At 57.9% G+C, this 115343-nt stretch carries 90 protein-coding genes and 13 pseudogenes (2 of these 103 running past the window's edge); 58 read left to right on the top strand and 45 right to left on the bottom strand.

What is annotated here, in order from left to right:
- The 8 genes and pseudogenes from BPHYT_RS32015 to BPHYT_RS39315 all read left to right on the top strand — a co-directional run.
- Positions 1–903 carry the final stretch of a phospholipase D family protein gene (locus BPHYT_RS32015; protein WP_012428279.1) on the top strand. The gene continues 903 nt to the left of window position 1, outside the view, so the window shows 903 of its 1806 coding nt (coding positions 904–1806); the start codon falls outside the window, past its left edge; the stop codon is at positions 901–903.
- A complete protein-coding gene (locus BPHYT_RS32010) occupies positions 900–3491 on the top strand; it encodes a DEAD/DEAH box helicase family protein (RefSeq protein ID WP_012428278.1) in 2592 nt (863 codons plus the stop codon). Before BPHYT_RS32015 ends, BPHYT_RS32010 begins: the two co-directional genes overlap by 4 nt.
- A gap of 109 nt (positions 3492–3600) precedes the next feature.
- On the top strand, positions 3601–4170 hold the full coding sequence (locus BPHYT_RS32005; RefSeq protein ID WP_007176046.1) for a hypothetical protein: 570 nt from the start codon (positions 3601–3603) through the stop codon (positions 4168–4170).
- A 98-nt stretch (positions 4171–4268) separates the two neighbouring features.
- Positions 4269–5705, top strand: a complete 1437-nt coding sequence (locus BPHYT_RS32000) for a helix-turn-helix domain-containing protein (RefSeq protein ID WP_012250652.1) — start codon at positions 4269–4271, stop codon at positions 5703–5705.
- Complete coding sequence (locus BPHYT_RS31995) at positions 5702–6559, top strand: ExeA family protein (RefSeq protein WP_012427050.1); 858 nt, start codon at positions 5702–5704, stop codon at positions 6557–6559. Before BPHYT_RS32000 ends, BPHYT_RS31995 begins: the two co-directional genes overlap by 4 nt.
- A 1-nt stretch (position 6560) precedes the next feature.
- On the top strand, positions 6561–6776 hold the full coding sequence (locus tag BPHYT_RS31990; RefSeq protein ID WP_012250658.1) for a hypothetical protein: 216 nt from the start codon (positions 6561–6563) through the stop codon (positions 6774–6776).
- A 989-nt stretch (positions 6777–7765) separates the two neighbouring features.
- Positions 7766–8778 (top strand): annotated as a pseudogene (locus BPHYT_RS37655) (tyrosine-type recombinase/integrase); the annotation flags it as partial.
- Positions 8765–8966: pseudogene (locus BPHYT_RS39315) on the top strand (IS5/IS1182 family transposase); the annotation flags it as partial. The pseudogenes BPHYT_RS37655 and BPHYT_RS39315, both read left to right, overlap by 14 nt.
- Before the next feature lie 144 nt (positions 8967–9110).
- On the opposite strand, the gene BPHYT_RS31980 reads toward BPHYT_RS39315, so the two are convergent.
- On the bottom strand, positions 9111–10424 hold the full coding sequence (locus BPHYT_RS31980) for an MFS transporter (RefSeq protein WP_167315783.1): 1314 nt from the start codon (positions 10422–10424) through the stop codon (positions 9111–9113).
- A 274-nt stretch (positions 10425–10698) separates the two neighbouring features.
- Complete coding sequence (locus tag BPHYT_RS38425) at positions 10699–10944, bottom strand: hypothetical protein (RefSeq protein WP_148225170.1); 246 nt, start codon at positions 10942–10944, stop codon at positions 10699–10701.
- A 674-nt stretch (positions 10945–11618) separates the two neighbouring features.
- On the opposite strand from BPHYT_RS38425, the gene BPHYT_RS31975 reads away from it, so the two are divergent.
- A complete protein-coding gene (locus BPHYT_RS31975) occupies positions 11619–12392 on the top strand; it encodes a FadR/GntR family transcriptional regulator (RefSeq protein WP_012428276.1) in 774 nt (257 codons plus the stop codon).
- Positions 12393–12523: 131 nt separating this feature from the next.
- Here BPHYT_RS31975 and BPHYT_RS31970 read toward each other — a convergent pair whose 3' ends face one another.
- Genes BPHYT_RS31970 through BPHYT_RS31960 form a run of 3 tightly spaced genes read right to left on the bottom strand, consistent with a single transcriptional unit; the run spans position 12524 to position 15150 of the window.
- Positions 12524–12922: a cupin domain-containing protein gene (locus BPHYT_RS31970; RefSeq protein ID WP_012428275.1), complete on the bottom strand. Its 399-nt coding sequence runs from the start codon at positions 12920–12922 to the stop codon at positions 12524–12526.
- A gap of 48 nt (positions 12923–12970) precedes the next feature.
- A complete protein-coding gene (locus BPHYT_RS31965; RefSeq protein ID WP_322786749.1) occupies positions 12971–14203 on the bottom strand; it encodes a mandelate racemase/muconate lactonizing enzyme family protein in 1233 nt (410 codons plus the stop codon).
- Entirely contained in the window at positions 14167–15150 is a 984-nt protein-coding gene (locus BPHYT_RS31960; RefSeq protein WP_012428273.1) for a hydroxyacid dehydrogenase, read from the bottom strand. Before BPHYT_RS31960 ends, BPHYT_RS31965 begins: the two co-directional genes overlap by 37 nt.
- A gap of 206 nt (positions 15151–15356) precedes the next feature.
- Here BPHYT_RS31960 and ltnD point away from each other — a divergent pair, with 206 nt between their 5' ends.
- From ltnD to BPHYT_RS31915, 9 genes are all read left to right on the top strand, one after another.
- The gene (gene ltnD, locus BPHYT_RS31955; protein WP_012428272.1) at positions 15357–16259 is read left to right on the top strand and encodes an L-threonate dehydrogenase; all 903 of its coding nucleotides are present in this window, start codon (positions 15357–15359) and stop codon (positions 16257–16259) included.
- 614 nt (positions 16260–16873) lie between these two features.
- The gene (locus BPHYT_RS31950) at positions 16874–17629 is read left to right on the top strand and encodes an SDR family NAD(P)-dependent oxidoreductase (protein ID WP_012428271.1); all 756 of its coding nucleotides are present in this window, start codon (positions 16874–16876) and stop codon (positions 17627–17629) included.
- A gap of 51 nt (positions 17630–17680) precedes the next feature.
- Complete coding sequence (locus tag BPHYT_RS31945) at positions 17681–18874, top strand: ABC transporter substrate-binding protein (protein ID WP_012428270.1); 1194 nt, start codon at positions 17681–17683, stop codon at positions 18872–18874.
- Between the two features lie 58 nt (positions 18875–18932).
- On the top strand, positions 18933–19817 hold the full coding sequence (locus BPHYT_RS31940) for a branched-chain amino acid ABC transporter permease (RefSeq protein WP_041759836.1): 885 nt from the start codon (positions 18933–18935) through the stop codon (positions 19815–19817).
- Positions 19804–20784, top strand: a complete 981-nt coding sequence (locus BPHYT_RS31935; protein ID WP_012428268.1) for a branched-chain amino acid ABC transporter permease — start codon at positions 19804–19806, stop codon at positions 20782–20784. The genes BPHYT_RS31940 and BPHYT_RS31935 overlap by 14 nt, the downstream gene beginning before the upstream one ends.
- An 8-nt stretch (positions 20785–20792) precedes the next feature.
- The gene (locus BPHYT_RS31930) at positions 20793–21542 is read left to right on the top strand and encodes an ABC transporter ATP-binding protein (protein WP_049869500.1); all 750 of its coding nucleotides are present in this window, start codon (positions 20793–20795) and stop codon (positions 21540–21542) included.
- Positions 21539–22270, top strand: a complete 732-nt coding sequence (locus tag BPHYT_RS31925) for an ABC transporter ATP-binding protein (protein ID WP_012428266.1) — start codon at positions 21539–21541, stop codon at positions 22268–22270. The genes BPHYT_RS31930 and BPHYT_RS31925 overlap by 4 nt, the downstream gene beginning before the upstream one ends.
- A gap of 19 nt (positions 22271–22289) precedes the next feature.
- Positions 22290–24242 (top strand): AMP-binding protein, encoded by a 1953-nt coding sequence (locus tag BPHYT_RS31920; protein ID WP_012428265.1) that lies wholly within the window; start codon positions 22290–22292, stop codon positions 24240–24242.
- A 28-nt stretch (positions 24243–24270) separates the two neighbouring features.
- On the top strand, positions 24271–25206 hold the full coding sequence (locus tag BPHYT_RS31915) for an NAD(P)-dependent oxidoreductase (RefSeq protein ID WP_012428264.1): 936 nt from the start codon (positions 24271–24273) through the stop codon (positions 25204–25206).
- Here the strand turns inward: BPHYT_RS31915 and BPHYT_RS31910 are convergent.
- Positions 25203–25871, bottom strand: a complete 669-nt coding sequence (locus BPHYT_RS31910) for a TetR/AcrR family transcriptional regulator (protein ID WP_012428263.1) — start codon at positions 25869–25871, stop codon at positions 25203–25205. The genes BPHYT_RS31915 and BPHYT_RS31910 overlap by 4 nt on opposite strands.
- A gap of 285 nt (positions 25872–26156) precedes the next feature.
- On the opposite strand from BPHYT_RS31910, the gene BPHYT_RS36795 reads away from it, so the two are divergent.
- From BPHYT_RS36795 to BPHYT_RS39310, 6 genes and pseudogenes are all read left to right on the top strand, one after another.
- Complete coding sequence (locus BPHYT_RS36795; protein ID WP_012428262.1) at positions 26157–27017, top strand: amidohydrolase family protein; 861 nt, start codon at positions 26157–26159, stop codon at positions 27015–27017.
- Positions 27014–27793, top strand: coding sequence for a glucose 1-dehydrogenase (locus BPHYT_RS31900; RefSeq protein ID WP_012428261.1), 780 nt, complete (start codon positions 27014–27016; stop codon positions 27791–27793). Before BPHYT_RS36795 ends, BPHYT_RS31900 begins: the two co-directional genes overlap by 4 nt.
- A 10-nt stretch (positions 27794–27803) precedes the next feature.
- A complete protein-coding gene (locus BPHYT_RS31895) occupies positions 27804–29432 on the top strand; it encodes an AMP-binding protein (protein WP_012428260.1) in 1629 nt (542 codons plus the stop codon).
- Positions 29433–30157: 725 nt separating this feature from the next.
- Complete coding sequence (gene tnpA, locus BPHYT_RS31890) at positions 30158–30544, top strand: IS66-like element accessory protein TnpA (protein ID WP_238535700.1); 387 nt, start codon at positions 30158–30160, stop codon at positions 30542–30544.
- A gap of 74 nt (positions 30545–30618) precedes the next feature.
- Positions 30619–30858, top strand: a complete 240-nt coding sequence (tnpB, locus tag BPHYT_RS31885) for an IS66 family insertion sequence element accessory protein TnpB (RefSeq protein WP_407669211.1) — start codon at positions 30619–30621, stop codon at positions 30856–30858.
- 83 nt (positions 30859–30941) lie between these two features.
- Positions 30942–31151 (top strand): annotated as a pseudogene (locus tag BPHYT_RS39310) (IS66 family transposase); the annotation flags it as partial.
- 83 nt (positions 31152–31234) lie between these two features.
- Here BPHYT_RS39310 and istB read toward each other — a convergent pair.
- Positions 31235–32023 (bottom strand): IS21-like element helper ATPase IstB, encoded by a 789-nt coding sequence (gene istB / locus BPHYT_RS31880; RefSeq protein WP_012428257.1) that lies wholly within the window; start codon positions 32021–32023, stop codon positions 31235–31237.
- A 2-nt stretch (positions 32024–32025) separates the two neighbouring features.
- Positions 32026–33552, bottom strand: a complete 1527-nt coding sequence (istA, locus tag BPHYT_RS31875; RefSeq protein WP_012428256.1) for an IS21 family transposase — start codon at positions 33550–33552, stop codon at positions 32026–32028.
- Positions 33553–33754: 202 nt separating this feature from the next.
- Here istA and tnpC point away from each other — a divergent pair.
- Positions 33755–35157, top strand: a pseudogene (gene tnpC / locus BPHYT_RS37645) (IS66 family transposase); the annotation flags it as partial.
- Positions 35158–35700: 543 nt separating this feature from the next.
- Here tnpC and BPHYT_RS31865 read toward each other — a convergent pair.
- Together BPHYT_RS31865 and BPHYT_RS31860 are read right to left on the bottom strand one after the other, a co-directional pair.
- Entirely contained in the window at positions 35701–36084 is a 384-nt protein-coding gene (locus BPHYT_RS31865) for an NIPSNAP family protein (RefSeq protein ID WP_238535699.1), read from the bottom strand.
- A complete protein-coding gene (locus tag BPHYT_RS31860) occupies positions 36077–37258 on the bottom strand; it encodes an iron-containing alcohol dehydrogenase (RefSeq protein ID WP_012428254.1) in 1182 nt (393 codons plus the stop codon). Before BPHYT_RS31860 ends, BPHYT_RS31865 begins: the two co-directional genes overlap by 8 nt.
- A 776-nt stretch (positions 37259–38034) precedes the next feature.
- Here BPHYT_RS31860 and BPHYT_RS31855 point away from each other — a divergent pair.
- The 4 genes from BPHYT_RS31855 (at position 38035) to BPHYT_RS31840 (ending at position 43134) form a co-directional block, all read left to right on the top strand.
- On the top strand, positions 38035–39639 hold the full coding sequence (locus BPHYT_RS31855; protein WP_012428253.1) for an FAD-binding oxidoreductase: 1605 nt from the start codon (positions 38035–38037) through the stop codon (positions 39637–39639).
- A 28-nt stretch (positions 39640–39667) separates the two neighbouring features.
- Entirely contained in the window at positions 39668–40915 is a 1248-nt protein-coding gene (locus BPHYT_RS31850) for a CaiB/BaiF CoA transferase family protein (protein WP_012428252.1), read from the top strand.
- Positions 40916–41144: 229 nt separating this feature from the next.
- Positions 41145–42566 carry a sodium:solute symporter family protein gene (locus BPHYT_RS31845; protein WP_012428251.1) on the top strand — a complete coding sequence of 474 codons (1422 nt, stop codon included), beginning with the start codon at positions 41145–41147 and terminating at the stop codon, positions 42564–42566.
- Positions 42567–42609: 43 nt separating this feature from the next.
- The gene (locus BPHYT_RS31840) at positions 42610–43134 is read left to right on the top strand and encodes a gamma carbonic anhydrase family protein (protein WP_012428250.1); all 525 of its coding nucleotides are present in this window, start codon (positions 42610–42612) and stop codon (positions 43132–43134) included.
- A 235-nt stretch (positions 43135–43369) separates the two neighbouring features.
- On the opposite strand, the pseudogene BPHYT_RS31835 reads toward BPHYT_RS31840, so the two are convergent.
- Positions 43370–43807, bottom strand: a pseudogene (locus tag BPHYT_RS31835) (transposase); the annotation flags it as partial.
- Between the two features lie 41 nt (positions 43808–43848).
- Positions 43849–44160 (bottom strand): annotated as a pseudogene (locus tag BPHYT_RS31830) (transposase); the annotation flags it as partial.
- Positions 44161–44271: 111 nt separating this feature from the next.
- Between BPHYT_RS31830 and BPHYT_RS31825 the strand changes: the two are divergent.
- A complete protein-coding gene (locus BPHYT_RS31825) occupies positions 44272–45309 on the top strand; it encodes an IS481 family transposase (protein WP_012428249.1) in 1038 nt (345 codons plus the stop codon).
- Between the two features lie 61 nt (positions 45310–45370).
- Here BPHYT_RS31825 and BPHYT_RS31820 read toward each other — a convergent pair.
- A pseudogene (locus BPHYT_RS31820) lies at positions 45371–46324 on the bottom strand (IS256 family transposase); the annotation flags it as partial.
- Positions 46325–46438: 114 nt separating this feature from the next.
- A pseudogene (locus tag BPHYT_RS37635) lies at positions 46439–46682 on the bottom strand (IS5/IS1182 family transposase); the annotation flags it as partial.
- Positions 46683–47504: 822 nt separating this feature from the next.
- On the opposite strand from BPHYT_RS37635, the gene BPHYT_RS37630 reads away from it, so the two are divergent.
- Complete coding sequence (locus BPHYT_RS37630; protein ID WP_012428248.1) at positions 47505–48518, top strand: LacI family DNA-binding transcriptional regulator; 1014 nt, start codon at positions 47505–47507, stop codon at positions 48516–48518.
- A gap of 324 nt (positions 48519–48842) precedes the next feature.
- Here the strand turns inward: BPHYT_RS37630 and BPHYT_RS31810 are convergent, their stop codons facing one another.
- A complete protein-coding gene (locus tag BPHYT_RS31810; protein WP_012428247.1) occupies positions 48843–49757 on the bottom strand; it encodes a LysR family transcriptional regulator in 915 nt (304 codons plus the stop codon).
- A 358-nt stretch (positions 49758–50115) separates the two neighbouring features.
- On the opposite strand from BPHYT_RS31810, the gene BPHYT_RS31805 reads away from it, so the two are divergent.
- The 4 genes from BPHYT_RS31805 (at position 50116) to BPHYT_RS31790 (ending at position 55983) form a co-directional block, all read left to right on the top strand.
- On the top strand, positions 50116–51429 hold the full coding sequence (locus BPHYT_RS31805; protein WP_012428246.1) for a serine hydrolase domain-containing protein: 1314 nt from the start codon (positions 50116–50118) through the stop codon (positions 51427–51429).
- A gap of 48 nt (positions 51430–51477) precedes the next feature.
- The gene (locus BPHYT_RS31800) at positions 51478–52344 is read left to right on the top strand and encodes an NmrA family NAD(P)-binding protein (protein WP_012428245.1); all 867 of its coding nucleotides are present in this window, start codon (positions 51478–51480) and stop codon (positions 52342–52344) included.
- A 92-nt stretch (positions 52345–52436) separates the two neighbouring features.
- Positions 52437–53456: an aldo/keto reductase gene (locus BPHYT_RS31795; protein WP_012428244.1), complete on the top strand. Its 1020-nt coding sequence runs from the start codon at positions 52437–52439 to the stop codon at positions 53454–53456.
- Between the two features lie 982 nt (positions 53457–54438).
- Positions 54439–55983: a methyl-accepting chemotaxis protein gene (locus BPHYT_RS31790; protein WP_012428243.1), complete on the top strand. Its 1545-nt coding sequence runs from the start codon at positions 54439–54441 to the stop codon at positions 55981–55983.
- A 997-nt stretch (positions 55984–56980) separates the two neighbouring features.
- On the opposite strand, the gene BPHYT_RS31780 is transcribed toward BPHYT_RS31790, so the two are convergent.
- Entirely contained in the window at positions 56981–58552 is a 1572-nt protein-coding gene (locus BPHYT_RS31780) for an amidase family protein (RefSeq protein ID WP_083772112.1), read from the bottom strand.
- Positions 58553–59022: 470 nt separating this feature from the next.
- Here BPHYT_RS31780 and BPHYT_RS31775 point away from each other — a divergent pair.
- Positions 59023–59939: pseudogene (locus BPHYT_RS31775) on the top strand (3-keto-5-aminohexanoate cleavage protein).
- Positions 59940–60389: 450 nt separating this feature from the next.
- Here the strand turns inward: BPHYT_RS31775 and BPHYT_RS31770 are convergent.
- Positions 60390–61169 carry a TetR/AcrR family transcriptional regulator gene (locus BPHYT_RS31770; protein ID WP_012428240.1) on the bottom strand — a complete coding sequence of 260 codons (780 nt, stop codon included), beginning with the start codon at positions 61167–61169 and terminating at the stop codon, positions 60390–60392.
- Positions 61170–61523: 354 nt separating this feature from the next.
- Between BPHYT_RS31770 and BPHYT_RS31765 the strand changes: the two genes are divergently transcribed.
- Together BPHYT_RS31765 and BPHYT_RS31760 are read left to right on the top strand one after the other, a co-directional pair.
- Positions 61524–62855, top strand: a complete 1332-nt coding sequence (locus tag BPHYT_RS31765) for an aspartate aminotransferase family protein (protein ID WP_012428239.1) — start codon at positions 61524–61526, stop codon at positions 62853–62855.
- 15 nt (positions 62856–62870) lie between these two features.
- The gene (locus BPHYT_RS31760; RefSeq protein ID WP_012428238.1) at positions 62871–63920 is read left to right on the top strand and encodes a phosphotriesterase family protein; all 1050 of its coding nucleotides are present in this window, start codon (positions 62871–62873) and stop codon (positions 63918–63920) included.
- 85 nt (positions 63921–64005) lie between these two features.
- On the opposite strand, the gene BPHYT_RS31755 is transcribed toward BPHYT_RS31760, so the two are convergent.
- The 7 genes from BPHYT_RS31755 to BPHYT_RS38945 all read right to left on the bottom strand — a co-directional run bounded on the left by BPHYT_RS31755 (position 64006) and on the right by BPHYT_RS38945 (position 70412).
- On the bottom strand, positions 64006–64719 hold the full coding sequence (locus tag BPHYT_RS31755) for an ABC transporter ATP-binding protein (RefSeq protein ID WP_012428237.1): 714 nt from the start codon (positions 64717–64719) through the stop codon (positions 64006–64008).
- On the bottom strand, positions 64719–65495 hold the full coding sequence (locus tag BPHYT_RS31750) for an ABC transporter ATP-binding protein (RefSeq protein ID WP_012428236.1): 777 nt from the start codon (positions 65493–65495) through the stop codon (positions 64719–64721). Before BPHYT_RS31750 ends, BPHYT_RS31755 begins: the two co-directional genes overlap by 1 nt.
- A gap of 18 nt (positions 65496–65513) precedes the next feature.
- Positions 65514–66683: an ABC transporter permease subunit gene (locus BPHYT_RS31745; protein WP_012428235.1), complete on the bottom strand. Its 1170-nt coding sequence runs from the start codon at positions 66681–66683 to the stop codon at positions 65514–65516.
- Positions 66684–66697: 14 nt separating this feature from the next.
- The gene (locus BPHYT_RS31740) at positions 66698–67648 is read right to left on the bottom strand and encodes a branched-chain amino acid ABC transporter permease (protein WP_012428234.1); all 951 of its coding nucleotides are present in this window, start codon (positions 67646–67648) and stop codon (positions 66698–66700) included.
- Positions 67649–67851: 203 nt separating this feature from the next.
- Complete coding sequence (locus BPHYT_RS31735) at positions 67852–68640, bottom strand: hydroxypyruvate isomerase family protein (RefSeq protein WP_012428233.1); 789 nt, start codon at positions 68638–68640, stop codon at positions 67852–67854.
- A 13-nt stretch (positions 68641–68653) separates the two neighbouring features.
- Complete coding sequence (locus BPHYT_RS31730; RefSeq protein WP_012428232.1) at positions 68654–69988, bottom strand: aspartate aminotransferase family protein; 1335 nt, start codon at positions 69986–69988, stop codon at positions 68654–68656.
- A gap of 70 nt (positions 69989–70058) precedes the next feature.
- Complete coding sequence (locus BPHYT_RS38945) at positions 70059–70412, bottom strand: DUF1330 domain-containing protein (RefSeq protein ID WP_238535698.1); 354 nt, start codon at positions 70410–70412, stop codon at positions 70059–70061.
- A gap of 99 nt (positions 70413–70511) precedes the next feature.
- On the opposite strand from BPHYT_RS38945, the gene BPHYT_RS31720 reads away from it, so the two are divergent.
- The 3 genes from BPHYT_RS31720 to BPHYT_RS31710 all read left to right on the top strand — a co-directional run bounded on the left by BPHYT_RS31720 (position 70512) and on the right by BPHYT_RS31710 (position 74216).
- Positions 70512–71474: a LysR family transcriptional regulator gene (locus BPHYT_RS31720; RefSeq protein WP_238535782.1), complete on the top strand. Its 963-nt coding sequence runs from the start codon at positions 70512–70514 to the stop codon at positions 71472–71474.
- Between the two features lie 320 nt (positions 71475–71794).
- Complete coding sequence (locus BPHYT_RS31715) at positions 71795–72937, top strand: branched-chain amino acid ABC transporter substrate-binding protein (RefSeq protein WP_012428229.1); 1143 nt, start codon at positions 71795–71797, stop codon at positions 72935–72937.
- A gap of 133 nt (positions 72938–73070) precedes the next feature.
- Positions 73071–74216 (top strand): porin, encoded by a 1146-nt coding sequence (locus BPHYT_RS31710; RefSeq protein WP_012428228.1) that lies wholly within the window; start codon positions 73071–73073, stop codon positions 74214–74216.
- 123 nt (positions 74217–74339) lie between these two features.
- Here the strand turns inward: BPHYT_RS31710 and BPHYT_RS31705 are convergent, their stop codons facing one another.
- Entirely contained in the window at positions 74340–75641 is a 1302-nt protein-coding gene (locus BPHYT_RS31705; protein ID WP_049869497.1) for an MFS transporter, read from the bottom strand.
- 49 nt (positions 75642–75690) lie between these two features.
- On the bottom strand, positions 75691–76770 hold the full coding sequence (locus BPHYT_RS31700) for a porin (protein ID WP_012428226.1): 1080 nt from the start codon (positions 76768–76770) through the stop codon (positions 75691–75693).
- A 538-nt stretch (positions 76771–77308) separates the two neighbouring features.
- Between BPHYT_RS31700 and BPHYT_RS31695 the strand changes: the two genes are divergently transcribed.
- The 5 genes and pseudogenes from BPHYT_RS31695 to BPHYT_RS31675 form a co-directional block, all read left to right on the top strand.
- Positions 77309–79096: an IlvD/Edd family dehydratase gene (locus BPHYT_RS31695; RefSeq protein WP_012428225.1), complete on the top strand. Its 1788-nt coding sequence runs from the start codon at positions 77309–77311 to the stop codon at positions 79094–79096.
- Between the two features lie 63 nt (positions 79097–79159).
- Complete coding sequence (locus BPHYT_RS31690) at positions 79160–80368, top strand: alpha-hydroxy acid oxidase (protein WP_012428224.1); 1209 nt, start codon at positions 79160–79162, stop codon at positions 80366–80368.
- Between the two features lie 23 nt (positions 80369–80391).
- Positions 80392–81372 (top strand): D-2-hydroxyacid dehydrogenase, encoded by a 981-nt coding sequence (locus BPHYT_RS31685; RefSeq protein WP_012428223.1) that lies wholly within the window; start codon positions 80392–80394, stop codon positions 81370–81372.
- Between the two features lie 57 nt (positions 81373–81429).
- Entirely contained in the window at positions 81430–82323 is an 894-nt protein-coding gene (locus tag BPHYT_RS31680) for an NAD(P)-dependent oxidoreductase (protein ID WP_012428222.1), read from the top strand.
- A gap of 70 nt (positions 82324–82393) precedes the next feature.
- A pseudogene (locus BPHYT_RS31675) lies at positions 82394–82826 on the top strand (IS66 family transposase); the annotation flags it as partial.
- 251 nt (positions 82827–83077) lie between these two features.
- Here BPHYT_RS31675 and BPHYT_RS36945 read toward each other — a convergent pair.
- From BPHYT_RS36945 to glcD, 7 genes and pseudogenes are all read right to left on the bottom strand, one after another.
- Positions 83078–83852, bottom strand: a protein-coding gene (locus tag BPHYT_RS36945; RefSeq protein ID WP_012428221.1) for an IS5-like element ISBuph1 family transposase whose coding sequence is annotated in 2 segments (ribosomal slippage) — positions 83078–83504 and positions 83503–83852 — 777 coding nt in all. Because the reading frame shifts where the segments join, the coding sequence is not laid out codon by codon here.
- Between the two features lie 85 nt (positions 83853–83937).
- Positions 83938–84224, bottom strand: a pseudogene (locus BPHYT_RS39795) (IS91 family transposase); the annotation flags it as partial.
- 380 nt (positions 84225–84604) lie between these two features.
- Positions 84605–86779: a malate synthase G gene (locus tag BPHYT_RS31665; RefSeq protein ID WP_012428220.1), complete on the bottom strand. Its 2175-nt coding sequence runs from the start codon at positions 86777–86779 to the stop codon at positions 84605–84607.
- 121 nt (positions 86780–86900) lie between these two features.
- Positions 86901–87305: a GlcG/HbpS family heme-binding protein gene (locus BPHYT_RS31660; protein ID WP_012428219.1), complete on the bottom strand. Its 405-nt coding sequence runs from the start codon at positions 87303–87305 to the stop codon at positions 86901–86903.
- Between the two features lie 19 nt (positions 87306–87324).
- Entirely contained in the window at positions 87325–88554 is a 1230-nt protein-coding gene (gene glcF / locus BPHYT_RS31655) for a glycolate oxidase subunit GlcF (protein WP_012428218.1), read from the bottom strand.
- 22 nt (positions 88555–88576) lie between these two features.
- Entirely contained in the window at positions 88577–89644 is a 1068-nt protein-coding gene (glcE, locus tag BPHYT_RS31650; protein WP_012428217.1) for a glycolate oxidase subunit GlcE, read from the bottom strand.
- Positions 89644–91143 carry a glycolate oxidase subunit GlcD gene (gene glcD, locus BPHYT_RS31645; RefSeq protein WP_012428216.1) on the bottom strand — a complete coding sequence of 500 codons (1500 nt, stop codon included), beginning with the start codon at positions 91141–91143 and terminating at the stop codon, positions 89644–89646. Before glcD ends, glcE begins: the two co-directional genes overlap by 1 nt.
- Positions 91144–91394: 251 nt before the next feature.
- Between glcD and glcC the strand changes: the two genes are divergently transcribed.
- Both glcC and BPHYT_RS37610 read left to right on the top strand, forming a co-directional pair.
- A complete protein-coding gene (glcC, locus tag BPHYT_RS31640) occupies positions 91395–92162 on the top strand; it encodes a transcriptional regulator GlcC (protein ID WP_012428215.1) in 768 nt (255 codons plus the stop codon).
- A 976-nt stretch (positions 92163–93138) separates the two neighbouring features.
- Positions 93139–93294: pseudogene (locus BPHYT_RS37610) on the top strand (transposase domain-containing protein); the annotation flags it as partial.
- A gap of 83 nt (positions 93295–93377) precedes the next feature.
- Here BPHYT_RS37610 and BPHYT_RS31635 read toward each other — a convergent pair.
- The 6 genes from BPHYT_RS31635 to petA form a co-directional block, all read right to left on the bottom strand.
- On the bottom strand, positions 93378–95021 hold the full coding sequence (locus tag BPHYT_RS31635) for a GMC family oxidoreductase (RefSeq protein ID WP_012428213.1): 1644 nt from the start codon (positions 95019–95021) through the stop codon (positions 93378–93380).
- Positions 95014–95676 carry a gluconate 2-dehydrogenase subunit 3 family protein gene (locus BPHYT_RS31630; protein WP_012428212.1) on the bottom strand — a complete coding sequence of 221 codons (663 nt, stop codon included), beginning with the start codon at positions 95674–95676 and terminating at the stop codon, positions 95014–95016. Before BPHYT_RS31630 ends, BPHYT_RS31635 begins: the two co-directional genes overlap by 8 nt.
- The gene (locus BPHYT_RS31625) at positions 95673–96677 is read right to left on the bottom strand and encodes a hypothetical protein (protein WP_012428211.1); all 1005 of its coding nucleotides are present in this window, start codon (positions 96675–96677) and stop codon (positions 95673–95675) included. The genes BPHYT_RS31630 and BPHYT_RS31625 overlap by 4 nt, the downstream gene beginning before the upstream one ends.
- A 17-nt stretch (positions 96678–96694) precedes the next feature.
- A complete protein-coding gene (locus BPHYT_RS31620) occupies positions 96695–97816 on the bottom strand; it encodes an enolase C-terminal domain-like protein (RefSeq protein ID WP_012428210.1) in 1122 nt (373 codons plus the stop codon).
- A 10-nt stretch (positions 97817–97826) separates the two neighbouring features.
- On the bottom strand, positions 97827–99659 hold the full coding sequence (locus BPHYT_RS31615; protein WP_012428209.1) for a thiamine pyrophosphate-requiring protein: 1833 nt from the start codon (positions 99657–99659) through the stop codon (positions 97827–97829).
- A gap of 198 nt (positions 99660–99857) precedes the next feature.
- On the bottom strand, positions 99858–100478 hold the full coding sequence (gene petA / locus BPHYT_RS37605; protein WP_012428208.1) for a ubiquinol-cytochrome c reductase iron-sulfur subunit: 621 nt from the start codon (positions 100476–100478) through the stop codon (positions 99858–99860).
- 555 nt (positions 100479–101033) lie between these two features.
- On the opposite strand from petA, the gene BPHYT_RS31610 reads away from it, so the two are divergent.
- The gene (locus BPHYT_RS31610) at positions 101034–102032 is read left to right on the top strand and encodes an SDR family oxidoreductase (protein ID WP_012428207.1); all 999 of its coding nucleotides are present in this window, start codon (positions 101034–101036) and stop codon (positions 102030–102032) included.
- A 56-nt stretch (positions 102033–102088) separates the two neighbouring features.
- The gene (locus BPHYT_RS31605; RefSeq protein ID WP_012428206.1) at positions 102089–103879 is read left to right on the top strand and encodes a glycoside hydrolase family 15 protein; all 1791 of its coding nucleotides are present in this window, start codon (positions 102089–102091) and stop codon (positions 103877–103879) included.
- A gap of 54 nt (positions 103880–103933) precedes the next feature.
- On the opposite strand, the gene BPHYT_RS31600 is transcribed toward BPHYT_RS31605, so the two are convergent.
- Both BPHYT_RS31600 and BPHYT_RS31595 read right to left on the bottom strand, forming a co-directional pair.
- On the bottom strand, positions 103934–104389 hold the full coding sequence (locus tag BPHYT_RS31600; protein ID WP_238535697.1) for a hypothetical protein: 456 nt from the start codon (positions 104387–104389) through the stop codon (positions 103934–103936).
- Positions 104390–104599: 210 nt separating this feature from the next.
- Positions 104600–105322, bottom strand: a complete 723-nt coding sequence (locus tag BPHYT_RS31595) for a YfdX family protein (RefSeq protein WP_012428204.1) — start codon at positions 105320–105322, stop codon at positions 104600–104602.
- Positions 105323–105771: 449 nt separating this feature from the next.
- Between BPHYT_RS31595 and BPHYT_RS31590 the strand changes: the two genes are divergently transcribed.
- On the top strand, positions 105772–105957 hold the full coding sequence (locus tag BPHYT_RS31590) for a hypothetical protein (RefSeq protein WP_012428203.1): 186 nt from the start codon (positions 105772–105774) through the stop codon (positions 105955–105957).
- Between the two features lie 60 nt (positions 105958–106017).
- The gene (locus tag BPHYT_RS31585; protein ID WP_012428202.1) at positions 106018–106452 is read left to right on the top strand and encodes a universal stress protein; all 435 of its coding nucleotides are present in this window, start codon (positions 106018–106020) and stop codon (positions 106450–106452) included.
- 596 nt (positions 106453–107048) lie between these two features.
- Here the strand turns inward: BPHYT_RS31585 and BPHYT_RS31575 are convergent.
- A complete protein-coding gene (locus BPHYT_RS31575) occupies positions 107049–107378 on the bottom strand; it encodes a DUF1840 domain-containing protein (RefSeq protein WP_012428201.1) in 330 nt (109 codons plus the stop codon).
- Positions 107379–108032: 654 nt separating this feature from the next.
- Between BPHYT_RS31575 and BPHYT_RS31570 the strand changes: the two genes are divergently transcribed.
- From BPHYT_RS31570 to BPHYT_RS31560, 3 genes and pseudogenes are all read left to right on the top strand, one after another.
- Positions 108033–108458 carry a MarR family winged helix-turn-helix transcriptional regulator gene (locus BPHYT_RS31570; RefSeq protein ID WP_012428200.1) on the top strand — a complete coding sequence of 142 codons (426 nt, stop codon included), beginning with the start codon at positions 108033–108035 and terminating at the stop codon, positions 108456–108458.
- 94 nt (positions 108459–108552) lie between these two features.
- Positions 108553–110421, top strand: a pseudogene (locus tag BPHYT_RS31565) (chloride channel protein).
- An 82-nt stretch (positions 110422–110503) separates the two neighbouring features.
- Positions 110504–110758 carry a hypothetical protein gene (locus BPHYT_RS31560; RefSeq protein WP_012428199.1) on the top strand — a complete coding sequence of 85 codons (255 nt, stop codon included), beginning with the start codon at positions 110504–110506 and terminating at the stop codon, positions 110756–110758.
- A 671-nt stretch (positions 110759–111429) separates the two neighbouring features.
- Here BPHYT_RS31560 and BPHYT_RS39305 read toward each other — a convergent pair.
- Positions 111430–111678, bottom strand: a complete 249-nt coding sequence (locus BPHYT_RS39305; RefSeq protein WP_238535696.1) for a mechanosensitive ion channel domain-containing protein — start codon at positions 111676–111678, stop codon at positions 111430–111432.
- Between the two features lie 84 nt (positions 111679–111762).
- Positions 111763–111900, bottom strand: a complete 138-nt coding sequence (locus BPHYT_RS38855) for a hypothetical protein (RefSeq protein WP_167315781.1) — start codon at positions 111898–111900, stop codon at positions 111763–111765.
- 245 nt (positions 111901–112145) lie between these two features.
- On the opposite strand from BPHYT_RS38855, the gene BPHYT_RS38415 reads away from it, so the two are divergent.
- Entirely contained in the window at positions 112146–112388 is a 243-nt protein-coding gene (locus BPHYT_RS38415) for a hypothetical protein (protein ID WP_148225168.1), read from the top strand.
- A gap of 668 nt (positions 112389–113056) precedes the next feature.
- On the opposite strand, the gene BPHYT_RS31550 is transcribed toward BPHYT_RS38415, so the two are convergent.
- Positions 113057–113368 carry a hypothetical protein gene (locus BPHYT_RS31550; RefSeq protein ID WP_012428197.1) on the bottom strand — a complete coding sequence of 104 codons (312 nt, stop codon included), beginning with the start codon at positions 113366–113368 and terminating at the stop codon, positions 113057–113059.
- Between the two features lie 366 nt (positions 113369–113734).
- Between BPHYT_RS31550 and BPHYT_RS31545 the strand changes: the two genes are divergently transcribed.
- Both BPHYT_RS31545 and BPHYT_RS31540 read left to right on the top strand, forming a co-directional pair.
- Entirely contained in the window at positions 113735–114400 is a 666-nt protein-coding gene (locus tag BPHYT_RS31545; protein ID WP_012428196.1) for a DUF4396 domain-containing protein, read from the top strand.
- A 125-nt stretch (positions 114401–114525) separates the two neighbouring features.
- Positions 114526–115343, top strand: the 5' portion of a protein-coding gene (locus tag BPHYT_RS31540) for a chloride channel protein (protein ID WP_012428195.1). 508 nt of this gene lie beyond the right edge of the window; the window shows 818 of its 1326 coding nt (coding positions 1–818); it begins with the start codon at positions 114526–114528; its stop codon lies beyond the right edge, outside the window.

The following is a 115343-nucleotide window of genomic DNA, read 5'->3' as shown; positions in this document are numbered from 1 at the left end:
CTCGCGGTTTCAAAGGATAGTCGGACCGCCATGCTGCTCGGAAGCGCCAACCTCACCGGGCGCGGGCTGATCGGGCCAAACGCCGAAGCGGTTATCTTGCTCGATGTGGCGGACCCGGCCTTGGCGGGTTCACTGTACAAGTTCGTTGACGCCGGTCTCGAACTTAACAACGCTGTTCCAGATCCGGCAGCAATAGAGAAGGAGCGGGCAAAGCGCGAACTGGACGACCTCATCAGCCGCTTTCTCCAGATACCAATGACACTTCGCTCCGGTCAGGATGGACTGCACCTCGTGCTCGGCGAGGGGGGCGCCGACGTCCTGACGCTAGCGTGCTTCGAGGCGTCGGCGTTCCTCGAAGTCGAGGCGTGGGCGTCGATCGAAGACGGTGCGAAGGCAGTCTGCCTGGCGCCGCATCCGCTTGTGTCCAGCGAACAGACTACGCTTGTGACATTCCGGGCGCGCAACCTGGGTAAGCCGGAGATCAGCCGTACCTGGGTTCAGGTGGTAGAGATGGACGGGCTGGATGCTGAGCGCAGGGACAGGGCTCTCCTTGCGCGGTACATCGGCGCAAACCGCTTTCGCGACTGGCTCAGATCGCTGCTCGACGGTATTGACGGAAGCGGGGGGCAGAGATGGTCGGATTCCTGGACGACAAATAGGCGCGAGGATCCTGCAGGTCAACTCGCCAGGATATTCACGCTCGAGACAGTGCTTGCCAATTGGGCGCGGGACCCCCAGGCATTCGAACGTCGCGTTGGCGAGATGATGGCGATGCTGGATTCATTCGAAGAGGTCTTCGCGACCATTCCCGATGAGCAGGAGCGCGCGGCGGCCTTTCAGGATCTCGAAGAAGTGAGGCCGTTCCTCCTGGCGGTTCATGAAGCGATCGGTGAGCCGACGTGACCGGGCTTGCGAAGTTTCAGAAACGGACCGTCGAGGTCGCTCTCGAGCGATTTAACGGCAAAGGGCCGCGCCGTTTCCTCGTTGCCGACGAGGTCGGACTTGGGAAGACGATCATCGCGCGTTCGGTCGCTGAGGGTTTGCGTAAGGAGCGACGTAGGCTGAATGTCCTCTATCTCTGCCCGAGCCTTGAAATTGTCGGGCAGAACCGGTCAAAGTTCGTCTCGCTCACGGGTATTGCCGAACAGGATTACGCGACTGGCGAAGACCGCCTCACTCTTGTGCCGGGGGCGCTGCCTGACGAAGGCAATGGGTACCGCATCTTCACCTTTACGCCGGAGACCAGCCTGCCGGGCTGGAAGCCAGGTCCGAGGACGGGGCGCAAGGCGGAGAGGGCATTGATTCGGACGCTGCTGGAGCGCTACGATGCGCTGCGGCCGATAGTACTGCGTATGGACCGCGAACATGGGAAGGCTACGCGCTGCCTGCTCGACGAGTGCGCCGCTGGCCTGGAAGGTTATACGTTCGCAGCGATTGAGCGGGCACTCAGGGACGTATTCGATTGTCCAACCGGAAGCGTCGAGAAGGCGGTCGTTGCATGGGTGCAGCGCGCGGATGTCAACATCGGCGAATTCATCGGCCGGTTCCGCGCGGTCCTCGCACTGACGGCGCTGCGCCTGCCTGCGGTGCGACCCGATTTGGTCGTCCTTGATGAGTTTCATCGCTACGCGGATCTTATCCTTCCAAAGCCCGTAGAGACCCGCGATCCGCTGAGGGTAGAGCGAGCCAGGGTGCACCGGCTTCTCGTCGACGCGCTACTCGGCGGCGAGAAGCCTCCCGCCGTCCTTCTGTTATCCGCCACGCCCTACCGGCTCAGACGGCTAAGTGGCGAGGAGATGCATCCCGTCGAACATTACAGGGCACTGGTGGACTTGGCGGGTTTCCTTGCAGACGATGCAAGCTGCCGGGATCAGGTCGAAACTGCCATGCGCGACTATCACGACGCTTTACGCACACCGGGTTCGCCTCAGGACGTCAGGAGTGCGGTAACCGATGCGAAGACACGCCTGGAGGCTCTGCTCATGCCTCTCATGGCGCGCACCGAGCGCGCGCTCGTGCACAAGGAGGACCTGTTCGAGCGCGAAATGCCGAAGGTCGAAGTCGAGGCTGCGGACCTCAAGCTCTTCAAGCATCTCGCGCAGATATGCGGCAGTCAGTTCGCCGGATGGGCACCGCAGATGTGGAGCTCGATCCCCTATCCTGCACAGACCCTTCACGGTTACGCCGTGTGGAAGTCTATCTGCGCGGCCAAGGCTCCGCCGTTCGAAGCCGGCTCCGGTCGCGGAAGGCTGGCACATCCGCAGTTACGCTCGCTGGTTGGGATCACCGGTGGTGCGTTGCAGCTCAACCTTCCCTGGCAACCGCCCACGGTTGGCTGGTGGCGGCTCGAGGGGCCGTGGTCGTCCGGCAAGCCGTTGCCAGGGAAGACGCTTCTCTTCAGCAGATGGAGAGGCGCTCCGACATCGATATCAGCGCTGCTGTCGATCGACCTCATGGGTGGGATCAAGTTGCCCGGGACCAAAGCCACTCCACCGCTCCTTCGTCCCGGAGGAACGGAAAGTGGCGCGCTGGTCGCCCTGTTCATGCCTTGGCCGACCCTCGCTCACGCGATTGAGCCATTAAAGGAGGCCAGCCGCACAATAGTCGCCGTGAAGCGCGACGCAGAGCGCCAACTCCAATCATTCCTCGAACGACACGGGGTCTCGTTCACCGGAAAGGAAAAGAGGCCGACGTGGATTGTGGCCTGCGGTATTGAGCGTCAAATTTCCAGACCTGGCTTCAATCGGATTGCCGCCATCGCCCTTTCCGCTCGTGGCAGTTCGAAGTCGCGGGACTGGAAGTCGATCGAGCCGGTGTCAACGATCTCCCGCTCGGAGCTTGCAGCGCTCGCTAGCCATCTGCTTTCCGCGCCAGGCTCAATCATCGCCCGATGCGCGAGGCGGCACGATGTGCCGCAGGAAGAGAAGGGGGAGGTGGCTCAGGCATTCGATATCGGTTGGAACCGACTGCGCGGGTATCTTGGGCACCGCGCCTTCGTCGAACTCATACTCCAATCGTCAAGGCGCACGCGTTATCCCGACGCAATGTGCGACGCGATACTCAAGGGCGGCTTCGAGGCGGTGCTCGACGAGCAGATGACGCTGCTCGGGCAACTCGGTGACGCGAGCGGGCTGGACATCCTCGAGCAGTTGTCGAACTGCCTGCTCGATCGCCCAAGCCTAGTTCAGTTCAGACGCGGAAAGAACAGTAAGCTGAGAATACCTGCCCAGGCCGTCACACCTTTCGCAGGCAGAGATCAGGGAAAGGCCGGCAAGAAAAGTGGCCGGCTGCGCAGTGATACCTTGCGTCGGGCCTTTAACTCCCCGTTCTGGCCGCACGTCTTATGCACGACATCTGTGGGCCAGGAAGGGCTCGATTTTCATCAGTGGTGCCGCCGTATTGTCCACTGGGATCTTCCGGGCGACCCTGTCGATTTCGAGCAGCGAGATGAGCGTGAGCACGTAAATCGATGGGAATTCGGGGCGTTTTGAGCAGCTTGCGTGATGTAGCGGTGGGGGTCTCCCTCAGGCATCTTGCACAAACGACGCCCAAGGGAGAGTCTCGTGTCTGCCAAGAACCGAGACTTCCAGAGTGTGCCACGTGAGTGCCCGCGATCCCAACTTCTATCACCTGCTGTTACGTATCGATCAGGACTTCGCCGAACAGACCCGCGCGCAGCGTTGTCGCTGCGGTGGCGTACTCCATAGCGCCCGCTACCCGCGCAAGCCGCGCGGAATTTCATACGAAGCCCGCTGCCACTGCGAGTTCCGCTACAGCTTCTGCTGCGCCGACTGTCGCCGTCGTACCACGCCATTCTCGGTGCGCTTTCTCGGCCGGCGCGTCTACACCGCCGCAATCATGATTGTCGTCAGCGCCACGCGTGCGAGCGCCGGTACGGCCGCGGCAATGCGCCAGCTCGATGCGCTGGGCGTGCCACCCTCGACGATCGCGCGATGGCGGCACTGGTGGATGACCGGGTTTGTCGGCACACCGTTCTGGGCGCTCGGACGGGCGGCGTTCGTGCCGCCCGTCGAGACCGCACAGGTGCCGGCAAGCCTGCTCGAGCGCTTCGCTACCACGCAGCCTGCCGAGCCATTGCCATGCCTGCTGCGCTGGCTCTCACCGCTCACCAGCGGCAGCGCCGTGAGCACCCTGCGTGAGGGACGGTAACCGCCCGCAGAACTTGTCGCTCGCCCCCCTCGGACTGCGCCGGTAGTCTCGCCTCTCCCCCGAATCGCGGCGCGGTGCGCCGCATCCCTGGAGAGAGCATGACTGAACTTCACGATTTACCCCTGCGGGATCGTTGGGCGCGCCTGCGCTTTGCGGTTGTGGGCCCCTTGCTGGCAGCACCGCCTGAACCCGGGCAGGTGCGCGAACTCATCACCGCGCTGGCCGCCAAACGCTGGCGTCATCCCGTCACTGGCGACGATGTCCAGTTCGGCCGCTCCACCGTTGAGCGGTGGTTCTACCGGGCCCGCAAGGCGGCCCACGATCCGGTGGCGAGCCTGCGCGACCGCAAGCGCCCCAGCGGCGCCGGCGCAAGCCTGTCGCCTCAGGCGGTACAGGCGATTCGCGCGCAGTACCGGGAACATCCCGGCTGGACCTGCCAGTTGCACGTCGACAATCTCAAGGTCACGCTCGGCCCGGCGAACCTGCCGTCGTACACGACGGTGCGTCGTTATCTGCGTGCGCAGGGCCTGTCCCGTGAACGCAAGCCGCGTCATACCAGCGCCGGCGCGATGCTCGCACGCGATCGCCTCGAGAAGCTCGAGGTCCGCAGCTTCGAGGTCGAGCACGTCAACGCGCTCTGGCATCTCGATTTCCATCACGGCTCGCGCAAGCTGCTCACGCATGATGGCCAGTGGATCACGCCGATGCTGCTGTGCGTGCTCGATGACCGTTCGCGCGTCGTCTGTCACGCGCAATGGTTTCTCGATGAGACCGCACGTAGTCTGATCCATGGGCTCACCCAGGCGCTCCAGCGTCGTGGCCGGCCTCGCGCACTGATGACCGACAACGGCGCAGCAATGCTTGCCGAGGAGACGACCGCCGGCTTGCTCGCGCTCGGCGTGCTGCACCAGACGACCTTGCCATATTCGCCGTACCAGAACGCGAAGCAGGAAACGTTCTGGGCCCGCATCGAAGGGCGCGTGATGGCCATGCTCGAAGGCGAGCCCAATCTCACGCTCGAACTGCTCAATCAGGCCACCCACGCGTGGATCGAGCGCGAGTACCACCACGCGCATCATTCTGAGATCGGTGGCACGCCGCTCAAACGCTATCTGGCCGGCCCCGATGTGGGCCGCGAATGCCCGTCGAGTGACGCGCTGCGCGCCGCATTCCGTATCGACGTGACGCGCGCCCAGCGGCGCTCGGATGGCACCGTGAGTCTGGCCGGCACGCGCTTCGAGATTCCCTCGGCCTACCGGCACCTGCAGCGCGTGCACCTGCGCTATGCGCGCTGGGACCTGAGCGGCGTCGATCTCGTCGACGCCGGCAGCGGCGCCGTGCTGTGCCCGCTGCGGCCGCTGGACAAGGCCGCCAATGCTGATGGCCAGCGCAGGCGACTCGATGCCGTCAATGTCGAGCCGCCACCGGCCAGTGCGCCCGGCATCGCGCCGCTGCTACGCCAGATGCTGGCCGACCACGCCGCAACCGGGTTGCCGCCAGCCTGGATTCCCGCCAACTGGCAGGAGGAGGCATGAGCCAGCGTCTGCAAGCCCTCTACGGCCTGAAGTGGAACCCGTTCTCGCCGGAGCTTCCCCTCGAAGCGCTGTACGTGCCGCCGCGCGTCGAGAACTTCTGCTGGCGCATCGAGAACGCGCTCGTGCGCGAAGGCGGCTTCGCGATGATCCACGGCGAGCCGGGGACCGGCAAGAGCGTGGTCATGCGCGTGCTGGCCGAGAAGCTCGAGCGACTGACCGATCTGACAGTCGTCTCGATCAATCATCCGCAGAGCAACCTTGCCGACTTCTATCGCGAGATGGGCGACATCTTCGGTCTGGAACTCCGGCCGCACAACCGCTGGGGCGGCTTCAGGTCGCTGCGCGACCGGTGGATGTCGCACCTGCAAAGCACGCGCCGGCGCCCAATCCTGCTGATCGACGAAGCGCAGGAAATGAGTCCCGGCGTGCTCAACGAACTGCGGCTCATGGCCAGCGCCCGCTTCGATTCGCAGCCCCTGCTGTGCGTGGTGCTCGCCGGCGACACGCGCCTGACCGACAAGCTGCGGCGCGACGAACTGCTGCCACTGGGCAGCCGTATCCGTTCCCGCCTGGGGACCGAGAAGGCTTCGGCCGACGACCTGCTGGCCTGCCTCGAACATCTGCTCGCCAGCGCCGGCGCCCCGCAGCTGATGACACCGCCGCTGCGCCACACGCTGTGCGAACACGCGCTGGGCAACTACCGCGTGCTCACCACGCTCGCCAACGAACTGCTCACCACCGCCGCGCAGCGGGAACTGTCCGAACTCGACGAGAAGCTGTACTTCGAGGTCTTTGCACCATCAACACAGTCCTCGCGCCGCACGCCAGCGCGTCAACCCAACGGAGCCCGATGACATGTCCCGTAAAGCATCACCTCACAAACCCAACGCCTCCCGGAGCTTGCCATTGCCCGAGCTCTCCGACGAGGCAGCCTACATGATGCAGTTCTTCATCGAAGACCTCTATCTGTGGTTCAGCCGCGCCTACGCCACCCAGATCCGCCGCTATCGCGAGCCCTGGTACCGCGGTCCGACACAGCCGCCACACCAGAGCATTGACGAGCCATTCTGAAACGACAACGGGAGCTTCATCGCTCCCGTTTTACTTCGTCCCTCGAACATCATTTATGTTGCTCATTGCCCCATCGATTTACGTGCTCACGCTCAGCCTTCGGGGAGCACCGGGCTTGAACGTTGGTGGCTTCCCGAGGAAGGACGGCCTGTCAGCGTAAGTTTCGACTGGCGCTTCAGCCTGCGCTCGGCGCGGAAGGAGCAGATGCTTCGAGAGCTGCTGTACTATCGGCTCGCGTTAGGTCAGCCAGATCCAGGCGCGTTCATGGCCATGCTTACGCGTGTCGGGGCCGAGCCCGAAGACGCGCGGGGCCTCGCAATAGACCTCGCCGCGATCTCTCGACCGTAACGGAATGCCAACGCCGTGACTCTAGGTTAGTAGAGAAGTGCCGATTCATGGCCTCCGCGGGCTCTGGCAGGATTTCGATGGAAAGTGCATGACGGTATCGACTACGGTACGCTCGCAGAAGTTGCGCATAGAGTCCAAATGTCCGTGGCCGGTCAACGAAAACGCGGCTTGAATTACCGATGCTGTCTGTCCAATGCTGGCAACTGCCGACTGGATTTTTCGGTATCGCTGGCGGTATTGTCACTACTGGTCGGACGGAAAGCCTGGCTACACAAGGGGCCCGGTGACTTATTGACAATCGAGTGGGAGTGGGGGGGGGTAAAAAGCTCAATAAAATCAATGGCTTGCGATGATTGATGTAAAAAGTTCTTTGTTGGTCATTTCATTGTAAGTCATTGATCTAGAAGCAAAATTTTTGAGAATTCCGGAGGCAGCCGAGCCGTTGTGTGCCACAAAATGACGGTATGGCGGACGGTATGCGCCGAATGCACGGTTACGACTCGATAATTTACCGGCAGCACGATTCGGCCTCGACGATAAAATTCTTTCCGAAAAGCTAGGCTTGGTGCGGGTTTGCGGGCACATCGAGGGCTCGTGGTTGGTGACGGTAAAAGGTGTACCAACCACGAGAACGAGAAACGATGCTCAACGAATTTGCACTCCACAACCTAAGCCCCGCACAGCCCCGTACAAGATCGCCGACTGCGACGGCATGTATGTCGCAGTACCTCCGGCGGGCACCATTTCCTTTCGATACGACTGCCGCATTAATAGGCGGCGAGAAACGCTGACAATCGGCCGTTATGGTAGAGGGGGCATCTCGCTGGCATTGACGCGGGAGAACCTGCTGCACGCCCGGCGGGCCGTCCTCGAGGGAACGTCGTCGGCAGCCGAGAAACAGCGGGAAAAAAACCGTCGTGCCGTGGCGAAGACTTTTGGCGAATGGGCCGCTAACTGGCTTCAGGGCGCTAGGGTGGCGGACACGACGCGTGTCGATGCGCAGTAGCATTCTTGTGCGCGACATCGTGCCAGCCTTCGAGGGGCGATTGCTTTGTGAAGTTACTTCGGGTGGCCTACGGGAACTCTGCACGCGGGTCAAGGAACGAGGCGCGCCGGCCACTGCGGTTCATGTCGCGACATCGTTAAGCAGATCTATACCTACGCAAACTTGCATGGTGACAGGGCGGCAAATCCCGCGGACAGCCTTGGAGCTGCGTCAATCGCCACCTTTACGCCGAAGGACCGGGCACTTTCGCCGCTGGAAATTCGGCTCATGCACCGCCAGCTGGAGCAGGTGGCAACATACCAAACGATCCGGCTCGCATTCCGTCTCATTTTGTTGACGTTGGTGCGTAAGAGCGAATTGAGCGAGGCAGTGTGGGACGAGGTCGATTTTGAGGCCGCAGTATGGACTATACCGAAGTCTCGGATGAAAGCGCGTAAAGCTCATAACGTATATCTGTCTCGTCAGGCACAGGACATCATGGTGGCGCTGCACACTTGTGCGGCAGGTTCGAGATACGTCCTGCCTTCTCGCTATGACGCGGACCGATGCATGTCCAGAGCCACATTGAATCGTGTCACGCAGCTCGTCGTCGCGCGGGCACAAACGGCAGGGTTGTCACTGGAGCCATTCACGAAAACTGGTTCAAGCGAAAAAGGGTTCTGTACTGCTTCCCCAGCGACGGGTGGTCGAGCGCAGCTTTTTGCCGTCCCGACCGTTTCCGTCGTCTCGCGCGTAATTACGACCGGATACCTGAAACCCCTGCGAGGCTTCATTTCGTGGTCTTCGTAATGCTCATATGCGCAGTTCCAGAACTTCAAAGACCTAATACGCCCTAGCTGGGTAAAGGGAAATTTACTAGTGCGATTGTAGGCAACCAATGCTGCACGACCCCCTTCACTGCGCCGGCTTAACCAAATCGCTGACGTCCCGGCGCAATCAGGCTCGGATGAAATCCATCTGAGTGACCGTGCAGTGGAACCTCAAGCCGTCCACATTGCGGTTTGTGAATGCGACCTGTCCGCGAGGAAATCGTCCACAACCTTCCGATCCTTTTCAGAGCGAAATGTCTTTGCGAAGACCAGAGCGCATAGCAAAGTAATGCTTGCAGAAACGACGATAGCAGGGGTATATGACTTGAATAGTTGGAACGAATAGCCCATTGTTATCGGCGAAACGATCCCTCCAAAAAGTCCCACGCAGTTCATGATAGAGCAAACCACACTGGCACCTCGAGGTCCTCCAACTTCTGGCGCCATCGCCCACATTGGGCCCAAGATGGACATTACGAATGCGTACCCGAAGGACATGGCGGTGACCGATACGTAGACGTTGTCCACACTCACTGCTGTAAAGAGACAAAGGGTCCCCAAAAACAAACCGCAAAAAATAACTCTCCTTGTGGCCTGTTCAGTGTTCTTTCCATGTTCGACCATCCGGCGTACAAGCCAGCCTGCGCCGAAGACGGAAACTAGTGCGAATACATAGGGCTGAGCTGCTAACAGGCCCATCTTTGACATCGACATCTGGTATGTGTCGGTCAGATAAGTGGGGTACCACGATAAGAACAGAAAGTTGATCAAATTCAGCCCAAAGCACGCTAACGCGCAGGCCCAGACAGACGGCCGAGATGCAATGAGCTTCCAGAAGCCGGGGGGGATCGGTCTCGTCGTCTCTTGCCCCTTATCATGCAAAATCCACGAAAGCTCAGCTTGCGAAACTCGCGAATCTGTTGACGGATCGTCTTTAAGGTAAAACCAGATAAAAGTCCCAAGCAAACCAGCCATTAAGCCGGTAATGATGAACGCCGCTTGCCAATGTGCAACAAGAATGATTGCGGATACCAAAGGCGGCGCGACTGCAGAACCAATTACTAGCCCTAGATTCTGGATTGAAGAAACCTGGGAGTATTCGATTCGCGGAAACCATCTGCTCATCAAAAATGCCAAGGCTGGCCAGCTCACTGCTTCGGCGGCGCCAAAAGGGATTCTGAAGCCCAGCCATGAAGTGAAGGAGGTCGCCGTAGTGGTTGCAACAAGCAATGCGCACCATAACCACATGAAATAGAAAAAACATTTGCGTGGGCCAAGACGGTTGGCAATAAATCCTGCTGGCACCTGAGCGATTGCATATGCGAACGTGAATGCGCTAAGAATAAACCCCATCTCGCTTGACGAGAAATGCATTTGGGCTCGAATTACCGGTGCTGCAACAGCCAGGTTTGCTCTATCCAGATAGCTGACTGCTGCTATCAAAAACATCAAACCCATTACTTTCCATCTGAATTTCGATTCCACGCTTGTCTCCATTTTTCGATTTGATGTTCTGCACGGGGAAGTCCCCATTTTTTGTCCAAACTCGCGCGCTCATGAGGACATGCCCAAGCAGGATCGGCGGTCAAAAGTGAAGTGAGGTTTTCGCCAACTGCTTGTACCAGATTCTATGATCGGTATATCAGCACGTCAATGGATTATGTGGTAACCGCATTAAATGCGTATTTAATAGAAAAAAAGCAATTTTATTGTCATATATTTGAAAAATAGGAGTATTTTGCCGAATGCACAGCGAAGTTCAGGACGCAACTAAAGAAATGTGGTCGGTCCAGAAATGTTGAAAATCGGTGATGTTGCGAGTGCGGCCGATGAAGCCTTCTGCCCGGAAATGCGGGCACAGCCCCGTCTGTTGGCTCAATTTTTCGCCAGCGATGCTGGAAGCTTCCTCTGCAAATGCCGATGCAGGTCGGTCGTCGAACCTAGGAAATATAAGAGCGCCCGCATTTGCCTGCTTTGGTTTCTTAGATGCTGCGAGATCAGTCATGAGGCAGCGTCCATTTCCAGCCGATGTAAGTAGATAGTTAACACACGATAAGGCCTAGTCTCTGGACTAGAGATGGACGAATTCCTAGCGCGGAATATTGGGAGGGGTAGCGGCTGGCGGGTGCTCTGTGAAAACTGGCAATCTCATTGCAGTTGCTGCGCCGTATGACACATAGAAATTGGCGCTGATAGTTTGCAGCGAAGTGACCGCGCGGAAATCTGGTAAGACCAGGCGATACTTCATGTTGGTACATCTTGTTGTGCCTTGAAGCGCCTAACGCGGTGAGCATGTCCGCATTCCGAGATAGTAGAATCAAGGTGGTTGGTGCTCACGCGAATTCTCGTGAATCGGCGTGGTGTTGATGCTTACAACTGGGCGATTTGAGCTTCGTCCGTCAAGATGTATATGTTCTCTTGTATCGGACACGAAAAGCCTTGGCGAGCGTCGACATGCGCTGACCGGGGAATTTTGGCGATGACGGCAATGAATGGTCCATGGTGGCTGCTACCTATATCTGCGCTTCGCGATGCGGAATTCGGCGGAACTTTGTCATCTGGTTTGACCAGTTCAATGTAAAGGCTTACTCTTGTCATTTTCCGTGCGGTTCGACATCGTGCGGCCCTATTTTGTTAACTGCTGAAACACATTCGGCGCCTTACATTAGCGGTGATTTCATGCTGGACAATGTCCGACAACTCGTGCAGCTCATTCATGAACGAGGCTTTGAGCCAGGCGACAAACTTCCTTCCGAGCGCGAGATGTCAGAGATGTTCGGCATGAGTCGGGGGGCATTGCGCGAAGCGTTGATTCGTCTTGATACGTTACGCATTGTCGATGCGCGTCCGAAATCCGGCATTTACCTGCGTGCCGGCTCAGCCGACCGTAGCATTGAGGCGATGGTGCTGTTCGCTGAGGCGGATGCGCCTTTGGCTCCGGACGAAGTAATCCAAGCCGTCGAATTGCGGCGTCTGCTCGAAACGCAAGCGGTTCGCCTAGCTTGTGAGCGGCGTACAGACGATGACCTGGAGCGGCTCTCCGGCATCGTGAAGCGTTGTGTCGCTGCGCGGGGCAACGGTGAAAAACTGGCAGGCCTGGACGCGGAGTTTCATCTCGCAATCGTCGCAGCTACTCAGAACGATGTGTTTGCGCGTTTCATCAACGTGTTTTATCTGATGTCGAGAAAGCGTCGTGAAGTTTATTTTTCTTCTGATGAGCATTGCCGGCAATCAGTTAGCGATCATCGTAAATTGCTGGCAGCGATCGCTGAACGCGATGTTGACAAGGCAGAAAATATACTACGGCAGCACATCAAGGGGGTCGACGTCTACTTCCGTACACTGTTTGCGGCGTCGCCGGACGACGGGGTGCCATCGTCTTCATCTGTGGTGAAGCGGACGAAGAAAAAGTCCGCGACGCGCAAGTTGGTACCTGCTGACGGGGTTGTATAAAACACCGTCACCGCTCTTGGATTCCACCTTAGGCCAAGCGGGTGTACCCCGATAATTCGCAACGCGCAAGTGTCAAAGAGCGGTCGGCGCGTCGCGTCTAACAATTAGATTGTCTTGGCGATCAGCTTGCTTTATGGCTTTTCGGCGTCGTGCGTTTCGAAGTTCGCCGGTGAGACGATCTCCAACTGTTCGAAATCGTCGCTATTTGCGAGAACCTGGTGGCGCACGCCGGACGGGAAGTAACAAATTGAACCGGCGGTAAGACGGGACACGCCAATGTCCTCGAATTCGAAATCGATCCATCCGCGCAGTACGAACACGATCTGAAACGAAGTGTTGTGAGTATGCCATTCCGGGTCGGCTTGTTTGCCTGGTACGGCACGGATGACGTGCGCAACGAATCCACCATTTGTTGCTTCCTTCAAACCGAGATCGCGATAGGCAAAATATGGGCGCAGACCCACCTCGAAGTCGCTGCTGTCCGAAGCGGGGTGCGAAACCATTGTGCGTTGTGGTGTAGTCGTTGACATGCTTTTCCTCTAAAGTTTGATTTTGAATAGAGACGGCGGTTTGCGGGGTCAAACGAACCCGGGGCCACTGGACCCTGCGTGGTGTTTAATGAAATCCTCGTTAATCTCTATGCCAATGCCTGGTTTTTCGCTGGGCCGCAATGTGCCGTCTGCATTAATGGCAAAGGAGAAGTCAATCAGATCGTCGCGCAGCGGGTTGTACAGCGAGCAGTCTGCTTCGAAGTAGCCGGCATTATCAATCGCACTTAGAACGTGCAGCGTTGCCGCCATATTGATACCCATGCTCGAATGGCAATGAACGGGCAGTTTCTGTACGGATGCCATGGTCGCGACCTTCATCGCTTCGCTGATTCCACCCACTTTCGACAGATCGGGCTGAAGGATCGTTATCGACTCCGCGTCTATTAATTGCGCGAATTCGAAGCGGGTAAAATGGTTCTCGCCGCCAGCAAGTGCAAATCGGCACATCTTCTTCGCTTCTCGATAGCTACGGTAATCGTGCGCCGGAAACGGCTCTTCTAGCCAGCCGACGTGTGCTGCGTCGAGATGCGGAGCTACCATACGAAAGTCACGTAGCGAATAGGCTGTATTAGCGTCCGTCAGAATGTCGAGCTCAGGATAGGCTTCACGCACTGCTGCAACACGTGCGATGTCGTTTGCGGGCGAGTCTCCTAAACGGAGCTTGATGGCCTTATAGCCTCGCCGTACCATTGTTTCGACCTCTTCGAGCAACGCAGAGGGCGTCTGAAAGCCAAGGCAGATTCCGCCGGCGTACGCTGGGACGCTGCGAGACGTACCGCCGAGCAACCGATACAGAGGCCAGCCGGTTGCTTTGCCGCGAATGTCCCAAAGCGCCATATCGATGCCGCTCATTGCGGCCGCACATGCGGCCCCCATGCCATGAGAGGCCAGCTGATACCGGTATATTTGCGACCAAACGCCATTGACATCGGTAGCTTCAAGGTCGGCCACGAGTTGCTTGAGAGTCGTGTTCACAAGCATGGCAATGGCGAGGTGAGCCCTTCCGTGATGCGACTCACCCCATCCGACAATTCCTTCATCCGTTGTCACTTTTACTATGACTGTGTCGCGTTTGACCATCCGACCGATGCCGAGACTTACCTGATACTGGGGGGGCACAGGGACAGTGACGGGATACGCAACGATGTCCGCTATTTTCATTGTGAGCTTTGACAAATGAGAGATAAATGAGTGGATAGGCCGACAGGTTAAAAGCTCCTGATTCAGCGCGTAGCGCGGCGTTCGAGATAACGTGGCCATACCTCTTCGTTTACTAGATGCTCGGGGCGTCGGCCGTGAAGGATTTCGACGACGGCGCGAGCTGCACCCGTACTCATTCTTACTAGACCTTCGGAAGTGAACGCAGCAACGTGTGGCGTCAGCAACACATTGTCGATTGACCAGTAGGGGTGATCGGGGGGCAATGGCTCTGGTTCAAACACGTCCAGTGCAGCGCAGCCGATCTGACCGGAGCGCAGTGCGGCGACGAGGGCGTCATCATCGATCAGACCGCCGCGCGCGGCGTTCACGAGCAGCGCGCCGGGCTTCGCAAGCGAGAGCAGTTCGGCATTTACCAAATGCCGGGTTGATTTGACCAAGGGGGCGTGCAATGTGATGAAGTCGGAGCCCGAGAACACATTTTCGATCGAGGTTTGGTCGACGTAAGAGGGCAATCCTTCGCGGGCGCCGTTGTCGCAGCCAAGCACGCGCATACCGAATCCGTGATGCAGTGCTGCAGCAACCTGCAGGCCGATTCGTCCGAGACCAACGATGCCGACAGTGCGGTCACGCAGCTCGATGCCCTGGAATGTCTGTCGAACCAGCCAGCCGTCGTTGCGCCAAGCCCTGGGAAGCCGGTCGAAGCCGCGGGCCATCGCAAGGATTGCACCCACCACGTGCTCGGCTACCGCCTGCGTATTTGAGTCCGGCAAGTTTGCGACCGCAATATCTGCACGGGTCGCACGCTCAACGGGAATGAAATCGAGACCAACTCCGTGACGCACGCATGCCTTAAGACGAGGAGCGTGATCAAAAATGTCATCAGGCAGGCGTACGCGGACGATTAGTGCATCCGCATCCGCGACGAACTTGCGCAGGGTCTCTTCGCTATCATCTGGCGCGACGACGAGCTCGCAACTCGGCTCTAGAATCGGCAATGCCGATAGGTGAATCGGGCTGGTTGCCAGCACTCTAAATTTTTCCGGCATCGTTAAAACCTTTTAAGGTTATCTGGTACAACCAGAGTCTAAAAGATAAAAGAACGCGTCGTCAACATTCTTGCCGGGAAAGTTTGAAAATTCAGGCGTTTTCTCTCGTTGAGCTGCTTTTTCCCATGTTAGCCCTAGCTTGCGTTTTCTGGCAGGAAAAAGTATTGTCAATTCTGGTATAACCAGTTTACCTATCGGGAAAGCAAATGAAAAAGACGGTTGGCATCGTAGGAATGGGTGCGATGGGACGCGGCGTTGCGGCTTCGCTGCTCGGCGCGGGTTTTGCAGTGGCGGGCTATGACTTGAACACGGATGCGCTCGCGAACTTCGCGCAGTCGGGTGGCATTGCATGTCACAGTCTTGCTGAACTCGGCGAATGTTCAGACGTAGTTATCGTGCTTGTGGTCAATGCGGCGCAGACGGAACAGGTACTGTTTGATGACAATGCATTGTTGTCCACCCTGAAGCGCGGCAGCGTGGTGATTGCAAGCTCCACAGTTGCGCCAGCGTTTGCCGCTGAAATCTCGAGGCGCCTTGCTGAGCAAGGTGTTGCGATGATCGATGCACCAGTGTCGGGCGGTGTAGCAGGCGCCGCTGCGGGCAAATTGACAATTATGGGGTCTGGGCCACAGGCCGCTTACGACGCATGTCAAGAAGTGTTCGATGGTTATGCTGCGAAAGTATATCGTTTCGGCGACGAGGCAGGCTTAGGTTCCAAGGTCAAGCTGATCAACAATCTGCTATGCGGTGTGCACATTGCAGTCGCGGCCGAAGCAATGGCGCTTGCCAAACGCGAAGGCATTGAACCGCAGTTGCTGTACGACGTAATCACACACAGTGCCGGAAATTCCTGGGCTTTTCAGGACCGTATGCCACACGTTATTGCTGACAATTTTGCCCCGGTCACAGCGCTTAACATTTTCGTAAAGGATCTGGGACTGGTGCTTGATATGGCCAATAGTGCGGACTTCATCGCTCCGTTGACTGAGTGCGCGCATCGCATGTTCTTGTCCGCAGCAGATGCCGGCAACGGTCTCCTGGACGACACGGCAGTGATCAAGATTTTTGACGACGCCTCACGCGTGCGCGAAGTCCGCAAGGCTTATTGACGACATGTGTGTTCAAGTGGGTCTTTGGATTGTAGTCCCGGAAATCCGCTTGCCCGGTCTGATTCAAGGGGATTGTCGTTGCAGGCCGAGCTACCGTCAGGCCGACGATGGGACCAAGACGAGGAGCCGTTGTTTTGACTCAGCGGCTGTTTGAGGCAACGTGAAATGGGAGTGCGCTGCTGAAAAAGAGTACTCTGGATCTGCTATGGAATCGAACCTTCCGTGCCCGCGACTGGTTCAATGCTGCGTCATACGTTAGCACTGGCTACAGCTAACTGCCCCGTGTCAATCGTGTTGACCTCACGTAGCGGCGAAAGTGGTCGTACTGCCGACAGACATTACCGGCGCGCCGAATTTCCGGGCGCGGCGACTACTTTTGGCCAAGAATGCAAATCATAACGTACTGCTACGGTGGGTCAGAGCACAAAGATGACGTCGCTCGCATTAGTCTCACTTAATCAACCTTAAATTCATGGTGTGATTACCTAGGGTACCTAGGGTACATCCCGAGGCGCTGGTGCTAGTTGATGCGTTGACACCTGTTACTGCGCTGCTATACTAATTTTCATGGTGACTGAGCGCTCAGTTTAAAACAATCAGACGGAGACATCGATATGAACCGGTTGGCCAATAAGATTGCATTCATCGCTGGAGGTGCTGGAGGCATCGGAGCGGCCGCCGCGCACCTGTTTGCGCGTGAGGGTTGTCAGGTTGCGATCGGCGATCGCGACTTCGACGAGGCACGCCGCACCGTCGAGGCAATCAAGCAAGAGGGCGGACGCGCCGCTGCTTTTCCCCTTGATGTAACGCAGGAGGACAGTGTACGGGCTGCCATCGGCGACGCAGTCGAGGCGTTCGGCGGACTGGACGTGCTTTACAACAATGTTGGGGGCTCGTCCACCAAAGATGCCTCGGTCACCGAAGCGCCACTTGAAGAGTTCTGGCGCTGTATCAACGTCGACCTGTTTGGCACGTGGCTGGGCTGCCGCCACGGTATTCCCGAGCTGATCAAACGCGGAGGAGGTTCGGTGATCAACACGTCGTCGATCCTTGCCTTGATGGGGTCGCCAAATAAGGACGCCTATACCGCAGCGAAAGGTGCGGTGAGTGCGTTGACGCGCTCGATGGCCGTCGAATACGCGTCGCACAAGATCCGTGTGAACGCGATTGCGCCAGGCATTACGCGTACGCCACGCGTCGAGCGCTTGCTCGCTGAAGATGGGGTGACTGCGCGGCTCTCGGAGAATTACCTGCTTGGCATTCTCGAACCGATTGATATCGCGCAGATGGCACTTTATCTCGCATCAGACGAGTCGCGGTTGACGACTGGACAGATCCTCTCGGTAGACAGCGGCGCATCGATCGTCTGAGTGTCGTTCGGTCCGTGACGTTACACCAAACTATAAATTAGGAGACGTATCATGAAGGTCAAACTCAGCCTGCGCCTTGGTGTCATAGGCGGCGCATTGTCGATGTCGCTCTTGTCCAGTCCAGCCATCGCCGAAGATGTGCTGAAATTCGGTGTGAGTTCGCCAATGTCGGGAGCAGCTGCTAACTGGGGTATCGGGTGCGACTGGGTGGGTCAGAAGGTGGTGAAGTATATCAACGATCACGGCGGTGTCCGTGCCGGCGGAAAGACCTACAAGGTGCAGTTGACGACCTACGACAACGGCTATACAGCAGCGGGCGGAGCGCAGAGCGCGCAGGCAATGATCAGCCGCGATGGGGTGCGCTACATCGTGCAGAGCCTGGGTACTGCGCCTGTGCAGGCGACACAAAGTCTCTCGGAACGCGCCGGTGTGATTCTTCTAACTACTGCGTGGGGAAAATCGATCAAAGGTCCGAAGTTTCCGCTGACCTTCACGAATTCCAATACACCGTATGAGATTTTCGAGCCGCTATTTTCCGTTGTCAGGGGCCAGCATCCGAATATCAAATCGGTCGCGCTGCTTAACCCGAACGATTCGACCGGTCAGCAGGCTGAGGCTCAGTCGAAGCAGGAGTGGGCAAAGCTCGGCGTGAAGGTCGTCAGTTCCAGTTTCTACGAACGCGGGACAACCGAGTTTCAGTCGATCGCCACCAAGCTTGCAAACTCAAAAACCGATGCCGTCGATCTGGGTGGATCTGCGCCTGGCGATGCGGGCAGCGTGTTCAAGGAGCTATCAGTGCAAGGCTGGAATGGCGTGAAGTTGTATCCGGCTGGTACTGGGAGCGACACCTTGGTGAAGGTCGGTGGGAAGAGTGTGGAAGGTGTGTACATGGGGCAGGCTGCCGATTTTTCCGGAGCTACTGCAACTGCACTGCAGCGTGACCTCGACACTCAGGCCAAGCAGGTGCTTCACGAGCCGCTGAACATTCTTCAGATGGGAGTGTGGGACGGCATGATGGCACTTAAGGCCGGTATAGAGAAAGCCGACAGCATCGATCCCAGGGCAATCGCAAAGGCGCTGCCGACCACGACCGTTGAAACCTCCTACGGTCCTGTTGGATACGGCGGAAAATCCACCTACGGAACCCCCCAGCAACTGCTGGTGCCGGTCATCATTACGCAGATCCAGAATGGCAATACTGTCGAAGTACGTCGTGTCAAATCGACGGACGCAAACGGTTCTTGAGTTCCCGCTGCGGGGAACCCGCACGCTGCATCGCACAACCTGTTAGATGGTGACCGCAATGGCTTTGATCGTGCAATTGGCATTGAACACGCTGCAGGCGGGTTCGGTGTACGTGCTGTTCGCTTTAGGGCTGACCCTTATCTTTGGCGTTATGGGTGTAGTCAATTTTGCGCACGGCCAGTTCTTCACCCTTGGGGCGCTTTTGACGAGCGTGCTGGTGCCTGCACTACGGGAGGCGTTTGGCATGGGGGTCGCCCTTGCATTCACTTTCGCAAGCGCCATTTCTATCGTCGCTGTCCTGGCGCTCGCCGCACTCGTCTATCAGTTCGGTTTTCGACACTATCTGCGCGACACCGTGGGATCTTTCATCCTGTCGGTTGGCCTGCTGCTCTTTTTCGAGGGCGTTTTCCTGTGGGTGTTCGGCGGGGTGCCGCGCGTGGTGCCAAATATCGCGCCTGGTGAGCTGCGCGTATTCGGCGCGGCGATCGAATTGCAACGGTTGGTGGTGTTTGCAATTGCGGTGATCATCACGGTGTTGCTGTACCTGATGTTAGCGTTCACGCGTTTCGGACGGGCGATCCGAGCCACGGCAGATGATGCGGGCGCTGCAACGCTGCAGGGCATTCGCGACAAACGCACGCTCCTCTACGGCTTCATGGTCGGTTCGTTCCTCTCCGCTGTCTCGGGTTGCCTGACCGCGCCGATTGCGGTGATCACCCCAGCGGTAGGCAACGACTATCTGATAAAGGGCTTCATCACGATCATTATCGGCGGGCTTGGGTCTGTCCCAGGCGCGATATTCGGCGGTCTCACGATCGCGTTGATCGAGAGTGTAGTCGGCTATTACTTCGACGGCACGATGGCGACGATCGGGATGTTCTGTGTTGTTGCGCTGCTGCTTCTAATTCGCCCTCAAGGAATGCTCGGCCATGTTCAACATTAACCGCTCCGTCGTCTTATGGAACGTTGCGCTGTTTGCTGCGGCAATCGCGTGGCTCGCTGTCTCCGAACCTTCGTATCTGACACAGCTGGTCGTGTGGTCGGCGATTAACGCAGTGCTTGCCGCCGGGATGCGCTTCGTGTTGCTGATCGGCGAAACCAACATGGCAAGCGGTGCGATTTACGGCTTTGCGGCGTACGTGACTGCGATCGCAGTTACGAATGGCTTCGATGTTGTGCCGCTCGTCGTAGTCACCGCCGCTATTGCGGCCGGTGTGCTTGGCCTGCTGTTCGGCTGGGTCACCCTACGCGTTAAGGGACCTTACTTCATGCTGATCGGTTTCGCGTTCACGGAGGTGGTTCGACTTGCCTATACGCGGATTGATTATGTCGGCGGTAATTCGGGGATGGTCGGAATCTATGCGCCTATGTCGCTCGATCGCTGGATGCCGGCGCTATGCGTCGGCATCTGCTATCTGCTGGTGAGCGGCTTTTTCGTCGCAGAGAAGTCATCGTTTGGCTTGCTGATGCGAGCGATACGCAACAATGACAAAGTGGTGGAGACGCTTGGTGTTAGCGCTCTACGTGTGAAGCTGGTGTGTTTCTGCATTGCGGCACTGGCGGTGGGTGCGGCGGGCGCGATCCACGCGTATAGCTATCACGTGATCAGCCCTGGAGATTTCAGCTTCCTGATCCCCGTGTACGCGCTTGCGTATGCGAAGGTCGGTGGCGAGCGGCATATTGTCGGCTCCGTGATAGGTGCAATCTTCCTTACCGTTGTCGCGCAGGTGGTCCAAGGCGCGGGTGCACTGCAATACGTGCTATTCGGTGGCGTAATCATCCTGACCATGCTCGGCGTGCGCGGTGGGATGCTCGACATGCTTGGTTGGGTCGCGTGCCGCCGCCGCCGCCGTGCGGGCGCCCAGCACATGGGTTTGCCCAAGGACAGGACTAGCGGAGAACTCGGATGAAACTTGATATGCCCATCGCCGAGGGAGCCACGCGCCTACCGGCATTGCTTGAAGCACGCGGTTTGACGCGCCGGTATGGCGGCCTCGTCGCGGTGTCGGATCTGACTTTCGAAATCCGGCCAGGTGAAATTCTCGGGTTGATCGGACCCAACGGCGCTGGCAAGTCCACCACATTCAATCTGCTAAGCGGACACGTGAAGCCGAGCGCCGGCACCCTTTCCTTCGCGGGGGAAAGTATCGCCGGGATGGCGCCGTATCAGGTCAGTCGGCGTGGTCTTGTGCGAACGTTCCAGCATGACAGTTTCTTTCGCGAAATGACCGTGATTGAAAACCTCACTGTCGCGGCGCAGCGTCGCTACCGCTCGCGTAGGGAGCGCGTTGATTGCGCGCGTCGTATCGCGGAACGCGTCGGTCTGGACAAGCATCTGGAGGCGACCGCAGGTAGTCTGCCACATGGTTTGCAACGGATCCTGAGCATCGGTATTGCAATCACACCCGAGCCCAAACTCCTCGGTCTCGACGAACCGCTAACCGGCTTACATACCGTTGAAGTCGAAAAAGTGCTGACGTTGTTCCGAACGCTTTGCCGTGAGGACGGCATGACGATCCTGCTGGTGGATCACAACATGAAGGCGATGATGGGCGTGTGTGACCGTTTTCTCGTATTGCACTACGGCAAGCTGCTCGCGCAGGGTAACGCCGACGAGGTGCGCAGTAATCCTGACGTCATTGGAGCGTACTTGGGGAGATCGGAATGAAGACCGACACCGACATCACAACATTACTCGAGGTGCGTGGGTTGCAAGTCCGCTACGGCGGAGTGACTGCGGTAGACGGCATCGATCTGGATCTGCCGCGCGGCAGCGTCGTCGCTTTGATCGGTTCGAACGGTGCTGGCAAGACTTCGGTGATGAACGCCGTCATGAATCTCAAGGCGGGGTGTGCCGGAACACGGCGCTTTGATGGTGAGGACATTGCGTCGCTACGCACGGATCAGATCGTCGAACGCGGTGTCGCACTGGTGCCAGAAGGGCGGCGCTTGTTCCCCCACATGACGGTGCGCGAGAACCTCGCGATGGGCGCCTATCTGCGCCGGAATCGCGACGGAATTCAGCGGGACATGGAACGGGTACTCGATGTCTTTCCGGCGCTGACCGCGAAACTCAGGCAACCGGCGATGTCGCTTAGCGGCGGCCAGCAGCAGATGGTTGCTATCGGGCGCGCGCTGATGTCGTCGCCGCGGCTACTGTTGCTCGATGAACCCACAATCGGCCTGGCGCCAGCAGTCGTGCAATTGATCGGCGACACGATCCAGCTCATCAATCGGGAAGGCGTCAATGTTCTCCTTGTTGAGCAGAATGCGTCGGTCGCGCTGAATCTGTCGAGCTACGCATACGTGATTGAGCGCGGTTCGGTGGTGATGCATGGACTTTCCGCCGAGCTGAAAAACGACAGACGCGTCCACGCGGCATATCTGGGACTTTGAATTTTCGGAGCACTACGCAATGCCTTCACAACCCGATCCTGTGTGGTGGCCGACCGCCACCGATGTATCGAACGCTCAGGTGACTTCGCTGATCAGGGCGCTCGGGCTACGCGATTATGACGAGCTTTACGCGTACTCCATTGCAAATCCCGGCGAGTATTGGCACCGGCTGATGGTATGGCTCGGCATCCGCTGGCAGGCTCCATATTCGGCGTACGTTGATCTATCTGACGGAAAGCCATTTCCACAATGGTTCCCGGGCGGCAAGCTAAATTGGGTCGACAGCATTTTCGAGTGTGAAGCGGATAAGGAGCGTTTGCAGCGTATCGCGTTGATTGCGGAAGACGAAAGCGGCCGCGTGACGCAGCGTACCTATGCCGAGTTGCGAGAAGACGTTCAGTCCTTCGCGGCGGGCTTGATGACATCGAAGTTGGGCCCGGGAGATTGCGTTGGGCTGTTGATGGAAAGCAGTGTCGAATCGGTCGTGACCTATCTTGCTCTTTCTTATATTGGCGCGATCGCTGTGCCACTGTTTTCTGGCTTTGGCGCAGATGCGATCGTGGCGCGCCTGCAAGGGTGCGATGCGAAGGGGCTTGTCGCGACGGCAGGATTCATGCGGCGTGGCAAACCGGTTTTGACGCGCGACGCGATCGAATCGAGCATTCCAGCGTTGCCTTCGCTGGAAGTTCTGGTGGTAAAACCAATGCGCGGATCTCAAGGGAGCGTGCATGCGGGCGCGCTGGACTGGTATGACGTCCTCGCCGCAGGTCGCGCTGAACCGCTTGATCACGCTGTTCCGGCCGAGGCCAACACGCCATGCATGATCGTCTACACGTCTGGCACGACTGGCAAGCCTAAAGGCACTGTGCATACGCATGGCGGCTTTCCGCTGAAGATTGCGCATGACGCAGCGGTGTACTTTAACCTCGGTGCGGGTGACAGGTGGCTATGGCCGGCCGATATGGGCTGGGTTGCCGGGCCCATCACGATCGCGGGCGCCTTTCTGCGTGGCGCGACCCTCGTCTGTTACGACGGTGCGCCAAACTGTCCCGACTGGTCTCGTCTGCCGCAACTGATCCGTCGTTACGCTGTAACTCACTTCGGGGCATCGCCAACGCTGATTCGAACGCTCTCTGCACATGAGTCTTCGATCGCACCGGACGATCTCTCGTCTGTACGTCTCGCCATCACCGCGGGCGAGGTGATCGATTCAGAGAGTTTTCGCTGGTACGGCGAGCGTTTTGCCTGCCCGGTAATCAATTTCACTGGCGGTTCGGAAGTGTCGGGCGGCCTGCTTGGGAACGTCGTTGTCAAGCCGATCGTGCCGGGAGGCTTTAATGCAATTGCACCGGGCATCCGTGTCGATGTTCGAGGCGCTGACGGCAAGCAGGTACGGGGTGAAGTTGGCGAGCTTGCTGTACTCGAGCCGTTCGTCGGTATGACACGTTCGTTCTGGAAAAACCCTGAGCGGTATCTTGATACGTATTGGCGCAATGTGCCTGATGTCTGGATCCACGGCGATCTCGCAATCCAGTTTGACGATCACGCGTTTGTACTATGCGGCCGGTCGGACGACACGCTAAAGATTGCCGGCAAGCGAGTCGGGCCGTCGGAAATCGAAGACGTCATCGTTGAGATTGCTGAAGTCGCCGAAGCGGCTGCGGTTGGCATAAGTGATCCGGTCAAAGGTCAGCGACTGGTTGTCTTCGTGGTGGCTGACAAGGAGCGCTGTACGGTGGCATTCCGTGAGCAGATCGTAGACATGGTGTCGCGCAGACTCGGCAAGCCATTTGCACCGTCGCAAGTGTATGTAGTCGGCGAACTGCCGAAGACGCGCAGCGGCAAGATTATGCGACGTCTGATCAAGCGGGCATACGAAGGGCAGCCGCTTGGCGACACGGCCTCACTTGAGAACCCTTGGGCAATCGAGATGATTCGCGAAGTAATGAAATTGCCTATAGAACCCGCATGAAGCCTTTGAAATGTAAGGAGAATTTTCGATGAAAATCGGGTTTATTGGTGCAGGACGCATGGGTCATCGAATGATCTCCAATCTGCTCAAAGGCAGTCACGCGGTGCTCGTTCTCGACGGTGCGCGAGACGCTCGTGATCGGGTCGCCTCACTTGGCGCGACGCTCGCGATGAATCTCGCAGATCTGGTCACCGGACAGGACATCGTCATCACGATGCTTCCAACCCCCGATGTATCGCTTTCCGTATACGAGGGCGCTGGTGGGCTTTTCTCGATCACACCACCTGAAACGCTCCTTCTCGAATGTTCGACGGTCGATGTCAAAACGATTGAACGGCTCGGTGAGGGCGCGCGTGCGAGCGGCACGCAGTTGATCGATGCGCCATTGACGGGGGGCATCGAAGGGGCGGCGCTGGCCACGTTAACTTTCATGGTTGGCGGCAGTGAAGAACAGCTTGAGTACGCCAGACCCGCCTTGCAGTCAATGGGTTCGCGCATCGTACATGCTGGTCGGTTTGGCAGCGGCACGAAGCTCAAGCTAGTGAACAATATGATCTGTGCGACCAATCTTATGGTCGCGTCAGAGGCTTTGACGCTGGGTCTGAAGCTCGGTCTCGACGCGCAGCCGATGTACGACGTGATCGCGAATGGCACTGGTGCGAGCTGGGTGTTGAATACTTACTATCCGCTGCCTGGTGTGGTGGACGGAGCGCCGTCAAGCAGAGGTTTTCGGATGCCGACGTTTCCGGCGACCGGGATGGCGAAAGACATGCGCTGCGCGTTGGAGGCGGCGCGCAGTGTCGAAGCGGTTACACCGCTACACAACGTTGCCGAAAGTTTGCTGAAGCTGTATTGCGAGCACTTTGACACGACGCTCGACTGGACTGCTGTATCAACTATGTTCGGTTCGCGGCGGTATTTCCCTGATTTGCCGGGTGCGGGCATGCCCGCACCCGAGTGTTAATTAAAGCCAAGTCCGCGTGCCATGAACGTACTGAGCGTCTCGATCACTTCCTCGGGTTTTGCGCGATCGCGCAGTGACCAGCGGCGCAGCGCGATCATGGTTGGTAGAAAGGTCACGATGTTCGCGGCGATATGCAGATTGCCAAAGTCGATCCTGGTCTGTTCGCTGGCCTTGGCAAGGATGTTTTCGAACATCGCGATGAATTCTTCGACTCTTGCAAGAATCACCTTGCGGGAGCGATTGTCTAGCAGATGGCTATTCTGGTAGATAAGCATGATCTCATCCTGATGTTCGTACATGATGCGCGCAACGGTGCGCAACGCGGCGGAGACCTGGGTTCGCGCGTCGGCCGTCTCGTCGAGCGCCTGTTTCACCTTCAGTTGGTATTCCGCGATGATCCTGTCGCAGACCAGATAAAGGATGTCGTCCTTCGATTTAACGTAGTTATAGATGGTGCCTTGCGTCATGTCGGCGACGCGGCCAATGTCGCGCACGGTGGCCTCATGAAAGCCTTTTTCAATAAACACCTTGATGGCGGCACGAATCAGTACGTCGCGTCGCTCCTGAACCAACGCTCCGTCGCGTGTATTGGTCTTGACGGTGCGCACCCGCAGTTTGCGGGGCGAAGGGTTAGTCGTTTCGTCGGATGAGGCTTCAGTTTTCATGATGCGGCTGCACAGATGGGCGATGTTGAGTGAGCGGTCAGACTGCATGATAGCAAGGTAATGCGTGGATGCATCGGCAGACAGTTAGCGATGTTCTGCTCACAGCATGAATGACGACCATGAACAGGTGCGCAGACCGCGCAAGAGGAGTTGACGAAAATACACTTCATTATATACTGAGCGCTCAGTCAAATACGATTTGTGAGGAGTCTGGCCAAGCCAGGATCGTCGTGGAAAAGGGCTGTTACCGTATTTAAGCATTTGAAGAAAAAGGTGGATCAAAACATGAAGATCGTCGATATGCATTCGCATTGGGGCACGCGACGTGGCTATCCGTTGCGTTCGCCGGAGGAACTGGCCCAGCAGAAAAAAACATGGAATTCAGAGCCGCGCTATCACTCTGAACAGGAAATGATCCAGCATTTTCGGAACAACGACGCGCGTGTGATTCTCGACTTCGGCTTCACGAAGTACATTCCGTTCGAAGAAATCGCGCCGTTGCACGACTACGCGTTCGAGGTTCAGCGAATGGGCATGGACGTAATCGCAGGGCATTGGCTGCATATCGATCCGGTTCACGGCGCGGCTGGTGTGCGCGAGCTGCGGCGTTGCATCGAGGCTGCACCGGGTTTCGTCGGATATGCGGTGTCGGGCTCGGGTTCTGCTCCGGCGAGCGATCCGGTGTGGTTTCCGTTTTACGACCTGTGCACGCAGACCAACACGCCGGTTTTGATTTTCGTCGGCACCACCGGTCTCGGTGCGGGATTACCCGGTGGCGGCGGCATTCTGCTCGACGACTGTCATCCGCGTCATCTTGATTTTGTCGCGGCGCGGTATCCAGGCTTGCGGATCGTGGCCGCGCGACCCGGCTGGCCGTGGCAGACCGAGACGATTGCGGTGCTTATGCACAAACGCAACATCTGGTACGAACTGCATGGCTGGTCGCCCAAATACTTCACGCCCGATCTGAAGCACGAGATCAGCCGACGGCTGCGCCATCGCGTGATGTTCGGCGCCGACTATCCGCTTTACAGCTACGAACGGTTGCGTAGTGACTGGCAGGCGGAGGGCTATACACACGACGTACTCGAAGACGTGTTCCATCGTAATGCCGAACGCTTTTTCGCAGGGGAGGAGATGAAATGAATCTTGAACTTACCGGCAAGGTAGCGATCGTTGGCGGAGGCAGCCAGGGCATCGGTTTTGGCATTGCGCGTACTCTCGCAGCAGAAGGTGCTCAGGTTGTGATATCTGCACGGCGCGAAGAAGATCTGAAGCGCGCGGCGTATGAGATCCGGGAGTTGACCGGTAACGCGGTTACGTGGATCGCCGCCGACTGCCGTAAGGCGGAAGACTGCGAACGCGTTGCGACGATCGCACGTGCGGAATTTGGCGGCATCGACATTCTTGTCAATAACGATGGCGCACCGCCAGTCGGCCCGGTGCTGTCGTTCGACGATGCCGCCTGGCATCGTGCTGTCGAACAGAATTTGATGTATCCCGTACGAATGGTGCGGCAGGTTGCTGACTCGATGAAGGAGCGCGGCGGCGGCAGCATTTTGAACATCACCGCAATCTCCGCGATCCAGCCGATCCGCGATCTTGGCCTCTCTGTCGCGACCTGGGGCGGTGTTATTGGCTATGCGAAGACGCTCTCAATGGAGCTCGCCGAGTTCGGCATCAACGTCAATACGATTTGTCCCGGCTATATCGACACGTCGCGTTTGCGAAAAGTATTCGCGGCCGGCGATGAACCGGACGAGGCGGTGCGCGCGCGACTGCTGCAGGATGTGCCATTAGGGCGGGTCGGGAGCGTTGATGACATCGCGAACCTTGTGGCGTTGCTTGTATCTCCACGCGGCGCTTACATTACCGGTACTGCGATTCAGGTCGACGGTGGCCTTCTGCGCGGTGTGCGCTAAGGAGCAAACGATGATACTAAAACCGACGCACGAAGTCGCTCCAGCGTTGCAGCAGGCTTACCGGGACAAAGGCTGGTGGGGCACGATTACATTCAGCGAGATTCTGGAACAGCGTGTTAGGGAAATGCCAGAGCGCATCGCGTTCAAGGATGACTATCGCGCGGTAAGCTACGCGCAATTGTGGTCCGAAGTGCGCCGCTTCGCCGAACTGCTGCGCCGCCAGGGCGTTGGTAGTGGCGATGTCGTCACGTTGCAGCTACCGAACCGTATCGAATTTCCGGTCGTTTTCTTCGCGCTGGAACTGATTGGCGCAGTCGCAAACAAGATCAGTCCGGACCTGCGAGCGGCGGAATTACGCTATATCCTTACGTTCTCGCGGTCCAAAGCGTATGTGTGCGCCAAGCAAGTCAAGGGCTTCGACCACGTCGCGATGCTGCGCGGATTGCGTGACGACTTGCCTGAGCCTATTTGTGTGGTGTGTGTCGATCCAGTCGAAGGCGACGATGTCATATCGTCTGCGGAAGCGCTTCGTGACTTTCCTGCGTTGAGCGACAAGGACCGCGTGCGCATGGATTCTGACGAAATCATGCGCATGTGCTTTACGTCCGGTACTACCGGAAATCCCAAAGGCGTGCTGCACAGCTTCAACACGACGTTATGTGCGGCACGTTTTCTCAACCGCGATATGTATGTGACGCAAGACGATGTTCTTCTAGCGTATTTGCCGGTCGCGCTGAATTGGGGTTATTTGACACTACTGCAATCGGTGATGGCTGGCGCATGTACTGTCCTGCTTGAACGTTTCTCGGCGCGCGCGGCGCTCGCACGCATCGCGTCAGAGCGAGTGACATACATTCCGACCGCGCCTGCCGCAATTGTTGCGATGCTTAACGCTCCGGAGTTGCGCGACACTGACTGCTCGTCCCTGCGCGTGATGGTGACCGGGGGGGCATCCGCATCGTTGGACATGATTAAGGAGTTCGAGACGGCTTTTCCGCTCGCGCGGCTGATTGAGCTCTACGGCATGCTTGAGACGGGCTTCCACTCATATACGCGGCTTGACGATGATCCAGTAAGGGTGATCGGGACGGTCGGTCGGTGCGTTGACGAACTCGAGATCGGTGTGCTCGACGATCACGGTAGACTGGTCGAACACGGACAGACCGGTGAGCTATCCGCGAGAGGGCCGTCGGTGCATCTCGGTTACCTGGACAACGCGCAGGCTAACGTCGAAAGCTTTACCAGCGATGGGTGGTTTCGCACAGGCGATCTTGGTGAAATCGTGGATGGGCGCGGTAATATCCGCATCTCCGGGCGGAAGAAGGAGATTATCAATCGCGGTGGCAAGAAGTATTTCCCGCGCGAAATTGAGGACCTACTGTACGAACACCACGTATTCCTGCAGATTGCAATCGTTGGAATTCCAGATGCGCGACTCGGAGAACGCAACTGCTTATGTGCAATCCTGAAACCCGGTGCACAGATTACTCTCAATGAGGTTATTGCGTTGTTGAAGGACCGCGTCGCTGACTATAAATTGCCGGAGGAACTTGTAGTTATGGACGAATTCCCAATGACGCCTAGCGGCAAGATCAGACGGGCTGAACTGCTTAAGCAACTATCTTTGCGTAGTGGATAGCAGGGCGCGATTGAGGACGATGTAATTGGCGGTGGCGCGCAGCAAGACTCCCTCCGCGTTGAAAAATGCGACGAGCGTGAGTTCCCGTGGGCGGACGGGCGAGCAGTGTAGTTTCCATGCAATGCGCCCGGAATGGGCGCATTGCATGGAAACTACGGCCACCTAGATGCTACAAAGCGGATCAATCGCCTTGATTTCGTTGAGTGTCGTTTGCGTTATAGACACGTGCGGAGGAAGGGGAACTTGTCCACGGCTGCGCGTAGTAGAGTCTAAATGAGAAGTACGGTCGATACGTTCGAATTTTCAGCTTCGACCAATATTGTGTGTTATTGCCAATGAACGGGTTAAAAGAGGAAAACCTTAGGAAAGGTTCTCTTTCATCCAGTCATCCAGTAGCTTTGCGATATCCAGATTGTTTTTCTCAATCATCATCATGTGCCCGTTGCCGTTGATGTTTCTGTCCTCAAGCCTGAAAAAGTCGACTTTTACGCCTGCCCGACTTAACCACCTCGCAGTGCAATGATCGAACGCCGCGTGATATGACGCCTCTCCAAAAAGAATGAGCGTCGGTACGCCTTTCAGATTGGGGAGTTGCCGGGCTGGCTCTTTCTGCGCCCAGCACGGTGCAAGCCCAGTACCAACGTAAGCGGGTCTTCATTACCGTGTAGATATCCTCGTTGAGTTTGGCTACTTTGGTGTCCACCGAATGAATGGTGGACGCTATAGTGGACAACGCTGCGCAATCCAAACGATCCAAACGCCCCAATTTTTCGGTCGAGTTCAAACGGCAGATCGTTGAGGCGACACTCAAGCCGGGCGCATCGGCCGCGCTCATCGCTCGCGAGCATGACGTCGACGCCAATCTGCTGTTCAAATGGCGTCGTCATTATCTTGCAGGGGATTTCGGCATGCCCGACGTTCCGTTGCCAGAGGCACCTGCGCTCGGCTGGCTACCCGTGGCGGTGGCTGAGCCTTTGCCGCAAGCAACGGCGAGCCAATCGTCGGACAGTGTCGGCACCTATGAAGTCGAATGCGGTGACGTCCGGCTACGATTAAGCGCTGACACACCCATCGCAACCCTGATCAAGATTGTGCGGGGCCTTGCTCGATAAGCCTGGTGATGCTGCCGTCTGCTGTTGGCCTGCCGTCCGGATCCCGAGTGTGGCTTGCCGCAGGAGTCGCGGACATGCGAGCCGGATTCAACAGTCTCGCCGCCAAGGTGCAGACTGTGCTTGAACGTGATCCGTTCTGCGGGCACGTCTTCGTGTTTCGCGGCAAACGCGGCGACCTGCTGAAGGTGTTGTGGTGGAGTGGCGATGGCATGTGCCTGCTGATGAAGCGACTCGAGAAGGGGCGCTTCGTATGGCCTCAGGCCGACAGCGGCGTTATCTGCCTGAGCCCGGCGCAATTGTCTATGCTGCTGTAAGGCATCGACTGGCGGCAACCGACGAGAACAGCACGGCCGACTTCAGCGTTGTAAACGTCGTTGCGGGCGCGTAAACTGCCTGCATGACGCGCGCGAACCCACTTCCCGACGATGTCGAAACGCTGAAAGCCATGCTGCTCAGCCAGGAGGCGGCACTTCGCGCGCGCGACGCTCAGGTGCTCGCATTGCGAGAAACAGTCGACTCGCAACAAGCCGCGTTGGCTTCGCGCGCAGCCGAAGTCGAACACCTGAAGCTGCTTATTGCCAAGCTGCGCCGTATGCAGTTCGGTCGTGTTGCCTTTCGCCGTAAAGGAGCCGGGTGTTTTCGGCGTAATGGCGCCAGTGAAAGGCGCCTGATTCGGGGCTCGAACGGGGATCAAGAATCCTTGTTTTTACCTCCTTTCGCAAGTGCTGATTTGTTGCTCTCGGGCATCGGACGAGGAACGCGGTAGCTCTCGCCATCGAGCACGACGCGGTACGCGGCATGTCGCAGGCGATCAAGCGTTGCGGCGCCGAGCATCTTGTTGGTCGCGAACGCGTCCCCCCATTCCGTAAAATCAAGATTGCTGGTCAGGACGGTCGATGTACGTTCGTACCGTTCGGCGATCAGATCGTGGAAGTCTTCATCTTCGGGCGTGCGCATGGGTTTCAGTCCAAAGTCGTCAATGATGAGCAGCGGCACCTTGGCAAGCGCCTGGAAGCGCCGTTCGTAGGAGCCCACGGCCTGCGCGTTGCGTAGCGCGCCGAGAAGCCGGGTCTGGGTCATGAACAGGACATCGTGACCTTGCCGGGCGGCGGCATGGCCCAGTGCCTGCGCCAGATGCGACTTGCCCGTTCCGCATGGACCGGCGATCAGCACGCTGACCTTCTCATCGATAAAGCGGCAGGTCGCCAGATCATGGACGACAGCACGATTGAGATTGGGCAGGCGGTCGAAGTCGAAACCTTCCAGTGTCTTCTGGCCACGGAAGTTCGCGCGGCGCATGCGGGCGTCGAGCTTTCGATGATCGCGCCGTGCGATCTCGTCCTGGATGAGCAACGTCAGGAAGTCGGTATAGGCGAGCTTACGGTCGATGGCTTCACGGTTGCGCGCTTCGAGCGTGTCCAGGATGCCGGACAGTCGCAATTGCTTGAGGGAAGACGTGAGTTCGGGAATTGGATTCATGTTCAATGGATCAGGAGGGTCTGGGTATCGCGGCAGAAGCGCCCGCCGTGGGTGTAGGTGGTCGCGCTCGATTCAGCGGGTTCGGTCGACAGCCAGCTCTGGTCGAGGCCTTTCTGCAGGATCAGCTTGACGGCTTTGTAGCTTGGCGTGCCGAAATGATTCGCGCGACGGCAGGCCGCCTCCAGGCGAGACGCGCCGAACTGCTGGGCGAAGCGCAGCACGCCCTGTACGGCGCGCAGCTTGATGAGAACCTGATCGCCGAAGAGTGCGTGAACAAGCGCGTGGCAGGAAGGCCCAATACGCTGCGCTTCTCTGAGGCACCATTGGGTGTCGTGCAGTTGCCAGGCCTGTGCGGCTGGCGGCATGTGATCGGCCACCGTGCTACGCGTTCCCGGCGCAGTCTGCCGGACATGCGATGCCGACAGTTCGTGCTCGTAGTAGAGCTGCACCATGGTGGCGGTTGCCTTGAGCCACAGATCCTTACCGGCAAGCCGGAACGGCACGGAATAGTAGGCGCGCTGGAATTGCACATGGGCGTCGCGATGGACCTTCACGCGCGCCCAGGTTGCCAGCTCGGGCTGCACATCGGGAAGCGGCAGCAACAGCGCCTGTTCGACATCTTCGAAACGCTTGAGCGGCACCTCGCGCGTCGTGCCATGCGTGCGGGTACTGGCCTCCTGCATCACCCAGGCTTGCGCTTGCCGGTTGGCGTCGTCAAGATCACGGAATTCGCGAAGAGGAAGGAAGCTCGACTTCACGTATTTGACGCCCGATTCGACAATTCCTTTTTTAGCCGGGTCCCTCGGCGGACAAGGATCGACCTTGAACGAATACCCTTCGGCGCATTGCGCGTAGGCCCGCTGGACTTCGGGTTCGTAGATACAGGCCTTGACGATGGCACACTTGGGATTGTCGATGATGACGCGTGCGACCACGCCGTTGAACCACTCGAAGGCATGGCGATGACACAGTAACCATGTGTCGACACTCTGGTCGCGGACAAATTCAACGTACTGATGCCGTGACCAGCACAGCGTCATCACGAAGAACCACGTCTTGTGGATCTCGCCGGTATGCGCGTCGGTGATGGTCGGACCTGCGCCGAAATCAACCTGTGCGGCGTCGGCAGGTTTGAACTCCAGCCGCATTGGTACGTCCGGCGTGAGCTCCGCCTTCAACTGCTGAAGCAGCCTGTATACGGATGAGTAGCTTCCTTCGTAGCCGTGGTTGCGCACCAGCGCGCCGTGAATCGTCGTGCCGGGCACGCCCGCGTCGTGCCACTGTGCAATCTGCTCGCGCCATGGTTCGGCTGACGAGATACAGCTCGCTGGCAGGAATTCCTTGCGACTAAACGCTGTAGCGAGCTGCGTGTCATCCGGCAGAGCGTTGCCCGGAGAAAGCCACCCGCGTTCGGTTGCGATCTCACGCACGGCTGCCAGCTTCTTACGGCCCATGATCTTCGACCGGTCGATATCCCGGTCGGAGTCACCCTGGCGCATTCGCACCAGAACCTGTCGATATTGGTACATCTCGAACTTCCTCTTCAAGCCACCCTCCGGAGCAAATGCGTGCCGGCAGAGTAGCGGTTGGCGAAGTTCGAGCGCCCGACTCAGACGCCAGTGGCGCCTTTACGGCGAAAATCTACTGGCGCCTATACGCCGGAAGACTTGTGGCGCCTAAACGCCGAAAAGTCCCTGGCGCCTTTATGCCGAAAGCGGTTTGGCTCCTTAGCGGCGAAAGTTCACAGGTCGCAAGTCGGAGAAGCTGGACCGTCAGATCGAGCAACTGGAGCTGCGTCTCGAAGAGCTTGAGACTGATGAAGGCGCGGCACCGGTCGAAATCCCGAAGACGCCGCGCACGGCTGTGGAACAGACACCGCGCAAGCCACTGCCCGAACATCTGCCGCGCGAGACCCAGACGCACTTGCCCGAATCCGCCGGGAAGTGCACGCAGTGTGGTGGCCTGATGAAGTCGCTAGGCGAAGACGTCGCCGAACAACTTGAGTACGTACCGGCAAGCTTCCGGGTCATCCGTCATGTGCGCCCGAAGTTTGCCTGCGTGTATTGCGACCACATCTCTCAGGCGCCTGCACCGAGCCGCCCCATCGAGCGTGGTCTCGCCGGCCCAGGGCTGCTGGCGCACGTGCTGGTCTCGAAGTTCGCAGACCACATACCGCTTTACCGGCAGTCGGTCATGTACGCGCGAGAAGGCGTCGAGCTTGATCGCTCGCTGCTTGCGAAATGGGTCGGTCACGCGGCGACGCTGCTGCAGCCACTCGTTGAAACACTGCGTGCTCACGTGATGTCGGCGACGAAGCTGCATGCCGACGACACACCGGTTCCAGTGCTTGCTCCGGGCAACGGCAAGACGAAGACGGGTCGCTTGTGGGTGTACGTGCGCGATGATCGTGCATCGGCCGACATCACGCCGCCGGCGGTGTGGTTCGCCTACACACCGGATCGCAAGGGTATCCATCCGCAGCAGCACCTCAGGTCGTTCAACGGCACACTGCAAGCCGATGCATACGGTGGCTACCAGGCCATCTACGAAACCGGGCGCGTCACGGAGGCAGCTTGCTGGGCGCACGCCAGACGAAAGTTCTATGAATTACACGCAGCGCGCCCCAATGCGTTGAACACCGAAGCGCTCGAGCGTATTGGCGCGCTATACAGGATCGAGGAAACGATCAGGGGCAAACCGCCCGACGAGCGCCGTACGCATCGACAGGAGCACGCGCGGCCGCTACTCGATCAATTCCATGCGTGGCTCACGACGACTCTTGAAACGCTCTCGCGCAAATCAGACACGAGTCGGGCGATCCTCTATGCGTTGAACCGATAGGAAGCGTTCACACGCTACTGCGATGATGGCCACCTCGAAATTGATAACCTGCCAGTCGAGCGCGCGTTACCCGGGGTGGCCATCGGGCGCCGCAACTATCTATTCGCTGGAGCAGACTCTGGCGGCGAACGTGCCGCCGCCATCTACAGCCTGGTTGGCACCGCAAAACTCATGGCATCGATCCTGAGGCGTATCTGCGCTACGTGCTCGCACGCATCGCCGACCATGCGATCAATCGCGTTAGCGAACTCACACCGTGGGTCGTCGCCGAGCAGCTCCGCAGTCCAGCTTGACACTCATGATCCCAGTCAAGACGTCGCTGCTGCCACGCTTACGAAAATTCTTGAGTTCAGTGCCGAGAAGCTGCGGTGTCTTGTCCCCAACGGTCGGTCTGCTCTGGGGGATGTTCTCAATTCTGTGAATCCCATCGCGCTGATCAAGTCGGCGTTTTTCCCAATAACCTATCTCGCAAGTCTGCTTGAGTGTTCAACAGCTCTCATAGGCAACTCTGTTCGTATCCAATGATGGGTGCATGAAGTGAGGGAGAAGTGCACGCATCCAGCGATGCATGCGATTGTCCGGCAACCTGTACGGCTGAGTTGTAATTAGACAGAAGCGAGCGTTCGATTCCATTGAGGCCTCGTCAATCAGTTGTTCAACTGATGTCTTCAAATAAACGTCCCGATAGGTACGTTGGAGCCTTTTTTTGAAAACTCTGTGAGAGCTCGGATCCTCACGATTGGATTGGGTGTGGTAACTCGTGCTCTGACGCGGGGCGCACTTGCCTGGCCTGCGTTACTTCTTGAAATGCCTGACTACTGAGTGAATGCCACTCGCTAATCGATCTGCTGGACGATGGCTGCCAGTTTTGATCTAAAAAACGGAGCTGGGCGGAGGATTCGTGACTCCTGATGCTCGATCAGTGGCAGTAATTTATTTACGAAGTGTCGCCAGTCGGGGTCGGCCATCATTCGATCCCGACGTTCGACGCGTCGGTTGATATCGTCGAACGCCCATAGATGAATTATTTGATTGAGTGGTCCAAATTCGGATGAGTAGTAACCGATCATCGTTCGTAGGTGTTTCAATTGAATTGCTAACGCTTCCTCCTCGTATAGCTTAAGAAAATCACCGGTGCGTCCTGGCCGCAAAGTATAGATTCGCTCTTCTACAAACATATTTGATCCTGTACCTTCTTGTGTCTTTTTCTGATTACTCAAAGACCTGTTCGTATAGGGTCTCAATATCCGCTTTCGTCGGTACCTTGGGATTGTTTGCAGGACTGCCTGATGCCAACGCTTGTTCAGCCATCAGTGTTTTCTTTGCATGCCAGCCATCCGGGTTTATTCCGTAGGCACGCGGGGATGGCACTGTGAGGTCACGATTCATTTCCCGAAGACCCTCCACCAATTTCAAACCAGCCTCCTCGTCGTTGTCTGATGCCGTCGCGAAGCCTGCAAGCCTAGCGACTTCGGCATAACGCGGCAGCGCCGAGCGTAGGGAATACGCCGTGACTGCGGGTAGCATCATCGCATTCGATAGGCCGTGAGGTACGTGAAAGTGAGCGCCGATCGGACGAGCCATTCCGTGCACCAGCGCAACTGGAGCAATAGAGCAGGCTATGCCGGCATGAGTGGCACCTAGCATCATTGCTTCACGCGCGGCGTGATTGTGTGGTTCGGTATATGCGGTTTTCAGATGGGTGCCGATCAATGAAAGTGCGGATCGGGCAAACAGATCTGAGTTAGCGTTCGCATGACGTGATACAAATGCTTCGAGCGCATGCGTGAAGCTGTCGATGCCAGTGTCTGCTGTCAGGCGCGGTGGCATGTCCAGAGTCAATTGATAGTCGACGATCGCTGCAATTGGTAGTGCACCGAGACCCGAGATGAGCATCTTCTCGTCGAGACCAATATCGGTTATGACGGTGAAGCGCGTGACTTCACTACCAGTTCCAGCTGTGGTCGGGATGGCAATAAGCGGTAATGCCGCGTGGTCTGCGAGCTCGGGCATCTTATAGTCGCGCATGCACGCGCTGGGCTCAGTTCTTCTGGCGTGAGCAAGGATATTGATCGCTTTGGCTGTATCTATCGGAGAACCACCACCAAAAGCGATTACGGCGTCGAAATTCCCGCTGTTCAGCAGTTCTACGCCGACGTCCACCACTTCGTCAGTTGGATCCGCCACGGTGTCGGAAAAAATCGCAAACTCAATGCTGGCTGCGCTTAGTGTATCGGTGAGCACGCAGATCAACTTCGACTTGATCATGTAGGGGTCGGTGACAATCAGGGGGTGTGATATCCCGAATCGACGGCAGAGCGCGGCGGTACGTCTCACGGCCCCGCCGCCAATATCCAATAGTCTCGGGCTGTAGAGCAATGCGGCTTCGTCCATGCGTTGGCGTCCTTACTTCGAGGTCAAATTTTCAGTCACGACGTTCAAATATATCCGAATTTTGCTGATCTGGTACAACCAAATTGGTCGAATGTTGTGTACTTGTCTAGTGAAATGGCCAAGAATTATAGGGGAAAATCCTGAGTTTTCAGAAATTTATCAAAATTTGTTTCGTATCAGTTATCTTTGGTACAACCAAAAAAATCGTCGCGAGGATGGCGGTAGATAGTGCTCAGCCAACCCTCAATTTGTCTGCATATATAGGATGACTAAGAAATGTTGTGGCGGTGCGCCAGACAGCGCCGCTTCTTGCGATCTTGATTCACTATAAGAAATCTCGACATGATCAACTGGTCAGCCGCGGCATGGGTCATCCGAGTTGGTTTGCATAGAATCACCCTCCGGACTGTTGACCTGCTCATGGCCCTTACGTGGTTTGTACCGTGGGGCAACCTGTGTTGGCATGTGCAAGAAAGCGGTTGCCTGGCATTCACGTGGCTCACACGATGGACGCGTCAAGTCCGTCAAGTTGATACGGGAGCTACCGCAATTGCGCGTAACGATCGTCGCCCGTAGCGACGCGCAACGTTTGGTGGTGCCTCGTCTCTTTCGCGTAAACCCTGCAAATCACTTCATTGACACTTAACTTCGAAGTGGCATACGATAATGACAACGATTGCAGAATCATAACGTCATGAAAAATAACGAAATTATGTTACTTGGAATTTAAACGTGCAATCGTTGGCAAAACTACTTGATACTCTATGGAGGCAGGCATGCAGGAGCGCAGACGCAATTTTTATGGCTGGGGCTATGAAGGAGACGAGGTATCTCGCGAAGAAATCCGCGAGTTCGAACAAGCTTGGACTCGCCTGCTAGGCGTTTCCGATTTTGAGCCGGTGCCGTTTCCAACGGAAAATTCCATCAAATTGCGCGAGCCGCGTGTATCCGTGCCTGAGTCGCTGAAGTCGATTTGCTCGACTGGGCAGCATGATCGCCTGTACCACACCTATGGTGCATCGACGGTCGATGTCGCCAGAGCTATTCGGGGTGAATTCAGGAATCCTCCGGATGTCGTGGCCTATCCGCGAACCGAAGACGATATCGTCAGCTTATATCGGTGGTGTGAAGATGCGTCCCTCGCAGCGGTTCCGTACGGCGGTGGAACTAGCGTCGTTGGTGGCGTCAATCCGCCAACGCATGATCGGTATCGAGGAACAGTCTCGATCGATATGAAACATTTCGACCGGGTTCTCGAAGTTGATATGAAATCACAGGCCGCGCGGATTCAGGCGGGTGTGCTGGGGCCCCACCTTGAGCAACAGCTCAAGCCGACTGGTCTGACTTTGCGATTCTTTCTTCAGGCATGGGAGTTTTCGTCACTCGGTGGATGGATTGCAACGCGTGCTGCCGGGCACTTTGCTACCGCTTACACACAGATTGACGATCACATTGAAAGCCTTAAAGTTGTGACGCCGGCGGGCAACATCGAGTCGAAGCGTTTTCCTGTGTCAGGTGCAGGGCCTAACCCTGACCGAATGTTCCTTGGCTCCGAAGGAGCTTTGGGCATCATCACTGAGGCTTGGGTCAAGCTTCATCGCCGCCCGATTTATCGCAAGATGACCAGCGTCAGGTTTACCAGTTATGACGATGCGGTCGAGGCAGTCCGAATTATCTCGCAGTCGGGGCTTAATCCTGCCAACGCGAGGCTTGTCGAACGCGAGGAAGCGGCTTATACCGGCTCTAGCGACGGTAGTTACGACATCTTGGTGCTGGGGTTCGAATCGGCGGATCACCCAGTCGACCCGTGGATGAAACGCGCACTGGAAATCTGCGGTGATCACGGTGGTAGGTGGGATGAGGCAGGGCTGGATGGTGACCATGGAAACTCCGACTCTGGCGCCAAAAGTTGGAGAGACAAATTCCTCCGTGGGCCGGCACTGCGTGAGCACGCGATCGCACGCGGTGTAATGAGGGAAACGATGGAGACGGCAATCACCTGGGACCGTTTCGCTCAACTGCGCGAACACGTCAAGAAAGAAACAAATCGCGCGATCCGGGAGGTCACAGGAAGACCCGGTTCAGTCACCTGCCGATTCACCCACATTTATCCCGATGGCCCCGCGCCTTATTTCACCTGGTTCGCTTACGGTGACAAAAGTCGAATTCCCGAACAGTACATGGCGATCAAGGCAATCGCCGAACAGTCGATGGTCGATGCCGGAGGCACGGTAACACATCACCATGCACTGGGACGCGATCACCGGCCATGGTACGACAAGGAACGTCCTGAACTTTTCTGTACAGCCTTGAAGGCAGCGAAGACGGCGTTTGATCCACATTCGATCCTTAATCCCGGCGTGCTTTTCGATCCTTCATAGATTCGCCTAAAGAACTTCAGGAGGTTTGATGGCAGGTACTCTTTCGGGAATCCGGGTACTCGATCTGAGCCGCATTCTGGCGGGCCCTTGGTCCACGCAGTTGCTCGCGGATCTCGGTGCGGATGTGGTCAAGGTCGAGCGACCCGGGGGGGGCGATGATACGCGTGCATGGGGGCCGCCATTCGCGCCTGGTGGTGACGGCACTCCTAGCGCTGAGTCTGCATATTTTCTGGCTGCCAACAGGGGTAAGCGTTCCATCGCTGTCGACTTCAGTGTGGCCGAGGGCCAGGACATTGTGCGTGAGTTGGCAAAGACCGCGGATGTCGTTATCGAAAACCTCAAATGCGGCGACATGCAAAGGTATGGTCTCGACTACGAAAGTCTCCGCTGTTTGAATCCGAAGCTGATTTACTGTTCTATCACAGGCTTTGGCCAAACAGGACCGTATAGCAAGCGGGCAGGATACGATTTCGTCATTCAGGCTATGGGTGGCTTGATGAGTATCACGGGTGAGAGCGACGGGAGGCCGGGAGGCGGACCTCAGAAGTGCGGCGTGCCGATTTCCGACATGATGACCGGCATGTATGCCACAGTCGGAATTTTGAGTGCGCTGCACGAACGTCAGACGAGTGGTGAGGGGCAATACATCGACATGAGTTTGCTCGACACGCAAGTCGGCTGGCTGGCGAATCATGGGCTGAATTACCTTGTATCCGGAAGTCCCGCAAGACGTTGGGGAAACGCCCACCCTAACCTCTGTCCGTACCAGGCGTTCCCGGCTATCGACGGGTATTTGATCATAGCGGTTGGAAACGATCGGCAATTCCAGTCGCTATGTCGGGTACTGTCGATGTCGACAGTCGCGAGTGATTCGCGATTTTCGACAAACAGCGGCAGATTAGCAAACCGTGATTCTCTTGTGGAATTGATAGAGCAACGTCTCCGTACGGGGAATCGAGATGAATGGCTCGAGATGCTTGAGCAAGCGGGAGTACCTGCTGGTCCTATTAATACAGTAGCGGAAGCGCTCGCGGATCCTCAAGTGATCAGTCGTGGAATGGTTTTTTCAATGAAGCATACGATGGGGGCCTCCGTGCCACAAATTGCGAATCCAATCAAGTTTTCGCGCACGGCCATTGAGTATCATCGTCCACCACCTATGCTTGGTGAACACACGGCAGAAGTTCTCGCGTCTATCGGCTTGACCGCCGGAAATCTGGATGAATTGCATGCTGCGGGAGTGATTCACGAGCCCGGTCGTCTCCTTTTCGAGTAAATCGATGCTGATCCGGATTTCCTGATTCGGTGATCAATCTTTGGTTAAGGAGGTTTGAAAAACATGGCTCAGTGATATGGCTATGCAGGGTAAGCCGTTGACCAACGGAAAAATGCGAAAAATATCGCAGACTGTTGGTCAACTATCAGCCATTCACCGGATTCTAAATTTAGTCATCGGTATTGCGATGGCTAAAATTTGATACGCTAATAAAATGTAGGAGACAAAGATGCATTCATTTGATATCGATGGAACTTTCATAATAGCTGGAATCCTTATTGCATATCTCGCCGTAACATTCTGGCTGACAATACGGCTGCGCAGCAAAAATTCGGGAGATTTTATGATTGCCGCACGGTCGATGCCGGCGGTCATAATCGGGATTTTGATGATGTCCGAATTTATCGGTGCAAAGTCGACGGTTGGTGCTGCGCAGTCCGCATTTGAATCCGGATTTGCGGCCTCATGGGCGGTGCTGAGTGCTGCTATCGGCTTTCCGCTATTCGGATTTTTTCTGGCGAAAAAACTTTATTCTTCCGGAGAATTTACGATTTCAGGGGCCATCGCCAGAAAGTATGGTCGCTCGACACAAGTGACTGTTTCGTTGATCATGATTTATGCGCTTCTGCTTGTCAATGTGGGCTATTACATCAGTGGTGCTGCTGCGCTATCCAGCGTCTTGCGGATTTCATTGCCATCGGCTGCTGTTATTACTGCCGCCGTCAGTACTTTTTATTGTGTGATCGGGGGCATGAAAAGTGTGGCGTACGTTTCCGTCATGCACACGACCATCAAATATGCGGGTGTCTTTATAGTGCTTGCAGTGGCACTGAACATGACACATGGAGTTCGGCCTATGGTCGAACAGATGCCGCATTATTATTTCACATGGGATGGAAAAATCGGTGCCTCGACGATCCTCGCATGGACCATCGCCAACGTTGGTGCGATATTTTCCACGCAGTACATCATTCAGGCGATGTCTTCCTTGAAAGACCCTGAGAAGGTGAGGCGTACGACATACATATCCGCCGCCCTTTGTGTGCCGATCAGCATTGCGTTGGGGCTGATCGGCGTTGCTGCCAAATTTCTTTTTCCGGGCATGAATAGTTTATACGCATTTCCGGTTTTCATGAATCATATGAGCCCGGTCGTCGCCGGGATCGTAACCACATCCTTGGCTGCTTCTGTGTTCGTTGGAGTGAGCAGTGTGGGACTCGCGATATCTTCCTTAATTGTCCGTGATTTCTACGTCCCCGCACGGCATCCTACCCCTGAGCAGGAATTCAGGATGTCACGGTTGCTGTCTGTTCCAATCGGTTTTATCCCGTTAATTTTTGTGCTTTTCCTGCCGGAAGTACTACATCTCTCTTTCTTTACCCGAGCGCTTCGGCTTTCAATTTCGGTCGTGGCGATGATAGGCTTTTATCTTCCGTTTTATCGTAGCAATCGTGGTGCTACGCTTGGCCTTCTATCTGCAGCGGTGTCGACTACAGTCTGGTATCTGTTAGGTGATCCGTATGGAATTGATGACATTTACATTGCTCTTGTGACTCCACCTGTCGTCATGATAATTGAACGGGTTTTCAAAAAATTGAGTGGTGAGGATATTAAACGTAAATCCGTGTCTAACAGTAGTCTTCGAGGCTAAATCCGAAAAATTCTTTCTAAAAATAAAATTATTTGGATGTTCCATGACAAATTTCAAGCTGAACGACAAGCAACCTTTTATCAAGGACACTGCTTTCGTGAGCATTGCGGCAACGATTATTGGAGATGTTCATCTCCTGGAGGAGATCAGTGTCTGGCCAGGAGCGGTCATCAGAGGAGATAACGATCGAATTACGGTCGGGCGAGGAAGTAACGTTCAGGATGGTGCAATCTTGCACACCGATGCAGGCTTTCCGTTAGTGGTCGGCGAAGGTGTGAGCGTCGGACATGCAGCTGTCCTCCACGGATGTACGGTAGGCAATGGGTCGCTAATTGGGATACACGCGACGATTTTAAATGGCGCGGTGATTGGCCAGCATTGTATCGTCGCCGCTGGCGCGGTGATTCCAGAGTGCAAGCAGTTTCCTGATCGATCTTTGATTATGGGGGTGCCTGGGAAGGCTGTGCGGCAGCTTTCCGATGACGAGGTCGCCAAGCTGCAAGATAACGCCCAAGAATACGTTGTCAAGGCCCGCGTTTATAAGGTGAATTTAAAAGAAGCCAAGTAACGATATCGTCCTGGTTACAGTAGAATGCAGCCGTAGGGTCTGATAGAGGCCTCGCGTTATGAGAAATGCCGGAGAAAGTCAAAAGTACGGACTTAGCAGGCTGTTGAAAGACACCCCACCAGCGTTGAGCATTCCGTTTCATCGAGTTGTTGTGCCGGTTTGGTTGATGTCGATTTAATGCGCGAAGCCTTTCATTCACGTGGACACAATGCCAGTTCCTCGCCGCCTGTTGCGCCTATGCCGTTTTCACGGCGAGCGTGCGCATGCGAGTCAGGTTGTAGGCCGCCTGAGTCAGCACGAAGAGCTGGTCAACTCGTTGCAGTCCCCGAAACATTGCCTGCCGAATCCTGCCAACCGCCTTTCTCCAGCCGAAGATCTGCTCAATGCATTTGCGTTTGCGCTGACTGACGGCATAGCCGGCCCAGCGCGTTGTGCGCCCGTTGATGGCCGCGGCCATTGTTTTGCGCAACATGTGGCGTCACGCTGTGTGCACGGCACGTTGCGACGAAGCCGGTCGTGTCGTAGTTCCTGTCATCACCTACCGAGTCGATGTATCGGCAAACGGCGCGGCGTCCGCAAGCATTTCGACTGCTGTGTCCCGCTCGACGGTGCCGTTAGCCTGCGTCACCTGTGCGTTCACCACGAGACCGTGCCGGTTATCAGTCAGGAGATATGGCCAAGACTGGTGTATGGGCAGTTTGATGAGCGGCGATTTCAAGCGGCGAGTTTCTGCTGATCCGGTCGATTGTCTTGCACCGGTTCACCGTCTTTGAATGTAATGCCCTCCAGCAACAACTCGATCTGTTCGGGGCCGTTGATACGGCGCCAAGTTCTCTCGGCTTCTTCGATCAGCTTGAAAGTCAGACCGAGGAAGGTGGGTCGCGATACGCAGTTGCGCGTACGCGTAGCGCGGTGACGTACCGTTGCAAACGTCGATTCGATCGCATTGGTCGTTCGCAGATGCTGCCAGTGCTCAGCCGGAAAGTCGTAGAACGCGAGCAAGCTTTCGCGATCCTTCTTCAGCTGCAATAGCCTAGACTAAATCTGACAGTGGTCGGTTTCTCGTGCCGTTGCGCGTGGGCGCGGAGGACGTAGTCCGACGCGGCAACGCGCGCGGCGAACCGCAAGGAGTCCACCATGACTCAGGAACAGAAAGTCATCCGCGCCAAGGTCGGCATGCTCGAACTGGCGCGGCAACTGGGCAATGTCAGTCAGGCCTGCCGGGTAATGGGCTATTCCCGCGACAGCTTCTACCGCTTCAAGGAACTGTACGATAAGGGCGGTGAAGCGGCCCTGCAGGAAATATCCCACCACCGCCCGCTGCTAAAGAACCGAGTGGATCCCCAGGTCGAGGCCGCGGTGATCGAACTGGCCCTGGAACTGCCCGCTTACGGCCAGATCCGTATCGCCAATGAGGTGCTTAAACGCCACGCCCTCAGCGTCTCGCCGCAGGGAGTGCGTAGTATCTGGCTGCGCCATGACCTCGAGACCATGAACAAGCGCCTGAAGGCGCTGGAGGCGAAGTCCGCCCAGGAAGGGCTGGTGCTGACCGAATCGCAGCTCACCGCGCTGGAGCGGGCCAAGCTGGAAAAGGAAACGCATGGCGAATTCGAATCTGAATGTCCCGGCTACTGCGGCGCCCAGGATACCTTTTATGTGGGCACCCTCAAGGGCGTCGGCCGCGTCTATCAGCAAACCTTCGTCGACACTTACTCGAAGGTGGCGTTTGCCAAGCTCTACGACCGCAAGACCCCGCTGCCGGCAGCCGACCTGCTCAATGATCGCGTCGTGCCGTTCTTCGACGGCTACGGTATTCCGCTCGCTCGCGTTCTGACTGACCGGGGTACCGAGTACTGCGGAAACCCCGAGCATCACGAATATGAGCTCTATCTGGCCGTGGAGAACATTGATCACACCCGTACCAAAGCTCGTTCTCCACAGACCAACGGAATCGTCGAGCGACTTCACAAGACCATGCTCAACGAGTTCTATCGCATCGCGTTCCGCAGGAAGATCTACGACTCGATCGCCGCCCTGCACACCGATCTCGACGCATGGCTTGACCAATACAACAATGAGCGCGAACATCAAGGGCGATGGTGCTACGGCAAGACGCCTATGCGTACCTTCCTCGACTCACTCGAACTTGCCAGGGAGAAACTGATTCCTCACTGAATCGCCATCCTTCATTCGCTTCCCCGACTACCTGTCAGGTCCGGTCCAGGCTAATACACTTCAGCGTGTCCGTCGCCTTCGGATACTTGGCCGCGTGGATCGTCACGAACCGGTCGAAGGCGGCGTACGCGTCGGTGCGTGTTGTTGCCATCCAGATTGCCTGCAGATCTGCCTTGGCGCGGCTCTATTGAGCCTTCGGGAGTGTATTGAGCACGTTGCCCATCTTGTGAAACCAGCAGCGCTGAGCGCGCGTCGTTGGGAATACTTCTTCCAACGCAGCCCAGAAGCCCATGGCACCGTCACCGACTGCCAGCAAGGGCCCCGCCTGCAAGCCACGCGCCTTCAGATCCAGCAGGAGCTCTTGCCACGAGGCTTTCGACTCCCGGTACCCGTCGCCGATCGCCACACGTTCCTTCTTGCCCTCGGGCGTCACGCCGATGATGACCAATAGGCACTGTCCGTCTGAATTCTCGCTGCGCAGACCGGTATGAATACCGTCAGCCCACCAATAAACATATCGTGACTTCGCTCGCGCCGGCTCCAGTTGGCATGCTCGTCGGCGCCATTGCGCCTTCAGGCGACTCACGACGTTCGCCGATAGGCCCTTAGCGTCCTCACCCAGCAGCACGCTCAGCGTTTTGCTCATGTCGCCTGTCGAGATACCGTTCAAATACAGCCAGGGCAGCGCGGCACTCACGCGCGGCGACTTCCTCGCATAGAGCGGCACAATCGTTGAATTGAACTTCACGCCTGATCCTGAACGATCTCGAACCTTGGGAACCTTCACCGCGACCGGTCCGGCGGCTGTCAACACTTCGCGCTCCGGCAAATAGCCGTTGCGCACCACTGCGCGTTGCCCATGCAGGGTCTTGACGTTCTCGAACCGCTCCAGCAGCGACAATAGCCCCGCCTCGATTGCCTGAATCACCTGCCGGGCTCCGTGCCGAACCAATTCGTCCAGCCCCAGACGGACTCCTGATAGTCCAACGACTTCTTTTTCTGTAAACTTGCTTATGGTGGATGGTTTGTTGTTTGCTAGTTTCCGACTTCGCAATCAGATTCTCAGCTAAAACCTCCACCGCCTTCATCTCCCGCGCCCAAACTTCCCCGTACACCAGAATCGAGCTTATCTCATCAGTCAGCACGTGGCCCGTGTAGCAAAGCATCGCGCCCGTGCCACGATTCTTGCGAAACAGCGGGGCCTGACTGTCCGTGCTGGATTCATGCGTGTCGTTGCTACGCTTCTCGCCATGCCAGTTCTCGTGAGAGCCGGCACCACCGTCTGGCCGCGAGTCGTCATCCGACTTCGTCCTGGGCACAAAGGTCTTGTGTCCGGCCCAAGCCTGAATGAGCGTGCCGTCGACCGTCATATGGGTGGCGGGCCGGAGACGCAAAACGTTTCATGTCAGACAGCTCGACGTGGAGGCCAGTATCTGCGCCAATATAACGCCATAAAAAGACGTAACCGTTCTTTTCGCGGGAGTTGAAGTGAGTTGCCGCGATGTAATTCACTTATAACAAGTGGGCAAATTGGTCGGTCATGCCTGCGGGCATTGCAAGTGAGCCTCTCTGTTGTTTTGCGCACCAATTTGCTGAGCAAAGCGTTAAGTGCCAGCAGGAGCAGACCGACGCCAATGCGCATCTGCAGCAGACAATGGCAGTCGACGTGCGATCGACGCATTGCGGTAGCAACGGTTGTGTTCCAGTAGGTGCTTCGCTAATGTGTGACCGGCGTGCCACGGACTGGAAACGGTAGCGCGTGTCGAAGACCAAACAGAGGGCATAGGCTAGGCTGCGCGTGCGGCAGTATCGGCAAGCGAATAAAGGCGATGTATGGCGCGACATCGATAAATGCAACTTCGACTTCGATAACCTCTACGCCTGCACTTGGTTTTGGACTGTCCGCCACCAGTTGCTTACGACGCAAAACTGACGTGAAACAGTCAATTCTCCTGTCTGGAATAATTTGACGACTTTGCTTGAGGTTCCTCAGTTGGGACAATCACCTTTGGGCTATCAATTTTGTTGGAATGGCAGGTTGCTACCAAGTGGTCACCACGGATCAATCACCACCGCTACTTCGCTAGACCGCAACGCTGTCGACCGATCAGTCGCCTGTAAACGCGCGGCTTGTTAAACTCGGCTCGGCGCGGTCTATAACAGGTTGCGGTCGATAGATCCTGGAGGTGTCAACTATGGTCAACTTGAAGCAAGTCGCTGCGCTTGCGGGCGTGTCGTCATCTACTGTATCGCGTGCTATCGCGGCGCCGGAACGCCTGCACCCCGAAACCTTACAAAAAGTTAGGGAAGCCATTGCGTCGCTTGATTATGTTCCGTTCGCACCTGCCAGAGTGTTACGCTCGGGCCGCACGCGAACTATCGGTATCGTTGCGCCAACGTTGATGAACGAGTTATACGCACGAGCCATCGATACATTGGAGAGTGAATTTCTTCAACTAGGGTATACAGGCTTATTGACTTGTCATCGTGACAATCACGATCTGGAGTTGAGTATCGTTAGAGCGCTTATCGAGCGCGGGGTTGATGGTCTTGCTCTAATCGGATCAAATCATCACCATGATGTTCTTTCGCTCATACGCAGGCAAAAAATTCCGTACGTATTGATGTGGGCTGTCGATAGGGAACACGTTCATCCGACTGTTGGCTATGACAATCATCTTGCTATGGGACGCGTTGCCGAGTATCTGGTTAGCCTCGGACACGTTGGTTTCGGCGTGTTGCCGGGCCCAGATGATACCGGCCAACTCTCTAACATCAGACTATCGGGCATACGCGAGGGACTTGGGAGGCAGGGAATAGCTCTGCGTCCTCAAGCGATTATTGCTACGCCTTATGACCCTGAGGCGGTTCGATACGCGACCCGCAAATTGCTTTGTCAGGCCAACCCCCCGACCGCGCTGATCTGCAACAACGATTTTATAGCCGCTGCTGCGATTGCTGAGTGTCGGGCTCTGGAAATTTCTGTTCCGGGTCAAGTCTCGGTAACAGGTTTTGGCGATTGGGATCTGGCGAGACTTGGTTCACCGTCACTCACTACCGTTCGTTCCGATGCGGTCAGGATTGGACATTTAAGTGCCAGAAACCTATTGAAGCAGATTAATGCCGACGGCGATTGCATGGCAGAACAAGATGAGTTTGAGGCAGAGCTGATAGTGCGCGAAAGTACTTCCAACCCGTCAGCCACCTAATAGCGGCTCAACAATCGATACGCCCGATCTTTCAGTTTGTTCAGGTTCGTTTGAACTTGTTCGGGCCCATGAGTGTACGCCCCACGCGGGGCCAGCCTTGGACAACGTATTACACAAACAAACGATTGAAGCATAACGGCGAAGAACAGTTGGCAAGCTATCGTTGGCCGTTTGCGCTGTCGATCGGTGGCGCCCCGAACCTCGCACATCGTCCGATTCCAAAGCGCGGCCCTACCAGAGCAGAGGGGAACGACTCGCGACAGTCGGCACAGGCATCGTTTTAGATTTCACAGGGAATATCGGCCACTGACCTCCCTGGATTTCCTAGCCCATGCTCGTCAAAGCGATAATGAAGTCAAGGAAAGCGCGCGTCCGGGCTGGCACATGATGCCTTGATGGATGATACGCATATAGCGGGAAGCGCTCATCCGCCCAGTCGGGAAACAGATTGACGAGCCGCCCTTGGCGGATCAAATGCTCGGCGCCGAGCAGCAGCATCTGTGCGACGCCTGAGCCAGCCAGACACGCATTGAGCAGTGCGCCCGGATCATTCACCGTGAGCCGCCCGTTCGTCTCGACAATCAGCTTTTTGCGCTTGCGATGAAACTCCCAGTGATAGGGCTTGCCTGTCTCTGGGTTGCGGAACTCGAGACATCTGTGTATGCCTCGGCCCAGCTCCTGTGGTTCAGTGGGCCGCCCCCGGCTCGCGATGTACAAGGGCGACGCGACGGTGACAATCGTAGCGTCAAGCAGCTTTCGCGCAATCAGACTCGATGAGCGCGGCTCGCCGAATCGCAATGCCAGATCGAAGCCGTCCACGATCAAATCGCCAAGCTGATCTCTCGCAATGAATTCGAGTTCGATCTCTGGATGCGCGTCCATGAACGCGTCGAGTTTTGCGCCGAGAAGGATGTGCGAAAAAACCGGATCGAGATTGATGCGCAGCTTGCCGCGGACTATCGCGCCGCCTCCCGCCGCGGCCGCCGCTGCTTCCTCCATGCCCCTCAGGTGCGGCATGACCTGCTCGTAGAACTGCCGGCCCTCTTCAGTCAGGGAAACAGCGCGGGTGGTTCGATTGAAAAGCCGTATTTTCAGGCGTTTTTCGAGCCTGGCGATGGCCCGGCTCACACCGGGCGGCGACATGTCCATCAACGCCGCAGCGGCTGCGAATGTCCCGGCATCGACCACTGCAGCAAATACGCTGATACCACTGGAGAGATTCTCGGTGGACGGTCTCATGGGGCAACCTGATCATTTATTGGTCGAAAGTCATTCGGTCGAATGCCAACTTGGCACACGCAAGACGACTCAAGTCCGAGAACCGCGATCAGATGCCATGGTTCGATCTTAGCATCTGATTCGTTACGCGCCATTGCTACGATCAGCTGGCAGCTGTTCGATGCGCTGGAAGTCATGCTACAGCTGATTGGTAACCATTAGTCACTTTATAAATGCCACTGATGTCATTTAGTTTCTCATCGCGTTTATACACAATGCAACCCACAGCAAGGTCCCAGCCAGGTGACCCACGCACGACGCGCCTTTGATGCGCGCGTCACACCCATCGTTGTTCAATCCGGTTTCCATGGAGTAGGAGATGACCATTCAATTCACTCGCCGCGATCTGTTGAAGCGAGCATCCGGCCTGCTGGCCGTCACCGCAGTAGGCGGATTGACCGGCGTCCAGGCAGAAGCCGCGGAAGCCCCTCCTGCGCGTAGTCGCGTGCTGGCGCACAAACCGGCTTTTACGCCGCTCGACCTTGCTTTGCGGCAGGCTGTCGACAACGGCACCGTCGCAGGTGTCGTCGCAATGGGCGCAACGCAGCGCGGCCTGATTTACGAGGGCGCATCGGGCCATGCCAATCCCCAGGCCGGTACGGCGATGACACCCGACACGGTGTTCTGGCTGTTATCCATGACCAAGGCGATCACGGCAACAGCCTGCATGCAACTCATCGAGCAGGGCAAGATTCGGCTCGACCAGCCGGCCGGGGACATTCTTCCGGAACTGAAGTCGCCGCAGGTGCTGGACGGTTTCGATGCAGCCGGACAGCCCAGACTGCGTCCGGCAAAAAACACGCTCACCGTGCGTCATCTGCTGACTCACACATCGGGTTTCACGTACAGCATCTGGAGCGAAAACCTGAGCCGGTACGAAAAGGTGACCGGCATGCCGGATATCGGCTACTCGATGAACGGTGCGTTCAAGGCGCCGCTGGAATTCGAGCCCGGTGAGCGCTGGCAGTACGGCATCAGCATGGACTGGGTCGGCAAGCTGGTCGAGGCCGTGAGCGACCAGTCGCTGGAGGTGTATTTCCGCGAACACATTTTTGCGCCGCTCGGCATGAGCAATTCAGGGTTTCTGATCAGTGGCGCGCAGAAGCAGCGTGTAGCGACGATGCACAACCGGCAGGCCGACGGATCTCTCAAGGCCGCGCCGTTCGAGATCAATCAGCGACCCGAGTTCTTCATGGGCGGCGGCGGCGCATTCAGCACACCGCGCGATTACATGGCGCTGCTGCAGATGCTGATCAACGGCGGGACCTATCGTGGCGAGCGGATTCTGCGCGCTGACACCGTAGCGGCAATGTTCCAGAACCACATCGGAGATCTTCCCGTAACGGAGATGAAGACGGCGCAGCCGGCGTGGTCCAACAGCTTCGACCAGTTTCCCGGCATGCCTCACAAGTGGGGACTCTCCTTCGACATCAACACGCAACCGGGTCCTCACGGCCGCAGCGCGGGAAGCATTAGCTGGGCGGGACTGTTGAATAGCTATTTCTGGGTCGATCCGGTCAGGAAGGTGGCCGGCTCGCTGTTCACGCAGGTCCTGCCGTTCTATGACGCGCGTGTGGTCGAGCTATACGGACAGTTCGAGCAAGGGCTGTATCACGGCCTGCAAGACGCCTGAGCGCCGCTCACGGCGCGTTACACATCTATTCAAGCAAGGAGCACAGCAATGTACGCAATCACAGGAATAACAGGAAAAGTTGGCGGCGCGGTAGCACGCACGCTGCTCGCCGCAGGTCAGACGGTACGCGCCGTGGTTCGCGATCCCTCCCGGGCACATGAATGGGCGGAGCATGGCTGCGAAATCGTGACCGCCGACATGGACGACGCCGCGTCATTGACCGCCGCGTTCAAGGGTGCGCAGGGCGTGTTCATTTTGCCGCCATCCGAGTTCGATCCGATGCCGGGCTTTCCCGAGGCGCGCGTCGTCATCGATGCCGTCAGCACCGCGCTGCAGGCCGCGCGCCCGGAGAAAGTCGTCTGTCTGTCGACGATTGGCGCGCAAGCTATCGAGACCAATCTCCTCACGCAACGCACGCTGATGGAGCAGGCGCTTCGCGGCCTGCCGATGCCCGTGACATTTCTGCGTCCGGGCTGGTTTATGGAAAACGCGGCATGGGACGTGGCCACGGCGCGGGACCAGGGGATGATCGCCAGCTTTCTGCAACCGCTCGACAAAGCCGTGCCGATGGTTGCGACCGCGGACGTTGGCCGGGTCGCCGCGCAACTTCTCCAGCAGTCGTGGAGTGGTGTGCGTGTCGTCGAACTGGAGGGGCCACAGCGTGTCACGCCCAGCGAAATCGCCGAAACGTTTGCGCGGATTCTTGGCCGTGCGGTCGTCGCGGAAGTTGTCGAGCGTGACACGTGGGAACTGCTGTTCCGCTCGCAGGGCATGAAAGAACCCATGCCGCGCATCCGCATGCTCGATGGGTTCAACGAAGGCTGGATCGCTTTCGAGGGCGAAGAGGCTGGCATTGTGAAGGGCGAAGTGGAACTGGAGACCGTTCTGCGCGCGCTCGTCTCACAAGCACAGTAAAGCCGACGCATTTGGCGGCGCGATCAGTATGTCGCGTGGTCAGGTACTGTCGGGTCTTCGTTCATCAACGCATTCTTTTCGAAGGGTTTGCCATGGAATACAACACACTCGGCCGGTCAGGGCTGCGTATTTCCCGTCTTTGTCTCGGCGCCATGACTTTTGGTGCCGGCACGGGAATATGGGGCGAAATTGCGGGTCTCGACCGCGCTCGGGCCGCGCGGCTCGTCTCAATCGCCGTCGAGCAGGGTATCAACCTGATCGATACGGCCGACGCCTATTCGCAAGGGCAGTCCGAAGTTGTCGTGGGCCAGGTGCTGGCCGATCTCGGACTCGACGAGTCGCGCATGCTGGTCGCAACCAAGGTCCGGTTGCGCACAGGTCCCGGCCACAATGACGTCGGGCTTGGCCGCTCGCACATCATGCGGTCGGTGGAAACCAGTCTCCGGCGCATTGGCCGCGATCATATCGATCTGTTTCAGTTGCACGACCGTGACGCCCTCGTGCCGCTCGAAGAGACGCTGCGCGCGCTGGACGATCTCGTTACCCAGGGAAAGGTCAGGCACATCGGCGTGTGCAACTTCAGCGCGGGCGATCTGGAGCGCGCACGCGGAATCACGAACCGCACGCATAGGTCCCGCATTGTCAGCAACCAGGTGCACTACGCGCTGACGAGCCGCGATGTCGAGCACGAGATTGCGCCGGTGGGCACCGCGAACGAAGTCTCGCTGCTGGTGTGGAGTCCGCTCGCGGGCGGTTACCTGAGCGGCAAGTACACGCAGGGTGGCAACGCAACGGGGCGGCGCACCCGGCTGAACTTTCCGCCGATCGATCCCGCGCGAGCCGATCCGGTAGTGCGCGTATTGCAGGAGGTCGCAACGGAGCTGGACGCGTCACCGGCTCAGGTCGCGCTGGCCTGGATTCTCCAGCGCCGCGAAGTCTGCTCCGTGATTATCGGCGCACGCACAGCGGAACAATTGGCCGCGAATCTCGACGCTCAGCGAATCGCGTTGACTGCCCCGCAGATCGAAAGGCTGGATCAGGTTTCGCAGCCGCAGCTTCCCTACCCGTACTGGATGCAGCAGTTCCACGACAAGGATCGGATTGTGGCTTGACGGTTGTCCAATAAAATCCGGGCGGACCAGCGTCGAGCCACAATAGCGGCTCTAATTCCCTCGCTTCGCTTCAAATGAAACCGGCAGACGAACAAAGTGCTGTTTGTCTTTATTGAATATCCAGGCGAGCGGGATAACTCATCGCAATTCGAAGTGACAATGACGGGAAACCGGACGAGGCTTTGCGCGCCCTGAACCGCTTCGGCTGTACATCTTTGCTATGTCGTGAATCGTGGCGAGTGTAGCGCGGCCCCTCCTGCGTCCCAAGATGCGGACTGCCCTTCCATTTAAGGATCGGATACCCTGCGGTCAGGAAAATTCCAATTACCGATCTGGATGGCCGACCTATGTCCATATAGATCGGCAGTCGGTTCATGGGCGTCTTCATCTTTTGGCCAGCGTATGAGTTTCTGCCTGAATCTCCAGTGTTTAAGACAGGTGCCGTGGCGGTAACTGATCGCGCCCATCGAAGCCGCACTGCCAACGAAGCAATTCTGGCTAGCGAAGATTGAGAACTGACACTTTGCGCCGCACGATCAATCAACAGGCTCGCCCAATGTCGAGATAGCGCGTCGCCACTGAAACAATGTCCGAAACCTTGCCGCAGAGACCAGATTATCAGTCAACAACACGGTCTGGAAATGGCTGGCGTCCGATCCGCCGAAACGTAATATCCGTCTGCCAGTCGTTAAAATCTGCGTCACGCGAAGTACATCTGCGGGCTGTGCCGGAGCAGTGCGGGCCAGCCGGATCCCAACGGCACGCTCAATTCGTCACTCGTCGCTAACTTCGAGTTAGCCTTGTTGGCGTTGCGACACAGCTCTACCGCTATGCGCGTCGTGGCAACCCAAAGATTTTCAAGACCGGTAATCGCTGAGTCATCGCGATCTCCACGCCCAAGTATCTTTTCTGTTACGTCGCCGATTTCAACTGGACACAACCAAGAAAAATCGCACCCTAACTATAACTGACAGATAAAAATATGTTACCTCGACTGACAATTCGTGCGCTTCTCGCGTGTGCTTTCGTTTCGCTAGCCGCACTTCTTCTGGCTATAGGCATTGGCGGTGCTTATGGAATCAGATCAACCAACCAGGCGCTTGCCGACTCGGCTGAAAACGTTCCGACATTGAGGGCGATTGATCAACAACTTGAACTAATCAGTCGCGTGCGCATGAGACTCGACCGGATTGTGGCAGCCCCAACGTTCATCAACCTGAACTCGAGTCTGGAATCGGTCGCAGCTCTACTTGCCGAGTCCGACAATGTCTGGAGTTTTTATCGAAATCTCCCTGCGGAGGTCGACGAAGAGGGGCTTGCTGAGGCCGTAACCCTAGCTCGCGAGGATTTCAAAGACAATGGATGTAAGCCTGTTATTGCGGCACTTCGCGCCGGCGATTCGACCAAGGCACAGGAGATCACGTTCGATACACTTCAGAAAAAATACGTTGTTCTCGCCGACGCCACCGCGAAATTAGTGCATTTTCAGGAGGACAATTCGGCTCAACTTTCCGCTAGCGGGCGAGCTCATGAGAAAGTGACTTTGGCTGCCACCCTCATATTAACCGTTACGGGTTTTCTTTGTTCGCTTTGTGCCTGGAGAATCGTGACGAGCGCCATTGCCAGACCTATCGCAGCCGCTACCCAGCACTTCGAAGCGATGGAACGAGGTGATCTGACGACACACATTGTCATTGAACGCGACGATGAACTTGGTGTACTGCTCAAACGTCTTGGGAAGATGCGCAACAGTCTGAACCGAACCGTGTCAACGGTCCGGGACGGCGTCGATCTTGTGGCTCACGCTGCGGGCGAAATTGCATCCGGAAACAATGATCTTTCGCACCGAACCGAGCAGCAGGCGGCATCTCTGCAGGAGACTGCTGCGACGATGGAAGAGTTTTCCGCGACAGTGAAACACAACGCCGCGAATACTCTCGAAGCCAGCACGTTGACTCGGACTGTAAGTGTTACAGCGGGTCGAGGTGCTCTGGCGGTCCAACGTGTGCTGGAAAGTATGAATGCACTCAAGGACGCGTCAGGTAAGATCGCCGAGATTACGGGGATTATCGAGAGCATCGCTTTTCAGACCAATATCCTCGCGTTGAATGCGGCGGTTGAGGCGGCACGGGCAGGTGAACAGGGGCGCGGGTTTGCCGTGGTAGCAACGGAAGTAAGAGCGTTAGCGCAGCGCTCGGGAACGGCTGCAAGAGAGATCAAGGACCTGATCAACGATTCGGTATCCAGTGTACTCGACGGTGCGAGTCAGGCAGCCGATGCGGACGATCAGATGGGTCAGACGCTCGCGGCGTTGAGTCGGGTCACTACCTTGATTGGAGAAATCGCTTCTGCGTCACAGGAGCAAGCCCGCGGCATTGAACAGGTTACGACGGCCGTATCGCAGTTGGACGAAGTTACTCAGCAAAATGCTTCTCTTGTCGAACAGGCAGCCGGCGCTTCTGCTTCTATGGAAGAACAAGCGACGAAGATGCGCGATGTTGTGGCCGGATTTCGCGTAACAGACTGAATCATTGCGTGTAACGGTTCAGTTCATGGATTCACTCTTTTCTGATCCAGGTGAGATGGATCGAGATACTTCATGCAACTGCGGGTCGCCTAAGCTTGCGTGCGGGTCAGAGGTCAAGATCGCGATATATTGACCAGACGCTCGTTTACAGCCGTCACGATTCATAGTGGGTTAGGTCAATCGCCAAGTGGCGACTGCTGGCTCAAACTTCGAAGCCGTGATTCAGATCCCGCGTTCCCTGTTGGCAAGGCCGACCTCATTAACTATCGCTGGAATTGCTATTACCATGGCGACGACCAGTGTCACCGCATTCTCGTTGTGAGATGAGGCTGGATGCGAATGGCACATGCTCGCGACGCCGCGACGAATCTCGCGCACTCGTTGCAAACCGAAACTGAGCGTACGTTTGATGTCTACGAACTCGCGATGCGAGACGTGGTCACAGTAACCCCGAGTGTCATGCGGCTTTCAGTCGAGACCAGGTGGCGCCTGGCTTTCAATGAAATGATGTCTGTGAATCGCACAAATGACATCACCAGATGCTCGCGAGACTCCTTCGTTTAGTTTCCCTTCAGTCCTCGATTCATTTGATTTCCTTTCTTTAACTCAATGTCGAGCAGACCTCGAGTGAAGCGATGACACGGCGTGAGGTCATTTTCTCCTCCCTCGTTCCACCTAGTGCATAGCCTTTAAGCCGGCACTGACCTGGATCGCATTCCGAGACGCAAGCGCAACGTTGATGTCCATGGCAGCGCGCTGGTGCATTGTTGATTTGCGAGCTTCGTCCCTGCATTGGCCAATTTTCAGGGCCGTTCGCGGGTATCCTCGGCATGGGTTTCGGGAACGGAGAAATTCGCTCGGTTTGGCGAACATCCACAAAGCTGCGGTTTGGCTAGCCGCTCTGTGGGTAAGGGCTATAACAAAGCGATTGTCCGGTTAGACCAATCGTCCTTACGTTGCTGAATCTTCCGCTGCGACTTGACGTGGATGCAACCCGTCATGCGAGGTTCGACGGGGCCGGTATAAAACCGATAACTTCTTCGATACGACGTGCGAGTTGCAGCAGTTCCTTATCGCTCCCATGGCCCGCGTCTATTTCCAGCCCAACTGGCAGGCCGCTGTTGAGCAATCCCATAGGAAGTGAGATTCCGGGCAGACCAGCGAAGCTTGCCGGATAGGTGTTTCGTGAGAGGAAAGTATCATTCACTACCTTTCCCGCTACCGGATATTGCCACTGCTCTGTAATGAGCGGCGCCTGGCAAAGCGTGGTCGGGAAGATAACCGCATCCGCTTTCGAAAAGGCCAAATTCCCGTATCGACGCTGAACTTCCGGACGGCTATTTAGCAGCGCGTCTTTGTAGCTGGCGTCTGTCGTGTAGTTGGGTCCAGTCGGCAGCACGGAGCGTGTCCAACTGGCCTTGATATGAGGTTCGAGGCCGTCGTAAATCTGTTCGACAGTCACCGGTACACCGTTCTCACGCAAGAAAATCGTGACATCAGGTTGCGTTTCGTGAAAGAAGACCGACCAGTTGCCATGTGCGACGAGCGATCCGAAATCCGCTCCAAGATCTACTTCAACGACGTGCGCGCCTGCGTCCTTCAGTTTTCGTACTGTTTCGTTAAAGAGCTTTTCGATCTCTGGGTCTGCACCGTCGAGGTAGTACCGAGGCGCGATCGCGAGTTTGATGCCTTTCAAACCGTGAATCGCGCGATTGATCCTTGAATGACTGCCCGTCGCGATTGAATCCAGTAGTTCGCAGTCTGCGACACGACGTGCGATCGCGCCGGTCGTATCGAGAGTTCCGGAGATGGGGGCGACGCCTTTACTGGACCATCGCCCGGGCGTCGGCTTGAATCCGACGACACCGCACAGCGACGAAGGCACCCTAATCGAACCGACGGTATCACCGCCGAGGGCTGCCGGCACCAAACGCGCAGCTACGCTCGCCGCACCACCACAGGAGGATCCACCAGTAATGTGGAGCGGGTTGTAGGGATTCTTCGCCTGTCCATAATGTCCGTTGAGACCCGTCAGGCCGTATGACATTTCGACCAGATTGTTCTTTCCAAATACGAGCAAACCGGCCTCCCTCATCGCTTTCACGACGCGTGCGTCGGTTGTGGGTCTGAAGTCGGCGGCGACTGCGGTTCCGAAACTCGTTGGAAGATCCCGGGTCATGTAGCTATCCTTAATGCCGATTGGCAGCCCAGGTAATCCCACTGCCCGACCTGCAAGGCGTGCTTTGTCGGCATTGCGCGCCGCGTCAAGGACCGTCGCGTCCTCCACGGTAATGAACGCGTTCAAAGATGACAGACTGCGGGTGCGTTCGAGTAGAACCTGCGTATATCGCTCTGACGTCATTTCACCTCTGCGAATTGAACGCGCTGCCTCCAGCAAACTGAGCTCGTGCGGATCAGACCCTGAGGCAAAAGATAAGTTAGGGACAGTCGTTGCTCCAGCGAGTACTACCGAAGCGACATCCTGGACGAAGCGACGGCGACCATGTGAGTCGATCTCTAGAGCCTGATTCGACCGGTCGGATAGGGAAGACGAATTGGTTTGGGTCATGTTTATCGGATTATGAAAGTTCACTGGCAAATGCGATCGGGTTTTCGCTTTGAGGTCGGCTCATCCGGTGTCTTCCGCGAGACGGTCGCGAATGTGGGGAAGGGCGTCACGCTTTAAAGCAGCCCCCTCTGGTCCAACTCCCCCGCGCGAGCACATCAACCGGCTCGGCTCCTATTTGCTAGACCTACAGGGGCGCACGGCGTCCCATGCCCCACGAATATATTTCTCTGTTGAATCAGTGGCGTACGGCTATCTGGGCGAAAAAGTCCAGAATCTCGGCCGACCCTCGAACAGGCATTTCGGCAAAACAAACAGCCGTTTCGGAACACTAGCGTTCTCGATCCGCTTCAACCGAAAACCCTGTTTGGGTTCGCCGAAATGCGCACATCCATTGTACAATGGTTAATATAACGTTGTCGTACAATTAATTATTGTATCGAATCAATGCTGTCCGCTAGGACACAAGACACATGAATAGGCCGAAAGTAATCGTTACCATCGCCCCACGGTGGTATGGCGCGCAAATCGCAAAATCCGCATTTACCGACCCAGCCTAGTGAGATCGCGCAGGAAGTTTACGATTGCGATAACGCCGGCGTCACTGTGGTGGCAATGCATGCACGCCGCCAAGACGATGGCGCCACCTGTGATGCTGCCATTTATCGTGACATCAATCGTCGGATACGCGACAAATGTGACATCGTTATCAACAATTCGACCGGTGGCGGAGTGCACGGAGACATGATTGGCGAGATGCCCAATGGTTACTGGGAGATTTTGTGGGAGGAGCGCTTGAAAGGTATGGACTGCGGAGCGGAGATGTGCACGCTTGATGCGACGACGATGATCGCAACTTTCGGTGGAAAGGAATTGCTAATGCATACCTCGCCGGACCGTGCAAAGTATCTGGCGCAGGAGATGAAAAAGCGTGGCATCAAACCTGAGTGGGAAGTCTTCAGTCCCACGCATATCGTTCAGGATGTTGCAACCCTGGCGGCAGTGGGCTTCGACGAAGAGCCTTTTTTATCAATCTCGTGCTAGGTGTGCACCGGAGTTTCCAGAACGCGATGCCCTGCATGCCCCGCGTCTTGCAGTCGATGGTCGACTTGCTACCTAAAGGCAGTCTGTTCTGTGTCAGTGGTATTGGAGCCGCGCAATTACCCGCGGCCATGAATTCGCTTCTGCTGGGTGGTCATGTTCGGGTGGGGCTCGAAGACAATCTCTACTGCCGCCCGGGTGAACTGGCGACGAATGTGCAGTTGACGCAAAGGATCGTGCGGCTTGTCCGGGAGATGGAGTACGAACCCGCGACGCCCTCCGAAGCACGGGCATGATGGGGTTGCCCCGACGAGGCGAGGTATGCCCGGAATTTGCGGTTACGCGATAGTCACTGGGAGCAGACTAACCCCCGCGCTCTGATAACATCGATTTGCCATATCAAGGTACAGCTTGGCAATCGGACATGGAACTTAAAGCGCTTTTCGGCTAACGACATGGTCGACCTTGCCTGACAGCGATGAGGGATGTAGTTCGGAGCCGGCGGCTGGCCAAGAGAGCGGCGAGCGGTCGAGTAATAGGTAGGGAAAAGCGGTTGCGAGGGGGGCGGTCGGCTCCGGCAGCATAGAGATGGCCAGCTTTGACGACGACTATCCGTTCGCGGATGCATTGCTCATCGCTTCTGTATTTTCCGATTCCGCGACGGCATATTGTCAGGTTCGATCTTAGTTTGAGAGAGCGGTTGCGTAACCTAATTGGATTGCACTTTGGAGCGAGTTCCAGAATTAGCCGCGCCCCCTGGCTGTTCAGTGCAAATCAACAGGCTGTAGACGGACTGCGCTTAACTGCGCGGTTTGCGTGTCTCCGACGCGGCAACCGCCCGCGTCTTTTTCTGTAGGAAGCCCTCCAGGCCGGCAATAAAAATTTCGACATTGGCAGAAAAGCTGCTGTCGAGCGGCACTTCCGTACCGTTCTGCCAGCGGACGATAAAAGCTTTGTTCGCGAGCTTCGGCAGGTATCTGGCGAGCGTTGGATGATCGAGCGGACTGATGCTGCGCACCCGCTCTTTTAGCGCGTCGGCCCATTGCGATACCTCCTCCGATGGCATGGGAGCCAGTTCCATGGTCATGAAGCCGATAAGCGATGAAATCACACAGTTATACGCTTCGAGCAGATTTTCCTCTGTGGCACCCGCCTCCAGCAGCGCAATCAGTACACCATCAATCAGGTCCGTGCGCAGACTCGAGTTCGATACAAGTTGCGCCCCGATCAGTTGCGCGACATTCGGATGCTTCTGGACCGCCGCGCGATAGCGGAAGAAGAGGTCGCGCATCCACACCTGCCAACTCGACTTGCCGCGCGGCGGCGTGACTTCCTGCATTACCGCGCCTGCAACATCGGCCAGCAAAGCGTCTTTCGAGTTCACGTGCCAGTAGATGGTGGCCGGATAAACGTCCAGCGAACGTGCGACGTCCCGCAGGCTGAAAGCATAGACGCCAACCTTGTCGATTTGCTCAAGCGCGACGGCAACAATGGCTTCCTTCTTGATGGCACCTTTCGACGGGCGCCCGACAGCTCTTCGAGCGGGTGCAGCAGCAGCGGTTGTAGCGGTGCGCGCCATAGCTTACGGTCTTTAGGCGCGATGGTGACATGCGCCAATGATTGGATTGGTAACATTATAGAGCAACGGACAAGCACTAACTTCCGGCTCAACAGCCGGAGGCAAGTTTTGGCTTTCTTTCAGCTGCCACATAAGCCATCTCTCATGCAGATTGGCTCCATGCTTCCGCCGCGCGCCTCCCGGCTCACGCATACAGCATGCATCGACCCCACATACAGTCGACCACACGATTCTAGGGAGAACCCGAACCCGTAATAAATTGTCTTGTGTCTAATTTTTATTAACCTGATAATCAATATAAGATCCAAGGAAGAGCTGTACAGGTTCCCCCTCTCTTTTGCCAGACGAGTCGACATGTTGAATTCCAGCACACAATCCCTTTCAGCCACAGCCCTTACCGACGCCTTGATGCATTCGACGCAAGGTTACGTTCGCGCAAATCCGGCGAGCGCAGCCCAGTTCATCAAGGCCACAGAGGCAATGCCCGGCGGCAACACGCGCTCTGTTCTCTACTACGCCCCGTTTCCGCTCACCATTGTCAAGGGGAAAGAGGCACGACTGTGGGATGCGGATGGGCATGAGTACCGCGATTTCATCGCTGAATTCAGCGCAGGCATATACGGGCACTCCAACCCCGTTATCCGCAGCGCAATCGATGCTGCGCTGGACGGCGGCATCAACCTGAGCGGGCATAACCTCATCGAGGCGGAACTCGCCGCCGCCGTCTGTGAGCGCTTCCCGACGGTGGAGCGGGTGCGCTTCACCAATTCGGGAACAGAGGCAAACCTTCTGGTACTAGCTGTTGCAAAAGTATTCACAAAGCGGCAGAAGATCGTGGTCTTCAAGGGCGGCTATCACGGCGGCGTCCTGTCTTTCGGCTCGGGTCCCAATCCCGTCAATGTCCCGCACGATTTCCTGTTCGCGAACTACAACGATCTTTCGAGTGTCGAGAGACTTTTCGAGCAGCATGGCCGTGACATTGCCGCGGTGCTGGTCGAGCCGATGCAGGGGGCGTCGGGCTGCATCGTCGGGCAGCCGGATTTCCTGCGCGGCGTGCGCGAGTTGTGTACTCGCTTTGGCGCGCTGCTGGCTTTCGACGAAGTGATGACGTCCCGCCTCGCACCGGGTGGGATGCAGGAGAAGCTGGGTATCCACGCTGACCTGACCTCGCTCGGCAAATACATCGGCGGCGGTATGTCATTCGGCGCATTCGGTGGACGCCAGGAAATCATGGCGCAATTCGACCCGCGTGCCGAAGGTGCGCTGGCGCACGCAGGAACTTTCAACAACAATGTGATGACGATGGCGGCCGGCGTGACGGGCCTGCGCGAGCTCTACACCCCCCAGGCAGCTATACGCCTCAATGCACGAGGCGACCAGTTGCGCGATACCTTGAACGAAGTGTTCGCCGCAGCCGGTGTTGCAATGCGCTTCATAGGCCTTGGTTCATTGATGAATCTTCAGTCCACTGATCAGAATATCCGGTCAGTCGATGACCTCGCTGGTCTGGAACACCGTTTGAAAGATCTCTACTTCTTCCACCTTGTGGAAGCCGGCGTTTATCTGGCACGACGGGGATATTTGACGCTTAGCCTGCCTTTGAGCGAAGAGGATATCTCGCACTTCGTTCGGGCGACTCGCAGCTTTGTTGAGCGCTACCGCGCACTTCTTCCCACTAGCCGCTGACCACAAGGAAAAACGATGACGGCTCCCATTCCCAAAGAACAACGCAGCGGCAAAGTCCAGACAGTACTCGGCCTCGTGGATCCGGCTACGCTGGGCGCCACGCTGATGCATGAACATCTGCTCATCGACCTGAATCCGCCTGAAGCGGAGGTGACGCAGGAATCAGAGTCAGAAATCACGCTCTGCAACTGTTGGCAAATCAACTTCGGGCAACAGCGGTCGACTCGAAACTACCGCCTGGATAACATCGAAGTAGTGGCCGAAGAAGTCAACGAGATGCGCGAGGCGGGCGGTGGTGCCATCGTTGAGCTTACGGTGGGGGGGCTCAAGCCCAACCCGTCGGGTCTCGTCGAGATTGCCCGCTCAACGGGCGTGCCAATCGTGATGGGGTGTGGGTATTACGTCGAACAGTATCAGGCAAAGCGCAACCATGAGCGCGCAGTAGAAGACTTTGCCCGTGAGATGATTCAGCAACTGACCGAGGGGGCCTGGGGCACCTCGGTCAAAGCGGGCATCATTGGCGAAATTGGATGCCAAAACCCTTGGACAGACCTCGAAAAGAAGGTCATGCGCGGAGCGCTGATCGCACAAAAGGACACCGGCGCATCAATCAGTGTCCATCCAGGCCGCAACCCGGCCCAGCCGCGTGAAGTTGTCGACTTCATCAAGGCAGAAGGCGGCGACGTGAGCCGCCTGATTATCGGACACATCGACCGCACGATTTTCGATGACGCAACGCTATTGGACCTGGCGGATACAGGTGTCACGCTCGAATTCGACATGTTTGGGTGGGAGCATACTGCGTACCCAGTGCAAGATATCGACATTCCAAACGACGGCGCGCGCGTCGGCATGCTGCGCACGCTGGCCGACCACGGGCACATCGACCGCATCGTGATTAGCCACGACATCTGCGTGCAGACCCGTTTGCGCCGGTTTGGCGGGCATGGATATCAGCACATTTTTGCCAATGTCGTTCCGCGCATGCTGCGTCGAGGCTTTACGCAGGACGAAGTCGACGCAATCCTGGTGCGTAATCCACGCCGCTTACTCACGCTCTGCTGACCATGCCATTCCAACTGCCGAATTTTCAGAGAAAGAGGAAAAGCAGGAGGACGCTGCGGCGTCCTCCTGCTTTCGAGATGGCAGCTTACTCTCCGAGGTAGGCCGCGCGTACCTTCGGGTCGTCGAGCATCTTGCTGGCGTCGCCCGACATCGTTACCGTGCCGGACTCCATAACGTAACCGCGAGACGCTGCCTGTAAGGCGAGGCGCGCATTTTGTTCCACAAGCAGAACCGTGATGCCTTCGCGCGACACTTCACGCACGACTTCGAAAATCTTTTCGACCATAATCGGGGAGAGTCCCATCGAAGGTTCGTCGAGAAGAAGCAGCTTGGGCTTGCTGATAATGGCACGCGCCATTGCCAGCATTTGCTGCTCTCCGCCCGACAATGTCCCCGCGAACTGCAGCTTACGTTCTTCGAGGCGCGGAAAAAATCCGAACATTCGCTCGATGTCCCTCTTTACGCCGTGCAGGTCATCGCGCAGATAGGCACCCATCTGCATGTTCTCGATGATGGACATGCGCGCAAATATGCCACGGCCCTCCGGCACCATCGCCAGACCGCGCTTTAAAAGCTCATGAGTTGGAATCCCCTTGATAGATGCACCCATGTACTCGATATCGCCAACCGAGTACGGTTTCAGACCGGCGATGGCTTTCATGGTGGTGGTCTTTCCCGCTCCGTTCGCGCCAATAAGCGTGACCAGGTCACCGGTCTTCACTTCCATGTCGACATTCTTGACGGCCTGAATGCCGCCATAGTTGACCTGCAGGCCCTTGATTTTCAGAATGGTCGCCATCACTGCACCCCCGTACCCAGATACGCTTCAATCACTTTTGGGTCTCTCTGCACGTCGCGAGGTAGCCCTTCGGCAATCACCTTCCCGTAGTCGAGCACGGTCATCCCGTTGCATACGCCCATCATCAGCTTCACGTCGTGTTCGATAAGCAAAATCGTGCGGCCATCTGCGCGAATCTGCTTTAGAAGCCCGGTAAGTTCGAGCTTCTCGGTTGCATTCATGCCAGCGGCGGGTTCATCGAGCGCGAGCAGCTTCGGGTCGGTCGCGAGGGCTCGTGCAATTTCCAGCCGGCGCTGATGGCCATACGACAGGTTGCGCGCTGTATAGTCCGCGTACTGTGCGATTCCCACGTAGTCGAGCAGTTCGATTGCCCGTTCCCGAATCGCTCGCTCTTCACGCCGCTCGGACAAAGTCTGGAGCACAGCGCCAATGAGACCTTGCTTTGTGCGGACGTGCTGCCCAACCATCACGTTCTCAAGCGCGGTCATCCCGCCGAAAAGACGAATGTTCTGAAATGTCCGTGCGATGCCTGTTTTCGCTACTTTATGTACCGCAGTGGGCGTATACGGCTTGTTGTCGAGCTCGAACTCGCCGGAGTCTGGCGAGTAGAGCCCCGTTATGACATTGAAGAAGGTGGTCTTGCCCGCACCGTTTGGGCCGATGAGGCCATAGATGCTGCCTTCGTCAATCTGCAGCCCGACATCCGAGAGTGCTTGCAGGCCACCAAATCGCTTGCTCACGCCTTTGACTGAAAGGCGAATGGAATTTTTCTTCATATCTTTCTCAATTCACACTCAAGCACGCACTGGCCTGCGATGGTTCTTTTTCGCGACGCGCGCAATCCTGTCTTCGTGCTTCGGAGCAGGCCACAAGCCTTCCGGACGACGCAGCATGATAATGACCATTGCAAGGCCGTAAAGGAGCTGACGGATGACCTCCGTGTCGACGATGACATGGCCGAAGATGGCATTCTGTAGCGGCGTCATGGTTGAGCGGAGTATCTCGGGCAGAATGGCTAGAAGAACGGCGCCAAAAATCACACCCGGGATATGCCCCATTCCTCCGAGCACCACGCACGCAAGCACAGTGACGGACTCCCACAATGTGAATGACTCAGGTGAGACGAATCCCTGAAAGCCGGCGAACATTGCACCGGATAGCCCGCCGAATGAGGCACCCATTGCGAATGCGAGTAGTTTTACGTTACGGGTATTGATTCCCATCGCTTTTGCGGCAATCTCGTCCTCCCGGATTGCAGCCCATGCACGACCAATACGGGAGTGCTGCAGCCGGGTACACACCCACACAACCAACAGCGAACAAAGCACGAACACGTAGTAGTACATGTAGACGGTTGTGAACTGGAAGCCGAGGAACGCATGGGTTTCTGAAAGATTGAAACCCGCCACTGTCACTGGCGCAACCCCGGTAATGCCTTGAGGCCCGTTGGTGATGTTCACTGGGCGGTCGAGGTTGTTCATGAAGATACGAACGATCTCACCGAATCCCAAGGTCACGATTGCCAGATAGTCTCCACGTAATCTAAGCGTTGGCGCGCCAAGACAGATGCCGGCAATCGCGGCAAGTACCATTGCCACTGGCATAACGAACCAGTAGGGTGCGTGGAAGCCACTGGGCCACATGTGCCCAATCCACTCGAAATGGGCGGCGAGGTGCGGCGAAGTCAGAAGCGCGGCAGTGTAGGCGCCCACTGCATAGAAAGCGATATAGCCCAGATCGAGAAGGCCCGCAAAGCCAACGACGATGTTCAGACCAAGCGCGAGCATCACATAGAGCATCGCGAAATCCAGCACGCGCACCCCATAGTTGCCTGCAGCAGCACCGATGAGAAGGGGCAACGCGGTTACGCCGATAGCCGTTAGCGCACTGATTGTCAGGTATTTTTTCACCGAACGTTCCGGGCAAAGAGGCGACGAATGTCCAATTGGTGGGGATGTATTCATGCTTTCTCCTGTTGCTATGCCCGGTCCGCGACACGTTCACCGAGCAATCCCGATGGACGGAAGACCAGCACCGCAATCAGCACCACAAAGGCAAACACGTCCTGATAGTTCGAGCCGAACACTCCGCCCGTTAGCGTTCCGATGTAGCCTGCCCCGAGTTGCTCGACGAGTCCAAGTATTACCCCGCCCACCATGGCGCCTCCAAGGTTGCCGATACCGCCCAGCACAGCGGCTGTGAACGCTTTCAAGCCGGGAATAAAACCCATATAGAAGTGCGCATTGCCGTATTCCGAGGCAATCATTACGCCAGCGAGCGCTGCGAGCGCCGAGCCAATCATGAAGGTTGCCGAAATAACGAAACCAGGATTCACGCCCATGAGACTCGCCACGTTCGGATTCTCGGCGATGGCGCGCATGGCGCGACCAAGCTTTGTTCGATGGACCAGAAGCAGAAGGCCTGCCATTACGAAAAAGGCGACCACGACGATGGCTATTTCAGTGAGCGAAATGACTGCGCCCGGATGATTTTCTGACGCCTGGATGAGGTTCAGCGGGGCAGTGGGAAGCAGTTGCGGGAACGCGAGCGGATTGCGCCCCCAGATTATCATTGCGGCGGTCTGCAAAAGGATGGACACGCCAATTGCGGTAATGAGCGGGGCCAGGCGCGGTGCGCGGCGTAACGGCCGGTAAGCAACTTTTTCGATGGTGTACCCAACCATGGCGCAAACTGCCGCCGCCAGAATGAGCGCGATGAGCAGCGTCGGAACGTGTCCGAGCTCGGGGAAATGATCTTGCAGAACGGTGATGGCTGAAAGTGCAACCATCGCGCCAACCATCAATACGTCACCGTGGGCGAAGTTGATGATGCCCAGAATTCCATACACCATTGTGTAGCCCAACGCGATAATGGCGTAGACACTACCTAGTACCAGCCCATTGATAATTTGCTGGATGAAAATATCCATCTTTGAAAACCTCGTTGAGATTCCACCTGAGTCGGCGGCATCGATGACTCACGCAGCCCGTTATCACTGAAGAACGGACGGGGGTCATCGTGTATTGAAAGAGCGGGTGCTGGTGCGGCGTGAAGAAGATTCTTTTGAGCAGCCACTTCGACTATCGGACATACGGCATGTACTTCACCGGATTGCCGTATCGCCGGGCGCGATTAGACGGTTTCTGCAAATCTGGCGTCCTGCCTCCAGCTAAGGCCCTCCTCGACAGACCCGCCAGGCTGGTATTCACACCCAATCCAGCCAGCGTAACCGAGTGACTCTGCTTCACGAAGCACTTTCCCGATGTCTACGTCGCCTGAGTCCGGTTCGCTTCGATCGGGAACCGCGGCGATCTGAATGTGCCCGATCATCGACCAGTTTCTCCGCAAAACCTCAGATACGGCGTTGGCTTCCATTCCAACGTGGTAGGTGTCGAACTGGATTTCCAGGCGTGGATGCCGTATCCAGTGCAGAATTTCTGCAAGCTCATCGACATGATGATAGAAGTAGTACGGATGACGCGCCTCGTTAAGCGGTTCGAGAAGTAGCTGGATATCGCGCGACTCAGCGAGATCTGCCGCACGCAGAATATTTGACCGAAAAGTTTCAAGGCATGCCTTGCGCGGAAAGCCGGAAGTGTTCCCTCCCATGATATGAAGCGCCTGCGCACCCGACTCCCGACAATAGTTGAAAGCGACCCGCATGCTCTCAATAAAATCTGCTTCGCGACCAGGAACGGCTGCAAGACCCAGCTCGCCTGCGGCGAGATTGCCGGGCGGCGAGTTGATTCCAAGTAGCGTTAGTTCATGCTGCTCAATGGAGTCACGAAGCTTTCCCGGTACCACATCGTATGGAAAGTGCATCTCGACCGCACGGAAGCCCGCACGAGCCGCGGCTTCGATACGTTCGAGAAGTGGGAGGCTGGACCACAACATTCCAAGGTTGGCGGCATATCGTCTCATTGGGACTTCGCCGTCAGGCTTCTGCTGCCTTCAGCAGCGAGCGCGTCACGGCGACGATAGTTTCGTCTATGTCGTCGTTGGAGATGGCTGTCGAACCCACAAACATGTTGCGTAACACATGCAGGCCTTCTGTTGCCATCAGCTTCGGCATGCGTGCCGAGAGCGACGCGACGGCCGGCGTTTGTTGGGCATAAAGGTCACGGTAGTCGACAGGAAGGCGCTCCGTGAAGAGTAGGTTAGTCATCGAACCGCGATTCACGACGTGGCCTTGGGTATCCGTGTCCACCAAAGCGCGCTGCAACCCCTCCGCCAGGTGCTCACCTTGCTTCGCGAGCTCGTCGAACAGGGCCGGTGTCATCAGGGACATGGCCGTAAAGCCGGCAGCCATGGACATCGGATTCCCCGTGAATGTGCCGGAATGCTTGACCTTGGGTTCGCCGTCGTCAATCGAGAACACTGACATCACGTCGCGCTGGCCTCCAAGAGCGCCGATTGGCAGACCGCCGCCGATCATCTTGCCCATGGTGGTGAGGTCCGGAGTGACATTCATTAATCCCTGGGTGCCCCGGTAGCCTGAACGCAGAGACCAGACTTCATCGAAAATCAGGACCATGCCGAGTTTTTCTGTCGTTTCGCGCAAAGCAACCAGGAAGTCGTGGCTTGCATAGATGCCAGTGCCCAAGGATAGACCGCTGGGATCGATGATTACCGTACCCACCTCGGATGCATGACGCGTGAGGATCTCACGCATGGTCTCGATGTCATTCAAGGGGAAAAGGACCAGTTCATCGAGCAACGACTGTGGCGTGCCCGCGTTGTGTGCGACAACCGCCGGATAATTGCGCTCGCCCCATTTTTCCGAAGGCGGCACGTAGCTCGCTTCCAGAAGATCGTACTGACCGTGGTAGCCACCCTCCAGCTTTGCTACCTTTGATTTTCCCGTGAACGCCCGTGCGGCTTTGATGGCAATGAGATTTGCCTCCGTGCCGGAGTTCATGAATCTCACCTGCTCGACAGAGGGGATTCGATCGACGAGCAGTTCGGCAAGCTTCACTTCCCACTCTGCGGGCATGGTCGCCGATAGCAGGCGCGCTGCCTGTTGCGAGATGATATCCACGACTTCCCGCTTGTTATGGCCGTGAATGAGAGACGCAAAGTTATTGACCCAATCTATTCTTGTGCAACCATCTGCGTCGGTGAGACGCGATCCATCGGCGCTTACGGCATAGAACGGATGAGGTTTGGCGACCAGCATGTTTCTGGTGTAGCCGGAGGGCATGACCGCCCGCGCACGCTCGAAGAGTCGAGCCGAATCGTCCTTGCTGATTTCGACAGTACTGAAGTTCATTTCCAATCCATTAATTTCGACGTGTTTTGCAAACGCGTATATCTTGCCGATGAGCGTGCTTCGAAGGCGATCAATCGTCGATGCCTTGCACCACGAACCAGTTCAGGTCGGCCGCGCCTTCACGAGCGGCGCGAGCCTTTGTATATTCAAGCGATGAATAGAATCGTCGAGCCTGTTCCAGGCTATCGAATTCGATAACAACCGTTCGGCCGGGAGCCGAGCCTTCCATGACTTCGTTATGGCCGCCACGTACAAGTACTCGTCCACGATGAGCCGCGATCGCTTCACTTGCGAGAGCCCGGTATTTGTCGTAACGGCTTGCATCCGTAATTTGAATTGTTGCGATTACATAACCCCTAGGCAATTTTTGTCCCCTCTCGCTCCGTACAAAGGTGGTTCGACGGCCGTTTGGAAGCACCTGCACGGCCAACTCCAGAACCGGGAGAGTAGAGGATCGAAATCGGAATTGACAAATCACTTTTATGGTCGTCTCATTACCCACAGGTAATGAACCTTGGAATTCATGATGTTTACTCCGATAGAACGATTCTTTTCCAGCGGGCTGAGGCTTTCGCATCTGCGTCTGCTCGTTGCGCTCGCCGACCTGAAACAGGTCACGAAGGTCGCAGCGGCTTTCAATGTCACGCAACCAGCCGTCTCGAAGCAGATTGGTGAAATAGAGCAGGCATTGGGCGCCGCAGTGACAGAGCGTGTCGGAAAGGCGGTTTTTTTAACCGATGTCGGAGCCGTCCTTGCACGCCGCGGTCGAGAAATTCTCCGCCAGGTCGGGCTGGCGCAAAAAGATGTCGCCTCACTTGTCACCGGTACGGCCGGACGTGTGACGTTGGGCTCGGTCACGGCTGTGCCGCCTTCATTCATCTCACAGTCGATAATGAGCTTTTTGACCAGAGCCCCCGCGGCCTCGGTCGAGTTCGTAGAGGCGCCACTGGATGAACTGCTGGAGATGCTGCGAATCGGGAAAATCGATCTGGTACTCGCTCGTGCGCGGGGAAAAGACGACCCGACGCTCGTGACGGAAACGTTGTATAGCGAGCCATTCGTGTTCGTCTCCGGCCCTTCTCATGCACTCGCGAACGGCAGATCCGTCACGGTGAAGGACTTGAAGGAATTCATGTGGCTCGTGCCTCAACAAGGCAGCCCATCCTACATCGCGCTCGCACACTTGATGGAACTTGAGGGATTGAACATCGACGATTCGTGTGTCGAATCGAGTTGTATTGCGTTGAACGTAGAACTCATGGCGCGAGGTCCGTTCGTTTCCATCCTTCCGCTGTCGCACGCAACCGAGTATGCGGCGCGTGGACGGCTATCTTTGATGAACACACCATCGCTTACCCAGCTTGGCGAGGTGGTGCTTTATCGCCGAGCGGATCTCGATTCTCCGGCACCGTTGCTTCTCGGAGAATGCATCCGGGAAGAGGCGGTATCGAACTTACCCGGGATATCGTCTGACCTGACCGGCTAGAAGCTCTCGAGTGGCGCTTCCGGGCTTGTATTACCCGCGTGTAATGCCAGCGGCGGAAAGAGTGAATTGTCATCCCTTTATTGCACCCATAGCCTTTGTCCCGTCGGTCGACTTTGTTCGACCGGCGCTCTAACCGTTGCCGCTGCGATTCTCGTCAGACCTGATTGAGGTGTGTGCCTTGCAGCATGCACTCGTGAGGAGACCAGTCAATCAGGCACAGCTAGCGGCCGGGGCAACCTTGTCTGTCGTTAAACGGTGGGTTTTGGCCCATGTCTAGCGACGCTTTAATGGCTTCAGGGATATTGGGAGAAGAGGGGATTATGAATAGTTATATGAAACATGGTTTCGCAGTTGCGGCGTTGTCTGCTGCATGCAATGCTGCGTTTGCCGCGGACGATATCACCGTCATCAAAATTGGCAGTGCGGCGCCGACCACCGGCGCGATTGCGAATCTCGGCAAGGAAAACGAGAACGGTGCCCGCCTGGCGGTGGAGGATGTGAATCGCCGCGGCCTGGTCATCAATGGAAAGAAGATCAAACTTGAACTCGATGCCGTTGATGACCAGGCAGATCCGCGTCAAGGTACACAGGTCGCACAGCGCCTTGTCGACGATGGTGTCGTAGCGGTGGTAGGCCATTTGAATTCCGGCGTATCGATTGCTGCATCGCGTATCTACCACGACGCACAGATTTTGCAGATCTCGCCCGATTCCACTAATCCAAAGTTCACGCAGCAGGGTTTCAACACGACCTACCGTCTGGTTGCAACGGACGCGCAGCAAAGTCCTGTTCTCGCGCACTATGCGCTGGAAACGCTGAAGGCAAAGAAGGTGGCTATCGTCGACGACAGCACGGCATACGGCCAGGGTCTCGCGGACCAGTTTTCCAGCGCTGTGAAATCGGGTGGTGCAACGGTCGTAGCACGCGAGGCGACAAACGATAAAACCATCGACTTCAAAGGCGTTATAACGAAAATCAAAGGCCAATCGCCTGATGTCATCTTTTACGGCGGCATGGATGCGACAGCGGGTCCATTCATCAAACAGGTTGCGCAACTCGGCCTGAATGCCAAGGTGCTCGGCGGAGATGGCACATGTTCCGATGAAGTCATCGCACTTGCGGGTCCCGCGGTCGACCGTCTCGTCTGCAGTATTGCGGGTCTGCCGCTTTCGCGGATGAAGGCCGGTCCGGCCTTTGAGAAGGAATATCAGCAACGTTTTGGCATGCCGGTCCAGATCTACGCGCCGTATGCATACGATGCAGTGATGGTTATCGTCGACGCGATGAAAAAGAGTGGTAGCACAGACCACGCAAAAATTCTCGCTGCTGCGAGCGCGACTGATTATCAAGGTCTCACCGGTCAAATTCAATTTGACGACAAAGGTGACGTCAGGAGCCCCCGTCTGACGTTGTACGGCTATAAAGATGGCAAAAAGACGTTGCTGACCACCATGACGCCCTGAAAATAGCGGCCTCTTCCCTTGATTGAAAATTCGGGTCTCGCCGAGGCCCGACTTATCACTTCACTGTGAGGCCCAGTCACGTCCGCTGTCCGGCAGAGACTCACAAACTAAAAAAGCAGGTTTGGAGAAAAATATGAACAAGCGAATCATTCCCGCCTTGATGGCATCCGCACTCGCAACCTCGGCAATGGCACAGAGTTCGGTGACGCTTTACGGCGTTATCGACGAGGGTTTCGACTACACCAACAATGTTTCCGGCAGTAAAGTGTACGAGCTGCAGAGCGGCTTCGCGCAGGGGAGCCGCTGGGGTCTTAAGGGAACAGAAGATTTGGGTGGCGGCCTGAGAGCCGTCTTTCAACTCGAGAACGGTTTCAACCTCAACAACGGTCGCCTCGGGCAGGGCGGACTGATGTTCGGCCGCCAGGCGTACGTTGGTCTTACCTCCGACAGCTTTGGCACGGTTACGCTCGGTCGCCAGTATGATTCGGTGGTCGACTATCTTGGTCCGGTAACGGCGAACGGTAACTGGGCCGGTTATTTATTCTCCCATCCGTACGATAGCGACAACACTGACAATACATTTCGCGTTAACAACACTGTCAAATACACCAGCCCGCTCTTCGGTGGCCTGCAGTTCGGTGGTACGTATAGCTTCAGTAACGACTCCGGCTTCGCGAATAATCGGCAATACAGTGCCGGCGGAACCTATACGGTTGGCGGCCTCGTTCTCGCGGCGGCCTACTTGCAGGCGAACAGCCCGTCAGCTACCGCTGGCGGCGCGATAAATAATGGTGGCGATGAAAATTTTGTCGCCAACGCGCTACGTGTGTTTGGTGCAGGTGCAAGCTACACCTTCGGCCTTGCAAACGTCGGCTTCGCCTACACTAACAGCTACGTACGACGCCCTGTGAGTTCCGGATACGTTGGTGCTATTACGCCGGCCTCGGGTACGCTCTCCAGCCTGAGATTCCAGAATTTCGAGGTGAACGGAAAGTACCAGTTCACGCCTGCTTTCTACGTTGGTGCGATGTACGTGTATACACGTACCGACTTCAATTCAAGCGGTGGGCAGTTGAACCCGATCTATCAAAGCGTCGGTTTGATGGGAGATTATCTTCTGTCCAAGCGCACGGACGTTTACGTTCAGGGCGTCTATCAGCATGTTGGTGGTGATCGCACCGGCACGGTATTAGACGTTGCCTATATTCCGGGCGCCGATGGTGTGTCGAGTGGCGGCAATCAGGTGGTCGTACGCGTCGCACTGCGGCACAAGTTCTAACACTAAGCAATCGGCAGCCGGTTTGCCGGCTGCCCCGAATATAAATACCTTTGCCTGCCGAAATTTCCCGTTGTGAAGTGTGCTTGAATACAGGCAGGTTGGTTTACCACCACTTGTCCCGTTTCAAATTTCCACTTGTTTTGAGCGGTCGTGCATCACGATAACCACCGGCAATGTCAGCGCCGCGCTACCTGCGAGCAGCCAGCCAGCACTGGCGCTGGAACCCGTGAGGGAAATTGTCCAGGTAGTTAGGAATGGCGTGAACCCGCCGAGTATAGAGGCAACGCCCCCGCCAATCGACACACCCAGCGAGCGAACTTTTGTCGGAAACATCTCTGCGAGAGCCGCCGGACCGCATCCGGAGAAAAGAATGAAAGCCAGCGTGAGAAGCATCTGTACCAGCATGTAGTTACCCACGCCAATACCCGCAACAATGAGCCTGTATGCCGGGTAAGAGAAGATCACGAAGAACAGGCAACTTCCCAGCAAAAGTGGCTTGCGTCCAATCCTGTCTGACAGGAGACCGGCGAGTGGGGTCAATACTGCTACTGCTGCAAGAGAGAGTGAACCGGCCCAGAGCGACGCGGTTTCACTGATGTGTGCATAACGTGCCGCAAACGACGGCATATAAACACACACCATATACGAGCTGACAAACCAGAGTACAAGGAAGCAGAAGCCGTGCAGCACAGATTTCCAGAAGAGAACGTTGGAAATCTTCTCTGTGCTTTGAGCCGCTTTGATGAACATTGGCGACTCTTTGACATTACGACGAACGTAAAAGCCAATCGGTCCGAGAACAATTCCAAGAATGAATGGAATTCTCCATCCCCAGGCGGCTAGACCATCGTGGCCAATAAATGTGCTGAGGACGGCTGCCACGAACGATGCCAGCATCAGTCCCGCGGCAATGCTGGACTGCTGGAATGCGCCAAGAAAGCCGCGACGATTTGAGCCACCCCACTCAACGAGAAAAGCTGCGGCTGTACCCCATTCGCCTCCAGCGGCAAAGCCTTGCAGCAACCGGGCGGCGACCAGCAGGATCGGCGCGGCGATTCCAATTTGTGAATAGGTTGGAAGCAATCCCATCATAACAGTGCTCGCGGCCATAAGAATCATGGTGGTAGCAAGTGCACCGTGTCGCCCTTTCACGTCTGCAATTCGTCCCAGCACGACACTACCGATCGGCCGGGCAACACAACCCACGCCGAAGACCGCAAAGGCCACCAGCAGCGACGTGACGCTATCGTGCGCAGGGAAAAAATTCTGCGCGATGATGGGGGCAAGAAAACCGTAGATTCCAAAATCAAACCACTCCAGGATGTAGCCGACCATGCCGGCAGCCGCGGCACGTCGTTGCTCGGCTTTTGCCGTGCCTGGCACTGAGGGGGCGGATATGCCATCGGGGTAGGTGTTTGAATTCATTTTCCTTTCCATTTTTAAGCTCACTTTTGCGCAGACCTGAACAGACAATCTAGAATTTATGGCGCATCGCGATGCGAAGAACGAGCTGCTTGTTGTCTCCGGAAACTGGCAGGGTGACGAGATCGGCACGGGCGCCACCATTTGCCTTCTGGTAGTCCGCGCTCGTGATAATGTCGGTCCGCTTGGACAATAGGTAATCGAGCGCCAGATTGAATTCGTTCCAGTTGTAAGTCGTGAAGCGCGAATATCCGTACCCGCCGGTCACCTGCACCGCCGGCAGGATGAAGTAGTGAATATTCGCGTTGATGCTTTGGAGCGTGTTGGCGTGTCCGAGCGTCTGGAAGCGGGTGTTCGCGTACACAGCTGCGATCCCGAGGTTGCCGAAGGTGTAGGAGCTGCCAATTCCGGCTGTGCGATAGCGGTCTACCACCACACTTGTCGAAGCAAATCCCGTGTTGGTGTTAAGAAAAACAGGCATACCCATCCCGCCAGGGTTGATGGAGTATCCGTGAATGCTGGTCATGGCTGCACCAATGGAGAAGGGGCCATGATCGTAAGACGCGCCAAGGCTGTAGGCCGGTCCCAACGAAGTCGAGGGCACCCCCGGCGAACTGAAGCTGTATTGAGCGCTGAACTTGAAGCCGCCGATGACCGGACTGGCGTAGGTCACGAGGTTGTTGAGCCATTCCCCTGAGATGCGGTCGGCGTCGCCTTGGTCGAACGCGTAGATGCCGACGTAGTAGCCAACGTGATACTGAATCAAAGTGAGCGTCATCTGGTCGTACGTCCGACCGAACTTCAGCGTGCCGAAACGAGAATCGGACAGACCGACCCACGCCTGGCGCCCGAACAGTAAACCACCTTGACGAGACGCACCCGTGTTCGGATTGAAGCCGCTTTCAAGGTTGAACTGTGCCGAAAGCCCACCCCCAAGGTCTTCTGTTCCCTTAAAGCCGAAGCGGTCTCCCTGGCTGATGCTGTCGTCCATCCGCCAGGCCGAGTGACCACTCTGGTTGGACACATACGTCAGACCGTCGTCGATAACGCCATATAACGTCACATTGGATTGGGCGTGTGCGACGCCCGCATAAGCCAAGATCAATCCCGCACCGCTCAACTTCAATCGCATGAACCTCTCCGTAGGTGTTCGGGCAAACGATGCCGATGGTTATAAATGTTGTTCGGCGATCGTCTAAGTATTGATCACCGTACAATGAATGGTTATACGGTGACAAATTTAGCAACGCAACCCGGAACAAATACGGACAGGCATTGAGCGAATTTGTAGACTAGGCGTAGAGTGTGAGCGGCGTGGACTTGTGCCACTGGCTCAAGGAGGCGCCAATGGCATGTCACAAAGGAAAAACGTCAGAGGATGTGGGCAAACATGAGGACGGGGTTATGTTTTGCGCGGAAAAAGTAATTCGATATCGCATGCCGAAGTCCTTATTCTGTCCCAGCGAAGCCCAGAATTTTCGGTCTGAGGATAGTTTTTTTGGGCACCCATCCCGATGGACCAGATGTACAGGTTACATTTGCTTATTTATAGAGCAGTGAGCAATTATTTCGGGTGGGGTGAAAATTTTGTAGCGTCTGGTTGTCTGCGGATTTGCGGTAGCGAAGTTCACAGCAGTGGAACCCACATCACCAAAACGGTCTGACCTTCAATGAGCAAGAATCGAGACAGGAAGTCCCTTCGTTCGCGAGCCTGGTTTAACAACAGCGACAACCCGGCTATGACTGCGTTGTATCTCGAGCGCTTCATGAACTACGGACTGACTCTGGAAGAGCTGAAAAGCGAGCGTCCCGTTATCGGTATCGCCCAGACAGGGAGCGACCTCTCGCCTTGCAATCGCCATCACGTGGAACTGGCCCAGCGCGTTAAGGACGGCATTCGCGACGCAGGCGGCATTCCGATTGAGTTCCCTGTTCATCCTATTCAGGAGACGGTAAGACGACCGACGGCATCCCTCGACCGCAACCTTGCGTACCTTGGACTTGTTGAGGCTTTGTACGGATATCCATTCGATGGTGTGGTTCTAACCACCGGTTGCGACAAGACGACTCCGGCGATGCTCATGGGCGCCGCTACGGTAGACATCCCCTCAATCGTGCTCTCTGGCGGCCCGATGCTGAACGCCTGGTACAAGGGCGAACGAGCCGGTTCCGGCACGATTATCTGGCATGCCCGCAGCGAGCTTGCGGCAGGCCGCATGGATTACGACGAATTTCTCTCCTGTGTGGCGAACTCGGCTCCTTCCATCGGGCACTGCAATTCGATGGGGACGGCGCTCTCGATGAATAGCCTCGCGGAAGTACTGGGCATGTCTCTCCCCGGCTGCGGGACCATTCCCGCACCATATCGGGAACGTGGGCAGATGGCGTACCAGACGGGGCGCCAGATTGTCCAACTGGTCCATGATGACGTGCGGCCTTCGTCGCTGCTCACTCGGGAGGCATTCGAGAACGCCATTGTGGTCGCGAGCGCGATTGGTGCATCAACCAACTGCCCTCCGCACATTAATGCCATTGCGCGTCACATCGGCGTCGATCTCGACATTCGCGATTGGGACCGGCTCGGATATGACATTCCGCTCCTGGTCAACTGCATGCCGGCAGGCAAATACCTGGGCGAGGAATTCCACCGTGCAGGCGGCGTGGCGGCGGTAGTACACGAGTTGCTTAAAGCCGGAAAACTTCATGGGGACGTTCAAACTGTCTCGGGTAAGACCCTTGCGCAGTGCTATGGCGACAGTCCTGCGACCGACGCTGACGTTATCAGGCCCTATGCATCACCATTGAAGAGCGAAGCTGGGTTTGCTGTGCTTGGCGGCAACCTCTTCGATTCCGCGGTAATGAAGACGTCGGTCATTTCGGACGACTTCCGCCATAAATATCTCGAGAATCCCGCTGACCCCGGTGCCTTCGAGGGGAGAGCCATCGTGTTTGAAGGGCCGGAGGATTACCACGACCGGATTGACGACCCCGCACTGGAAATTGATGAAAACTGCATCCTCTTTATTCGTGGCACGGGGCCAGTCGGCTATCCAGGCGCGGCGGAAGTGGTGAACATGATTCCCCCCTCTGAACTTATCAAGCGAGGCGTGACGCTGCTCCCATGTGTGGGAGACGGAAGGCAGTCGGGCACTTCCGCGAGTCCGTCCATTTTGAATGCGTCTCCCGAGTCGGCAATTGGCGGCGGCCTGGCCATCCTGCAGACGGGCGACCGCGTTCGCTTCGATCTGACACGCCGGCGTGCTGACATGCTGGTGCCGGAAGACGAGCTAGACCGGCGCCGTCGGGAATGGAAAGCATATGAGTTCGTCAATCAAACGCCGTGGCAGGAACTGCATCGCCGCTATGTAGGGCAGCTCGAAGACGGCGCCTGCCTGGATTTCTCGGTGAAGTACCAGCGCGTTGCAGAAGTGCATGGAGTTCCGAGAGATAACCACTGACCCGGACCGATTCGATCGTCTCGGCCGCCTTGGCCAGATTCTCCATTCACCGGATCATAAAAAATGAAAACCAGCGGCGAAGCGACATATGGCCACGCGATTATTCCGGGGAAGGCCACCATCAGAGACTTCGTGGAGCCAGCCAGGAAGCACTTGCCTGCATTCGCATTCAACACACTGGCAGGCGGTGCGGGTAATGATGCCGGTGTAGCCGAGAACGAAGCTGCGTTCGGTCGCCGATTTTTCGTATCCAGGCGATTTGCTCCCGCATCGACCGATCAGACCGCCACCGTCTTCGGGCATTCATATGCATCGCCGTTCGGCGTCGCTCCAATGGGACTGGCGAATCTCTTCTATCCCGGGGCGGATCTTTTGCTCGCACAAGCAGCGCAGGCAGGAAATTTCCCTTTCGTTCTGAGTACCGCGGCCTCGACTTCCATTGAGCGAATTACGAAAGTAGCACCCGACGTGAGCTGGTATCAGCTCTACCTGTTGAGCGATGACAGGCTGAACGCAGAACTTCTCAGCCGCGTCGCGGGCTGTGGCGTGGCCGTTCTGGTACTAACCGTGGACGTTCCGGTGGCGGGACGGCGCAACAGTGCCATCCGCGATGGTGTCACGCTACCGCTACGTTGGACGTCTGCGCTTCTGGCTGACGTAATGCGCCGTCCTCAATGGGCTCTCGGAATGCTGCGTCACGGCGCACCGAAGCTCGAGAACTACGCACCGCATGCCGGCACGGCCGATGTCGGTGCAGCGAGCCGGCACATTGCGTCCGTGATGAAAATGGGACTCGAGTGGGACGACCTGAAAAAAGTGCGGGCCATGTGGCCCGGCAAACTTGTCATCAAGGGAATCCTTCATCCCGATGACGCGGCGCGGAGCGTCGCGCTTGGCGCCGACGGAATCTGGGTATCAAACCATGGAGGCCGTCAACTCGAAGGGGCCATTGCATCTCTCGACGCGCTGTCAGAAATCCGGCGCGCGGTGGGTCGCGACACTGCCGTCTTTCTCGATGGTGGTGTGCGTACCGGCGAAGACATCTTGAAAGCATGCGCGCTTGGAGCAGGCCTTTGTTTCTCTGGCCGCTCTTTCGCGTTTCCCGTCGCAGCGTACGGAGAACGGGGTGTGCGAGCGGCGGTGGAGATTCTTAAAGAAGAAATTCGTGTGGGACTCGCGCAGCTCGGCGTGCAAAGCCTTTCGGCCCTGACATCGGACTCGCTGTCGAACGTGACGCGAGCAAGTACACCGGGCGATCCGTTCGAATCGTAGGTTTCGTGTAAGGAGAAAGTTTGATGCGGGTGCATGTACAGAGCTTCCAGGCCGATCCTGCCGGTCTATTTACGCGTGAGCAGTGGAATGGCGTGTTTGGACAGAGCAGCGGTCACGACGTTAGCTTTGGTTGTACGTCGGACGACCTGCGGGCAATAGAGTCGGAAGTTGAAGTTCTACTCATCGCGACCCGTGGGTTGCGTGCAATGCTTCCCATCAATGCACCCAAGCTGAAAATTGTTTCCGTGTCGTCTGCAGGCGTCGACATGCTTGCTCCTTTCGACTGGCTGCCATCGGGCGCCGTGCTACTCAACAACAGCGGTACTCATTCAGTGAAGGCGAGTGAGTTCGCTTTGATGGGTCTTTTGATGCTGGCCAACCGGATGCCACAATTCATCGCTGCACAGAGTCTTGGTCAATGGCAGCCCGTGTCGGTTAGAACCTTGGCGAATAATCGGCTCACAGTCGTAGGACTGGGCGCGATTGGTGCGCGGTGTGCGGAAGTTGCCTCGGCACTTGGCATGCACGTTACCGGTGTGCGCTCGCGACCTGGGACTCATCCAGCATGCGTGGAGGTTGTTGGCGTTGACCAGATCGATAGGGTTCTGTCGTACAGCGACTATCTGGTGTTGTCACTCCCCGGAGGCGCGACAACACGACATCTGCTCGACAGGCGGCGTCTTGAATTACTTCCGCACGGTGCCAGCATAGTAAATGTCGGTCGCGGCTCAGTACTGGATGAGGATGCGTTATGCGATCTTCTCGATAGCGGGAAAGTAGGGGGCGCAGTACTGGATGTTTTTGAATATGAGCCGTTATTGAAAGATTCACGCCTCTGGCGCACACCAAACCTTGTGGTCACGCCACATGTCTCAGCGGATGATCCCTTGAATTACAACCTCCTCACGCTCCGCATTCTTTTCGACAACCTGGCGGCATTCAGCAAGGGCCTGCCGATGCCCAACCAGATCGATACAACCACGGGTTTGCGTCAAAGTAAATAAGCGTGGTGGGCTATAAACCGCCAAGGCTGATCTTGAGAAACAGAGAGGAGTATGGGTATGTGGGAATTGGAATCACCACGCGTTGGATTTTGTGGTCTTGGGAAGATGGGCTTGCCGATGACGCAACGTTTGCTCAATAGCGGACGGCAGGTTGCGGTGTGGAACCGTTCCATGCAGAAAGCGCAAGCGCTGGAAACCGCGCAGCCGGGGCAATGCAAAGCCTTTGCGTCGCCGGCAGAGCTCGCTGGGCAAGCTAATGTCGTGATGTTGTGCCTCGCGGATAGTCATGCTGTTGAAAAGGTCGTATTCGGAACGGACGGGCTTGTCGAAGGCGCCGGCAAGAATGGCATTGTTCTGGTGGACCATTCCACCATTACACCGGCGCAGACGCGTTCGTTTGCGGCGCGATGGCAGGAGACTACTGGGGGGCACTGGGTCGACGCGCCAGTATCTGGCGGCACGGCGGGCGCTATAGCGGGTACGCTTGCTGTAACGGCAGGGGGGCACGCGACTTTAGTCAACTACGTGGCGCCGCTTATGGTGGCTTACTCAGCTAACCTGACGCACATGGGTGAGTTGGGCGCCGGCCAGGCAACAAAGCTTGCTAACCAGGTTATCGTCATGACAACCATTGCTGCTATTGCCGAGGCAACCCGGCTTGCAGAGCATGCGGGCGTCGATGCGGTTCGCCTACCCGCGGCACTTGCGGGAGGCTGGGCCGATTCCATCCTGCTGCAAACTTTGCAGCCACGCATGGTTGTTCCGCCAGAGACGCCTTCTGGATCTATCCGAACGATGTTGAAAGACCTTAATGCCGTGGAGTCGCTCGCGTGCGAAAGCGGGGTAGCGCTGCCGATTGCCCGCCGCGTGCAGGAATGGCTCCAGAAAGCCATTGATGAGGGTCTTGGCGGCTCTGATATTTCCCAGATTGTGAAGGTGAAAATGACTTGACTTTGTAGTTAGTACTACAGCCGTAGATATGCCAGCGGCACGCCACCGCGTCGTCGGTAGTGACATTGCTGGGCGCGGTGGAAAGCTGGCCGAGAAGCTGTTCGACGGCATCCAGGAGGCGCAGTGCTGATGAGCCTCGGTGACGTGCCCTACGATGGCATCGCGCAACGCCCCCATCTCGTGCATTTTGGCTGCTGGTCCCACGCGAGGAGGGGCTTCGTAAAGGCAGACGACAATGTTCCAAAAGCTGCACGTACGCCCGATCTTCTCGCGACACGCTTCATCAAGCTGATCGGCAAGCTGTTCGCGACCGGGGCCCGCAGTGCGAAGTGGAAACCTGAAAGGCGGCACCGACTGCGACGACGATACAGTACCCGCGTGCTTCGCATCATCCATACGCTGATGCTTGAGCAGTGGCCAGCCGTCGTGCCGGGCAGCCTGCGCGGCAGGCACTGAACTACCTACGCGCGCCATGCCCGAAACTCGTCCGCCACGTCGAATCTCAAACGGGCGGCCGCAACCGGATTTCCAGCGTTCGGTGGAAGGCTCGCTGGCGAGAGATGAAAGAATGGGGCGTCAGCAGGCCCATAACCCGCTGTCTCGAGATATTTTGGCGTGCTCGCGGATCGAAGACACCAGTCGGGTCGCGTTTGCCTCGTCGGGAAAGGCAAACGTGTCCGGAAACGGGTGCAGTGGCGACTAAGACGCTGTTGCGAAATTAGTTAAACAGCGGCTTTAGGCGCGTCCAGTAAATTTAGGCGCAAGCCAAAGACCGGAATACTTCGTGAACATGCGCATAGCGTTCGTAACGAATCTTGAGCCGTCGAAACGAGTGAAGCCACGCAATCGAACGCTCGACTGGCCAACGCGTTATGCCGAGGCCACTGCCATGCGGCGAGCCGATTTTTGCGAGCGCTGGCGTGACGCCTCGCTCGCGCAAGCGCCGCCGATGGGATTCGGAACTGTAGCCCCGGTCGCCCTGAACGATTTGCGGCTTGTGCGGGGGACGGCCCCGCTTGCCCCGGATGTGTGGAATAGCATCGACGAGCGCATCAAGCTGGGTAATGTCGTGCCGGTTCGCCGCGCTCAGGATGACCGCGAGCGGGATGCCTTGCGCGTCGACGATGAGGTGGTGTTTGCTGCCGAGCTTGCGCCGGTCCGTGGGATTCGGGCCGATTTTTTCCCGCCAGCACGGCATGAATCGATGAGCTGTCGACGAGCGCACGCGAGAAATTGATTTCGCCACGGCGACGCAGTTCGGCGAGCAACGTTTCGTGAATGTGTTGCCAGACACCTGCCTCTTGCCACGCGACGAGCCGTCGCCAGCAAGCTGTGCCTGAACCACATCCCATTTCTTGCGGCAGAAGGTTCCACGCAATACCTGAGCGCAACACGAACACGATAGCGGTCAGCACCGCTCGGTCGGGTGTCGGTTTGCGGCCCGCAAACTGGCGATTGCGTGGCGCTCGCGCAGGCAGCAGTGGTTCGATGAATGACCACAATTCGTCGTCTATCAGTTCTTTAGGCATCGCTTCCTGTCAGGCAAAACAAGACAGAAAGTTAACACCAAGCCGGAAAAGTTAACAGACCCAAAACTTAATTTCGCAACAGCTTCTAAAGCGCATGGTCGGGACCTGGTGGGGCTCGTGGGAGGCTGCCGGGCATACCTTCAATGCGAAGCATGTGGCCCTTGCCGCACACGGGGCAGTCCTGCAGTGATTTGCCGGTGAGCCGCTGGTAACGGTCGCGGTAGTCTTTTCTGATGGAGGGTGCTTCGGCGGCGGGCGTCTCGACGCCGAGCAGTTGCCGGCAGGTAGTGAGCCTGGCGGCCGGTGGCAGTTGCCGAGCCAGCCTTAGCTGCGGATGCGCTTGAAGCCGTCGGGCAGCACATTCAGCAGGAAATGAAATGAACGTGTCCCACCCGTGAATATGGGCGAAGGACAGTGGATCCTCACAGGCAAAGGGCATCGATGTGCCAAGGCGGAGAATACGAAGTTTCCAGGCAAACCGGAGAATCCATCGTGAAGCTTACGCCAGTTGGGATTGCACAACTCACGCGCGCTCGGAACTAACTCTGACGGGTGTCGATAAATGACCGCGTACTGTTAAAGCGCTTACCACAGCAACGCCGGGCCGTTTCAGAAGGGTATGCCACGCGAACGGTAATTGCGCTCGACCACATCGAAGCCCGAGGCCTTGCTGAGGACTCGCATCACTGAACCCGCAGTACCCTGTCCTTCTTTCAGCCGGCCCTCTTCACACGCGGCCCGCCAAACCAGCCTCAACTCTCTTTCTTCACTTCCAGCCGGAACTTGTGCAGCAACGGTTCCGTATAGCCGCTCGGCTGCTGGCGCCCTTCGAACACCAGCGCCTGCGCGGCCTTGAAAGCGATCGTATCGAAGCCCGGCGCCATCGGCTTGTAGAGCGGGTCGCCCGCGTTCTGCTCGTCGACCACCTTCGCCATGCGCTTGAAGGTCTCTTCGACGAGTTCGCGCTGCACCACGCCGTGATACAGCCAGTTGGCAATGTGCTGGCTGGAAATACGCAGCGTGGCACGATCTTCCATCAGGCCGACGTCATGAATGTCCGGCACCTTCGAGCAACCCACGCCCTGATCGATCCAGCGCACCACGTAGCCGAGAATGCCCTGTGCGTTGTTGTCGATCTCGCTGCGGATCTCGTCGTCGCTCCACTTCGCCTCGGCGACGACCGGAATCGTCAGCAGGCCGTCGAGCAGTTCGTCGCGCACCGTAGCGTAATCCGTGCGCTCCAGTTCGCGCTGAACCGCTTGCACGTCGACCTGGTGGTAATGCAACGCGTGCAGCGTGGCGGCGGTCGGCGAGGGCACCCATGCGGTATTCGCCCCGGCTTTCGGATGCGCGATTTTCTGTTCGAGCATGGCGTGCATCAGATCGGGCATCGCCCACATGCCTTTGCCGATCTGCGCGCGGCCGCGCAGACCCGCGCTCAAACCGACCAGCACGTTGCTGCGCTCATAGGCGGAGATCCAGGCGCTCGACTTCATGTCGCCCTTGCGCATCATCGGTCCCGCTTCCATGGCCGAGTGCATTTCGTCGCCGGTGCGGTCGAGGAAACCCGTGTTGATGAATGCGACACGCTCCGACGCTTCGGCGATACAGGCGAGCAGGTTCACGCTGGTGCGGCGCTCCTCGTCCATGATGCCCATCTTGATCGTGTTGCGCGGCAGCTTCAGCAGGTCTTCCACGCGCGCGAACAGCTCGCTGGCGAAAGCGACTTCGGCCGGGCCGTGCATCTTCGGCTTGACGATATAGACCGAGCCGGTGCGCGAATTCAACTGATGCTTGCGGTCGTGCAATGCGCACAGCGTGGTGATGACGGCGTCGAGAATGCCTTCCGGAATCTCGTGGCCGTCTTTCGTCAGCACCGCCGGGTTGGTCATCAAATGACCGACGTTGCGGATGAACAGCAGCGAGCGGCCATGCAGCACGACCGGCGCGGTGCCGTTCGCGGCGGTGTACACGCGGTCGGCGTTCAGCCGGCGCGTGAAGGTCTTGCCGTTCTTCGTGACCTCTTCGGTCAGGTCGCCGGTCATCAGACCGAGCCAGTTGCGGTAGAGCAGGACCTTGTCGTCCGCATCCACGGCCGCGACCGAGTCTTCGCAGTCGATGATCGTGCTCACCGCCGCTTCGACCACCACGTCCTTCACGTGCGCGGAATCGGTCCTGCCGATGGAGTCGCTCGCGTCGATCTGGATTTCGAAGTGCAGGCCATTGTGCTTGAGCAGCACTGCGGACGGCGCGCTTTCCTCGCCCTGATAGCCGATGAATTGCGCCGGCGTCTTCAGCTCGCTCGTGCCGTTCTTCAGCGTGACGACCAGCTTGCCGCCATCGACGCTATAACGTGTGGCGTCCGCGTGCGAGCCGTTCGCGAGCGGCGCGGCCTGGTCGAGGAACTTGCGGGCATAGGCGATCACCGCGGCGCCGCGCACCGGATTGAAGGCTTTCTGCTTTTCGGCGCCGCCGGTTTCGGGAATCGCGTCGGTGCCGTACAGCGCGTCGTACAGGCTGCCCCAGCGCGCGTTCGCCGCGTTCAGCGCATAGCGCTGATTCGACAGCGGCACCACGAGCTGCGGGCCGGCCTGTTCGGCGATTTCGGTGTCCACGTTGTCGGTCGTGGCCTTGACGCTCGCGGGCGCCGGCACGATATAGCCGATGCCTTCGAGAAACGCTCGGTACGCTCGCAGATCGCGCACCGGACCCGGATTGGCGCGATGCCAGTTGTCCAGCTCGGTCTGCAGGCGGTCGCGTTCGGCGAGTAGCGCACGGTTCTTGGGCGCCAGCTCGTGCACGAGGGCGTCGAAACCCGACCAGAATGCGGCGCTGTCGATTCCGGTGCCGGGCAGGGCTTCGGTTTCGACGAACTGGTCGAGGTTGGCGGCGACCTGCAGTCCGCCGCGCGTGTTCATCTGAGTCATCGACTGCTCCATCTATCTGAATGGGGCCGATGAGGGGGCATCGGCCTGCGTTGTGCAACGGTGGATTCTTTGCTTCAGGGCCGCCGTTCTGGTCGGCTCGTGAACGGAACGGCTCGCAAACTCAAGCGGCGATAGCCGCGATGCCTGCCTTGGCGATCTGCGCGTCCTGGTCCGACTTGACGCCCGACACGCCGACTGCGCCGATCACCTGGCCTTCGACGATCACCGGCACGCCGCCTTCCAGCGTGCCTAGCAGCGGCGCGCTCAGGAAGGCGGTGCGGCCGTTGTTGATCATGTCTTCGTATACCTTGGTTTCACGGCGGCCGATCGCCGAAGTGCGGGCCTTTTCGGTCGCGATGTACGAACTGGCCGGCGCGCTGCCGTCCAGACGCAGCATGCCGAGCTGATGGCCGCCATCGTCCACCACCACGATGGCGACGGCCCACTGGTGTTTCTCGGCTTCGGCGCGGGCGGCTTCGAGGATGCGGGTCGTTTCGGCGACGGTCAACACGGGTTTGCTCAGCATAGTGAATGTCCTGTTTCGTTTAAGGTAAGGATGCTTCTACAAGTTCTATCCAATGGCGCACCGGAGTGCGCCCGGCGCCGTCCAGATGCGTCTGGCAACCGATGTTCGCTGTGACGATCAGGTCCGGCTTGCCGCTTTCCAGCGCATCGAGCTTGTTGCTGCGCAACTTCTTCGCAAGCTCCGGCTGGGTAATCGAATACGTGCCCGCCGAGCCGCAGCACAGATGCGCGTCGGGCACGGCACTCAGATCGAAGCCGAGCCGTTGCAGGACCGCTTCGACCGCGCCGCCCAGCTTCTGCGCGTGCTGCAACGTGCATGGGCAGTGGAACGCGATTTTCTGCTGGGGCGTTCCTGACAGGTTCGTCTGTATCGGCTGGATCGGCTCATTAGCCAATACCTCCACGATGTCTCGCGCCAGTTCGCTGACCCGCTGCGCTTTTGACGCATAGCGAAGGTCGTCGCGCAGCAGATGCCCATATTCCTTGACGAACGCGCCGCAGCCGCTCGCGGTTTGTACTATCGCTTCAGCGCCGGCCTGAATAGCCGGCCACCACGCGTCGATATTTCGCCGTGCCCGCGCAAGACCGGCCTCCTGGGCATTCAGGTGATAATCGGTCGCGCCGCAACAGTCTGCCCGCTCGGCATTCACGATACTGATGCCGAGCCGGTCGAGCACGCGCGCGGCAGCCGCGTTGGTGTTCGGCGATAGCGCGCGTTGCACGCAGCCTTCCAGCATCAGCATTTTGCGAGAATGCCGCGGTTCCGGTCTTGTCTTTGCCCGAGCGCTTCGCCCAGGGATTTTTCGTCCAAGCGCCGTCGGAAGAAACGGCCGCATAGCCTGGCCCGTCTTAAGCAGTGCGCCGAACACCGCCCGATGTGGGATCACATGGCGCAAACTCTCACGCTGCAGGCGTTCCAGTGCGGGCCGGACAATCCGCCGCTCCAGTTCGGCACGGCCGATATCCAGCAGGGCATGGTAGGTGACACCCGACGGACAGGTGGTCTCGCAGTTGCGGCAGCTCAGGCAGCGGTCAAGGTGCATCTGGGTCTTCTGCGTGACCGGCTCGCCTTCCAGCATCTGTTTGATCAGATAGATGCGGCCGCGCGGGCCATCGAGCTCGTTGCCGAGCAACTGATAGGTCGGACAGGTCGCGTTGCAGAAGCCGCAATGCACGCACGAGCGCAGGATCTGCTCGGCTTCGTCGGCGCGGGACAGGGTTTTGGCGGCGTCGCTGAGATTGGTTTGCATGGTGTCGTTCGCCTTCTGGGCTTCACAGGTCGACGTAAAGGCGACCGGGGTTGAATAGGCCGCGCGGGTCGAGTTGCTGCTTCAATCGCTGATGAAAGCGCAGCAGCGTCGGCGGCAGCGGGCTGAAACGCTCGGCGTCCACGCGTGGCGTGAAGCAGGTTGCGTGGCCGCCCGCGGCGTGCGCGATCTGGCGGATCGTGGTGGCCGGAGCCTCGCTTTTGAGCCAGCGCTGCGCGCCGGCCCAGTCGAGCAGCGTGTCGCCGGGCAAGGGGGTGAGGGGCGACGCGTTCGGCAGCGAGAGGCGCCATAACGGCCGTGGGTCGTCGAAAAACGCCAGCCGATGTTCTCGAAGGGCGTCCCAGAATCGCGGATCGAGTTCGGTCCCGCCGATACGATCCATCGCCGAGGCGACCGACCCCGTGCCGCCTTCGAGCCGCACGTGCAGGCGTCCGTCGACGTGAGCCGCGCCGCTGATCGGCAACCCGGCGGGGCGCCACGCCGACAATTCGCGCAGCGCTTCGCCCGCCTCGAGATCTAGCGCGAGACTGCCGAGCGCACGCGGTTTGGGCAGCACCTTGAACGACACCTCGGTGATCAGGCCGAGGCAGCCAAAGCTGCCCGCAAGTAGACGGGACACGTCGTAGCCCGCGACGTTCTTCATCACTTCGCCACCGAAGCGCAGATGCAATGCCCGACCGGTGATGACGCGGCATCCCAGCACAAAGTCGCGCACCGAACCGGACCACGGCCGCCGTGGACCGGCGAGGCCGGCCGCGACCATCCCGCCGACGGTGGCCGTGCCATCGAACTCCGGCGGCTCACAGGGCAGCATCTGACCGGCCGCGTCGAGCACGGCTGCCAGTTCGGCAACAGGCGTGCCCGCGCGCGCGGTAATCACGAGTTCAGTCGGGTCGTAGCTGACCACACCGCGATGAGAACGTGTGTCGATCGGCGTGCCTTGCACCGGACGGCCGAGAAACGCCTTGCTGTTGCCGCCGCGAATGCTCAGCGGCGTGCCGTGTGATTGTGCCTGCGAGACTTCGGCGACGAGTCGTTCACTATCGTCCGTCGATACCGCTTCGATCAGCATCAGAAACGCTCCAGTTCAGGAAAAGGCAGTGCGCCGTGGTGGACATGCATCGAGCCGAATTCGGCGCAACGGTGCAGGGTTGGCACGTTCTTGCCGGGGTTCAGGAGGCCGGCCGGATCGAAAGCGGCTTTCAGTGCGTGGAAGAAATCCAGTTCGTCGTGGTTGAACTGCGCGCACATCTGGTTGATCTTTTCGCGGCCCACGCCGTGTTCGCCGGTGATACTGCCGCCCACCGCCACACACAGTTCGAGGATCTTCGCGCCGAGCATTTCCGCGCGTTCGGTTTCGCCGGGTGCGTTCGCATCGAACAAGATCAGCGGATGCATGTTGCCGTCGCCGGCATGAAAGACGTTGGCCACACGCAAGCCATATTCGTTCGACAGGTCCTCGATACCTTTGAGCACGCGCGGCAATTCGCGGCGCGGAATCGTGCCGTCCATGCAGTAGTAATCGGGAGAAATGCGACCCACGGCCGGGAATGCGTTCTTGCGGCCGGCCCAGAAGCGCTGGCGTTCGGCTTCGTCTTTCGCAAGCCGGATATCGGTCGCGCCCGCCGCGCTCAGCAGTGCTTCGACTCGCTCCACGTCTTCCTGAACATCGCTTTCCACGCCGTCGACTTCGCACAGCAGGATCGCTTCAGCATCGACCGGATAGCCGGCGTGAATGAAATCTTCCGCAGCGCGGATCGCGAGGTTGTCCATCATTTCGAGGCCGCCAGGGATCACGCCTGCGCCGATGATCCGCGCGACCGCGGCGCCGGCTTTTTCTATGTCGTCGAAACTGGCGAGCAGCACTTTCGCGCTTTGCGGCTTGGTGAGCAGCTTCACGGTGACTTCGGTGACGATACCGAGCATGCCCTCCGAGCCCGTAAAGAGCGCGAGGAAATCGAAACCGGGCGCGTCCAGCGCCTCTGAGCCGAGCGTGATGCGCTCGCCGTCGATGGTAAGAATCTCGAGCTTAAGGATGTTGTTGACGGTCAGTCCGTACTTCAGGCAGTGTACGCCGCCGGCGTTTTCCGCGACGTTGCCACCGATCGAACAGGCGATCTGCGACGAGGGGTCCGGTGCGTAATACAGGCCATGGGGTGCCACCGCCTGCGAAATCGCGAGATTGCGCACACCTGGTTGCACGCGGGCGATACCGGCCTCGGGATCGACTTCGAGAATCCGGTTGAAGCGCGCCATTACCAGCAGAATGCCTTTATCGAGCGGCAGGGCGCCGCCGGATAAACCCGTGCCGGCGCCGCGCGCGACTACGGGAATTTTTTGGGCATTGGCGAATTTCAGCAACGCTTCGACCTGCTCGACCTTATCGGGCAGTGCCACCAGCATGGGCGTGGCGCGATAGGCGGCGAGGCCGTCGCATTCGAACGGCCGCAAGTCTTCCTGTTCGTGCAGCAGTTGCAGATCGGGAATCAACGCCTGCAACTGCGCGACGACGGTGGATTTGTCGTGCGTCGCGAGCGCGCCGTCGATGCGCTCGTCGTAGTGGTAGCTCATGTGAGAGTCTCCTGGAGCCGCGCCAACCTGGCGGTCATACCCGTGGGCACGGGCGCGCGAACATGTCTCAGGCGAGATTGTTGCCACTATGGAACCCGCTGTCGACGGGTGGATCAGGTGGTCGTACCATTTTTTGATTGAGCAATTTCAAAGCTGATAGGACAGATACGTTGATGCATATGGGCTGCAGCGTATAAACTCAACTCCCGGCGTGTTAGCATTGAACAGTGGTCATACCAGTCGGAATTGCAATGCATACAGCGGATCAGGAAAGCTCGCGGCAGGTGGCGGACGTCGTCGCCGAACGCATCGAGCGCTTGATTGTCGACGGCGTGCTGAAAACGGGGCAGGCGCTGCCGTCCGAGCGGCGCTTAACCGATAAGCTCGGCGTCTCGCGCACGGCGCTGCGCGAAGGGCTCAAGCTCTTGCGGGCGCGCGGCATCATCGAAACCTCGCACGGCAAGGGTTCGTTTGTCGCGAGCCTGACCGCGCAACCCACGCTCACGCCGATGATGCATCTGCTCGGCTCGCAGCCGCGCACGCTGTACGATCTGTTCGAAGTGCGCGGCTTGCTCGAGGCCGAGTCCGCGCGCCTTGCAGCGCTGCGCGGCACGCCCGCGGACTTCGTGCTGATTACGCGACGCTACGAGGAAATGCTCGCGGCGCATGGCAAAGAGACCAGCACGTCTACGCATGCGCGGCTCGATCATGCATTTCACCTCGCGATCTGCGAGGCCTCGCATAACCCGGTGCTGGTGCATACCTTAAGTATGCTAACCGACCTGCTATTGAGTTCGGTGTTCGCGTCAGTGAACAATCTTTATCATCGCGAGCCGCAGAAGCGCGTGATCGATCGCCAGCATGCGCGACTCTATAACGCCGTGACCGGAAAACTGCCCGAGCAGGCACGCAAGGCGGCTGCCAACCATATCGACACCGTGTGCACGAATCTGCGGGAGATCGAGCAGGAAGAGCAGCGGCTCGTGCGTGCCACGTTGCGACTGGAACGGTGGGAATGATCGAGTGGGGATTCGAGGCCAGTTCGCAGGGACCGGATCGGAAGCGCCCGCGTGCCATTTTCTGGCGTGTCCAGGCGATTGATTTTGCTGTATGGGTAGGATGATGGGTACGCGGTAGTGCGGTCGGGTGGGAGTCAAACCTGGCGGGGCTTCGCCGGCAACTGTTGGAGTCGGCTGCCTTCCGCCGCATGAGTTTGCGCGAATTTGGTTGCATCGTAAAATCCCCGCTCGTTATTAGGTGTGTGGGTTTTTCTGCCCGAAACCGAATTCCCCTTCTACTTCCGTGTCCCGATCTTCGCGACCGCGCCGGCGAGACTCCCGGTTAATAGGTGAGCGTCGCGCTTCGTCGAGGCAGGCGTCTTGTGTCCCAGTACCCACTTATTTGCGGCCGGATCGTGAACTTCACGCTGCGAGCTATGACAGCGATCTTCGGATGGATTGGCACAATGCGCGGCCGACCGTTTTTTGTCGTTGCCAAGGAGAAGCCGTCGCGCGTCACCTTAGCTCTCAGGATTTCGCTCAGGCGCATGCCAGAATAGAAAGCCACCGCTGATAGCGGCGTGCGTTTCCCGATGCGTGCACGCCTTGGCGATCTCAGGCATCTCGCGTCGGACTTTATAGACGTGGCGTTCATTGGCGACCCTAGGGATAGCCATCGTCCCAGTCTCATCATGCTCAACCTTGCCCTTGGTGTACGCTTACTTGATCTCCACCCTGATATAGGCCAGCGTATCGCTGATGGGTTTGTCGCTCATCGGCTTTTTTGGCCGCCCATCTCGATCGACTCTGGCACGCATGTAGCCGGTGAAGTTCACTGACCAATCATAGAGCTGTAGCGCGTCCTGATTTTCTTACTCCGGGGCGTATTTATCCATTACTCGGCAACGCGTCTCAAAGTCCTTCCATTTGGAGCCATCGTCTTCGATGTGAAGGTGAACGCACTCACCGATCGTGACGGTTTGCTTCCTGACACCAGTCCGTCATCATGAGCCTGGTACGCTCGGCACAACTCAGCGGACATGATCTGCATGCCTATCTGATGGGCATCCTCACGCGGTTGCCGACCCATAAGGCAAGCGACATCGCGGTCTTGCTGCCACACCGCCGGCAGCCAACTGCGATCGATAACTAGCGCAACTGGTCACGACGGGTTTGCTGGCCACTTATGGCTGTTGTGCGACGCCTGCCCGACAGTTTCGACGGCTTCCACAGCTTTTACAGTTCCCCTCGCGCAGCCAGTGCGGCGATACGCTCGGCTGTGCGGCACGCTATCGCCTGAATGGTCAGCGAAGGATTCACACCGCCGACAGTCGGAAACACCGAGCCGTCGCATACCCATAGATTGGGTATGTCCCAGCTTCGGCAGTCTGCATTGACCACGCTGGTCGAAGGATCGTCGCCCATGCGCGCGGTGCCGTTCAGATGACAGGTGTCGTCATTTTCCCGCCATATTTCGTTGCCGCCGGCCGCCCGGATCGCCTGTTCCATGAAGTCCAGGGAGTGTGCGATCAGCCGCTTGTCGTTATCGCACAGCGAATAAGTCACCCGCGCCACGGGTAGCCCGTACTGATCTTTTTCGTCGGCGAGCGTCACACGGTTGCGTTCCTGCGGCAAGGTCTCGCCGACGATTTTTAACCCGGCTTGATGATTGTATTTGTGCATCTCGCCGGCTAACGCATCGCCCCATAAGCCGCGGCCGTTCTGTACGCTCGCCCAGCCGGCGGGCAATGGTCCCTGGCTCATGTAGCAATAGCCGCCGAAGAAATCTTTTCCGGTGTCCTTGTAATTCCAGTGTTCGGTGATCGCTAACGAAGGTGGTCCTTTGTACCAGCGGATTTCCTCGTCGAACGTGCCGTAGACGGCCTGGTTCGACTGCGCCATGAGGTTTTTGCCAACCAGGCCCGAACTGTTTGCAAGGCCTTGCGGAAAGCGGCCATTTGCCGACATCAGCAATAGACGCGGCGTTTCGATTGCATAGCCGGCCACTACGACATGCTTCGCACGCTGGAACTGCCAGCGGCCTTCGCGCCGATACTCCACACCCGTTGCGAGCCCGGCGTCGTTCGTGGCAATGCGTCCAACCATTGCCAGATCGCGTATTTCCGCACCGGCACTCACCGCGCGCGGAATCCACGTGACCAATGCGCTCTGCTTGGCGTTGGTTGCGCACCCCGAAGTGCAAAAGCCACGGTACACGCACGGGTGCGCCTTGCCGCGCGGCGCCGACAGCGTCGCCAGGGGGGTGGCCGTCCAGTCGATGCCCAGCGCCTCTGCGCCGCGCGCAAGCACGAGCGCCGCAGCATTTAATTCGTGCGCGCGATGTGGATAGCGGGGCCGCTTCGGCCCCCACGGATAATTGACCGGACCTGAGATCTTCAGCGCGTCTTCGACCTGCGCGTAGTAACGCCACATCTCGCGCCAGTCGAGCGGCCAGTCGGCACCATAACCGAGCACGCTGCGCGACCTGAACCACTCAGGACGAAAGCGCAGCGACACCATGGCGAAGTGCACTGTGCTGCCGCCAACGGCCTTGCCGCTATTGTTATTGCCGAGCTTGAGCGGGTTTTCGCCGTCGCAGATGCGTTCGTCGGTCCAGTAGAGCTTCGCCTGATGGCTTTCGTCGGAGGCGAATTCTTCGAGTGGCCGCCACCATGCGCCGGCATCGAATGCTACGACCTTAAAGCCCTGCTCCGCGAGCCGGCAGGCGAGCGTACCGCCTCCCGCACCCGTGCCGACGATCGCGAAGTCGACCTCTTCGTCATTCGGATACTCGCGCATCGGCACCCAACCGCCACGTTCGAATACATCGGGAGCGCGACCGTTCTTGCCGCGCGGATGATGTTGAGCTTCATCAAGCACGCTTGTTCTCCTTGCGGGCCTTGTCTTCCTGGCCGGGTTCCGCTTCAGTGGCTTCCCACGGGTCGCGCCGATTGAAATACATGCGTACGTAGCCGCGCGGATTTGCCGGCCCGCCGAAGCCTATTTCGCTCCATGCATGCGGGTGCGAGTAGTACATGCTGCAGATGTCGTGCAGCAGGCGTTCGGCGAAGAAAAGATTGGCGGGCATGCCAGCCCATGTGCCGCTTGTGAGTTCGCCGCGCTGCATCGATTCGAGCAGCGCTACCTGGGTGGCCCTTTCGAGGCTTGCAAACGGTAGTTCGTGACGTGCGCGGCTCTCGGCATCCAAGGCCGCGAGCCCGGTGCGCCATGCCTGCTGAAGCGGCGGCAAGCGCGCGTCGCGGTAGCCGTCGCCGGCATTTTCAGTGAGCTTCGCGTCGAGCAACTGTGCAAGCGGAACCACCGGCAACGCGTTCGCCTGTGGCACGATGCAGGCGCACAAAGCATGTACCGCCAACCACTCGACGGCGTTAAAGAAATGTGGTTCAGCGGGCGTCGCAAGCCGTTGCGCTATCACCGAGCGGGTCGCGTCGTCCCACGAAGGTGTACCGCGCTTGTCGAGTACGTCGTAACCAGGATAGCGGGTGGCTCTCGACCTCTGATCTGCATCGCTCATGTTTCGCTCTCTCTTAGTCGCAGCGCCGCGAGGCCGGCCAGCGCCAGCGCAGAAAAGCTTGGTGGCGCTGGCAAGGGCGGGCCGCTGAACAGGTTCTGGCTCCAGTTGCGCCAGCCGCCTTGCCGGCGAGCAATCCCGCGCACGTGGAAGCCGGCGCCGACGAAGCCGAGCGCCGTGGTGACCCGCAGCCACAGCCGCGTGAGCCAGCGCTCGCGTGGCACGGCGAGCGCTGCTTGGGCGAGCAGCGCTGCAGCGAGCGGTGGCACGACTATCGGCGCATACATCGCACGATGCTGAAACGCGCCGCGAAAATGCAGCAGCGCGACTTCTCCGACCGTGCCGATCAAGCCCGCACTCACCAGCAAGCCAAGCGCGCGACCGGCCGGCATACCAAGCAGTCGCGGGTCGTGCGCGGGCTGGTCGCGCAACTGTTCGGCGACGGCGCCCAGCGCGCCGGAGAGCAGCAATGCCATCGGCGCACCGACCGGCGCCGCATGAAACAGGTTGTTCCAGCTCCAGGCGCCGGGCCGCTTCGTGACGTTATAAAAATGGAAGCCCGTGCCCGCGATACCTGCGACGGCTGCAGCCAGATAGATCGCGTGACGTAGTTGATGTGTCTCCTGCCGGTCATCCCTCCCGCCATGCAAACCAGCCAACAGCGAAAGCGTGGCAGAGACGAGCGGCGTATACATCGCGGGGTTGTCGAACGAGCCGCGATAGTGCTCCATTGCGCTATCGGCGAGTACGGAGAGCGCAAGCAGCGCGGAACTGTGATTAAAGCGTCGGGCTGCTTCGATGTGGGTCTGGACGCCGGATGGCCGAGGCGCAGGCAACAAAGTGGATCGCGCAGGCGCGCCATGGTCGCGTGCATTCAGGGCGCGCGTTATCGCGCCAGTCGCTTCGACGCCGGCGCCGCGGCGCTTCGCCCGTAGCGCAAATGCGCTCACAACTGTAGCGCCCGCCACTGCGCATAGCAGCCCCGTAAGTCGTTGAGAACTCATGGACGAGGATTCCTTAGTTATTGGACCTGATACGCCGCAGCGTCGCGAGATTTGAGTTCGAGTCCGCAACCGGGGCGTGTCAGGTCGGGCGCGATAGTCCCGTCTATTGCCTGCGGCGCGCCGTCGAACAGCATTGACTCGATCCGCACGTGGTCGTGAAACCATTCCTGATGACGCAGGCGCGGCACGGCGCACGCAACATGCAGATGCAAGGCGGGCGCGCAGTGAGCCGACAGCGGCACGTGAAAGGCGTCGCAGAGATCGGCCGCCTGCATGAAGCCAGTGATGCCGCCGCAGCGGCTCACGTCGGCCTGAAGAACATCGACGGATTGCGCGGCCAGTAACTGCCGGAAGTCGTCGAGCGTGTAGCCGTATTCGCCAGCGGCGATCTCCATGCCGGCTGGCGCATGCCCGCGCACAAAGTGCAGACCCGCAGGATCGTCGGACGAGACTGGCTCCTCGAACCATTCGACCCGCTGCTGGGCGAAACGTTGAGCCCAATGTAATGCCTGCTGCGGTGTGAACGCGCCATTGGCGTCCACGAAAAGTCCCGCATCGCCAATCGCCGCGCGCGCCGTTTCCACGCGCCCAGGATCTTTCTGCGGATCGGTCCCAATTTTGATCTTCACCCAGCGGCAACCATCGCGCTCCACCCAGCCGGCCAACTGCTCGCGCATCTGTTTGTCGCTGTAGGTGGTGAAGCCGCCGCTGCCATAAAGCGGCACGGATTCACGCGCTGCGCCGAGCAGGCGCACGAGCGGCACGCCGAGCAGTTTCGCTTTCAGGTCCCACAGCGCGCAATCCGTTGCCGAGATAGCCGTGGCCGCCAGACCCGAACGCCCGAGATTGCGTACCTGACGCTGCATGCGCTGCCAGATCGCGCGAATATCCCATACGTCGCTGTGCAGCACGCATTCGCCCAGGGCGTCGTGAACCAACGTGACAAGGCTTTTATCGCTATACGTGTAGCCGATGCCGGTTTGCCCGGCAGCTTCCACTTCGACGACGACCAGTGTGGTCGCCTTCCACGAGAAAGTGCCGTCGGCTTCAGGCGCGTCGGTCGGGATGCGGTAGGCGCTCGCGCGTAGTCGATTCACGGGCGCTTGCGCCGCGCGGTGGGTTGCGGTGCGATCTGTCATGTCGGCACGCTTACTTGTCGTGATGACCGGGGAGGACTGCGCCGAGCACCTGTTTGGCCGTTTCGACGATCACGTTGCCTTCGTTCGGATCACCCTTCATTAACGTCGACGCAAACGCCTTGGCCTGCGCGAGCGTGATATGCGGCGGCAATGGTGCGATGTTCGGATCGGACTTCACTTCGATGACGACCGGACGATCCGCGGCCAGCGCTTCGTCCCACGCGGCGCCCATCTGTTCATCGTTGTCGACGTAAATACCTTTGAGGCCAATCAGTTCCGCGAACTTGTGATACGGCACGGACGGGATATCCTGCGACGCTTCGAACTTGGGATCGCCTTCCACGGCGCGCTGCTCCCATGTCACCTGATTGAGGTCGGAGTTGTTCAGCACCATGCAGATCCAGCGCGGATTGGCCCAGTCTTTCCAGTACTTCGAAACGGTGATCAGTTCAGCCATGTTGTTCATCTGCATGGCACCGTCGCCGACCAGCGCGATGACGGGACGCTCGGGAAAGGCAAACTTGGCTGCGATCGCATAGGGGACCGCTGCACCCATCGATGCGAGGCCATCCGAGAGCGAACACATCATGCCGCGCTGAACCTTCAGATCGCGTGCGTACCAGTTCGCACAGGAGCCCGAATCGCTCGTTACGATCGAGTCGGCGGGAATGCGCTTCGACAATTCCCACACGGTGCGCTGCGGATTGACTGCGTCCTTGCCGGCCTCATGGGCGCGCTTGTCGAGCGTCTTCCACCAGTCCTTCGTCCAGCCTTCAATCTTCCCGCGCCATGCACGATCCTTCTTATCTTCGAGCAGCGGCAGCAATGCACGCAATGTCTCGACACTATCGCCAACGAGATTGACTTCCATTGGATAGCGCAGACTCAGCATGTCGGCCTTCAAGTCGATCTGCACGCCTCGTGCGGCGCCTTCCTTCGGCAAAAATTCCGAGTAAGGGAAGCCGGAACCGATCATCAGCAGGGTGTCGCATTCCATCATGAGGTCATAGCTTGGCTTGGTGCCCAGTAGACCAATGGCGCCGGTGACCCATGGCAGGTCGTCTGGCAACGCGGCCTTGCCGAGGAGTGCCTTGGCAACGCCCGCGCCGAGTTTTTCGGCGATGGCGATGACTTCATCTGTTGCGTGTAGTGCACCGGCTCCGACGAGGATCGCGACTTTCTTGCCAGCGTTGAGCACCTCGGCGGCCTGCTGCAGGTCGTCGGGATAGGGTACGAGACGCGGCGCGCGATAGCCGACGCCGGAATGTAACGTACCGTGCTTGCGGTCCGGCGCTTCATAGCGCAGATCCTGCAGATCGTTTGGGAGGATGAGTGCCGTGACCTTACGCTCGGCTAGCGCCGTGCGGACAGCACGGTCAACGAGATGGCGCACCTGCGCGGGCACCGAAGCCTGTTCGACGAAGGCGCCGGCAACGTCTTTGAACATCGAAGCGAGGTCGAGTTCCTGCTGGTAGTGGCCACCCAGGGCCGCTCGTGCCTGCTGACCCGCGATGGCGAGCACGGGCATGTGATCCATTCTCGCATCATAGAGGCCGGTGATCAGATGCGAAGCGCCGGGGCCCGAAGTGGCAATGCATACGCCGAGTTCGCCGGTGAATTTTGCATGGGCAGACGCCATGAAGGCCGCCATTTCTTCGTGCCGGACCTGCACGAACTCGATGGGCTGCGTCGGGTTGCCGGATTTTGAATTTCTGGCTTCGGACTGAGCGCGGTTGAGTGCGCCAAAAACACCGTTGATCCCGTCGCCGGGATATCCATAAATGCGACGTACGCCCCATGCGTGAAGCCGCCCGATAATAAAGTCACCTACGGTTTGCGCCATCTCAGTCTCCGATCGTCAGGCTGGCATAAACGAGCTGTATCTGAGATGCGCAAGTATCGTTCCGCGTTATTGCAGGCCGTAATGTTTGGGCTTTCAATCCGACTGCGGTAAGCGCAGTCGGCGCGCGTGAGTTGGCAACGAAGCATCATCGATGACTGAGGCTGCATTGGTTCGGCGTTGCCGGAATTCGCAACCTGGCTACGCTTCTCCTCGCTCGTCTTCGCCCACTATGACCGTTGTCAATGACGTGAACCTGAAACGCGGCACGTCAAGATTCTGCGGTGTGGGCTTGTCTTTAAACACGCGGCCGGCCAGGTCGTACGTCGAGCCGTGACATGGGCATAAAAATCCGCCCGGCCAGTTATCCGGCAAGTTCGGCTGTGGACCTGCCTCGAAGCGCGGACGCGGCGTGCACCCGAGATGGGTACAAACGCCCACGACGACAAGAAGGTTCTGATGGTCGGCGCGCGAGCGATATTCGTTTTTGCAGTAGTCAGGCATCGGCATCGAGAAAGGCCGCTCTGTCGACGGATCAGCGACCATGGAGTTTGGGGTGACGACTGCTCTGAGCATTGCCGGTGTGCGATTGACGAGAAAAACGGGCACTCCGCGCCACGCGACCGTGGCCATGGCTCCCGGCGGCAGCCGACTGATATCAACCGTGACGGGCGCACCTGCAGCTCTGCTTTTCTCCGATGGTTCCATCGAGGCGACAAAAGGCAACAGGGTTGCAACGCCAGCAATTCCGCCTGCGATTGAAGTAGCGACCAGCCACTGGCGGCGGTTGATGTCTTCATGCGGAAATTGAACAGATTCCATCACGTGCTCCCGAAAACAGATCCCGGGCTAATTACGGTTTGATCTGGAATTGGCGTGCGAGTTCGTGGGCTCAAGCGCTTTTATCTACGCTACTCGTGCCTTACGGAAAGGTTCGACGCTCTGCATCAAAGTCGACAAAAACCGCTCGTGATTTCGCAATAAATGGAAGCGTGTCGCTAGTGACACGTGTTGTGGCCAGACGTGAACATGTGCAAGATTCGTTTCAAAGTCCGGGCAGGCGAGTCCGATCGCGACGCCGTCTCCACGGCCGCAGACGAAAGCACTGCGGCGGCGAAAGTTGAACATGCAGATCTATCGACTCAAACGTGCTTCCGGGATAGTTCGGGCGAGGCTTCGCGTCGTGCGTCGTAATCGGCCCGTTCGAGCGATATGGACCTCAGACGTTGCTGCGCATCGGGTTGCATAGCGCGGGCATTGCGAGCGCGTGGGAACAAAAACTGCTGCGACGAGTTTTGGTAGATGACGATTTGTTAGCGCGCCGTTCACACGTCCTCACCCGGCTCACCTATTTGCGCGCGTAAAAAGGAACATCTTATGTCCAAGGTTGTCGTGGTGACAGGAGCCGGTGCAGGTGTCGGACGTGCAACCGTCGCGGAGTTCGCGCGGCACGGATATGACGTCGCTTTGCTGTCACGTGATAAAGGCCGGCTCGACCATGCCGCTGCGGACCTGAAAGCGTCGTATGGCGTACGGGGCCTCGGCATACAGACGGACGTGGCCGATGCCGACGCTGTCGAGGCGGCCGCCTCGCTGGCCGAGCGGGAGCTTGGACCAATCGATGTCTGGGTCAACGTTGCAATGGCCACGGTGTTTGCGCCGGTCTCGAAGCTTACCGCGCAGGAGTTTGAACGGGGCACCAAGGTCACTTACTTAGGCCAGGTGCACGGCACGATGGCGGCACTTTCGCGCATGCGCACCAGAAACCGCGGGACGATTGTCAACGTTGGCTCGGCACTGGGATATCGATCAGTGCCGCTCCAGTCGATCTATTGCGGAGCCAAGTTCGCCGTGCGCGGCTTTACGGATGCACTGCGGTCCGAAATCATTCATGACGGACTGGACGTCCACTTGACGACGGTTGACCTGCCCGCTGTCAATACCCCGCAATTTGATTGGGCGTTAAACAAGATGGGGAAAAAGGCGCAGCCAGTGGCGCCTATTTATGAACCGGAAGTGGCCGCGCGAGCCATTTTCTTTGCGGCAACACACCGGCGCCGTGAGGTCTGGGTGGGGTTTCCCACCGTCAAAGCGATCCTCGCGAATCGCATCGCTCCAGGGCTAATCGACAGGTATCTCGCAAGCGCCGGCTACAAGGGGCAGCTTACTGATGAACCACTCGCCCCCGATGCCCCTGCCAACCTCTTTGAACCTGTGTCTGGCGACTATGGTGCTCACGGCCGTTTTGACAGCCGGTCGAGGACGACAAGCTGGGAAATGTTTACCAACAGGCATCGCAACGCTTTCTTGGCGGTGACGGGTGTCGCAATACTGGGCGGGATTAGCGTCCTGATTGGCAGGAAACGCGAGAAATAAAGTCGACGCGGAAACAGAATCCGGCGCCGTTGCGAGTGGCGATAGGGGAGCGGAGCGTGAGCAAGCTGATTGAGGATTATGCCCTGCTGGGCGACGGCGAGACCGCTGCGCTAGTGGGTAAGGACGGTTCGATCGACTGGTTATGCTGGCCGCGTTTTGACGACGACGCATGTTTTGCGGCGCTGCTCGGGACAAACGACCACGGTCATTGGTCGCTTTCACCCGCCGGCGAAGTGACCGGCCAAAGCCGCCGCTATCAGGAAGATACGCTGATCATGGAAACAGACTTCCAGACGGCGGATGGCGAGGTGAGAATCATAGATTTCATGCCGGTGCGCAAGACTTTTTCGTCGCTTGTACGTATCGTTGCCGGTTTGCGGGGAACCGTGAAGGTGCGCAGCACCTTACGCCTGCGTTTCGACTACGGCGCGTTGCCCCCATGGAGTGTTGCCGACGGCGACGACATGATAGCGAAGGTCGGCCCAAATCTCGTTGCGTTGCGCTCGCCGCTAAGGCTGCACGTGACTTCCGACTCGACCGTTGCAAATTTCGACGTCTCGCAAGGACAACGAATTGCTTTTGTCCTGAGTTACGCCCGTTCGGAAGACGGGCCACCAGAGCCTGTAGACGCAGAAGCAGCGCTCATCTCGACCCAGCATTTCTGGCGCGGCTGGATTGGCCGTTTTGATAATTCGAAAACGGACTGGCCGTTTCAGGTCCGGCGCTCCCTGATAACACTCAAGGCATTGATTCACCGGCGCAGCGGTGGTCTGGTCGCCGCGCCTACCACGTCGCTTCCCGAAGCGCCTGGCGGCGAAATGAACTGGGACTATCGCTACTGCTGGCTGCGCGATGCAAGTTTTACCCTCACAGCGTTACTGAATGCCGGCTACCACGAAGAAGCGGAGGGCTGGCGAAACTGGTTACTTCGCGCCATTGCAGGCTCGCCCGATAACATGCGGATCATGTATCGTGTTGACGGCGCACGGCACCTGCCCGAGTGGACCGTAGACACGCTGCCTGGTTACCGTTTTGCGAAACCTGTGCGAATCGGCAATGCGGCATCGTCGCAGCATCAGCTCGATGTCTATGGAGAACTGCTTGACTGCCTCGATCTTGCCGGGAGGGGCGGGGTCCCGTCGTCGGACCAGGAATTCGCTATTGAACAGAGGCTCGTCGAGCATCTCGAGACAATCTGGCAGACGGTCGGCTCGGGAGTGTGGGAGTCGCGAGCGGAGCCACGCCATTACACTTATTCGAAAGTCATGGTATGGGTTGCATTCGACCGCTTCGTGAGTCGCCACTCGAGGAGCAATCTCGTTAGTCGTGAAGTGCTGGACCGGATCACAGCGCTGCGGCAGACGTTGCACGACGAGATCTGCCGTGAAGGCTGGAATGAGGGTCTCGGCACGTTCACGCAACACTACGGTTCTCAGGCGCTGGACGCCAGTCTTCTTCTGCTGCCACTCGTCGGCTTTCTTCCCGTCGGCGATCCCCGGATGGACTCGACGATTGCAACGATTGAACGCGAGCTCTCGGAGGGAGGGCTGATTCGACGCGAGAAGCCCAACGCAGATGGACCAAAAGAGGGCGCGTTCCTGGCTTGCTCGGGCTGGATGGCGGAATGCATGAAGCTTCAGGGCCGCGACAGGGAGGCGCGGGAGCAGTTCGAGCGTCTGCTCGCAGCCGCCAACGATGTGGGCCTGCTGGCAGAAGAGTACAACGTGCCCGGCGGTCATCTGGCTGGAAATTTTCCGCAAGCCTTGACCCACCTCGCCATTGTGAACGCCGCACTCGCTCTCAGTGGCCCCACGTTGCAGCGCGGTGGCCGGTCCTGCGGCTTTTGAATCTGACGTTCATCTGACCGGCTTGCGGCGCCGCAGCGCCAGGGCGGGCGCTGCCTATCTGATATCCTGGCACGTCAATGCCCAGAGGTTGGAATACTGATGCGGCCAGTCGCCGGAAATGGCCGCCTGGGCTCGCATCAGCGAAAGCTCGCCAGAGCAGACACAGTGTCTGAGGAAGACGGTGAGCCGGCGCTTGCGGCGTTCACCGGCATCGCCTTCCCATGGAAGGATGTCGCGATTCGCCAGTGCGTCCGGCGAACCACCCAGCAGCACAGGCAGACGGAAATCGAGTGCGTAACCGGCGGCGGCCGACGGATCTATGCCACGCTGCTCCAGGAGCATGTCCTTTAAACGGATCTGTTCGTCAATGGAGGGGAGCACGCGTGAGATATGGCCGCGATGACAGATGGTCGAGGTAACTGTCTCCTGAGTAACGTGTGCGTCCGCCAACGCTGGCTGCGCAGCGTACGAAAATCCGGCCCAGGGCAATTGCATGAGCACAAGAAACACTGCCGCGCCGATAAGGCGTCGAGGTAGATCTATCAATCAGGAGCCCTGAAGCAAGCGGTTCTTCGCGATATATCGCGCAAAGCGCGAAGGAAATAAAGTGCGCCCAAGAACACAGTGTAGCTGTAAAGGCAAGTGTTCAAAGCTTTGCAGCGGACACATACCTGTTCCGCACGGCTTGCTTACGATGGGCTCGGCTGTTTGCACGCAACCTTATTTGGCCATTGTTCCGGAAGCCGGGCCGGCGATATCATTTTTGGCCACCGCGTGGACCGGTTGCGGAAGCGCTTTCAGATCCACCCAGTCATAGCGGACGCTATCCTGGACCTCTTTCAACGTCTGATTGGCTTCGTAGTACTTGTCCATCGACAGCAGGCCTGCCGCCTTGTCGACGTCGGCGATGGTCTGCTTGAGCGGCACGACCGCCATCGTATAGGACACGTTGACATCGGCCAGTTTGAGTACCTTCATGGCGGCGCCTGGCCTGCCGCTCTTCAACTGCTCATTTGCGGATGCGACGGCCTTGGCCTGGGATGGTCTGGCGGCGAAGTCGTCAGTGACCGTCACATCCGCGCCGACCGGCAGCCAGGAAACCGGTGTGGTACTTTTCGCGGAACTCGACTGGTATTTCATGGACGGTGGTGTCTTGAGATCTGACTCTGCTTTCAGAAACGCGGTGTCATCCGCCTGTGCTGCGTTCATCGACGCCTGTGCTTCCTTGACCAGCTTTGTCGCCTGAGCTGGACGGCCACTGAATATCGCCAGTCGCGCCTGCTGGATGTCCTGGAATGCCTGACTACCTTTAGCCGAGAGCCGTCCGATGTCAGACACGGGCGTGGCGGAGGGTTGCGCGGCATTCGCGCTTGCGAAGCTGCAGGCGCACGTTGCAAATGCGGCGACGAGTATTGCCGTGCGTTTCATGCCTGAATTGAACATTTTTCCTCTCCTTAAAGAGTGACGGCAACCAGCGCTTGCAGATGCAAATGCTGAAGGCCCGGGTGAGCCATTCGATGGACACTGACCGTCTTGCGCTGGGGATGTCCACGGGCGTGATCGACAGTTCAAAGGTAGAGGCAGACTCTTAAGCATCCCTTAAATGTAAATCGAAAATGTCAATCAAAACCCCCGATGGCTGCTTCCTGTAGAAGTACGATTTGCACATCGGTGAAGCTCGAACACCTGATTTTAGGGTTCGGGGCTGGGACTCGGGTCTGAGGTTGCCGTCGTATCACTATGACGGGTGGTTTCCCTCATGGTCGTCTATGCTGCCGGTATGTATCATGGAGTGACATAAAGCGAGGGTGCGACACGACCCGTCAGATGACAATGTCCTGACAATACTGTCGCGGCGTCTTCGGACGTTATGCCGCAATCCGGAGAAAGTCATGGTGATCGACAATGATTTCGAACTCGTCTATCTCGTGGTCGCGTTTGCGTTTCTCGGCGTGATCCTTTTCGGCAGTCTCCTGATCACGCTTCATCTCGATCGATGGCATCCGAAGCTGATCGGCGCCCTGGTTGGGGCGCTGCTGGGCGTTGTACTGATCGAAACGGTTCCGATGTTCACCTGACCGTGGCGATGGAAAGTGCAACCCCCTTGAACACGAGACCTGCCCGCGTGGGAGGCGACAATGGCGCCGTTCGACCGGATTCTTCTTTGTTATGACGGGACGCCCGAAGGGCAGCGGGCATTACGTTGCGGCGCTGCACTGGCCAGGCACCTCGATGCCGAGACGCACCTTTTGGCCATTCTTGATCTGGCATGGTGGCCAGCAGGCTACGACGCGTTTTCGTCTATGAAATTCGACATTGATGAAAATGCCGCGAGGCAAATACTGCAGGAAGGTATCGCAAAGCTGCAGTCATGGGGGGTAAGCGCAACGGCGCATTCTGCGGTGGGCGATGCGACCGAACAGATTTCAAATCTTGCCAATTCCTTGAGCGCGGATCTGATTGTGATTGGCCACCGACACGGAGGATTTGTGACGCGCTGGCTGGCTGGCGGAAGTCATCTGGCGCTGCTGGACCGTGTATCGTGTGGCGTGCTGTTTGAAGTCATCGACTAGGTGATGACTTGGCACTGTCCCGGGGACGACAGGTTGCCCGCCAAGCCGGAGGTTGACCCGAACGCAGGCTTGCGGTCAGATCTCAGGCCAAGCGAACAGGACATGCTGGCCGCGGGCAGGGTAAAGTTCGTCCTGCTTCACGGGGTGCCATCGGTTGGGGTTCGAGTCGGCGTGGAAAGCGCGAATATGCCACCGCGGCAGGACAAAGGGCCCTTCCGCCATTACGCCTAGCGCACCCAGTCCATAAACGTCCACTATTCTGGCTGCAACGCCTGTTGAATAGCAGGGACATCCTGGCACACTGTTATCCGGAAGGACCGCCCGTTTGATCCATCGGGTAGCGGGCACCGGGCCTGGCGCGACTGAAGTAACCTCGTTCCGAGACATGGCATGTGACAGGTCTGTACAGAGGCAGAATAGCGCGAGTACAGCTGGGGCAACCGCTGCGCGAAGAAGAGAAATCCGGGACATGTGTTTGGCGAGGTCCGTTTTGGAGTCAGATCCGAGGGGCAGAATGCGACCGCATCAATGCCCTGCGCATCGCGCTACGGAAACCATCAGGTTGCTCTGAACCCGTCTGGCAACGCCTGCTACCACTAGAGCCCCCAAATAATATCAACATTCTGTCGGCTCGCTTCACGCATCATATCGAGCAGTGGCCACGCCCGCTGAGCAAGGCCCCGGTGATCTTCGCCCGTCGTGTGGCCATGCGCATCTGGCACGTGATAGAGCGATTCGAGTGCGACATCCGCCTGTGCTTCTTCAGAGATCGCGGTCTCCAACCGATTAATTGCCCGGGACAGTTCAGCGTGCTGAATGACTCCTATAGTCTCCAGATGCTTGCCGATAAGTCCCAGCAGATACTGGGCGAGATTCTTGAGCATGATTACGTCGGGCGAGGCCGGTGAACGGAAAGTAACCAGCATGATGAGATCTCCCTGTACGTGCCGATAGTTAAATAGCAGCCTGCCAGCCGGCGGACTCGCCATTCCCACCTGGCGCGCTCGCGCAGCAAACCTCCTGCGCGGCTGGAGCCGGCTGCCAGGTTTGACCAGGTAGTGAACGCCGCCCCATGGACGCTCTGCAAGCTGCCGGTCGTGAGTGCTGGCCCCGATGACCTCGCCTGAGTTCCATCCATAGGAGGTCTCACTTCCAGTTTATGTCACATCGTGACTGATGCCAATAGCATTGCGCTCCGGCGGGTGCACGGGGGCGGAACGAAGCTTTTCGGCAGGAGCGGGTGGTGATCGTCTTCGTTGTGCCAGTCTTCGCGCAAGGTGGCTGTTCAGGCTACCAGGGGCGGGTCGCTTCCGGCGATCCTGGCGCCGCCGGTGAGCGCCGGCGGGCCGGGCGCCGTGGCAAAGCCCGGATGTGTCACGGACGTTGGGGTGCCCGCTGGCATCGGGCCACGCGGAACTACTGCCATCCATCGCACGGAGCCCGTCCAGCAGGCTGCTGTGGCGCAGCTGGCCGCCTGTTCAGTATCATCTGGGATGAGGCCAAACGGTCAGCGACCGACATCTAGTCAGGTCACGGGATGACATATTTCAATTCTGGCAACGACACGGGAGAACAGGATCATGGTTTCAAAAAAACGCCACGGCCCTGACGAGCTGACCAAGAGGGAGCTGCAGGAGTTATCCGATTTCCGCTATCAGCTGAGGCGTTTCCTGCATTTCTCGGAAGAAATAGTGCACGCAGAGGGCATCACACCGTTGCAGTATATGTTGCTGCTGCATATCGGCGGCTTCGCGGGCCGGGACTGGGCGACCGTCGGGGAACTGGCGGAGCGGCTGCAGGCGTCTCCGCACGGAACAGTGGCGCTCGTTTCCCGTTGTGAGGCGGCCGGCCTTGTTGCGCGCAGGCCAAGCGTAGAAGACCGGCGGCAGGTGGAGGTGCACCTGTTAAAGAAGGGCCGGCAGTGTCTAGGGAGGCTCGCGCTGCTGCACAAGACCGAGATCCAGTCCTTTGGATGGGCTTTCAAGTCTGACGCCGACACGCCTTGATGCCGCATTCAGGCGGCCATCATTTCTCTGGTAGCAACGAGTTCCGTGCCCTACGCTGTGTACAGAGCAATTCTTGCTTCGACGGAGTCAGGACATGAGCGATGGACCGGATCAGACTGAAAGTTCAGCGACCATCAATCCTCGGCACGTCAAGGTGTCGGCAGCGCAGCCCCAGCAGTCAACTCAGCAGGAAGACGATTCGGGCGCCCCGGTTGGTCTGCGTTGGCTATGCGTACTTGCCTTCGCCGTGGGTATCGTAACCGGGCTAGGCGCCGTTGTATTTCGCGCACTGATAGGGCTCGTCCACAATGCCTTCTTTCTCGGACGGTTCTCGTTCATGTACGACGCGAGTCAATTCACCCCGGCGTCCCCTTGGGGCATGTTCGTGATTCTCGTTCCTGTTGTGGGCGGCCTCGCTGTCACGTGGATAGTGAGCACATTTGCGTCGGAAGCAAAAGGGCATGGCGTACCAGAAGTAATGGATGCGATTTACTACAAGCGTGGTGTTATCAGGCCTGTAGTCGCTGTAGTGAAATCGATTGCGTCGGCACTCGCGATCGGATCCGGCGCGGCAGTTGGGCGTGAAGGCCCGATCATCCAGATAGGGTCGGCGCTCGGTTCAACACTCGGGCAACTGGTCCGGATGACCGCGTGACAGCGCATTACGCTCGTTGCGGCGGGGGCGGGCGCAGGTATCGCCGCGACCTTCAATACGCCAATCGGTGGCGTGCTGTTCGCTACCGAACTTATGATGCCTGAGATCAGTGTTAACACGTTTCTGCCTGTGGCTCTAGCCACAGGCACGGCGACTTTTCTCGGTCGCCTGTTTTTCGGCGCAGCGCCTGCGTTTTTCGTGCCCGCACAGTTGGGCGCGATCTCGAACGAACCGGGTGGCGTCCTGACACTCGTGCTTTATGCGCTGCTGGGCGGAATTACCGGCGCGGCGGCCGCATTGCTGATCCGTTCGCTGCATTGGGCAGAAGATGCATTCGACCAGGTACCCGGACGTTACCGGCGCCACGCGCTAGGCATGCTGATTGTCGGGCTGACGATGTACCTGCTGTGGCGCTACGCGGGACACTACTACGTTGAGGGTGTGGGATATGCGACCATTCAGGCAACCCTTTACGGTCAGCTTCAGGGAGGTGGGTTTCTCCTGTTACTCGCCCTTTGCAAGACATTGGCGACGTCCGTCAGTCTTGGATCTGGCTCCTCAGGTGGCGTGTTCTCGCCGTCGCTTTTCATCGGCGCGGCGCTCGGCGCCGCATTTGCGTCCTTCATTACAATGGCCGTGCCGGGCGCTCCCGTCAGCGTGCCGGCCTTCGCAATGGTGGGCATGGGTGCCATGGTGGGCGGCGGGACGGGGGCGGCAATGACGGCCGTGGCCATGATCTTCGAGATGACGCGGGACTACGACATCGTGCTGCCAATGATTATCGCGGTGGCATTCAGCCTGGGCGCGCGTCGGCTGTTTTCCCCTGAGAGTATCTATACGCTCAAGCTCGTGCGGCGAGGGCATCCGATTCCCAATGCCTTGCACGCCAACATGTTTCTCGTTCAAAACGCCGCCCACGTCATGGAGACTGATGTACTGGTGCTCGATGGGAGGGTACCTTTTCGTGACCTGATGGCCCATCTTGAAGGTCCCGCGTTCCGGCATATTGTCGTGACGAGGCAGCAGGAGATCTATGGCGTGTTGCGCATCAATACGGGGCTGCGGCGCGCGGTCAGTCAGAGCGACTCGGGTATCGAGTTGGGGACGCTGGCCCAGCGTAATTTCATCGTGGTGCAGGAAAAGGATGTCGCCTTCAGCGTTATCTCCAGGCTCTGGAAGCAACACGCAGTGATGGCGGTCGTGCTAACGCAACGCGACGCAAATGCTCCAGCGCGCGTGCTTGGCGTCATAGCGAAAGAGCACATAGCGGATGCTGTGGCAGGGAGCATCAGGATTTTCCCGGGCTAAGCTAGGGAAGCCCCGATTTTCGCGACCATTTTGCTTTCGTGACCGCAGCCCGCAGTGCGCTGCTGTCGAAGGAGGAAGACCGATGAAACTCGTACACGATACAGAGGCAATGTGCAAACGCCTTGGCAAGGCACTGCATCTCGAGATGTTCCGGCGGGTATGGGCCGCCCAGTCAGAGACCGGGACAACTGCCGATTCCGAATGGGTGATTGTTTACCGGACGGCACAGGGGTTCTGCTGCATGTATCACGGTGTCGCCGTGGAATTTGGCGAGATGCTTGACGTTCAGCTATGGTCGGAAGAAATGGAGGTGGAAACGTATTTCATCGGGTTATGACTCGCCGGCGAGCGAGGTCATTGGAACTTAGGGAGACACGAAAGCAAGCGACAGTCACTGGAATGTTGGCACCAGGTTTCGTAGCGCTTAAGCTGCATTTAATAAAGCATTACTAGTCTCAGTCATCCGATACCGAATCTGCATGCAAGGGCGGCGTCGTGATTCACGTCAGGGTAGCCCCACACAGTGAGGGGCAACCTTTCTACGGTCCGGCAGCAATGCCGGGCTTTTTTTGCGCAGCCAGCAGAAACGCACTCCGTCGTGGCGTGACGGGCGTGGCTGCGCAAGCCATCTGCCGTCCGCTTGCGGCAACGCCGGGGGCGTGGGCATTAGTTCTGGAACGCTGCCTGACTGCGCGAAGTGACCCCTCCGGAGCACTGGCAACGTGACGCGTGCGGTTGGGAACGCAAATTTGACGCGTGCGTCGGAAAACTTGCTCATCAGGCTGAGATTGATTTTCCGCTGGATTTTCATGTAGGTATTGAACGGAGGATCGGCGACGTAACAGACGACCTCGAAGTCCATCGAGCTGTCCCCAAACGGCTAGCGAGCACGATCAAAGCGCGTATCACCCGCATCCTCTACTGCCTGCGGATCTGTCGGGTTCGCACGCAACTGATCCGGAGTCGTGTCACAGGTCACGCGAAACCCGAAGACAATGCGCCGCTGCGTCATGCGCTTGTATTGTGGATCGTGTTCTTGAGTATTTCGGTATTGCTGCAAGCGATTTCCTCGCCGCTCAAACTGCGGACGCGTGTGGTCTTGAGTCCGATATATTCAATGCTGCCGGCAATATCGCCGAACACGATGAAGTTGCCGATCTCTAACGGCTCGCCTAGACCAATCGCAGGCGAGGCAAACAGGTCGTAGCGAGGGCTCTGAAGGACGGACACCGCCCCGAATAACGCTGAGGCGGACAATCAGAAATTCCGGCACGAACAAGGTTGCGTGTGCCGCCACGAGAACATGGGTGACGGTATGCCTGGGCCCGAAGTTCGCAATCCTCACGCGATGCGATCCAGTGCTTTGTCACTCGGCGCCTCAGGTTTCGCGTAAAGCTGAAACACGTTCTCAGCAATCAAAGCTGATGGGGCGCAGACGATTTTGGCGCGCAACTGAAGGACAAAAATTTGGTCGATCATGGAATTGCATCACATGGTGACATATAATAAGATATGCGGTGCGCGTCTGACGGCCTCGGTGACTGGTTGGCAAGGTGTCTCGCAACCCGGCGCTAGCGGCGGCCTGCGCCGTCGATGGTTTTCGCCGCAATGGATTGGGTCAGGGTGTGAATGGTTTGAGCGGCGTGATCGACCAGCGGAATGTGATATCTCGCCGGGAGACTTGAGAGGTTGACATCGGTCGCCGGTTTGGGGGTGGGGGCTACATGAAAGACTCAGCCGTTTATGCTGATTTTGAAATCATCAGTGAGACATCGAAGGACGAGTGCGCTGCGGGATGCGTATGGGTCGACACCATGGCAAGGCATGCGGTGTCAGGCGAGACCGTGTATGCCTGCGTCGAACCATTCACGACGTCGGGCCAATCTGGGGTGACCGAGCGAGTTGCACTCGACCAGGCGCTCGAACATGCGCGTGCTTCGTTGCGTCGCCGTTTAAGCAAACACTAGGTCATTGCTCGTAAAGCGATACGGAATGTTGGCATCCCTTCAGGCCCCACCGGCACTCGACCTCATGTGACCAAGATCGAGGCACAACCGCGTTCCAGGGCACCGGCGTGCGACGATCATTGCGGTTTCGGGGGGGGCTTGGGCGCACAACGGCGCCAGCGTGGGCGAAGGAAGGCCGACGCATTTGCTGGATTCTTTGAGATGCTGGTCGCGCAGCAATTCAGAGCTGGCTTCAGCTTTACGGCACGACTGAAGATTCGTCAGGCTCCGCGTAAATGAGGAGCCCTTGTTGCATCGCGTGGAGACCAACATGCGAGCCAACGCAGAAGGCTCGATGCGGTCCAGTTCCGGCGCAAAAACCGTGCAATTCTAGAGTTCCGACAGGAGCAAACCTGGAATGTCGATTACCGAACAGCCGACGGATTTCATTGCATCTATGCGGGAGCGCCGGCTGCCTGGATAGCGCCCGACTGGATCCTGTCTGCTGGTGACCAGCGCGATGAATCTTTCTGCGCAGGAAATCCCTGTGAGTGGCCGTGCGACCCGTCTGAAGAAGACGGGGCTGCATTCCTGTGCAATTTTCTCGATAAATTACGCAGGCGTCGACCAACCTCGATTGGATGATTGGATTTTGTTCTGATGCCACTGACGTGCGCAATCATTAGCTGTTAGGTCAATCTGGTCGACTGGACATGCGGGTGACGAAATTCCCCGCAGTTACGATCGGCATACCTCTTACTTTCTTTTTTATGCTTCTGGCAGTAGCACCCCGTGCAATGGCCGCCGGCGACCAATGCGGCGAGCTCAAGGGCAACGGAGTGCGCGTCGAAGGCCGTACCGCTAGACAAGTCCGGAAGTGAGCGTTCCACCTGGTCAGCCGAGCGCAGCTTGCGTTGTTCGATCATCGCGACCAGCGGGTTTTCGGGTCTCTTTCGATTGTTCCGTTCAGACAGGAGTTGTGAGGCGGTGTGGATGCTCATTCGGGTACATCCGGTTATGTTCTCGTGCTTAACGGCACAGGGAGGGCTTCGCTGATATCCCGACGGGAGGCGTAGTGGACGATACCGTATCCTCCGGGCACAGTCGTTGGGCCGTTGGCGATCGCCTGTTCAGGCTGTCTTGACAGACCCGCACGTTGAAGAACTCTTTGCGGTCGGTCGTGTGTGCCGAATGCATTGACCACCGCATAGCCATCCTGGGCAGATCCGGTTAGAGGACGTGCAGCGTACAGTAACGCGTATCACATGTGCTGCTGCGAAGGCGGCCACTGGAATTTTTGGTCTGCCGCGATACCGGGTGTCTGGAACGTCCATTGCGTCGGGGATCAAATTTGCAGATGACCTTATATGACGCACGATACGCTGGATGGGATTGCGAAGCTGTTCATCGGGTTGTCGGTTGCATCGGCAGCCTGGGTCCTCGTTGATATATTCCTTCGGGGACAGCGACAGCACATGAAGATAATGGAGGCTGTCTGGCCGCTGACCATGCTTTACTGGGGGCCGCTGGGTCTTATCTTCTACTACTGGTTCGGCCGGGCGGGGCCGGCGCGAAATCCGGGTCACAGTAAGAAGCCCATGTGGCAGGCAACGTTTTCAGGCGCGTCGCATTGCGGTTCGGGTTGTGCCCTGGGCGATTTCGTTGGCGACTGGCTGGCATTTGGTCTGTCGTTCACGCTCTTTGGCTCTGATCTGATCGGGAAAATGCTGATCGGCTTTGTGCTCGCGTATCTCTTCGGGATCGTTTTCCAGTATTTCTCGGTCGCACCGATGCGTGGCCTGAACCTGATGGACGGCATCGTGACTGCGGTAAAGATCGACACGCTTTCGCTTGTCGCCTACGAAATCGGGATGTTTGCCTGGATGACTTTTCGCGTCACGCTCTATCCAGACCTGCAGCCCACCGACTGGGCGTACTGGTTGATGATGCAGGTCGCGATGATCGTGGGCTTCCTGACAACGTATCCCGTCAACTGGTGGCTGATCCGCAAGGGCATCAAGGAGCGGATGTGAATTCGGATTCAGGATGGCCGAATCTGACGCGCCCGGCAAGCCCGCGATGTCCGATCTGGTTGGCGCTGTTCTCCAGATCCTTCTGCGGCATTTAAACTTGCAGTTTACTTTTTTCACTGGACGCCATGCGGCTGCGCTCTCTTATTGACAGACAAACTCTCCAGCGGGCGCACCGCTTGTGGCTTCACTACGGTGTTTTCTGGCTCGGTGCAGTGGCAGTCGGGCTTGTTGCGGTCGCGTACGCACGACTCATTGACTTTGGCTACAGCGAATTTCTCCAGTACGTCGCCCGATATCGGTGGCTACCGCTACTGGTCACACCTGCTATAAGCGCGATTTGCGTCTGGCTGACGCTACGTTTCTTCCCCGGTTCCGAAGGTAGTGGTATTCCGCAAGTCATTGCAACCTTGCACGACCGCGGTGGGATTGGAGAGCGTCTTCTGACGCCTGGGATCCTCCTCGGCAAGATACTCGTCTCGTTTCTCGCCATGCTCGGCGGATTTACCATCGGACGCGAGGGGCCGACGATTCATGTTGGTGCGGCGTTGATGTTCAATCTGCGGTCGTTTTATCCGAAGCGGTTTCGTGCGATGCGAGGCGGTGCACTGGAGCGCAGACTGGCGCTAGCCGGCGCCGCTGCAGGCCTCTCAGCCGCATTCAATGCACCGCTGGCGGGTGTGGTCTTTGCCATTGAGGAGTTGACCCGCAGTTTCGAGCAGCGCACGAGTGGCGTGCTTATCACTGCAATCATCTTTGCCGGTATCGTTTCGCTCGGCATCCAGGGAAACTATACCTATTTCGGAACGATCGACATCGGAACGGGTTTTCCCGATCTGCTGGCTGTCGCAGTCGTCCTCATTGGCGTCGTTGCCGGAAGCGCCGGCGGCATCTTCTGCTGGCTGCTTCTGAATACCCGTCGATGGATGCCATCCATCATCCTGGA

This window comes from Paraburkholderia phytofirmans PsJN (genome assembly GCF_000020125.1).
Lineage (GTDB): Bacteria > Pseudomonadota > Gammaproteobacteria > Burkholderiales > Burkholderiaceae > Paraburkholderia > Paraburkholderia phytofirmans.
This window is presented reverse-complemented; position numbering and strand designations above follow the sequence as displayed.

Bases quoted from the DNA above. Each gene is read 5' to 3' on its own strand.
- BPHYT_RS32000 (WP_012250652.1), top strand. From the start codon at position 4,269: ATGACTGAACTTCACGATTTACCCCTGCGGGATCGTTGGGCGCGCCTG.
- BPHYT_RS31995 (WP_012427050.1), top strand. From the start codon at position 5,702: ATGAGCCAGCGTCTGCAAGCCCTCTACGGCCTGAAGTGGAACCCGTTC.
- BPHYT_RS31990 (WP_012250658.1), top strand. From the start codon at position 6,561: ATGTCCCGTAAAGCATCACCTCACAAACCCAACGCCTCCCGGAGCTTG.
- BPHYT_RS38425 (WP_148225170.1), bottom strand. From the start codon at position 10,944: ATGACTGATCTCGCAGCATCTAAGAAACCAAAGCAGGCAAATGCGGGC.
- BPHYT_RS31975 (WP_012428276.1), top strand. From the start codon at position 11,619: ATGCTGGACAATGTCCGACAACTCGTGCAGCTCATTCATGAACGAGGC.
- BPHYT_RS31970 (WP_012428275.1), bottom strand. From the start codon at position 12,922: ATGTCAACGACTACACCACAACGCACAATGGTTTCGCACCCCGCTTCG.
- BPHYT_RS31965 (WP_322786749.1), bottom strand. From the start codon at position 14,203: ATGGCCACGTTATCTCGAACGCCGCGCTACGCGCTGAATCAGGAGCTT.
- BPHYT_RS31960 (WP_012428273.1), bottom strand. From the start codon at position 15,150: ATGCCGGAAAAATTTAGAGTGCTGGCAACCAGCCCGATTCACCTATCG.
- ltnD (WP_012428272.1), top strand. From the start codon at position 15,357: ATGAAAAAGACGGTTGGCATCGTAGGAATGGGTGCGATGGGACGCGGC.
- BPHYT_RS31950 (WP_012428271.1), top strand. From the start codon at position 16,874: ATGAACCGGTTGGCCAATAAGATTGCATTCATCGCTGGAGGTGCTGGA.
- BPHYT_RS31945 (WP_012428270.1), top strand. From the start codon at position 17,681: ATGAAGGTCAAACTCAGCCTGCGCCTTGGTGTCATAGGCGGCGCATTG.
- BPHYT_RS31940 (WP_041759836.1), top strand. From the start codon at position 18,933: ATGGCTTTGATCGTGCAATTGGCATTGAACACGCTGCAGGCGGGTTCG.
- BPHYT_RS31935 (WP_012428268.1), top strand. From the start codon at position 19,804: ATGTTCAACATTAACCGCTCCGTCGTCTTATGGAACGTTGCGCTGTTT.
- BPHYT_RS31930 (WP_049869500.1), top strand. From the start codon at position 20,793: ATGCCCATCGCCGAGGGAGCCACGCGCCTACCGGCATTGCTTGAAGCA.
- BPHYT_RS31925 (WP_012428266.1), top strand. From the start codon at position 21,539: ATGAAGACCGACACCGACATCACAACATTACTCGAGGTGCGTGGGTTG.
- BPHYT_RS31920 (WP_012428265.1), top strand. From the start codon at position 22,290: ATGCCTTCACAACCCGATCCTGTGTGGTGGCCGACCGCCACCGATGTA.
- BPHYT_RS31915 (WP_012428264.1), top strand. From the start codon at position 24,271: ATGAAAATCGGGTTTATTGGTGCAGGACGCATGGGTCATCGAATGATC.
- BPHYT_RS31910 (WP_012428263.1), bottom strand. From the start codon at position 25,871: ATGAAAACTGAAGCCTCATCCGACGAAACGACTAACCCTTCGCCCCGC.
- BPHYT_RS36795 (WP_012428262.1), top strand. From the start codon at position 26,157: ATGAAGATCGTCGATATGCATTCGCATTGGGGCACGCGACGTGGCTAT.
- BPHYT_RS31900 (WP_012428261.1), top strand. From the start codon at position 27,014: ATGAATCTTGAACTTACCGGCAAGGTAGCGATCGTTGGCGGAGGCAGC.
- BPHYT_RS31895 (WP_012428260.1), top strand. From the start codon at position 27,804: ATGATACTAAAACCGACGCACGAAGTCGCTCCAGCGTTGCAGCAGGCT.
- tnpB (WP_407669211.1), top strand. From the start codon at position 30,619: ATGCGAGCCGGATTCAACAGTCTCGCCGCCAAGGTGCAGACTGTGCTT.
- istB (WP_012428257.1), bottom strand. From the start codon at position 32,023: ATGAATCCAATTCCCGAACTCACGTCTTCCCTCAAGCAATTGCGACTG.
- istA (WP_012428256.1), bottom strand. From the start codon at position 33,552: ATGTACCAATATCGACAGGTTCTGGTGCGAATGCGCCAGGGTGACTCC.
- BPHYT_RS31860 (WP_012428254.1), bottom strand. From the start codon at position 37,258: ATGGACGAAGCCGCATTGCTCTACAGCCCGAGACTATTGGATATTGGC.
- BPHYT_RS31855 (WP_012428253.1), top strand. From the start codon at position 38,035: ATGCAGGAGCGCAGACGCAATTTTTATGGCTGGGGCTATGAAGGAGAC.
- BPHYT_RS31850 (WP_012428252.1), top strand. From the start codon at position 39,668: ATGGCAGGTACTCTTTCGGGAATCCGGGTACTCGATCTGAGCCGCATT.
- BPHYT_RS31845 (WP_012428251.1), top strand. From the start codon at position 41,145: ATGCATTCATTTGATATCGATGGAACTTTCATAATAGCTGGAATCCTT.
- BPHYT_RS31840 (WP_012428250.1), top strand. From the start codon at position 42,610: ATGACAAATTTCAAGCTGAACGACAAGCAACCTTTTATCAAGGACACT.
- BPHYT_RS31825 (WP_012428249.1), top strand. From the start codon at position 44,272: ATGACTCAGGAACAGAAAGTCATCCGCGCCAAGGTCGGCATGCTCGAA.
- BPHYT_RS37630 (WP_012428248.1), top strand. From the start codon at position 47,505: ATGGTCAACTTGAAGCAAGTCGCTGCGCTTGCGGGCGTGTCGTCATCT.
- BPHYT_RS31810 (WP_012428247.1), bottom strand. From the start codon at position 49,757: ATGAGACCGTCCACCGAGAATCTCTCCAGTGGTATCAGCGTATTTGCT.
- BPHYT_RS31805 (WP_012428246.1), top strand. From the start codon at position 50,116: ATGACCATTCAATTCACTCGCCGCGATCTGTTGAAGCGAGCATCCGGC.
- BPHYT_RS31800 (WP_012428245.1), top strand. From the start codon at position 51,478: ATGTACGCAATCACAGGAATAACAGGAAAAGTTGGCGGCGCGGTAGCA.
- BPHYT_RS31795 (WP_012428244.1), top strand. From the start codon at position 52,437: ATGGAATACAACACACTCGGCCGGTCAGGGCTGCGTATTTCCCGTCTT.
- BPHYT_RS31790 (WP_012428243.1), top strand. From the start codon at position 54,439: ATGTTACCTCGACTGACAATTCGTGCGCTTCTCGCGTGTGCTTTCGTT.
- BPHYT_RS31780 (WP_083772112.1), bottom strand. From the start codon at position 58,552: ATGACCCAAACCAATTCGTCTTCCCTATCCGACCGGTCGAATCAGGCT.
- BPHYT_RS31770 (WP_012428240.1), bottom strand. From the start codon at position 61,169: ATGGCGCGCACCGCTACAACCGCTGCTGCTGCACCCGCTCGAAGAGCT.
- BPHYT_RS31765 (WP_012428239.1), top strand. From the start codon at position 61,524: ATGTTGAATTCCAGCACACAATCCCTTTCAGCCACAGCCCTTACCGAC.
- BPHYT_RS31760 (WP_012428238.1), top strand. From the start codon at position 62,871: ATGACGGCTCCCATTCCCAAAGAACAACGCAGCGGCAAAGTCCAGACA.
- BPHYT_RS31755 (WP_012428237.1), bottom strand. From the start codon at position 64,719: ATGGCGACCATTCTGAAAATCAAGGGCCTGCAGGTCAACTATGGCGGC.
- BPHYT_RS31750 (WP_012428236.1), bottom strand. From the start codon at position 65,495: ATGAAGAAAAATTCCATTCGCCTTTCAGTCAAAGGCGTGAGCAAGCGA.
- BPHYT_RS31745 (WP_012428235.1), bottom strand. From the start codon at position 66,683: ATGAATACATCCCCACCAATTGGACATTCGTCGCCTCTTTGCCCGGAA.
- BPHYT_RS31740 (WP_012428234.1), bottom strand. From the start codon at position 67,648: ATGGATATTTTCATCCAGCAAATTATCAATGGGCTGGTACTAGGTAGT.
- BPHYT_RS31735 (WP_012428233.1), bottom strand. From the start codon at position 68,640: ATGAGACGATATGCCGCCAACCTTGGAATGTTGTGGTCCAGCCTCCCA.
- BPHYT_RS31730 (WP_012428232.1), bottom strand. From the start codon at position 69,988: ATGAACTTCAGTACTGTCGAAATCAGCAAGGACGATTCGGCTCGACTC.
- BPHYT_RS31720 (WP_238535782.1), top strand. From the start codon at position 70,512: ATGATGTTTACTCCGATAGAACGATTCTTTTCCAGCGGGCTGAGGCTT.
- BPHYT_RS31715 (WP_012428229.1), top strand. From the start codon at position 71,795: ATGAATAGTTATATGAAACATGGTTTCGCAGTTGCGGCGTTGTCTGCT.
- BPHYT_RS31710 (WP_012428228.1), top strand. From the start codon at position 73,071: ATGAACAAGCGAATCATTCCCGCCTTGATGGCATCCGCACTCGCAACC.
- BPHYT_RS31705 (WP_049869497.1), bottom strand. From the start codon at position 75,641: ATGAATTCAAACACCTACCCCGATGGCATATCCGCCCCCTCAGTGCCA.
- BPHYT_RS31700 (WP_012428226.1), bottom strand. From the start codon at position 76,770: ATGCGATTGAAGTTGAGCGGTGCGGGATTGATCTTGGCTTATGCGGGC.
- BPHYT_RS31695 (WP_012428225.1), top strand. From the start codon at position 77,309: ATGAGCAAGAATCGAGACAGGAAGTCCCTTCGTTCGCGAGCCTGGTTT.
- BPHYT_RS31690 (WP_012428224.1), top strand. From the start codon at position 79,160: ATGAAAACCAGCGGCGAAGCGACATATGGCCACGCGATTATTCCGGGG.
- BPHYT_RS31685 (WP_012428223.1), top strand. From the start codon at position 80,392: ATGCGGGTGCATGTACAGAGCTTCCAGGCCGATCCTGCCGGTCTATTT.
- BPHYT_RS31680 (WP_012428222.1), top strand. From the start codon at position 81,430: ATGTGGGAATTGGAATCACCACGCGTTGGATTTTGTGGTCTTGGGAAG.
- BPHYT_RS31665 (WP_012428220.1), bottom strand. From the start codon at position 86,779: ATGACTCAGATGAACACGCGCGGCGGACTGCAGGTCGCCGCCAACCTC.
- BPHYT_RS31660 (WP_012428219.1), bottom strand. From the start codon at position 87,305: ATGCTGAGCAAACCCGTGTTGACCGTCGCCGAAACGACCCGCATCCTC.
- glcF (WP_012428218.1), bottom strand. From the start codon at position 88,554: ATGCAAACCAATCTCAGCGACGCCGCCAAAACCCTGTCCCGCGCCGAC.
- glcE (WP_012428217.1), bottom strand. From the start codon at position 89,644: ATGCTGATCGAAGCGGTATCGACGGACGATAGTGAACGACTCGTCGCC.
- glcD (WP_012428216.1), bottom strand. From the start codon at position 91,143: ATGAGCTACCACTACGACGAGCGCATCGACGGCGCGCTCGCGACGCAC.
- glcC (WP_012428215.1), top strand. From the start codon at position 91,395: ATGCATACAGCGGATCAGGAAAGCTCGCGGCAGGTGGCGGACGTCGTC.
- BPHYT_RS31630 (WP_012428212.1), bottom strand. From the start codon at position 95,676: ATGAGCGATGCAGATCAGAGGTCGAGAGCCACCCGCTATCCTGGTTAC.
- BPHYT_RS31625 (WP_012428211.1), bottom strand. From the start codon at position 96,677: ATGAGTTCTCAACGACTTACGGGGCTGCTATGCGCAGTGGCGGGCGCT.
- BPHYT_RS31620 (WP_012428210.1), bottom strand. From the start codon at position 97,816: ATGACAGATCGCACCGCAACCCACCGCGCGGCGCAAGCGCCCGTGAAT.
- BPHYT_RS31615 (WP_012428209.1), bottom strand. From the start codon at position 99,659: ATGGCGCAAACCGTAGGTGACTTTATTATCGGGCGGCTTCACGCATGG.
- petA (WP_012428208.1), bottom strand. From the start codon at position 100,478: ATGGAATCTGTTCAATTTCCGCATGAAGACATCAACCGCCGCCAGTGG.
- BPHYT_RS31610 (WP_012428207.1), top strand. From the start codon at position 101,034: ATGTCCAAGGTTGTCGTGGTGACAGGAGCCGGTGCAGGTGTCGGACGT.
- BPHYT_RS31595 (WP_012428204.1), bottom strand. From the start codon at position 105,322: ATGTTCAATTCAGGCATGAAACGCACGGCAATACTCGTCGCCGCATTT.
- BPHYT_RS31590 (WP_012428203.1), top strand. From the start codon at position 105,772: ATGGTGATCGACAATGATTTCGAACTCGTCTATCTCGTGGTCGCGTTT.
- BPHYT_RS31585 (WP_012428202.1), top strand. From the start codon at position 106,018: ATGGCGCCGTTCGACCGGATTCTTCTTTGTTATGACGGGACGCCCGAA.
- BPHYT_RS31575 (WP_012428201.1), bottom strand. From the start codon at position 107,378: ATGCTGGTTACTTTCCGTTCACCGGCCTCGCCCGACGTAATCATGCTC.
- BPHYT_RS31570 (WP_012428200.1), top strand. From the start codon at position 108,033: ATGGTTTCAAAAAAACGCCACGGCCCTGACGAGCTGACCAAGAGGGAG.
- BPHYT_RS31560 (WP_012428199.1), top strand. From the start codon at position 110,504: ATGAAACTCGTACACGATACAGAGGCAATGTGCAAACGCCTTGGCAAG.
- BPHYT_RS38855 (WP_167315781.1), bottom strand. From the start codon at position 111,900: ATGATCGACCAAATTTTTGTCCTTCAGTTGCGCGCCAAAATCGTCTGC.
- BPHYT_RS38415 (WP_148225168.1), top strand. From the start codon at position 112,146: ATGAAAGACTCAGCCGTTTATGCTGATTTTGAAATCATCAGTGAGACA.
- BPHYT_RS31550 (WP_012428197.1), bottom strand. From the start codon at position 113,368: ATGAGCATCCACACCGCCTCACAACTCCTGTCTGAACGGAACAATCGA.
- BPHYT_RS31545 (WP_012428196.1), top strand. From the start codon at position 113,735: ATGACGCACGATACGCTGGATGGGATTGCGAAGCTGTTCATCGGGTTG.